The 113654-nt window shown below is 57.6% G+C and carries 115 protein-coding genes, 1 tRNA gene, 1 other RNA gene and 2 pseudogenes (1 of these 119 cut by a window edge); 50 read left to right on the forward strand and 69 right to left on the reverse strand.

Annotation, left to right across the window (positions count from 1 at the left end; all coding sequences use genetic code 11):
• Nucleotides 1-96: 96 nt before the first annotated feature.
• The 5 genes from DA792_RS07340 to DA792_RS07360 all read right to left on the reverse strand — a co-directional run bounded on the left by DA792_RS07340 (nt 97) and on the right by DA792_RS07360 (nt 3746).
• Nucleotides 97-522 (reverse strand): nuclear transport factor 2 family protein, encoded by a 426-nt coding sequence (locus DA792_RS07340; protein WP_107719381.1) that lies wholly within the window; start codon nt 520-522, stop codon nt 97-99.
• Nucleotides 523-647: 125 nt separating this feature from the next.
• Nucleotides 648-1025: a transfer-messenger RNA gene (ssrA, locus tag DA792_RS07345) on the reverse strand.
• A complete protein-coding gene (locus DA792_RS07350) occupies nt 1018-1656 on the reverse strand; it encodes a DUF1287 domain-containing protein (RefSeq protein ID WP_199908134.1) in 639 nt (212 codons plus the stop codon). Before DA792_RS07350 ends, ssrA begins: the two co-directional genes overlap by 8 nt.
• 165 nt (nt 1657-1821) lie before the next feature.
• Nucleotides 1822-2862 (reverse strand): extracellular solute-binding protein, encoded by a 1041-nt coding sequence (locus tag DA792_RS07355; protein WP_107719382.1) that lies wholly within the window; start codon nt 2860-2862, stop codon nt 1822-1824.
• A 122-nt stretch (nt 2863-2984) separates the two neighbouring features.
• Nucleotides 2985-3746: a FadR/GntR family transcriptional regulator gene (locus tag DA792_RS07360; RefSeq protein WP_107719383.1), complete on the reverse strand. Its 762-nt coding sequence runs from the start codon at nt 3744-3746 to the stop codon at nt 2985-2987.
• A 121-nt stretch (nt 3747-3867) separates the two neighbouring features.
• On the opposite strand from DA792_RS07360, the gene DA792_RS07365 reads away from it, so the two are divergent.
• A complete protein-coding gene (locus tag DA792_RS07365) occupies nt 3868-4860 on the forward strand; it encodes an MDR family oxidoreductase (protein WP_107719384.1) in 993 nt (330 codons plus the stop codon).
• Between the two features lie 31 nt (nt 4861-4891).
• On the opposite strand, the gene DA792_RS07370 is transcribed toward DA792_RS07365, so the two are convergent.
• Nucleotides 4892-6088, reverse strand: a complete 1197-nt coding sequence (locus DA792_RS07370; RefSeq protein ID WP_107719385.1) for a multidrug effflux MFS transporter — start codon at nt 6086-6088, stop codon at nt 4892-4894.
• A gap of 187 nt (nt 6089-6275) precedes the next feature.
• On the opposite strand from DA792_RS07370, the gene DA792_RS07375 reads away from it, so the two are divergent.
• On the forward strand, nt 6276-7100 hold the full coding sequence (locus tag DA792_RS07375) for a sulfite exporter TauE/SafE family protein (RefSeq protein WP_107719386.1): 825 nt from the start codon (nt 6276-6278) through the stop codon (nt 7098-7100).
• A 67-nt stretch (nt 7101-7167) separates the two neighbouring features.
• Here the strand turns inward: DA792_RS07375 and DA792_RS07380 are convergent, their stop codons facing one another.
• From DA792_RS07380 to DA792_RS22180, 4 genes are all read right to left on the reverse strand, one after another.
• On the reverse strand, nt 7168-7407 hold the full coding sequence (locus tag DA792_RS07380) for a DUF1289 domain-containing protein (RefSeq protein WP_107719387.1): 240 nt from the start codon (nt 7405-7407) through the stop codon (nt 7168-7170).
• 7 nt (nt 7408-7414) lie between these two features.
• Complete coding sequence (ruvX, locus tag DA792_RS07385) at nt 7415-7888, reverse strand: Holliday junction resolvase RuvX (protein ID WP_439099384.1); 474 nt, start codon at nt 7886-7888, stop codon at nt 7415-7417.
• Nucleotides 7885-9114: a c-type cytochrome biogenesis protein CcmI gene (gene ccmI / locus DA792_RS07390; RefSeq protein ID WP_107722604.1), complete on the reverse strand. Its 1230-nt coding sequence runs from the start codon at nt 9112-9114 to the stop codon at nt 7885-7887. Before ccmI ends, ruvX begins: the two co-directional genes overlap by 4 nt.
• A 92-nt stretch (nt 9115-9206) precedes the next feature.
• On the reverse strand, nt 9207-9527 hold the full coding sequence (locus tag DA792_RS22180; protein ID WP_159075193.1) for a hypothetical protein: 321 nt from the start codon (nt 9525-9527) through the stop codon (nt 9207-9209).
• A gap of 280 nt (nt 9528-9807) precedes the next feature.
• On the opposite strand from DA792_RS22180, the gene DA792_RS07400 reads away from it, so the two are divergent.
• The 4 genes from DA792_RS07400 (at nt 9808) to rarD (ending at nt 13865) form a co-directional block, all read left to right on the forward strand.
• Complete coding sequence (locus tag DA792_RS07400; RefSeq protein WP_107719389.1) at nt 9808-10407, forward strand: superoxide dismutase; 600 nt, start codon at nt 9808-9810, stop codon at nt 10405-10407.
• Nucleotides 10408-10579: 172 nt separating this feature from the next.
• Nucleotides 10580-11761 carry an amidohydrolase gene (locus DA792_RS07405; RefSeq protein WP_107719390.1) on the forward strand — a complete coding sequence of 394 codons (1182 nt, stop codon included), beginning with the start codon at nt 10580-10582 and terminating at the stop codon, nt 11759-11761.
• A gap of 116 nt (nt 11762-11877) precedes the next feature.
• Nucleotides 11878-12843 carry a hypothetical protein gene (locus tag DA792_RS07410; RefSeq protein WP_107719391.1) on the forward strand — a complete coding sequence of 322 codons (966 nt, stop codon included), beginning with the start codon at nt 11878-11880 and terminating at the stop codon, nt 12841-12843.
• Nucleotides 12844-12947: 104 nt separating this feature from the next.
• Nucleotides 12948-13865: an EamA family transporter RarD gene (gene rarD / locus DA792_RS07415; protein WP_107719392.1), complete on the forward strand. Its 918-nt coding sequence runs from the start codon at nt 12948-12950 to the stop codon at nt 13863-13865.
• Between the two features lie 225 nt (nt 13866-14090).
• Here rarD and DA792_RS07420 read toward each other — a convergent pair whose 3' ends face one another.
• Both DA792_RS07420 and DA792_RS07425 read right to left on the reverse strand, forming a co-directional pair.
• Nucleotides 14091-14897, reverse strand: a complete 807-nt coding sequence (locus DA792_RS07420; protein ID WP_107719393.1) for a DUF6635 family protein — start codon at nt 14895-14897, stop codon at nt 14091-14093.
• Nucleotides 14898-15184: 287 nt separating this feature from the next.
• Nucleotides 15185-15766: a TIGR00730 family Rossman fold protein gene (locus DA792_RS07425; protein ID WP_107719394.1), complete on the reverse strand. Its 582-nt coding sequence runs from the start codon at nt 15764-15766 to the stop codon at nt 15185-15187.
• Nucleotides 15767-15965: 199 nt separating this feature from the next.
• On the opposite strand from DA792_RS07425, the gene DA792_RS07430 reads away from it, so the two are divergent.
• From DA792_RS07430 to DA792_RS07455, 6 genes are all read left to right on the forward strand, one after another.
• Complete coding sequence (locus DA792_RS07430; protein WP_159075194.1) at nt 15966-17384, forward strand: LysM peptidoglycan-binding domain-containing protein; 1419 nt, start codon at nt 15966-15968, stop codon at nt 17382-17384.
• Between the two features lie 118 nt (nt 17385-17502).
• Entirely contained in the window at nt 17503-19341 is a 1839-nt protein-coding gene (locus tag DA792_RS07435) for an ABCB family ABC transporter ATP-binding protein/permease (protein WP_107719396.1), read from the forward strand.
• A gap of 119 nt (nt 19342-19460) precedes the next feature.
• Nucleotides 19461-20858, forward strand: coding sequence for a cryptochrome/photolyase family protein (locus DA792_RS07440; RefSeq protein ID WP_107719397.1), 1398 nt, complete (start codon nt 19461-19463; stop codon nt 20856-20858).
• A gap of 113 nt (nt 20859-20971) precedes the next feature.
• Nucleotides 20972-22216, forward strand: a complete 1245-nt coding sequence (locus DA792_RS07445; protein WP_107719398.1) for an SAM-dependent methyltransferase — start codon at nt 20972-20974, stop codon at nt 22214-22216.
• A gap of 34 nt (nt 22217-22250) precedes the next feature.
• Nucleotides 22251-22691, forward strand: coding sequence for a TrgA family protein (locus tag DA792_RS07450; protein ID WP_107719399.1), 441 nt, complete (start codon nt 22251-22253; stop codon nt 22689-22691).
• Nucleotides 22682-23575 (forward strand): NUDIX domain-containing protein, encoded by an 894-nt coding sequence (locus tag DA792_RS07455; protein WP_107719400.1) that lies wholly within the window; start codon nt 22682-22684, stop codon nt 23573-23575. The genes DA792_RS07450 and DA792_RS07455 overlap by 10 nt, the downstream gene beginning before the upstream one ends.
• A gap of 10 nt (nt 23576-23585) precedes the next feature.
• On the opposite strand, the gene DA792_RS07460 is transcribed toward DA792_RS07455, so the two are convergent.
• The 3 genes from DA792_RS07460 to cobA all read right to left on the reverse strand — a co-directional run bounded on the left by DA792_RS07460 (nt 23586) and on the right by cobA (nt 27074).
• Nucleotides 23586-24818 (reverse strand): MFS transporter, encoded by a 1233-nt coding sequence (locus DA792_RS07460; protein WP_199908135.1) that lies wholly within the window; start codon nt 24816-24818, stop codon nt 23586-23588.
• A 121-nt stretch (nt 24819-24939) separates the two neighbouring features.
• Nucleotides 24940-26217, reverse strand: coding sequence for a cobyrinate a,c-diamide synthase (locus tag DA792_RS07465; protein WP_107719401.1), 1278 nt, complete (start codon nt 26215-26217; stop codon nt 24940-24942).
• Entirely contained in the window at nt 26217-27074 is an 858-nt protein-coding gene (cobA, locus tag DA792_RS07470) for a uroporphyrinogen-III C-methyltransferase (protein WP_107722606.1), read from the reverse strand. Before cobA ends, DA792_RS07465 begins: the two co-directional genes overlap by 1 nt.
• A 122-nt stretch (nt 27075-27196) precedes the next feature.
• On the opposite strand from cobA, the gene DA792_RS07475 reads away from it, so the two are divergent.
• The 7 genes from DA792_RS07475 (at nt 27197) to DA792_RS07500 (ending at nt 32931) form a co-directional block, all read left to right on the forward strand.
• Nucleotides 27197-28240, forward strand: a complete 1044-nt coding sequence (locus DA792_RS07475) for a cobalt-precorrin-5B (C(1))-methyltransferase (RefSeq protein WP_107719402.1) — start codon at nt 27197-27199, stop codon at nt 28238-28240.
• Nucleotides 28237-28974 carry a cobalt-precorrin-6A reductase gene (locus tag DA792_RS07480; RefSeq protein WP_107719403.1) on the forward strand — a complete coding sequence of 246 codons (738 nt, stop codon included), beginning with the start codon at nt 28237-28239 and terminating at the stop codon, nt 28972-28974. Before DA792_RS07475 ends, DA792_RS07480 begins: the two co-directional genes overlap by 4 nt.
• On the forward strand, nt 28961-29593 hold the full coding sequence (locus DA792_RS07485; RefSeq protein ID WP_107719404.1) for a DNA-3-methyladenine glycosylase family protein: 633 nt from the start codon (nt 28961-28963) through the stop codon (nt 29591-29593). The genes DA792_RS07480 and DA792_RS07485 overlap by 14 nt, the downstream gene beginning before the upstream one ends.
• Before the next feature lie 48 nt (nt 29594-29641).
• Nucleotides 29642-30298, forward strand: coding sequence for an alpha/beta hydrolase (locus DA792_RS07490; RefSeq protein WP_107722607.1), 657 nt, complete (start codon nt 29642-29644; stop codon nt 30296-30298).
• Between the two features lie 154 nt (nt 30299-30452).
• Nucleotides 30453-30581 (forward strand): hypothetical protein, encoded by a 129-nt coding sequence (locus DA792_RS23040; protein WP_281241843.1) that lies wholly within the window; start codon nt 30453-30455, stop codon nt 30579-30581.
• A gap of 73 nt (nt 30582-30654) precedes the next feature.
• Entirely contained in the window at nt 30655-32157 is a 1503-nt protein-coding gene (locus DA792_RS07495) for an ATP-binding cassette domain-containing protein (protein ID WP_159075195.1), read from the forward strand.
• A gap of 189 nt (nt 32158-32346) precedes the next feature.
• On the forward strand, nt 32347-32931 hold the full coding sequence (locus DA792_RS07500; RefSeq protein WP_009571153.1) for an HNH endonuclease: 585 nt from the start codon (nt 32347-32349) through the stop codon (nt 32929-32931).
• A gap of 16 nt (nt 32932-32947) precedes the next feature.
• Here DA792_RS07500 and DA792_RS07505 read toward each other — a convergent pair whose 3' ends face one another.
• On the reverse strand, nt 32948-33928 hold the full coding sequence (locus DA792_RS07505) for a radical SAM protein (protein ID WP_439099386.1): 981 nt from the start codon (nt 33926-33928) through the stop codon (nt 32948-32950).
• A 238-nt stretch (nt 33929-34166) separates the two neighbouring features.
• Here DA792_RS07505 and zwf point away from each other — a divergent pair, with 238 nt between their 5' ends.
• The 3 genes from zwf to pgi all read left to right on the forward strand — a co-directional run bounded on the left by zwf (nt 34167) and on the right by pgi (nt 38062).
• Nucleotides 34167-35621, forward strand: coding sequence for a glucose-6-phosphate dehydrogenase (gene zwf, locus DA792_RS07510; RefSeq protein ID WP_107719406.1), 1455 nt, complete (start codon nt 34167-34169; stop codon nt 35619-35621).
• The gene (pgl, locus tag DA792_RS07515; RefSeq protein ID WP_107719407.1) at nt 35618-36289 is read left to right on the forward strand and encodes a 6-phosphogluconolactonase; all 672 of its coding nucleotides are present in this window, start codon (nt 35618-35620) and stop codon (nt 36287-36289) included. Before zwf ends, pgl begins: the two co-directional genes overlap by 4 nt.
• Before the next feature lie 147 nt (nt 36290-36436).
• The gene (pgi, locus tag DA792_RS07520) at nt 36437-38062 is read left to right on the forward strand and encodes a glucose-6-phosphate isomerase (protein ID WP_107719408.1); all 1626 of its coding nucleotides are present in this window, start codon (nt 36437-36439) and stop codon (nt 38060-38062) included.
• Nucleotides 38063-38146: 84 nt separating this feature from the next.
• On the opposite strand, the gene DA792_RS07525 is transcribed toward pgi, so the two are convergent.
• The 6 genes from DA792_RS07525 to DA792_RS07550 form a co-directional block, all read right to left on the reverse strand.
• The gene (locus DA792_RS07525) at nt 38147-38440 is read right to left on the reverse strand and encodes an SCP2 sterol-binding domain-containing protein (RefSeq protein ID WP_009571148.1); all 294 of its coding nucleotides are present in this window, start codon (nt 38438-38440) and stop codon (nt 38147-38149) included.
• Between the two features lie 99 nt (nt 38441-38539).
• A tRNA-Gly gene (locus DA792_RS07530) sits at nt 38540-38613 on the reverse strand.
• Nucleotides 38614-38693: 80 nt separating this feature from the next.
• Entirely contained in the window at nt 38694-40736 is a 2043-nt protein-coding gene (locus tag DA792_RS07535; protein ID WP_107719409.1) for an ASKHA domain-containing protein, read from the reverse strand.
• Nucleotides 40733-41302 carry a pseudouridine synthase gene (locus tag DA792_RS07540; RefSeq protein WP_107719410.1) on the reverse strand — a complete coding sequence of 190 codons (570 nt, stop codon included), beginning with the start codon at nt 41300-41302 and terminating at the stop codon, nt 40733-40735. The genes DA792_RS07535 and DA792_RS07540 overlap by 4 nt, the downstream gene beginning before the upstream one ends.
• 52 nt (nt 41303-41354) lie before the next feature.
• Complete coding sequence (locus DA792_RS07545) at nt 41355-42341, reverse strand: methyltetrahydrofolate cobalamin methyltransferase (protein ID WP_107719411.1); 987 nt, start codon at nt 42339-42341, stop codon at nt 41355-41357.
• Between the two features lie 3 nt (nt 42342-42344).
• Nucleotides 42345-42653 (reverse strand): virulence factor, encoded by a 309-nt coding sequence (locus DA792_RS07550; protein ID WP_107719412.1) that lies wholly within the window; start codon nt 42651-42653, stop codon nt 42345-42347.
• A gap of 263 nt (nt 42654-42916) precedes the next feature.
• Between DA792_RS07550 and DA792_RS07555 the strand changes: the two genes are divergently transcribed.
• Nucleotides 42917-44029, forward strand: a complete 1113-nt coding sequence (locus DA792_RS07555) for a Ppx/GppA phosphatase family protein (protein ID WP_107719413.1) — start codon at nt 42917-42919, stop codon at nt 44027-44029.
• 96 nt (nt 44030-44125) lie between these two features.
• Here the strand turns inward: DA792_RS07555 and DA792_RS07560 are convergent, their stop codons facing one another.
• Both DA792_RS07560 and hemB read right to left on the reverse strand, forming a co-directional pair.
• A complete protein-coding gene (locus tag DA792_RS07560) occupies nt 44126-44683 on the reverse strand; it encodes a YSC84-related protein (protein ID WP_107719414.1) in 558 nt (185 codons plus the stop codon).
• A 157-nt stretch (nt 44684-44840) separates the two neighbouring features.
• A complete protein-coding gene (gene hemB / locus DA792_RS07565) occupies nt 44841-45839 on the reverse strand; it encodes a porphobilinogen synthase (protein ID WP_107719415.1) in 999 nt (332 codons plus the stop codon).
• A gap of 205 nt (nt 45840-46044) precedes the next feature.
• On the opposite strand from hemB, the gene DA792_RS07570 reads away from it, so the two are divergent.
• Both DA792_RS07570 and mfd read left to right on the forward strand, forming a co-directional pair.
• Nucleotides 46045-46572, forward strand: coding sequence for a component of SufBCD complex (locus DA792_RS07570; protein WP_107719416.1), 528 nt, complete (start codon nt 46045-46047; stop codon nt 46570-46572).
• A 6-nt stretch (nt 46573-46578) separates the two neighbouring features.
• Nucleotides 46579-50070: a transcription-repair coupling factor gene (mfd, locus tag DA792_RS07575; protein ID WP_107719417.1), complete on the forward strand. Its 3492-nt coding sequence runs from the start codon at nt 46579-46581 to the stop codon at nt 50068-50070.
• A 4-nt stretch (nt 50071-50074) separates the two neighbouring features.
• On the opposite strand, the gene DA792_RS07580 is transcribed toward mfd, so the two are convergent.
• The 3 genes from DA792_RS07580 to DA792_RS07590 are packed head-to-tail and all read right to left on the reverse strand — an operon-like array spanning nt 50075 to nt 52553.
• Nucleotides 50075-51274, reverse strand: coding sequence for a multidrug effflux MFS transporter (locus tag DA792_RS07580; protein WP_107719418.1), 1200 nt, complete (start codon nt 51272-51274; stop codon nt 50075-50077).
• Nucleotides 51275-51333: 59 nt separating this feature from the next.
• Nucleotides 51334-51870 carry a methyltransferase family protein gene (locus tag DA792_RS07585; protein WP_107719419.1) on the reverse strand — a complete coding sequence of 179 codons (537 nt, stop codon included), beginning with the start codon at nt 51868-51870 and terminating at the stop codon, nt 51334-51336.
• Nucleotides 51867-52553, reverse strand: a complete 687-nt coding sequence (locus tag DA792_RS07590; protein WP_199908136.1) for a DsbA family oxidoreductase — start codon at nt 52551-52553, stop codon at nt 51867-51869. Before DA792_RS07590 ends, DA792_RS07585 begins: the two co-directional genes overlap by 4 nt.
• 330 nt (nt 52554-52883) lie before the next feature.
• On the opposite strand from DA792_RS07590, the gene DA792_RS07595 reads away from it, so the two are divergent.
• Both DA792_RS07595 and DA792_RS07600 read left to right on the forward strand, forming a co-directional pair.
• Nucleotides 52884-53120 (forward strand): hypothetical protein, encoded by a 237-nt coding sequence (locus tag DA792_RS07595; protein WP_107719420.1) that lies wholly within the window; start codon nt 52884-52886, stop codon nt 53118-53120.
• 140 nt (nt 53121-53260) lie between these two features.
• Entirely contained in the window at nt 53261-53917 is a 657-nt protein-coding gene (locus tag DA792_RS07600) for a helix-turn-helix domain-containing protein (protein ID WP_107719421.1), read from the forward strand.
• A gap of 46 nt (nt 53918-53963) precedes the next feature.
• Here DA792_RS07600 and DA792_RS07605 read toward each other — a convergent pair whose 3' ends face one another.
• The 3 genes from DA792_RS07605 to DA792_RS07615 all read right to left on the reverse strand — a co-directional run bounded on the left by DA792_RS07605 (nt 53964) and on the right by DA792_RS07615 (nt 56660).
• Entirely contained in the window at nt 53964-54452 is a 489-nt protein-coding gene (locus DA792_RS07605) for a GFA family protein (RefSeq protein WP_107719422.1), read from the reverse strand.
• Between the two features lie 218 nt (nt 54453-54670).
• Nucleotides 54671-54784: an entericidin EcnA/B family protein gene (locus tag DA792_RS07610; RefSeq protein WP_107719423.1), complete on the reverse strand. Its 114-nt coding sequence runs from the start codon at nt 54782-54784 to the stop codon at nt 54671-54673.
• A 61-nt stretch (nt 54785-54845) separates the two neighbouring features.
• Nucleotides 54846-56660, reverse strand: a complete 1815-nt coding sequence (locus DA792_RS07615) for an extracellular solute-binding protein (protein ID WP_107719424.1) — start codon at nt 56658-56660, stop codon at nt 54846-54848.
• 387 nt (nt 56661-57047) lie between these two features.
• Between DA792_RS07615 and DA792_RS07620 the strand changes: the two genes are divergently transcribed.
• Together DA792_RS07620 and DA792_RS07625 are read left to right on the forward strand one after the other, a co-directional pair.
• A complete protein-coding gene (locus DA792_RS07620; RefSeq protein ID WP_107719425.1) occupies nt 57048-57833 on the forward strand; it encodes a 3-hydroxybutyrate dehydrogenase in 786 nt (261 codons plus the stop codon).
• A gap of 134 nt (nt 57834-57967) precedes the next feature.
• Nucleotides 57968-59023, forward strand: coding sequence for a patatin-like phospholipase family protein (locus DA792_RS07625; protein ID WP_107719426.1), 1056 nt, complete (start codon nt 57968-57970; stop codon nt 59021-59023).
• 33 nt (nt 59024-59056) lie between these two features.
• On the opposite strand, the gene DA792_RS07630 is transcribed toward DA792_RS07625, so the two are convergent.
• The 3 genes from DA792_RS07630 to DA792_RS07640 form a co-directional block, all read right to left on the reverse strand.
• Nucleotides 59057-59785 carry a DUF502 domain-containing protein gene (locus DA792_RS07630; protein WP_107719427.1) on the reverse strand — a complete coding sequence of 243 codons (729 nt, stop codon included), beginning with the start codon at nt 59783-59785 and terminating at the stop codon, nt 59057-59059.
• Nucleotides 59786-59942: 157 nt separating this feature from the next.
• Complete coding sequence (locus tag DA792_RS07635; protein WP_107719428.1) at nt 59943-60869, reverse strand: pseudouridine-5'-phosphate glycosidase; 927 nt, start codon at nt 60867-60869, stop codon at nt 59943-59945.
• Nucleotides 60866-61759, reverse strand: a complete 894-nt coding sequence (locus DA792_RS07640) for a PfkB family carbohydrate kinase (protein ID WP_107719429.1) — start codon at nt 61757-61759, stop codon at nt 60866-60868. Before DA792_RS07640 ends, DA792_RS07635 begins: the two co-directional genes overlap by 4 nt.
• Nucleotides 61760-62037: 278 nt before the next feature.
• Between DA792_RS07640 and rpsB the strand changes: the two genes are divergently transcribed.
• Nucleotides 62038-62811: a 30S ribosomal protein S2 gene (gene rpsB / locus DA792_RS07645; protein WP_107719430.1), complete on the forward strand. Its 774-nt coding sequence runs from the start codon at nt 62038-62040 to the stop codon at nt 62809-62811.
• 105 nt (nt 62812-62916) lie between these two features.
• Entirely contained in the window at nt 62917-63792 is an 876-nt protein-coding gene (gene tsf / locus DA792_RS07650) for a translation elongation factor Ts (RefSeq protein ID WP_107719431.1), read from the forward strand.
• A gap of 357 nt (nt 63793-64149) precedes the next feature.
• Here tsf and DA792_RS07655 read toward each other — a convergent pair whose 3' ends face one another.
• Both DA792_RS07655 and DA792_RS07660 read right to left on the reverse strand, forming a co-directional pair.
• Entirely contained in the window at nt 64150-64899 is a 750-nt protein-coding gene (locus DA792_RS07655; RefSeq protein WP_107719432.1) for a helix-turn-helix transcriptional regulator, read from the reverse strand.
• 101 nt (nt 64900-65000) lie between these two features.
• Nucleotides 65001-65429 (reverse strand): Lrp/AsnC family transcriptional regulator, encoded by a 429-nt coding sequence (locus DA792_RS07660; RefSeq protein ID WP_009571123.1) that lies wholly within the window; start codon nt 65427-65429, stop codon nt 65001-65003.
• Between the two features lie 116 nt (nt 65430-65545).
• Here DA792_RS07660 and rocF point away from each other — a divergent pair, with 116 nt between their 5' ends.
• Both rocF and DA792_RS07670 read left to right on the forward strand, forming a co-directional pair.
• Nucleotides 65546-66475, forward strand: a complete 930-nt coding sequence (gene rocF / locus DA792_RS07665; protein ID WP_107719433.1) for an arginase — start codon at nt 65546-65548, stop codon at nt 66473-66475.
• Nucleotides 66475-67524, forward strand: coding sequence for an ornithine cyclodeaminase (locus DA792_RS07670; RefSeq protein ID WP_107722610.1), 1050 nt, complete (start codon nt 66475-66477; stop codon nt 67522-67524). Before rocF ends, DA792_RS07670 begins: the two co-directional genes overlap by 1 nt.
• A 76-nt stretch (nt 67525-67600) precedes the next feature.
• Here DA792_RS07670 and DA792_RS07675 read toward each other — a convergent pair whose 3' ends face one another.
• Nucleotides 67601-69055 (reverse strand): NAD-dependent succinate-semialdehyde dehydrogenase, encoded by a 1455-nt coding sequence (locus DA792_RS07675; protein WP_107719434.1) that lies wholly within the window; start codon nt 69053-69055, stop codon nt 67601-67603.
• Between the two features lies 1 nt (nt 69056).
• Entirely contained in the window at nt 69057-70331 is a 1275-nt protein-coding gene (locus DA792_RS07680) for a 4-aminobutyrate--2-oxoglutarate transaminase (RefSeq protein WP_107719435.1), read from the reverse strand.
• 125 nt (nt 70332-70456) lie between these two features.
• On the opposite strand from DA792_RS07680, the gene DA792_RS07685 reads away from it, so the two are divergent.
• The gene (locus tag DA792_RS07685; protein WP_199908137.1) at nt 70457-71065 is read left to right on the forward strand and encodes a cupin domain-containing protein; all 609 of its coding nucleotides are present in this window, start codon (nt 70457-70459) and stop codon (nt 71063-71065) included.
• Between the two features lie 306 nt (nt 71066-71371).
• Here the strand turns inward: DA792_RS07685 and DA792_RS07690 are convergent, their stop codons facing one another.
• The 18 genes from DA792_RS07690 to DA792_RS07755 form a co-directional block, all read right to left on the reverse strand.
• Nucleotides 71372-71557 (reverse strand): Pam3-gp28 family putative phage holin, encoded by a 186-nt coding sequence (locus tag DA792_RS07690; protein ID WP_107719436.1) that lies wholly within the window; start codon nt 71555-71557, stop codon nt 71372-71374.
• 15 nt (nt 71558-71572) lie between these two features.
• Nucleotides 71573-71704, reverse strand: coding sequence for a hypothetical protein (locus DA792_RS23045; RefSeq protein ID WP_302666837.1), 132 nt, complete (start codon nt 71702-71704; stop codon nt 71573-71575).
• A gap of 2 nt (nt 71705-71706) precedes the next feature.
• Complete coding sequence (locus DA792_RS22185; RefSeq protein ID WP_159075196.1) at nt 71707-71883, reverse strand: hypothetical protein; 177 nt, start codon at nt 71881-71883, stop codon at nt 71707-71709.
• A complete protein-coding gene (locus DA792_RS07695; protein WP_107719437.1) occupies nt 71883-72761 on the reverse strand; it encodes a hypothetical protein in 879 nt (292 codons plus the stop codon). Before DA792_RS07695 ends, DA792_RS22185 begins: the two co-directional genes overlap by 1 nt.
• Nucleotides 72754-72924, reverse strand: a complete 171-nt coding sequence (locus tag DA792_RS22190; protein WP_159075197.1) for a hypothetical protein — start codon at nt 72922-72924, stop codon at nt 72754-72756. The genes DA792_RS07695 and DA792_RS22190 overlap by 8 nt, the downstream gene beginning before the upstream one ends.
• A 10-nt stretch (nt 72925-72934) precedes the next feature.
• Nucleotides 72935-73459, reverse strand: a complete 525-nt coding sequence (locus tag DA792_RS23050; protein WP_159075198.1) for a hypothetical protein — start codon at nt 73457-73459, stop codon at nt 72935-72937.
• Nucleotides 73456-74031 (reverse strand): hypothetical protein, encoded by a 576-nt coding sequence (locus tag DA792_RS07705; protein WP_107719439.1) that lies wholly within the window; start codon nt 74029-74031, stop codon nt 73456-73458. The genes DA792_RS23050 and DA792_RS07705 overlap by 4 nt, the downstream gene beginning before the upstream one ends.
• Before the next feature lies 1 nt (nt 74032).
• Nucleotides 74033-74389 carry a hypothetical protein gene (locus tag DA792_RS07710; protein WP_159075199.1) on the reverse strand — a complete coding sequence of 119 codons (357 nt, stop codon included), beginning with the start codon at nt 74387-74389 and terminating at the stop codon, nt 74033-74035.
• Nucleotides 74386-74799: a hypothetical protein gene (locus DA792_RS07715; RefSeq protein WP_159075200.1), complete on the reverse strand. Its 414-nt coding sequence runs from the start codon at nt 74797-74799 to the stop codon at nt 74386-74388. Before DA792_RS07715 ends, DA792_RS07710 begins: the two co-directional genes overlap by 4 nt.
• A gap of 185 nt (nt 74800-74984) precedes the next feature.
• Nucleotides 74985-75302 carry a hypothetical protein gene (locus DA792_RS07720; protein WP_159075201.1) on the reverse strand — a complete coding sequence of 106 codons (318 nt, stop codon included), beginning with the start codon at nt 75300-75302 and terminating at the stop codon, nt 74985-74987.
• Between the two features lie 143 nt (nt 75303-75445).
• A complete protein-coding gene (locus DA792_RS07725) occupies nt 75446-76252 on the reverse strand; it encodes a major capsid protein P2 (protein WP_107719443.1) in 807 nt (268 codons plus the stop codon).
• A 13-nt stretch (nt 76253-76265) separates the two neighbouring features.
• Nucleotides 76266-76388, reverse strand: a complete 123-nt coding sequence (locus DA792_RS23055) for a hypothetical protein (protein WP_302666842.1) — start codon at nt 76386-76388, stop codon at nt 76266-76268.
• 223 nt (nt 76389-76611) lie between these two features.
• A complete protein-coding gene (locus tag DA792_RS07730) occupies nt 76612-77286 on the reverse strand; it encodes a zonular occludens toxin domain-containing protein (protein WP_107719444.1) in 675 nt (224 codons plus the stop codon).
• Entirely contained in the window at nt 77283-77864 is a 582-nt protein-coding gene (locus tag DA792_RS07735) for a hypothetical protein (RefSeq protein ID WP_107719445.1), read from the reverse strand. The genes DA792_RS07730 and DA792_RS07735 overlap by 4 nt, the downstream gene beginning before the upstream one ends.
• Nucleotides 77848-78213: a hypothetical protein gene (locus DA792_RS07740; protein ID WP_107719446.1), complete on the reverse strand. Its 366-nt coding sequence runs from the start codon at nt 78211-78213 to the stop codon at nt 77848-77850. Before DA792_RS07740 ends, DA792_RS07735 begins: the two co-directional genes overlap by 17 nt.
• Nucleotides 78197-78355, reverse strand: coding sequence for a hypothetical protein (locus DA792_RS07745; protein ID WP_159075202.1), 159 nt, complete (start codon nt 78353-78355; stop codon nt 78197-78199). Before DA792_RS07745 ends, DA792_RS07740 begins: the two co-directional genes overlap by 17 nt.
• A gap of 372 nt (nt 78356-78727) precedes the next feature.
• Nucleotides 78728-79324, reverse strand: a complete 597-nt coding sequence (locus DA792_RS07750; RefSeq protein ID WP_107719448.1) for a helix-turn-helix domain-containing protein — start codon at nt 79322-79324, stop codon at nt 78728-78730.
• Nucleotides 79314-79532 (reverse strand): helix-turn-helix domain-containing protein, encoded by a 219-nt coding sequence (locus DA792_RS07755; RefSeq protein ID WP_107719449.1) that lies wholly within the window; start codon nt 79530-79532, stop codon nt 79314-79316. The genes DA792_RS07750 and DA792_RS07755 overlap by 11 nt, the downstream gene beginning before the upstream one ends.
• Nucleotides 79533-79922: 390 nt before the next feature.
• Between DA792_RS07755 and DA792_RS07765 the strand changes: the two are divergent.
• From DA792_RS07765 to DA792_RS07780, 4 genes and pseudogenes are all read left to right on the forward strand, one after another.
• Nucleotides 79923-81038: pseudogene (locus DA792_RS07765) on the forward strand (winged helix-turn-helix domain-containing protein); the annotation flags it as partial.
• Nucleotides 81039-81363: 325 nt separating this feature from the next.
• Complete coding sequence (locus DA792_RS07770; RefSeq protein WP_107719452.1) at nt 81364-82755, forward strand: aspartate aminotransferase family protein; 1392 nt, start codon at nt 81364-81366, stop codon at nt 82753-82755.
• Nucleotides 82756-82759: 4 nt separating this feature from the next.
• Entirely contained in the window at nt 82760-84061 is a 1302-nt protein-coding gene (locus DA792_RS07775; RefSeq protein ID WP_107719453.1) for an NAD(P)/FAD-dependent oxidoreductase, read from the forward strand.
• 23 nt (nt 84062-84084) lie between these two features.
• Nucleotides 84085-85512 carry an aldehyde dehydrogenase family protein gene (locus tag DA792_RS07780; RefSeq protein WP_107719454.1) on the forward strand — a complete coding sequence of 476 codons (1428 nt, stop codon included), beginning with the start codon at nt 84085-84087 and terminating at the stop codon, nt 85510-85512.
• A 24-nt stretch (nt 85513-85536) separates the two neighbouring features.
• On the opposite strand, the gene DA792_RS07785 is transcribed toward DA792_RS07780, so the two are convergent.
• The 8 genes from DA792_RS07785 to DA792_RS07820 form a co-directional block, all read right to left on the reverse strand.
• A complete protein-coding gene (locus DA792_RS07785) occupies nt 85537-86202 on the reverse strand; it encodes a GntR family transcriptional regulator (protein WP_107719455.1) in 666 nt (221 codons plus the stop codon).
• Nucleotides 86203-86457: 255 nt separating this feature from the next.
• Nucleotides 86458-87147 (reverse strand): phosphate regulon transcriptional regulator PhoB, encoded by a 690-nt coding sequence (gene phoB / locus DA792_RS07790; protein WP_009571933.1) that lies wholly within the window; start codon nt 87145-87147, stop codon nt 86458-86460.
• Nucleotides 87147-87872, reverse strand: a complete 726-nt coding sequence (gene phoU, locus DA792_RS07795; RefSeq protein WP_107719456.1) for a phosphate signaling complex protein PhoU — start codon at nt 87870-87872, stop codon at nt 87147-87149. Before phoU ends, phoB begins: the two co-directional genes overlap by 1 nt.
• A gap of 11 nt (nt 87873-87883) precedes the next feature.
• Complete coding sequence (gene pstB / locus DA792_RS07800; RefSeq protein WP_040402121.1) at nt 87884-88681, reverse strand: phosphate ABC transporter ATP-binding protein PstB; 798 nt, start codon at nt 88679-88681, stop codon at nt 87884-87886.
• 13 nt (nt 88682-88694) lie between these two features.
• Nucleotides 88695-90050, reverse strand: a complete 1356-nt coding sequence (pstA, locus tag DA792_RS07805; RefSeq protein ID WP_107719457.1) for a phosphate ABC transporter permease PstA — start codon at nt 90048-90050, stop codon at nt 88695-88697.
• Nucleotides 90050-91522: a phosphate ABC transporter permease subunit PstC gene (gene pstC, locus DA792_RS07810; RefSeq protein ID WP_107719458.1), complete on the reverse strand. Its 1473-nt coding sequence runs from the start codon at nt 91520-91522 to the stop codon at nt 90050-90052. The genes pstA and pstC overlap by 1 nt, the downstream gene beginning before the upstream one ends.
• 132 nt (nt 91523-91654) lie before the next feature.
• Nucleotides 91655-92677 (reverse strand): substrate-binding domain-containing protein, encoded by a 1023-nt coding sequence (locus DA792_RS07815; protein ID WP_107722612.1) that lies wholly within the window; start codon nt 92675-92677, stop codon nt 91655-91657.
• Between the two features lie 269 nt (nt 92678-92946).
• A complete protein-coding gene (locus DA792_RS07820; protein ID WP_107719459.1) occupies nt 92947-94014 on the reverse strand; it encodes an ATP-binding protein in 1068 nt (355 codons plus the stop codon).
• 319 nt (nt 94015-94333) lie between these two features.
• On the opposite strand from DA792_RS07820, the gene DA792_RS07825 reads away from it, so the two are divergent.
• Nucleotides 94334-94651 carry a hypothetical protein gene (locus DA792_RS07825; RefSeq protein WP_159075203.1) on the forward strand — a complete coding sequence of 106 codons (318 nt, stop codon included), beginning with the start codon at nt 94334-94336 and terminating at the stop codon, nt 94649-94651.
• A gap of 97 nt (nt 94652-94748) precedes the next feature.
• On the opposite strand, the gene DA792_RS07830 is transcribed toward DA792_RS07825, so the two are convergent.
• A complete protein-coding gene (locus tag DA792_RS07830; protein WP_107719461.1) occupies nt 94749-95279 on the reverse strand; it encodes a gamma carbonic anhydrase family protein in 531 nt (176 codons plus the stop codon).
• Nucleotides 95276-95923 (reverse strand): guanylate kinase, encoded by a 648-nt coding sequence (gene gmk / locus DA792_RS07835; RefSeq protein WP_107719462.1) that lies wholly within the window; start codon nt 95921-95923, stop codon nt 95276-95278. Before gmk ends, DA792_RS07830 begins: the two co-directional genes overlap by 4 nt.
• A gap of 611 nt (nt 95924-96534) precedes the next feature.
• Between gmk and DA792_RS07840 the strand changes: the two genes are divergently transcribed.
• Together DA792_RS07840 and DA792_RS07845 are read left to right on the forward strand one after the other, a co-directional pair.
• Nucleotides 96535-97275 carry a PAS domain-containing protein gene (locus DA792_RS07840; RefSeq protein ID WP_107719463.1) on the forward strand — a complete coding sequence of 247 codons (741 nt, stop codon included), beginning with the start codon at nt 96535-96537 and terminating at the stop codon, nt 97273-97275.
• A gap of 102 nt (nt 97276-97377) precedes the next feature.
• Nucleotides 97378-97785 (forward strand): GNAT family N-acetyltransferase, encoded by a 408-nt coding sequence (locus tag DA792_RS07845; protein WP_107719464.1) that lies wholly within the window; start codon nt 97378-97380, stop codon nt 97783-97785.
• Nucleotides 97786-97857: 72 nt separating this feature from the next.
• On the opposite strand, the gene DA792_RS07850 is transcribed toward DA792_RS07845, so the two are convergent.
• Nucleotides 97858-99228, reverse strand: coding sequence for a class II 3-deoxy-7-phosphoheptulonate synthase (locus DA792_RS07850; RefSeq protein ID WP_107719465.1), 1371 nt, complete (start codon nt 99226-99228; stop codon nt 97858-97860).
• Between the two features lie 419 nt (nt 99229-99647).
• Here DA792_RS07850 and DA792_RS07855 point away from each other — a divergent pair, with 419 nt between their 5' ends.
• The 8 genes from DA792_RS07855 to DA792_RS07890 all read left to right on the forward strand — a co-directional run bounded on the left by DA792_RS07855 (nt 99648) and on the right by DA792_RS07890 (nt 107296).
• Nucleotides 99648-100835 carry an ABC transporter substrate-binding protein gene (locus tag DA792_RS07855; RefSeq protein WP_107719466.1) on the forward strand — a complete coding sequence of 396 codons (1188 nt, stop codon included), beginning with the start codon at nt 99648-99650 and terminating at the stop codon, nt 100833-100835.
• Between the two features lie 107 nt (nt 100836-100942).
• Nucleotides 100943-101740 carry an ABC transporter ATP-binding protein gene (locus DA792_RS07860; protein ID WP_107719467.1) on the forward strand — a complete coding sequence of 266 codons (798 nt, stop codon included), beginning with the start codon at nt 100943-100945 and terminating at the stop codon, nt 101738-101740.
• Between the two features lie 43 nt (nt 101741-101783).
• Nucleotides 101784-102368: a hypothetical protein gene (locus DA792_RS07865; RefSeq protein WP_107719468.1), complete on the forward strand. Its 585-nt coding sequence runs from the start codon at nt 101784-101786 to the stop codon at nt 102366-102368.
• The gene (locus tag DA792_RS07870; protein ID WP_107719469.1) at nt 102365-103120 is read left to right on the forward strand and encodes an ABC transporter ATP-binding protein; all 756 of its coding nucleotides are present in this window, start codon (nt 102365-102367) and stop codon (nt 103118-103120) included. Before DA792_RS07865 ends, DA792_RS07870 begins: the two co-directional genes overlap by 4 nt.
• Nucleotides 103075-104085 (forward strand): branched-chain amino acid ABC transporter permease, encoded by a 1011-nt coding sequence (locus DA792_RS07875; RefSeq protein WP_107719470.1) that lies wholly within the window; start codon nt 103075-103077, stop codon nt 104083-104085. The genes DA792_RS07870 and DA792_RS07875 overlap by 46 nt, the downstream gene beginning before the upstream one ends.
• On the forward strand, nt 104082-105398 hold the full coding sequence (locus DA792_RS07880) for a branched-chain amino acid ABC transporter permease (RefSeq protein ID WP_107719471.1): 1317 nt from the start codon (nt 104082-104084) through the stop codon (nt 105396-105398). Before DA792_RS07875 ends, DA792_RS07880 begins: the two co-directional genes overlap by 4 nt.
• Before the next feature lie 23 nt (nt 105399-105421).
• Nucleotides 105422-106009, forward strand: a complete 588-nt coding sequence (locus DA792_RS07885) for a nucleotidyltransferase family protein (protein ID WP_107719472.1) — start codon at nt 105422-105424, stop codon at nt 106007-106009.
• Between the two features lie 3 nt (nt 106010-106012).
• A complete protein-coding gene (locus DA792_RS07890; RefSeq protein ID WP_302666859.1) occupies nt 106013-107296 on the forward strand; it encodes an MFS transporter in 1284 nt (427 codons plus the stop codon).
• Between the two features lie 188 nt (nt 107297-107484).
• Here DA792_RS07890 and DA792_RS07895 read toward each other — a convergent pair whose 3' ends face one another.
• The 3 genes from DA792_RS07895 to DA792_RS07905 form a co-directional block, all read right to left on the reverse strand.
• Nucleotides 107485-108018 (reverse strand): Hint domain-containing protein, encoded by a 534-nt coding sequence (locus tag DA792_RS07895; protein WP_159075204.1) that lies wholly within the window; start codon nt 108016-108018, stop codon nt 107485-107487.
• Nucleotides 107901-110243 carry a calcium-binding protein gene (locus tag DA792_RS07900; protein ID WP_107719475.1) on the reverse strand — a complete coding sequence of 781 codons (2343 nt, stop codon included), beginning with the start codon at nt 110241-110243 and terminating at the stop codon, nt 107901-107903. The genes DA792_RS07895 and DA792_RS07900 overlap by 118 nt, the downstream gene beginning before the upstream one ends.
• 742 nt (nt 110244-110985) lie before the next feature.
• Complete coding sequence (locus DA792_RS07905) at nt 110986-111444, reverse strand: Lrp/AsnC family transcriptional regulator (RefSeq protein WP_107719476.1); 459 nt, start codon at nt 111442-111444, stop codon at nt 110986-110988.
• A gap of 116 nt (nt 111445-111560) precedes the next feature.
• On the opposite strand from DA792_RS07905, the pseudogene putA reads away from it, so the two are divergent.
• Nucleotides 111561-113654, forward strand: a pseudogene (putA, locus tag DA792_RS07910) (bifunctional proline dehydrogenase/L-glutamate gamma-semialdehyde dehydrogenase PutA) (it continues 1322 nt past the right edge of the window).

Genomic DNA, 113654 nt, shown 5'->3' on the forward strand with positions numbered 1-113654 from the left:
GAGTTGAGGCAGGGCAAAGGGCCCGGCGAGATCACTTTTGATCAAATTTTGCGTAAGGCAAGAAAAATCGTATTTTGCGCGTGGTGCATCGAAGGCTTAGCTCAAAGATTCACCCGCAAGGCAGAGCGCCACCGTGTCGGGTGGCAGGTTACCCATTTGTTCAAAATAGCTGACAAAATCAAAGTTGTTATAGGCTTCGCAGATTTTGCCATCCTTGGTGCGGATCATCACCTGACCTGAAATAGAGACGGGTTTCATGTCCATCGCGCGTTTTGCGTTCAGCCGCATTCGGACCCAGGCCCGATCGTCCTGTTCCATCGAATCAAGAATGTCACAGGACACATCGCGCAACGCATAAAGCACAGCGGGGACGAGGACGCGAAAATCCTCAAGCTCGGCGGCCAGATCGCTCATCAACCCGGAGGCGGCACCAGAGATGTCGAAATAGTCGTCAATGGCGGATAAATCGCCCTGAACCCAGACCCGTTCATACCATGCTTTGAGCAGTTCAACGCCGTTCATTTTTTCGTCCGCCTCTGTCCATGACCTTAAAAAACTATGGGCAAAAACTCTAAAGGATTGGTTTAAATCCCGACGGGTTTATGGCTTGACCTAACGTCAAGTGACTTGTCCAAAACAAAGGGGAAAGTGCAGGTTTCTGTTGCCAGGTACCTGCGAACCCCGCCTTAAGTCGCTAAACCTAAGGGCTTAATTTTCGATATTTCGCACAGCTTACGCTGCGAGAGCCATCGGAGCTTTGTTGTCATTTGCAACTAGCTTTAGTGTACCGATAACGGTGGTAACTCACCGAAACAAAGCAAACCCCTTTAGACGTCCGTCGATCCTATTTCGTCCCCATGATCCAAATCGCCAAGGCCTCAAATGAAGGTCCAAACCGATGGGTGTATGGTGGAGACGCCGGGTACCGCCCCCGGGTCCGATCCGCGTATTACGAGCGCGTTTATGTCCATAGTTCCCGAAGGAACAGGCTACAGATAGGCGATGCGGCCCGCCGTTTCAAGTGCTCGATTGATCGGAGCTCAGGCGGTAATGGCCGGTAATCGGATAGACAAAGAGAAATCTCTGTTCACGTGTGCCTGCGCCGACGTTGTGCAGGATCAAGGGCTCTCCCGTTTGCGCATCCATCCGATCCGAGACAATGCCGATATGCGGTTTGCCGGGAGCCAAGAGCCAAGTGACCAGATCACCGGGCTGGTAGTCCGCCGCTCGGTCGCTGATCGGCAGCGACTGGTCATGGCGTTCGAAATACCGGCGTAGATTTGGCACCCGGCGGTGGTCGATATTGGCATCGGGGCGGCTCAATCCCCACAGCGCCGGATAGGCGGAAAAGGCGTGGGACATGTCTTCGTGGACGCTTTGTTGGAGGTCGAGACCATGGGCCACACGTAGAGCACGGATGATAACATCGGTACACACCCCTGTTTCGGGCGCCACATCACCATTGGGATAGGACAGCCGCACATAGGCGCCGTTATAGCGCGTGGTGACACCGATCTGGGCACGGGCTGCTGTGATCAGTGCGGAGGACCAAGGATCAGAAGGGCGGGTTTGCGATTCAGAATCAAGGGGGGCTGGGCTGAGGTCGGAAAGCGTCGCAAGGACAATGGATGTCGCAGCAGGAGAAAGCTGTTTCACACCGAGACCGGCCAGGGTGAGACTAAGAAAAACGATAAAAACCAAACGATTGCGCATAGGCGCTACGATCGGGCATTTGGTTCAAACTGTCGATTGTGTTCTTCTCAGATCGGCAAAACGCCGCCCATAGGGGGCGGCGTTTCGTGGCGTCAATGAAAGACTGGCTTAGAACCCGGCTTTGATTTTCTCAAAGGCCTCGGATTGCTTTTCGCGCAGTTCAATGGGCATCGGCAATTGGGCCAAGATCGGGGCCTCGATCGGTTCAAGACCGGCATCGACCAAGGTGTCATCGCCCAAAGTGGCAAGGCCTTTCAGGTTTGGCGTGCCGTAACCCGCCTCCATCAAAGGGGCTGCGTTGGAGACATCCAAGAAGCTGTTGATATAATCATAGGCTTTGTCTTCCGAACCGGGAGCGTCTTTGAGGTTCACATAGCCGCACAGCCACAACGAGGAGCCTTCGGTGGCTTGGCGTTGAAAGCCGATCGGGAACTCCTCTTCGACCATGGTCGGGTAGGTTTCGTTCCAGGCCCAAGCCACCAAAACTTCGCCAGTTGCCAAAAGCTGGGCCAATTCGCCGGGATCGGTCCAATAGGTGCGCAGGTTCGGGTGCACTTCGCGCAGCCAGTCAGAGGCGGCTTCGAATTGCTCATCCGTGGCGTTTTGCCAATTGGTCGTGCCGGTTGCCAGATAGGCCAGCGCATATGCGTCATCGACATTGTCCGGCAGGGTCATGCGGCCTTCGTATTTCGGGTTTTTGAAAACCTGAAGCGAGGCAACATCTTCGGCGGGCACGTCTTCGGTATTATAGGCGATAGCGGTCGAGCCGAAATCGGTCGGGATGAAATAAGACGTGGCCGCGGCCGTATCTGCGCCCAACAGGTTGCTGTCGAGATCCGCGTAATCCGGGATCTTCGTGGTGTCCCAGGCTTCAAGAATGCCGCTTTCGACCCATTTCATCACCGAACCGGCACAGACGTGGCTGACGTCGGCTTTAAAGCCGGACACGAGTTTTTGCAGCGCTTCGTCTTCTTCGCCAAAGAAGGCAAACGACGGCAAATCGCCATTTTTCTCAATATATTTGGTATGGAATTCGGGGTTTTCAAAACCGGAGTAATCAAACACAAGCAGATCCGCGTCCTCAGCAAACGCTGCGCCTGCGAGCGTGGCAAGGGCCGTTGAGGCGCACAGAAGTTTAAAGGTGTTCATTGGGTCGTCTCCCTAAATGGACCAATTTCAAAGATCGACGCTATCACGGAGTTTGACATGCGCAAGAGGGACCGTAGGCCGGTTCACGCTTTTTCTATCGCTTTGCTGATAATTTGATCAAATTAAGGGGCGAGGCTGGGATTTCTGTGCGCGTGCAGAGCCTCGATGGCCGCCGCTTGACCGAGCGTGAGGGTGCAAAGCGCGTCCAAAAGCTGGTCAAGTTGCTGCGCGTCGCGGGCCTCAAGCGCATCTGTGATCTGGGTGTGCAGCGCCACAATGTCTGCCCGGTCGCGGCTGCGAAAGGTGATCATATTCATCAAAGGCTGCATCCCCTCTACAGCTCCCGCCAAATGCCAGGACAGGACCGGGTTGTTGGCACCATCGACCAAAGCCCGGTGAAACGCCACATCTGAGGCGCAAAAGGCTTCGTCTGAGAGGCCGGGTTGGGATTGACGGGTGATTTCGGCCCGCATCGCCGCCAAATGATCGACGCTGCGGTTGTGCGCCGAAAGCGGGGCACAGCCGCGCTCAAGCGCAAACCGGGCGCGGCAGGCGGTGGCAAAATCCACCTCATTGAGGCTGAGCAACAGGGTCGCTGTGGTGGCCAATTGGCTATAAGCCTCGGGATAGGACAGCCGGTGCACGAATGCCCCGCCGGACGCGCCGCGTTTGGTGCGGATCAGGCTTTGCGCTGCCAACCGTTTGAGCGCTTCACGCACGGTTGGGCGCGACACGCCATAAGTGTCCGACAGCTCTGCCTCAGAGGGCAACCGATCATCCGCCACCAAATCCCCCGACAGGATCGCATCGCGAATGGCCTGCGCGATTTGGGCGGACAGGTCTTTTTCAGCCGTTTTTTGCTGAGGTCTTGAATTGTCAGACATTTGACTTGCGCTCACGATTTAATTGTCAGACATTTATGGCGAGACTCAGCGGCGCTTGCAAGGACATCTGGCAAGTCCTGCCGCGCAACTTCGAACCATTTCGACAGGACGGGAGAGACATATGTTTAAAGCTCTGGTGATGGAACAAGGCGAGGACGGCCTGGCCACGGCGCAAATCAAACAGATCGACACGGACGCGCTGCCTGCGGGCGATGTGGTGGTCAATGTCGATTATTCCACCCTCAATTACAAAGACGGTCTGTGCCTGTCGCCCAAAGGCGGCGGTTTGGTCCGCACCTATCCCCATGTGCCGGGCATTGATTTCGCCGGCACAGTTGCACGCTCGGACAGCCCCGATTTCAAACCCGGCGATCCGGTTGTTTTGACCGGTTGGCGCGTCGGCGAGGTGCATTGGGGCGGCTATGCGCAACAGGCGCGGGTCAAATCCGATTGGCTGGTGCCGCTGCCGAAAGATCTGAGCACACGCCAAGCCATGGCGGTCGGCACGGCGGGTTTTACCGCGATGTTGGCGGTGATGGCATTGGAGGACCACGGGTTGAAACCGGGGCAGGGTCCGGTTTTGGTCACAGGGGCGTCGGGCGGCGTCGGATCGGTTGCCACCGCGATCCTCGCCCATCTCGGCTATGAGGTCGCCGCCGTGACAGGACGGCCTGAAAGCGCGGACTACCTGCACGATCTGGGCGCGAGTCAAATTGTCGCGCGCGAAGAGATCAACGAAACCGTCAAACGCCCGCTCGAAGCCGAGACATGGGCGGGCTGCGTCGATGCGGTCGGCGGCGACATGTTGGCGCGCGTCCTGGGCCAGATGAAATACGGTGCCTCGGTGGCCGCTGTGGGCCTTGCGGGCGGCGCGGCTTTGCCGACCTCCGTGATCCCCTTTCTGTTGCGTGGCGTGAATCTTTTGGGCATCGACAGCGTGATGCAGCCAAAAGAGGCGCGGTTGCGGGCCTGGGCGCGGATCGCCACCGACCTGCCGATGGAGAAGCTCGAAGAGATGGTCCATCCGGCCAGCCTCGAGGATCTGCCCGCATTGGGGACGTCGATCCTGAAAGGTGGGGTCAAAGGCCGGGTTGTGGTCGATCTGAACGCCTGATTTCGGGTGAAATAAACGCGGGTGGGGCCGATTAAAACGGGCTCATCCGCATCCGCGCGCGCGGTGTGACCACCAGCAAAAGCGTGAGCGCAATCAGCGAACAGGCCATCATCGCCCCCACCATCGGCAGGGGCGTTCCGTCAAAGAACGGCCCTGCGGCGGCGGTCATCACCCCGCCCGCGACCATCTGTAATGTGCCGCCCAATGAGGAGGCCAGCCCGGCAATCTCGCCGTGATCATCCAGCGAGGCGACCATGGCGGTCGGTATCACCAAGCCGACAAAGGCAAAGGTGACGACAAGCCCGGCCACCATGACCCAGAACGTGCCCAAGCCGACAAGAACCAAGGTGAACAGCGCCAACATCGAGGCGGCATAGCCAAACACGCCGAGGCTGATGATTTTCAACGCCCCATGTTTGCGCATCAGCCCCGGTGCAATCTGTGACGCGCCGATAAAGCCCATGGCATTGACGGTGAAGGCCAGCGAAAACTGCGCCGGTGTCAGCCCGAAACTCTCAGTGTAGACAAAAGACGCCGAGGCGATGAACACGAAAAATGCTGACATCGAGAAGGCGCCGATAAAGGTCAGCCCCAAAAACACCGGATCGCGAAACAACGTTTTGGCCCCGCGCGCCATCGCGTTTAGGCTGACTTTGACGCGTTTGTCTTTCGGTAAGGTTTCGGGTTGCAACACCGCCGTGATGACAAAGGCCAAAATCCCCGCCACACCCATCGCCGCAAAAACGCCACGCCAGCCGGTGACGAGGATCAAACCGGAGCCCGCCAGTGGCGCAAACATCGGCGAAACAGAGAACACCAACATCACCAAAGACATCAACCGCGTCGCCTCATAGCCGCGGTATTGGTCGCGAATGATCGCACGGGTCATCACCATCAGCGAGGCCGCGCCTGCGCCTTGGATCATCCGCGCGGTGATCAGTGCTGCAATTGTTGGTGCAACTGTGGCCGCGATTGAACCGATGATGAACAAGGTCAGCCCAATGTAAATCGGCACTTTGCGCCCGAGTTGATCGGCCAAGGGGCCATAGATCAGTTGCGACAGGCCAAAGGCCATGAAGTAAAATGAAATCGTGCCCTGCGTGGTGCTGACATCCGCGCGCAAATCCGCCGCAATCGCCGGAAGCGCGGGCAGAAACATGTCGATTGCAAAGGGGCCAACGGCAGAAAGAAGGCCCAAAACAAGGGCGCTTTTGAACAACGGAGACATGGGGAGACCTTCATTCGGGAGGGTGTGGGCATTCGGGAGGGTGCGGGCCCTTAGTTGAGCGCGGTCGCGGATCAATATGGGAAAAGCTGGCCTAGGCCTTGCGCATGTGTCCTACGCTTTGAGGCTCTGGTCAATCTGCGAAACTGTCGGTAAGCCTGTTGAAAAATGTAGAATAAGGGACCCCGTGATGATGGATTTTGCAACCTTGTTGCCCTTCGCAGTGCTGATCGCCGCGATTGGCGCATTTGCTGGCGTTTTGGCCGGGCTATTGGGCGTGGGCGGCGGCATCGTCTTGGTCCCGGCGTTTTATTACGCCTTCGCGGGCCTCGGCTATGGCTCGCCGCAGTTGATGCAAATCTGTCTGGCGACCTCTTTGGCCACCATCATCGTCACCTCGATCCGCTCGGTGCTGTCGCATCACAAAAAGGGCGCGGTTGAATGGCCGATCCTCAAAAGTTTTGCCCCCGGCATTGTCATCGGCGCAATCATCGGCGTTTTGGTCGCCTCAAGCCTGCGCACCACCACGCTTCAGATGATTTTTGGCGGCGTGGCCGTGTTCATCGGGCTTTATATGGCCTTTGGCAACTCGGCCTGGCGGTTGGGCACCGAGATGCCCAAAGGCATCATGCGGGGGATCATTTCGCCCCTGATCGGGTTTTTATCGGTGTTGATGGGCATTGGCGGCGGCTCTTTTGGCGTGCCGACGATGACGCTCTACGGCGTGCCGATCCACCGCGCCGTCGCCACCGCAGCGGGCTTTGGTGCCATCATCGCCATCCCCTCGGTCATCGGTTTTCTCTTTGTTGATATCCCGGCTGAGGTCACTCCGCCGTTCACCATCGGGGCCGTCAATATTGCGGCCTTTCTGGTGGTGATTTCAATGACGCTCATCACCGCGCCTTTGGGGGCGAAAATTGCCCATGCGATGGACCCAAAACCACTGAAACGGGTGTTTGGCGGTTTTTTGATCCTCGTCGCGCTCAATATGCTGCGCAAGGCGATGATGGGGTGAGTATTTGGACTGAGTATTTGAGCTGCCATGAAACCTGTCTTCATTGCAGTCCAAATACTCTCTAAAACTATGTGATCTGACGTTTCAGCCGTGCGGCGCGGCCGCCACGACGCGTGGTCGGGGCAGGGGTGCGGTTCGGCAAATCCGCCATGATCACCCGCCGCGCCTCGGGCGTCAGCCGTGACCAATCCCCGATTTCCTCAATCGAGCGCGCACATCCGAGGCAGAGCCGCGTCTCTGGATGGATTTGACAGACCTTGGTGCAAGGGCTCTCAATCTCGTCACGGTGCCAAATCTCGTCGGTCATCGCAGCCTCACAAATGCCCAAGCCGGTCCAGCGCGCCCTGAAGGATCACGCCAGCGGCGACTTGGTCGATTTTTTCGGCCCGTTTGGCGCGCGACATATCGGCCTCTAACATAGCGCGATCCGCGGCGACAGACGACAGGCGCTCGTCCCAAAAGGTGATCGGAACATCGGTCAACTGCGCCAAATTGCGGGCAAAGGCGCGGGTTTTTTGACAGCGCGGGCCTTCGGAGCCATCCATATTGCGCGGCAGGCCCAAAACGATACCGCCGACCTCGCGCTCTTTGAACAGGGCCAAAAGGGCTTCGGCATCCAAGGTGAATTTTTTGCGTCGGATCGTGGTGGTTGGTGAGGCGACCGAGCGCAGCCGATCCGAGATCGCCACGCCGATGGTTTTGTCGCCAAAATCCAACCCCGCCAATGGGGCCATGACGGGCAGGGTGGCTTTAAACTCCGCCATATCATCGGTGATCAAAGCGCTCATTCGACAAATCCCGCCCGCTCGGCCCCGGCGCGCACCACGGCCAGTTTTTCGGGGTCGGCACCAAAGATCACCTGTGCCTCGCCCCAGATCGCTTTGGCGCGCTCGGTGTCGCCCAGCATCGCCAGCGAGGAAATCAACCGTGCCCATTCTTCCGGCGTGCCGCCCTCATTGGCCAGACGTGCAGACAGGCCTTCGACCATGCCACGGATCATCTCTTGACGCTCTTCCGGCGTCATGTCAGCGGCGTTTTCCATGTCCTCTGCTGAGGGGCCTTTCAGACCATCGTTTGCGGGTGGCAGGGTGTAGCGGATGCCCGCAGCCTGCGCCACGGCTTCGATTTGCTCGCGAATGAGCGGCACCCATGGATCGGTCGGCTCAGAGCGCGTCAACAGCGGCTGCCAGAGACGAAAGGTCATATCCGGGCGGTCGTTTTGGGCAAACATCAGGCCGGAGAAAAACACCGCGATGCCGTTGTTTGGATCGCGTTTGAGCGCGCTGGACAGGGCCGTTTCGGCCTCAGGCGACACAAATCCACCTGCGGAAAGGATCATCAAATTGGCCATTTGGGCATAGTCTTCGGCGGTGGCCTCCGCGCCTTTTATGCGGATCACCTCGTTTTGCGCCTGATAGGCTTCGCGGAAATTGCCAATATTGGCCTCGTTGCGGGCCAGTAAAATGTGACCCTCAAGCTCGTCCGGGCGTGATTGCAACGCCGCGCGCAATTTGATCACGAGATCAATCAATTGTTGGTCTGCCTGCTGCGCCATCGGGGTGGCCGGAACTTTGGCTTCGGCGTCGTCCTGGCTCATCCGCGTGGCGCGAATTTCGTCGGCCAAGGCAATCCTGTGCGCGAGTGGCAGGTCTTCGTACTTCGGTTGCCCGAGGTCGTCATAGAGCCAAACCCCGCCAGCCAAAAGCGCAAGGGCCAAAGCGATGGCGCCCCAAAGCGTGCCTTTGGGCGCACCGGCTTTGCCGCCTTGGTGCTCCTTGTCGGCCTCAAGCATCCGGCGCGACACTTCGGTGCGGGCACGTTTGGCATCCTCTTGGGAAAGCACACCACGCGCCAGATCGCGTTCCACCTCTTTGAGTTGGTCGCGGTACACTTTCATTTCGATTTCGGCGGTCGAGGTGCTTTGCGCCCCCATCCCGCGGCCACGACGCAGTACAAGAGCGATGGGAGCGATAGACAAAAGGGCTATGGCAGTGGCGATGATCCAAAAGGTCATGTCAGGGTCCATGTAAGGCAGATGTGATGCACAGCTTTACCCGTCTGCTGCCTGTCGTGAAACCCCCAATGACGTAGGTGTGACCGGATGGCTCAGGGGATGTTCTTATCCTGCGGCGGCTGCGCTTTGCGCGCGCCAGTGTTCGGGCGCAGATCAAAGTCGATGGGGACAATATCCACCACGTCATCATCCACAGTGTCCTCAGTGTCCCAAGGGCCTGTTGGGCGCGCTTTGGGGAGCTGCGTGCCGTCCTGCCACCATTCTTTGCGTTTGCTGTGCCGTAAGATGCTGAATGGGGTGAGCCACCACGGGGTCATCGCGCCATACAAGGTGATCTTTGTAAGGGCCTCGCGAAGATCGCGTGTGTGTTGGGAGGGCGGTTTTACATCGGGCTTTCTGGGGCGCTTCGACACTCTGGACCGCCAGAGTGTCACCGCGATGCTCAAGCCGCCAAATAAAATAAGAAAATCAATCCAAGTCATGGCATTAAAAATATCGTGTTTGAGGGGAATGGCCAAGCAGAAAGCCCAAATCCCAGAAATTTGCAATTCTAGGTGCCTTTGATCATTGCTCCACAGCGGGTGTTCGCGGTTTTTGCAAATGAGTCCAAACATTCGCCCTTGACCCCGGACCGCTCCCGGCTCAGGTATATGTCCGACAGAAACGCACAACTTCTGAAATGGAGGCCCTACAATGGCATTCGAACTTCCCGATCTTCCCTACGCCCACGACGCTCTGGCCGATCTCGGCATGTCCAAAGAGACGCTTGAGTATCACCACGACCTGCACCACAACGCCTATGTGACCACCGGCAACACGCTGGTTGCGGGCACCGAATGGGAAGGCAAATCTGTCGAAGAGATCATCAAAGGCACCTATGACGCCTCTGCTGTGGCCCAATCCGGCCTCTTCAACAACGCGTCCCAGCACTGGAACCACAGCCAATTTTGGGACATGATGGGTCCGGGCGAGAAAAAAATGCCGGGCGAGCTTGAGAAAGCGCTTGTTGAGGCTTTTGGTTCGGTCGATGAGTTCAAAAAACAATTCTCCGCGGCGGGCGCAGGTCAGTTCGGCTCAGGTTGGGCTTGGCTGGTTAAAGACACCGACGGCGCGCTCAAAGTCACCAAGACCGAAAACGGCGTGAACCCGCTTTGCTTTGGTCAAACCGCATTGCTTGGCTGCGATGTGTGGGAGCACTCCTACTACATCGACTTCCGCAACAAACGCCCGGTCTACCTGTCGAACTTCCTCGACAAATTGGTCAACTGGGAAAATGTTGCGTCGCGCATGTGATCGCCAGCATGTGATCGCCCGCATCTAATCGACCGGATGTGATTTTTGCGATCATATTGGAATGGAAAGGACGTCCCTCGGGGCGTCCTTTTGCCTTTGGCGAGGTCGCGGCGTGGTGGACAGTTGCGGTGCAGTTTGTCACACAGGCGACAACGACAAAGGAGCGCATGACATGATCCCATTGCCCAACGCATGGACCCTTGATCCCGCCACGCTGGCCGAGGCCGTGGCGCTGCGCCATGAGTTGCATCGCTGTCCTGAGGTCTCGGGGGCCGAATATGAGACCGCCAAACGGATCGCGGCGCGGATGCACGCCCTCGGAGCTGAGGTGGCCACCGGGCTTGGCGGTACGGGCGTGGCGGCGGTGTTTGGGCCGAAAGATTTGCAGGGCGGGACAACGCTGATGATCCGGGCTGAACTCGATGCGTTGCCGATTTTAGAGGCCGATGGCCCGGAGCATCGCTCAGAGGTCGACGGCGTCGGGCATCTGTGCGGTCATGATGGCCATATGGCGATCTTGTTTGCCGTGGCCTCGGCCTTGTCGCGCCATACACCGGAAACCCGTGTGGTTTTGTTGTTTCAACCCGCCGAGGAAACCGGCGCGGGGGCGCGGGCGGTTTTGGACGATCCCAACTTTGCCGCCGTGCGGCCTGATATGGCGATTTCGCTGCACAACCTGCCGAAACTGCCTTTGGGCGCTGTGGCGTTGCAAGAGGGCCCGGTGGCCTGTGCCTCAAAGGGGCTGCATGTCGCGTTGACCGGCCAGACCTCCCATGCTGCGCGGCCCGAAAATGGCCGCTCTCCGGGGCTGGCTTTGGCGCGGTTGATCCCGGCACTTGCGGCGCTGTCGCGTGATGTGCCAACAGAAGATCCGCGCTTTCGCCTTGCCACCGTGACCCATGCCCGCCTTGGCGTGCCGTCCTTTGGCATCAGCCCCGGCGAGGCGGCGTTGCAGGTCACGTTGCGCACTTTGTTGAACTCGGAAATGGAGGCTTTGGAGGCCGAAGCGCGCGCTTTGATCCTGTCCGCAGGCGCAGAGTTCGCCCCGGTGATCACCGTGCATGACCCGTTCAGCCATTCGGTCAACGCGCCCGCTGCCACGGCTCTTTTGGAGGCTGCGACGCAAGGCCTGCCGCGTGTCAAAGGCGCCATCCCGATGCGCCCATCTGAGGATTTTGGCCTGTTCGGGACAGAAATCCCCGCCGCCATGCTGTTTTTAGGCTCAGGCGTCGATCAACCAGAATTGCACAACCCGGATTTCGATTTCCCCGACGCTCTGATCCCGATCGGGGCGGAAATTTTTTTGCGGGCGATCCATGAATTTTCTGCCGCAAAAGAAAGCGAAACCGTCTGAGATCCTAAGAAATTCGGTGTTTTTAGGTCATCCACGGCCTACGTGGCGTCAAAAATCACGGTTTCTTGATATGAGCTTCCCAATTGTAAACGGATAAAATTGAGGGGGATCATATTATGAAACGGCTTGGCCTGCTGCCTGTCGCAGGGATGATGTGTGCGTTTTTGAGCGGATGTGAAACAATAAAGGATGAGTTTGGCGTCTCCGAAGGCTTTGTCTCGCGCCAAGCGGATCGGTTCATTGTCGCCCAGGATCAGCACCAACGTGCGGACCGGTATCTTTTGGCGACACTTTTGATTGCGCCGCTGGCACTGGACACTGTGCAGGATGGGACCGATGCGGACACGGCCCTGTTGCGATTGAATGCGCTCTACGGAACGCTTGCCGATCTCTACACGGCGATTGGTGAATGTCAGACCAGTGCCGCCGCTGCATCGCCAACCTGTGCGAGTACGGCAGACGCTTCATGGGACTTTGACGCCGAAGCAATCCCAAAAGACGGCTATTCTTTTGAAACACTGAGTTACGAGGTCCAAAGCGATCTGTACTTTCTTGGAAAATCGGCACTGATCAATTTGGATCTCGACGATAAGGTCAAGGATCTCGCCGCTCTTAATCCGACGGCGCTTGTGTCCTTATACAAAGAGCTCAACAGCTATGGACCTGCGTTGCGTCGGGGGGCTGCCACCTATCGCGATGGGATTGTGATCTACACCGATGCTGTTTTTTACGAGACGTGTCAAACGTCACCAAATAATACGTCGTCAAATAGCGTGGGCTGCAAAGCCTATAGGGACCGCTATGCCACTCAAAAGCAGCTTGATGCCACTGAGGCGGAGGGCAGCACAAGAGGGCTGACGCGCGCTTTGAGCCAGGCGCAAAATCAGTCCAAAACGGTTGGCTGGAGCCTGAACAAAAGACAGGCCCTCGCCGTGATTGCGCATGTCGACGTGGCCTGTACGCGTGCAGCAAGAATTTCGAGTGATGAGAGTCAGACCGCTCAAACGTGTTTTGAATCAAGCAATGGTCGAAAGCGGTTTCTTGGCGCGCTTGAGCGCCGGTGGACCGCCGCCGCGCCGTAAGCCCGGTTCTGGATATAAACCCAAGGCAGGTTGCCGAGAATCCGCTGCCCCCTGTGCGGATTTAGAGCGTTGCCATCGCGCCCAAACCGCGCTCTTTGAGGGCTATGACCGACACCCAAAAAGGCCTCATTTCGCTGATCCTCGCACAGACCCTTTGGGGTCTGTCGCCGCTCTATTACAAAGCGGTGGCAGATGTGCCGGCATTCGAAGTGCTGGCGCATCGCACAGTTTGGACCTGTCTGTTGTTTGGCGGCTATTTGGCCTATCAGGGCCGTCTGCACGAGTTGTTGACCCTCATGCGCGGGCCAAAGCTGCGCTATGTCATTCCAGCCTCTCTTTTGATCTCGGTGAATTGGGGGCTGTTCATCTATGCGATCCAATCCGGGCAGGCGCTTGAGGCCTCGTTTGGCTATTACGTTTTCCCGCTTGTCGCCACGATGATCGGCATGGTGGCCTTTCGCGAGCGGCTGCGCGGGTTGCAAGTCCCGGCCATTGTTTTGGCGGCGCTTGCGGTGCTCGTTTTGGGGATCGGGCTTGGGGCTTTGCCGTGGTTGGCGCTGTCTTTGGCGATCACCTTTGCCAGCTACGGTGCGATCAAAAAATCCCTCGATGCCGGGCCGATCCTGTCGGTGACGGGCGAGGTGGTGCTTTTGGTGCCCATCGCCTTGGCCTATTTGATCGGCGCGGAACTGTTCGGGTGGGGTGGCAGTGCGACACAACCGGCGGGGGCCTTTGGCCATGCCCTTTCCGACAGTCTGCTTTTGATCGCGGCTGGGTTGACCACCGGCGTGCCTTTGATCTTTTTCGCGACCGCCGCGCGGCGTTTGCCGATGACGGTGGTCGGCATGGGGCAGTATTGGAACTCCACGATCCAATTCGGACTGGCCGTTTTGATTTTTGGCGAACCATTCACCCATTGGCACGCCATCGCCATGCCACTGATCTGGGCCGCTTTGGCGCTCTATTCGGTGCAAGCGATCCGAACCGAAACCGCGGCGCGTCGTGTCCGGCGGGCGGGATAAGCGGGGCGCGCAGGGGCGAGACCCACAATGGCCACACAAAAAGGGGGGCTGACAATCGACCGCGACAGAAGCGTCACAGTCCACCGAAGGGGAAGCCCATGGCGCGGCCCACGCCGCGATCCTGTGAGACGTCTTTTAAACGGCGTCCAGAATGGATGGGCCAAAGCGATGGTTCCATTGATCACTCATTTTCCTTCTCCCCCCACGTCCTTCTCCCCTCATGCGTCACGAGCGAAAAAATCGCAGCAGGCTGATGCCCGCATCGGTGAGATCCGCGAGGCGCGCCAGAATGTGTTCCGGTGCGAGGCCGGAGGGTTGGCCCTCTGCCATAGAAATTCTTTCAACAAGGCGCATCAGGCGGCGTCGGTGAATGCCAAGCCGCGCTTGGATTGGGTCGGCGATGCACCCGGCGAAAGTGGTCACAAGCGAGGCGGTCATGGCCAAGGCCACCCCCGTCAGCACGACGAACCAGATCGGCAAGTTCACGGAGAAGACCCCGTACCAAAGGCTTCCCAATCCTGAACCAAGTGGAAAATGCGCGACGGCTGAGGCATGCGCGACATATTCCGACACTTTCGGGGTCAACGAGGTCACACCCGGCGTGGCCGTCCCAAAGAGCAACAGCCCAGCCAAGAGGACAAACAGTGACGTCGTGATCTCGGCAACGGCAGAGCGGACGCCGGTATAATCGGTGATCAACGCCCGGCTGTGCGGGGTCAGGGCGGCACCTTCAAGCAAGTCGTTGGCGATGTCCGCCTCAATCGCGCGTGCCACAGAGGTTTTGAGAAAAATCTGTCGCGCCCTCAGCCAAGCCTCCAAGCGGCCAAAACGCGCCAAACGTGACACGGCCGCTGCCAATCCGACCAATAGAAACACCGGAGCCAGAACCACGTTGATGGGCGCACGTAACAGGTCCCATCCCAGTGCAGCACGGTGGAGACGGAAGGTCGCAGCCAAGTTGAAATGACTGCGCACAAAGGCATCGACCTTATCCTGTATGGCCTGCGCGGTGTTTTCTATCGGCTGGTGCATTGGGGCCATTCATTGGGGCCATTCGTTTTGGCGTGTCATCACAGTATCTCCCAGATCGCGCGGGACTGAAAGGGGGAGCGACTGCAACGGCCCACACCTTTGCGTGTATGCCGATGACCTGTGTGTGGTGCGCGTCCACCGAGGTGGGGGGCTTTGGACGCCGCGCACCGAAGGTGCTTTTGTCGCGGTGCTCACGTCCTGCAAGCGCTTTGATCTGAGGCTGCCGTCAGAGCCGCGGCCCGGCCTGTGCAATCCGCGTGGTCCGGGTCTTGCTCCGCTTAGACCGCCTATCCCCGAACCGCCTGCAACGCCGCGACCAGCTCTTCGACTGTTTCGACCGTCTCGAAATAGCTTGAGGTCGACATCGGGGCGAATCCTTCGGAAATGATGTGCTCAATCAGGCCTTCGAGCGGTTTCCAATAGCCATCCGTGGACAACAGAAAGATCGGTTTGTCATGCAGGCCGATTTGCTTCCAGGTCAGCACTTCGAAAAACTCATCCAAAGACCCCGCACCGCCGGGCAGGACGACGATGGCATCCGAGTTCATGAACATGACCTTTTTGCGCTCATGCATGTTTTCGGTGATCACGAAGGTGGTCAAATCACGTTTGCCGACCTCTTTGGGCAACAGATGCGTCGGGATCACGCCAAAGGTCACAGCCCCCGCCGCCTGCGCCGCGCGCGCCACTGCGCCCATCAATCCGACATCACCCGCGCCGTAGACCAAACGCCAGCCCTCATTGGCCAACGCACGGCCAAACGCCGTGGCGGCGGTCTCATAACTGGGTGTGCCGCCCGCGCGCGAGCCGCAATAGACACAGACGGAAAAGAGCGGGGCGGGTTGGGGGGAGGAGGGGACGGGTGTCATGACGGGTGCTTTCTAAAAAAGGAAGTCTTTGACCCTTGTTAGCCCCCTTGCTAGGCTGTCTCAACCCTTGTCAAAAGCAATGTGATGATGCGCCGTTTGCCCTTTGGGTTTGTGCAAACTCAAAGGCAACATGCGCGGCAGACATTTTTGCGGAAGATGTTTTGCGGATGACGGGGGACAATAGGGGATGAACGGAACTATGGACAAGACGCAAGGCTGGGTGAGGCCCGTCGCGGGAGTGGTGGCGGTCGGGTTGGTGGCGGGGATCGGCTATACGTTATACGTGGCCTATCCCGGCGGCAGCGCGCCGAACGCGCCTGCGGCATTGACCGCCGAAATCGGGGGCGCTGACGGTTGGACACAGAGCGGGGCGGCGGACACGGTCGCGTCCATAAGCCCCGAGAGCCAAGCGCCCAAAGGTCAGGAGCCTGCACCGGCAGGCGCAGTCCAAACCTATCCGGCCTTCGATCTTGTGCGTGTTCCCCCCGATGGCTTGGCCACCGTGGCCGGACGCGCCGAGGCGGGGGCTGAGGTGGCGATCTTGGTCGATGGTCAAGAACTGGCAAAGACATCCGCCAATGGGCGCGGCGAATTTGTGGCTTTGTTCGATCTGGCCGCCAGCGACAGCCCGCGCGAAATGCGCCTGCGCAGTGTCTCTGGCGCGCAGATGTTGGACAGCGCCGAAAGCGTGATCATCGCGCCTTTTGCTGCGGCTACGGATACCGCGATGCCCGACACGACCATGCGCGCAGACATGCGCGCAGAGATGGCCGCCGTTGCGGTCGATGGTGCGATGCCCGGAGCGACTGAGGCGCTTGCTGATGCCGGTGACGCGGCCTCCGCTGTTGCCACAGGCGGTGCCGTGGCGACGTCAATTTTGCGAACCGCTGAGGCCGGGGGGGATGTTGACACGGGCGCTCAGCCACAGGGCGATCCCGCAACAGAAAGCGCGACCGGAAACACAGCCGAAAACACAGCAGACATGCCAGAGCCAGCCGCGGTTGCACCCACGGTGATGATCGCAACCGATGAGGGCGTCAAAGTGCTGCAACAACCGGGCACTGAGGCCGGTCGCTTGCGCATTGATGCGGTGAGTTATGATCCCGAGGGTCGGGTGTTTGTGTCCGGGCGCGGAGCGCCGGGGCAGGTCGTGCGGCTCTATTTGATGGGGGCGCTCAAGGCCGAGGCGGGCATTGGCCCGGATGGGCAATGGCGGCAGGAACTGAGTGACGTGGCACCGGGGCGCTACACGCTGCGCGCCGATCAGGTCGATGCCAATGGACAGGTCAGCCAACGCGCAGAAATTCCGTTCCACCGTGAAGATGTGGCGGTGTTGGCGGGGCTGTCCACGGGGGGGGCGACGACGCCAAACGTAGAGCCGGACGCCATCGTGCAAGACCCGCCCTCTGTTGCACCGTCCTCTGCGGCGCAACCGCCCGCCGTCCCGGCCAAACGCATCACCTCGGTGACCGTTCAGCCCGGCAATACGCTGTGGGGCATTGCCTCGGCGACTTACGGTGATGGGGTGATGTATGTGCGGGTGTTTGACGCCAACAAAAGCCAAATCCGCGACGCTGATTTGATCTATCCGGGGCAGATTTTCGTTTTGCCTGAGTGATTGGGGTCCGCGCCATACCTGAGGCACAGCAGGCTGTGCGGCATCGGGGCTTGTGCCCGGCTGTCGTCTGCGCGATTGTGTCCCTCGCTTTGAAATACGCCACCGAAAGGCAGCCCACATGCGCGGCAATCGCCCGATGACCACCACCGAAGGCCCGAAAAACGGATGGGCGGTGATCCGTGCCGTGATCCCGTATTTTTGGCCCAACGAGGGTCCAAAAGCCGAAGTCCGTGCCACCAAAATCCGGGTGATCATTGCTTTGGTGTTTTTGATGGGGGCGAAAGTCGTCACCGTTGGCACGCCTGTGCTCTACAAATCTGCCGTTGACGCTTTGGCCGGAGACGCCAAATCGGCCGCTTGGATGTTGGGCGCGGGAGCGGTTGGGTTGACCGTGGCCTACGGTATGGCGCGGTTGATGTCGAACGGGTTCAATCAGCTCCGCGATGTGGTGTTTGCCCCGGTGGCGCAATCGGCGCTGCGCAAATTGGCGCTTGAGACCTTCAATCACATTCATGCTCTTTCGATGCGCTATCACATCGCGCGTAAAACCGGGGGGCTCAGCCGGATCATTGAACGCGGCACCAAAGGCGTGGCGTTTTTGCTGCGGTTTTTGGTGTTCAATATTGGGCCTTTGGCGATTGAACTTGGGATGATCCTCGTGGTCGTCTCTCTCGCCTTTGGTGCCTCTTATATGGCGGTGTTGGCCGGGACGATCCTCGCCTATGTGGTCTTTACCTTTAAGGTCACCGAATGGCGGGTGAAGCTGCGCAAAGAGATGAATGACCAAGACACCGACGCCAATCAAAAGGCGATCGACAGTCTTTTGAACTTTGAAACGGTGAAATATTTCGGCGCGGAACAGCGCGAAGCGGCCCGCTATGACAAAGCGATGGAGGCCTATGAGACAGCGGCGGTCAAAACCGCATACTCGCTGGGATTTCTCAATTTTGGCCAAAGCTTTTTGATCACGGCGGGGCTGGTGATCGTGATGGTCATGGCCGCGCTTGGGGTTGAAAAAGGCACGATGACCGTGGGCGATTTCGTCATGGTCAACGCCTATATGGTGCAAATCACCATGCCGTTGAATTTCCTTGGCACTGTGTACCGCGAAATCCGTCAGGGGTTGGTTGATATGGAGGCGATGTTTGATCTGTTGCATCAACCCGCCGAAATTCTCGATGCGCCCAACGCGCCCGATCTCAAGGTGGCGGGCGGAGCGGTTGCGCTCAACGCGGTTGAATTTCATTACGACCCGGCCCGTCCGATCCTCAAAGGGGTTGATCTTGTCGTGCCCGCTGGGCGGTCCTTGGCGATTGTTGGCCCATCCGGGTCGGGCAAATCCACCATCGGGCGGTTGCTGTTTCGGTTTTACGAGGTCACCGGCGGGTCGCTTCAAATCGACGGTCAGGACATTCGTGATGTGACACAGGTCAGCCTGCACGCCGCCATCGGCGTGGTGCCGCAGGACACGGTGCTGTTCAATGACACGATCCGCTATAACATCGGGTATGGTCGCGACGGGGCGCGCTATGAGGAGATCGTCAAAGCCGCGCAAAAGGCCCGGATTCACGATTTCATCATGAGCCTGCCAGAGGGCTACGAGACTCAGGTGGGGGAACGTGGGTTGAAGCTGTCAGGCGGGGAAAAACAACGGGTGGGGATTGCCCGCACGCTGCTCAAAGATCCACCGATCCTGTTGCTTGATGAGGCGACTTCGGCGCTTGATACCCAGACCGAGCGTGATATTTTGGACGCGCTCAAAGCCGCTGGCGAAGGCCGCACCGTGATCACCATCGCGCACCGGCTCTCAACCGTCGCCGATGCCGATGAGATCGTGGTGCTGGAACAGGGGCAGGTGGTCGAGCGCGGCACCCATGAGAGGCTGTTGAGCGCCCATGGCAAATACGCGGCGATGTGGGCGGCACAGGCCGAAGACCGCGACGAGGCGGCGGCGTGATCTGAGCAATCGGGTCACGGTAAAAGTCCCGGTCAAAATAATTTGCCGTGAAAATAATTTGCCGTGAGAGTGATCCAAGTCTGTGACCTGTGCGTAACCATTTGGAACGCGGAGAGAAAATGACGTCAATTTGGTGGATACGGCGAGACTTTCGCCTTTCAGACAACCCGGCTTTGGTCGCGGCGGCTGCTTTGGGCGCGGTTGTGCCTGTGTTTGTGTGTGATGAGACTGTGGACGATTTGGGCGCGGCGCCGAAATGGCGGATGGGGCTTGGGTTGGCGCATCTGATTGCACGGATTGAGGCCTTGGGCGGGCGCGTTATCTTGCGTTCCGGGGCGGCCTCTGAGGTGCTTTTGGAACTGGCCAAAGAGGTCGGGGCCAAGGGCGTGTATTGGAACCGTTTGTACGACAAAGCGGTGATTGCGCGCGACACGGCTGTCAAATCGACATTGAAAACCGCGGGGATTGAGGCGCAATCCTCAAACGGTCATTTGTGTTTTGAACCTTGGACCGTCGAGACCAAAACCGGCGGCTATTACAAGGTCTACACGCCGTTTTGGAAGACAGTGCGTGAACGCGATGTGGCCGATGTTTTGGCTGTGCCAAAGGTGACTTGGCCACAGGCCTGGCCCGAAAGCGAGGCCCTGAGCGATTGGCAAATGGGGGCAGCAATGCAGCGCGGGGCCAAGGTGGTCTTGGCCCATTGTCACATCGGTGAAGAGGCGGCTTTGGCCCGGCTCGACGCCTTTATCGCGCAGCATGTCGAGGCCTATAAGGCCAAACGCGATTTCCCTGCGGAGCCGGTGTGTTCGGGCCTGTCGGAGAACTTGACCTACGGCGAAATATCACCGCGACGTATATGGCATGCAGGATGGCATGCGATGGAGACGGGCGCAGCAGGTGCCGAGCATTTCCTGAAAGAACTGGTCTGGCGCGAGTTTGCCTATCATCTGTTGTATCACGAACCGGATTTGCCCCATCGCAATCACCGCGAGGGCTGGGATGGGTTTGAATGGCGTGGCGAGAATGACGACGCCGAGGCGTGGCGGCGCGGGCGAACCGGGGTGCAGTTTGTCGATGCCGCGATGCGCGAAATGTATGTCACGGGGGTGATGCACAACCGGGCGCGGATGATTGTGGCGTCGTTTTTGACCAAACATCTGCTGACCGATTGGCGCATTGGCCGGGCGTGGTTTGAGGACTGTTTGATAGATTGGGACCCGGCGGCCAATGCGATGGGATGGCAATGGGTGGCCGGATGCGGCCCCGATGCAGCCCCCTATTTTCGGGTGTTTAACCCCGATGGTCAGGCAGAGAAATTTGATGCCGATGGGGCCTATATGCGGGCGTGGATTGCCGAAGAACAGGCGCGTCCAAGTGAGACGTCGTTGTCCTATTTTGCGGCTGTGCCCAAAAGTTGGGACCTGTCTCATCAGGATATATACCCGGAGCCGATCATTGGGTTGAAAGAGGGGCGCGAGCGGGCGCTTGCGGCCTATGCGCGGCTCAAAACGTGACGAAACGCGAATTTATGCTATATTTGGAGCGTAAAACGGGACGACATATCCCGTCAGATCCGCAATCCAAGATGAACCAGATGACGACATTACAGGGATAAACGGAGGCCAAGATGCTTGATCAAACCACACTGCCGGCACGGGCCAAAGAGGTCTATAGAACCACCGAAGGGCAGGGCAACCTGCCGCGTTATTTTACGCAAGTGTTTGATGTTGCCTCCAATATGGCACGCGGGCGGTTGGATTTTGTGATGCCGGATGGTCGGGTGTTTCGCGCCGAAGGGCACGCGAAGGGACCTGAAGCTGAACTTCATATCCACTCAGACGATGTCTTTGCCCGGCTCATTCGCGAGGGCGATCTTGGGTTTTGCGAAGATTACCTCGATGAGGGGTGGAGCACACCCGATTTGATGGCGTTCATGGACCTGATCCATGCCGACAATGATGATCTTTATGACGGATTTCCGGGCATGGCGTTTGTGCGCGCCTATGAGCGGATGCGGCATTGGTTGAACAACAATTCCAAACGTCAGGCCAAGAAAAACATTTCTCATCACTATGATTTGGGCAATGAATTTTATGGGCTTTGGCTGGATGAAACGATGACCTATTCCTCGGCTTTGTTTGAGCAGGGGCAGCAAAGTTTGCAGGCCGCGCAGATCGCCAAATACGCCTCTATGGTGGATGAGATGGGGGTGAAGCCCGGCGATCATGTGTTGGAAATAGGCTGTGGTTGGGGCGGTTTTGCCGAATATGCGGCGGGTCAACGCGGTCTCAAAGTCACCGGGCTGACGATTTCCGAGGAACAGTATAAATTTGCCGCTGAACGGATCAAAAACGCGGGCTTGTCGGATCGGGTGCAACTCAAACTGCAAGACTACCGTGATGAGCGCGCCCAATATGACGGTATTGCCTCGATCGAGATGTTTGAGGCGGTGGGAGAAAAATACTGGCCGACCTATTTCGGCACCCTGCGCGACTGTTTGAAACCGGGGGCCAATGCCACGCTACAAATCATCACGCTGCAAGATCGTCGGTTTGAAATTTATCGGTCCTCCGTTGATTTCATTCAAAAATACATCTTTCCGGGTGGCATGTTGCCAAGTCCCACAGTGCTGAGTGACCAGATTGCCAAATCCGGGCTTGAGTTTGTGACATCCAAGGAATTCGGCGAAAGCTACAGCATCACCTTGCGGCGCTGGCATGAGGTCTTTAACGCCAAATGGGATCAAATCGAGGCCCTTGGGTTCGATGATCGGTTCCGCCGGATGTGGAATTTTTATCTCGCCTCTTGCGCTGCGACCTTTCACAGTGGAAATTGCGACGTAACACAGATTACGATGACCAAAACGTCGTGACCTCCTTGCGTTCCTAACTCCAAAGCAGGTGCCAATGCCCACAGCCGCAAAACTTGTTTCGTCGATCTGGTTCGCCCTTTTGGCCTGGTTCGCGGCGGAATTGGTCAAAAACCACCTGCCCGAAGGCTCGCAATTCGGGCTTATGTCCTACATCAGTGCCGCGTTTGGATTTTTGACTGGCTGGTTGTTCATGGGCAAACGGGCCGGAGACACGATGCGGGCCGCCTATGGCTATGGCCTGTCCTCGTCGATCATCCTGGCGTTTTGGAGCGTGTTCTATTTCGCGTTTGAAACCATGATACATCGCTCCATGTCACACCGCTATCACGGTCCGGGCGATGCTTTGGTGGGGATGGTTGATTTGATGCGCGAATATGGCCTCTATCTGATCAAACCGGATGTTTTGGTCGTTCTGGTCGTTGGTGGGCTTTTCGGCGGGTGGATGACGGAAAAGGCAGCGCGAAAATGGGCATGACCAACCCTGTGATGGACCAGATGCCGCCCCAATACCGCGCCCTTTCAGATCGCTACAGCCAAGAGCAGATTACCTTTTTGCATGAGGTGATAGAGGGCGATGAACCCTATCTCACCGAGGCCTTTTTGCGCGCGGCGGCTGAGGAGGTGGTGCTGTATATCGGTCAAAAGACCGTCGGTGATTTGCGCGCGCTGCGTGGCATGATCCTGATCCGGGCTTGGGCGCGGCTACAGGCCAGTCAGAGTTGGCGTCCGCGTGCTACGGATCGCCGTGATATGACGCGGCGTGATGTGATCGAAACCGATCGCCAAATCCCCTACAGCTACTTTTTTGCCGTCGATGAAACCCATCTGACCCACACACGGTTTGACGGGGACACCTCCTGTGAGATGCGCCGTGCGGCGTTTTTGATGGCGGATGCGGTGACGGTTTTGCCCTATGATCCGCTGCGCGATCGGGTCTTGGTGATCGAACAATTCCGCTTTGGCCCCTATGCGCGCGGCGATGCCCGACCATGGATGTTGGAACCTATCGCGGGGCGGATTGATGCGGGAGAGACGGCGGAAAACACTGCCCGGCGCGAGGCGGTGGAAGAGGCCGGGATCGCCCTCTCCGCGCTGCATAAAATCGCCGAATATTACCCCTCAAGCGGCGGGATCACCGAATATGTGTTGTCCTATATCGGCATTGCCGATCTGCCCGATGATGTGACGGGGGTCGGTGGGCTTGAGAGTGAACATGAAGACATCGCCTCCTATCTTATCTCTTTTGATCGGCTGATGCAGATGTGTGATGCGGGTCAATTGGACGTTGGGCCACTCTATATGTCGGCGCTGTGGTTGGCTCGGCACCGCGATCGCTTGCGGGCCGAGGCCGGATTGTAACGTCAGGAAATCATTTCGATTTCGGCTGCATCCAGAGCCAAATCAACGCGCCGCCTGCCAAGGTCAACAGCGGGATCATCGCGAGGTTGACGGCGGTCCAACCGTCCTGCGCCGAGCCGCCGGAACAGTTCATCAATCCACCTGAGGCCAGCGAGGCCACGGTCACGCCACCAAAGACCATGAGGTCGTTGAGGCCCTGAATGCGCCCGCGTTCAGAGGGCTCATGCGAGGAAGACAGCATCGCCGTCGCACCAATGAAGCCAAAGTTCCAACCGACCCCCAAAAGCACCAAAGCGACAAAGAAATTTTCGATATTCACGCCCATCATGCCGACGATCCCGGCGGTGCCAAGGATCAAAAGCCCGGTGGCCATGATCCGTTCGACGCCAAATTTCGTGATGAGAAAGCCGGTGAAAAAGGACGGGATGAACATCGCCAAAACATGGGCCGAGACCACATCGGCGGCGGTGTTTTGTTCAAAGCCACAGCCAACCACGGCCAAGGGCGTGGAGGTCATCACCAAGTTCATCAAGGCGTAGGACACCATGGCAACGATGATTGCCACCAAGACCCGAGGTTCGCGCAACAGCTCACGCCGGGTGCGGCCAACGACATGGCCATGCACGGAGACGGGCGGTTTGGGGATGCGCAGGAACAGGAACAGCGCGGAGCCGATGATATTGATCGCGATCACGGCCAAATAGGTGCCAAGGAAGGGCACGACCATCGCTTGAGAGGTGAGTTTGACCAATTGCGGGCCGATGATGGCCGAGGCCAAACCACCCGCGAGCACATAGGAGATGGCTTTCGGTTTGAACGCATCATCGGCGGTGTCGGTGGCGGCAAAGCGAAAGAAGCCTTGGGACGATTGATAGACCCCGGTGAACAATCCGCCAACGACAAAGAGCCAAAAGTTTTGCTGCAACAGCGCCACGGCCCCGATGGAGGCACCAATCGCACCAGAACTGGTGCCGATCCAAAATCCGGCGCGGCGGCCATAGCGCTGCATCGCCGCCGACAAAGGCGTCGCGGCTAACATCGAGCCCAACACGATCGCGGAGATCGGCAAGGTGGCAAAGCACAGGTTTTTGGCCAAAGATTGCCCGGCCAGCCCGCCAATGATGAAGATCATCGACATCTGTGCGCCCAAAAAGGCCTGCGCCATCACAAGGATGTACACGTTGCGACGGGCGCGGGAGGGATCGGCGGTCAGGACGTGTTCTGGCATGGCGTGCTCGGGCATGGGGAACTCTTGCGGATCTGTGAATATGTCCGACCGGGTGTAACGGGCGCGGGCCCGGTTGGAAAGCCGCGTCTTTCAAGGGGTCGCTTTGCGATTTTGACCTAGCTGGCCGTGGATGGCCCTATGCCCGATCAATCAGGTGCAGGAATGACCCGGACACCGACCCGTTGATCAAACCTTGCGGCCCAAGATCGGTGTTTTCGGCATCGCGCACCTCAAAAAGCGGCTGACCCGTGGCTTTGATCGTGCTGGCATAGTGGAATTCATGCGCGCTCCATGGGCCAGGAAATGGCCCGGCCTGTGCCACAGCGTGACGATAGCCCAAATGCAATTTGCGCGCGGCAAAGGAGGTCTCAAGCGCCAAAAGCCCGGCCATTTTGTGCCGCACCCCGTCTGCGTCAATCATGCCATCGCCTAACACCATATAGCCGCCACATTCGCCATAGATTGTGCGCCGTGCCGCCGCTTCGCGCAGGCCTTGCAAAAACACATGCGAGGCGGCGAGGCGTCCGGCGTGCAACTCCGGGTAGCCGCCGGGCAGATAGACCAGATCGCAAGGCGGCGGGGCGGCGTTGGCCAGCGGTGAAAAGAAACGAATTTCTGCGCCTTGCTCACGCCAATCGTTCAACAGATGCGGATAGGCAAAGGCAAAGGCTTGATCGCGGGCCACGGCGATGCTTTGCGCCGGGGGCGGGGTGCGCGGGCTGTGCTCCGTGCCTGTGATCGGGGCGGCCAGTGCCAAGATCGCGTCGACGTCCAAAGCCGCCTCCACCGCATCGGCGGCGGCGTCTAAAAAGGCGTCTAAATCCGGGCGTTCTCCGGCCTGAACCAGACCAAGGTGGCGATCCGGGTGGGTCAATGTCATGGATCGGGGCAGGGCGCCGAACACCGGGATGCCAGAGGGGGCCAAGGCGCGCAGCAGCATGGTCTTGTGGCGCTCGGAGCCGACCTTGTTGAGGATCACGCCCGCAACACGCACGCTTGGATCATGGGCCGAAAATCCCGCCACCAGAGGCGCGACAGACCCGGCCATGCGCGACGCATCGACCACTAAGATCACCGGGAGGTTGAACAGCCGGGCCAGATCGGCGCATGCGCCTTTGCCCGCGGGCGGCGCGCCATCAAACAGGCCCATTGCGCCTTCGATGATCACTGTGTCGTCGGCATTTGCGCCCTGAGCCAAATCATGCAACCGATCCGGTCGCATCGCCCAAGCGTCCAAATTCGGACAGGGCGCACCACAAGCGGCCTCGTGAAAGCGCGGATCAATGTAATCAGGGCCGGATTTTGCGCCACGCACGGGGGGGCCGCGCCGCGAGAGCGCGCGCAAAAGGCCAAGGGTCAGCGTGGTTTTGCCAGACCCGGAACTCGGCGCGGCGATCAACAGCCCGCGCGTCATCACCGCTCCTCGGCGGGTTTGCCACGTCCCAGCGGGTCAAGATTGCGCGGCGCTTCGCCACGGGCCAGGGCTTGCCAATCCAACACCTGACGCATCAACACCGAGCGCCCGATACAGATGATCGCGGGCGGTTCCATGTGGTTGGCAGCAATGTCGTCCACCATCGCGCCCAAAGTGGTTTCCAACACCTGTTGGTTCGGCGTTGTGGCTTGGGACACCACAGCGACAGGTTCGTCCTTTGGGCGACCCGCGTCCAACAGACCCTTTTGGATCGAGGGCGCGTGTTTCATCCCCATATAGATCACCAACACGCCCGACGCCCGGTTCAAAGCGTCCCAATCCAGCGTGTCCGGGGTTTCACCGCGCTGATCATGGCCGGTGACAAAGGTCACCGATTGATTGACGTCGCGATGCGTCACCGGGATGCCGGCATAGGCAAGGCCCCCGATCCCCGCCGAAATCCCCGGCACAATGCGCACATTGACGCCGTGTTGGATGAGGGTCTGCGCCTCTTCGCCGCCCCGACCAAAGACAAAGGGATCGCCACCTTTGAGTCGCAACACCCGTTTGCCCGCGCGGGCCAAATCAACGAGTTGCAACGAAATATCGGTCTGTTTTGCCGAGGGTTTGCCACCGCGTTTCCCGGCGTAAATCTGTTCGGCCTCGGGGCGCGCCCAGTCAAGGATCAAAGGCGACACCAAAGCGTCATAGACGATCACATCCGCTTGACGCAGGGCATGGATCGCATGCAAGGTCATCAGCCCCGGATCACCGGGACCCGCGCCACAAAGCCAAACCCATCCGGGTTCAAGGGTGGGCCATGTGCCACCGGGAAGCGTCAGCGCGGAGTCGGTCATGATGGATTCGGTCATGATGGATTTATGACGGGTGAGAGGGGGTTTGACAAAGCGTTTCAATCCAATGCGTGCGTGAAAATCACCGTGGTCAATCTGACGTGCCTGGCTTTATAGTCGCCGCAATGACGGATGTGATCAAACCTTTGCGCCGGGGCTGGACCACCGGGGCCTGTGCGACGGCGGCGACCCGCGCGGCGTTGATGGCGTTATGGGGCGAAGGATTTCCCGATAAGGTGCGGATCACCTTGCCCAAAGGCGAGCGGCCGGAATTTGCACTCTCATATCGCGCTGAGGGGGCAGGCTGGGCCGAGGTCGGCATCATCAAGGACGCGGGGGATGACCCCGATGTCACCCACGGTGCGGAAATTCGTGCGCGTGTTGCTGTGTCATCTGGCGGCGTGGTGTTCAAAGCGGGCGAGGGCGTCGGCATGGTGACCAAACCCGGCTTGCCGATCCCGCCCGGAGACCCCGCAATCAACCCGGTGCCGCGTCAAATGATGACGGATCAAGTCGCGGAAATGGCATCGCGACTGGCCCAATCCCCCGATATTGAAATCACGATTTCGATCCCCGGTGGGGCCGAGATTGCGCAAAAAACATGGAACCCCCGGCTGGGCATCCAAGGCGGATTGTCGGTTCTGGGCACCACGGGCATTGTGCGACCGTTTTCCTGCGCGGCGTGGATTGCCTCGATCCATCGCGGCATTGATGTGGCGCGCGCCGAGGGGCTGGCCCATGTGGCCGGCTGCACCGGTGCGACGTCTGAACGGGTGGTGCGCGGGCTGTATGATTTGCCCGAAGGCGCGATGTTGGACATGGGCGATTTCGCCGGTGGGATGTTGAAATATCTGGCCAAACACCCGGTGCCACGCGTCACCATCGGCGGCGGCATTGGCAAAATCGCCAAGCTGGCGCAGGGCGAGATGGACCTGCATTCCAAACGCGCGCAGGTCGATTTCGACTTTTGGGCCAGTGAGATGAATGACCCGGATCTTGCACAATCGAACACGGCACTGGAGATGTATGAGCGATGCGGGGCTGACTTTGCCCGTCTGGTCGCGCAAAAGGCCTTGGCGGCGGTCGACGCGCGGTTTGGTGGAGGAGCCACCACGTTTGACATCGTGGTGATTGACCGCAAAGGCGAGATTATAGGACAGGCAGAATGATCCTTTTATTGGCGGGCACAACGGAAGCGCGCAACCTTGCGGGGTATATGGCGGAGGCGGGGGTCAAAACCGTGGCCTCCTTGGCCGGGGTGACGCGCGCGCCATTGCCGATGGCGGTGGAGACACGGGTCGGCGGCTTTGGCGGTGACGCCGGGTTTGAGGCCTATTTGGACAGGGCGGGCATCACCGCGGTGATTGACGCGACCCATCCGTTTGCGGCCAAGATCACCGCCCGCACCGCGCGGATCTGTGCCGCGCGCGGCCTGCCGTATCTGCGCTATGAGCGGCCCGGTTGGCGCTCGCGTCCAGGGGATGCCTGGCATGAAGTGGCGGATTACGCGGGCTTGTCGGCGATCATCCCGGTGGGCGCGCGGGTGTTTTTGGCAACCGGGCGGCAAAGCCTGTCCCAGATGGCGCATTTGGCGGATCGGCATTTGATTTGCCGGGTGATTGACCCACCTGAGGGGGCGTTTCCCTATCCGAATGGAGCCTTTGTCATCGGGCGGCCGCCGTTTTCCGAAGACACGGAAATCGAGGCCCTGCGCGCGCTCAACCCCAATTGGATGGTGGTGAAAAACGCTGGTGGCGCGTCTGGACGCGCGAAATTGGACGCCGCGCGCCGCCTTGGGATTTCGGTGGCGATGATCGCTCGGCCAGCGGTGCCTGCGGGGATTGAGCGGCGCGAACAGGTGCTCGATGCGCTGGAATGGGCCGAGGCACATGGGCGCACATAGGATCATCACCTGCGCTGCCGATGTCTCCGAAGGGGCCGCGTGGCTGGCCGGGTATGACCCGCGTTTTGCTCAGGCCTTGACCCTGACCGGGCCTTTGCCACTCAGACGCAACAAAGACGGGTTCGAACCCCTTTTCGCTGCGATTGTCAGCCAACAAATCTCCGTCGCTGCCGCCAATGGCATCTGGGCGCGGCTCAAAGCCGCCAAACTGACCGGGCCGCGTAAGATTATGTGGGCCCGCGAGGACGAACTGCGCACCTGTGGCCTGTCGCGGCAAAAGGTGCGCTATGCCAAAGCCTTGGCCGAGGCGCGGATTGATTTTCGCGCACTCAGGGACGCACCGACACGCGATGTGATTGCCACGCTGGTTGATGTGCCGGGGATTGGCGTGTGGACCGCTGAAATTTACGCGATGTTCTCATTGGGTCATGCCGATGTCTTTGCGCCCGGTGATTTGGCGCTGCAAGAAGCGGCAAAGATCCTGTTTGATCTGCCGGAGCGGCCAAAGGAGCGGGTCATGCGGCAGATGGCCGAAGACTGGACCCCATGGCGCGCGGTTGCGGCGCGGCTGCTTTGGGCCTACTACCGGGTGCAGAAACAGCGCGAAGGCGTGCGGTGAGACGTGATTTGAGACAGGGGATGTGACGTGACCAATCTGACCAACCATATGAAAGACAGCCTGTCGGGCCGGGTGAATTCCATTGTCGTGTTCGTGCATGGCTATGGCGCGGATGGCAAAGACCTTTTGGGGCTGGCGGACCCTTTGGGCGAACATATGCCCGATACGGTGTTTTTCTCGCCGGATGCGCCGGAGCGCTGCACCGGAAATCCGATGGGATACCAATGGTTTCCGATCCCTTGGATTGATGGCTCCTCCGAGGAGGAGTCACGCGACGGGATGATGCGCGCAGTCGATGAATTGAATGATTATCTCGACAATATCATGGTCGATTACGGCATCGAGGCCGATCAATTGGCGCTCGTTGGCTTTTCCCAAGGCACGATGATGTCGCTGCATGTTGCGCCTCGTCGCGAGGATGCGATGGCCTGTGTTGTCGGCTTCTCGGGCCGCCTTTTGGAACCTGAAATGCTCGGAGACGAGATGCGGGTGAAAATGCCGGTGTTGTTGCTGCATGGCGATGAGGACGACGTCGTGCCGCCGCAAGCGCTGCCCGAAGCCGGTCAGGCGTTGCAGGACGCGGGGTTTGAAACCTACGCCCATATCATGCGCGGCACGGGACACGGGATTTCGCCGGATGGGCTTTCCGTGGCCTTGGCGTTTTTGCGTGAAAAACTGGGCTATGACGTGCCTGCCAAAGGTTAAAGTCGTCATTTTGATGTTTTATCGGCGGAAATTAGCGCTCTTTTCATCTTTTGCGCCAAAGCTGGACCTGCAGAGAGGTCCAGCCCCTTGACCCCGGGCCTTTGGGTGTTACATTTCTATCAATAGCTAGGAGGGCTTAAAAATGGACCTGATCATGACCACCGCAATCGCCTTTGGTGCAACTGCTGTCATGGTGGCCTATGCCCTCATCTCGAAGTCTCAGCATCCGACTGAGCAACGTCTCCCTATCCGCATCCGCGTTGAGGACCGTCGCAAGCGCTAAAGCGTCCGCGACCGCCCGATCGGTCGACCGCCCGACTGTCCGGCGGGCATTTGATCTCACGCTTGGCCCCGGTGTGACCGGGCTTGTTGGGCGCAATGGATCGGGGAAATCCACAGTTTTAAATTTCATCGCGGGCCGGATTGGCGCGCCTTTGGTGACGGGTTTATGCACCTGTTCCCATCCTGTGCGGCTGTTGGATCAACAGGCCGCGCTCTCGGTGCGTGTGATGGATCTCTTCGGGGTTTCGGAGCCGCTCATGGATTTGCGTCGCGCTGTGCGGGGTGAACCGACCAAAGCGGCGTTCGAGGCGATAGATTGGGCCCTCGAAGAGCGGCTTTGGGCGCAGCTTGATCGGTTCGGCCTGTCGGATGTGGAGCTCAGCCGCACGCTCGGTGCGCTGTCCGGCGGTCAACAGCTTCGCGCCCGTTTGGCGGCGTTGTTTTTTGAGGCGCCGGAGATTGTTCTCCTTGATGAGCCGACCAATGCATTGGACCGGGACGGGCAGGCGATGGTGGCGCAGGCTCTGCGCGACCACAGTCGCATTCATGGCGGCATCGCGCTCGTCGCCAGCCATGATCGTCAGCTTTTGGATCACATGGACCGGATTGTGTCGTTAGACCCGGACGGTGGCGTCACGGTGTTTGGCGGTGGCTGGACGGCGTTCGCGGCGGCACGGGACGCGGATTTGGCGCGGCTGCAACAGGCGTCCACGCGCATACAGCGTCAGGAAAAGCAGAGCGAGGCAAAACGGCGCGAGGCCGCCGCGCGTCAAGACCGCCGGGCCCGCCAAGGGCGACAGCTCCGCGACGGGTCGCAGTCGAAAATGCTTTTGGACAAGGCCAAAGAGGGCGCGCAAAACAGTGCGTCGGCGCGGATCTCGGCAGAAAGGCGCAAACTGGCGGCGCAGGAGGGCAAGCAGGCAGAGATCGCCCGTCAGATCGAGGTCAAAACCCCGGTGCATATGGATTTTCCCGAGGTTTCTCTGCCGCCATCAAAGCAGATTTTACAACTTGAAGATGCGGTGTTTGCGGTTGGGGGTCAGCACATTGGGCCGATCAATCTGAGCATGGTCGGCCCGGCGCGGTTGCGCGTCTCTGGGCCAAACGGGGCCGGGAAATCAACGCTTTTGCGGGCGGTTGCCGGGGAAATTGCACCGATTTCGGGGCAAGTGACCCGATCCGTGTCCTGTGCGGTTCTGGATCAAAATGGCGGGTTTTCCGAAGAGTCTGGGTCTTTGATCGCGGCTGCGGAACAGGCCTTTCCAACGCTTGCCAAAGCACAGATGCGCGCATGTCTGGCCCGCGCCGGGTTTCGCGGCGATGCGGTTCATGCGCCGGTACAGGGGCTGTCGGGGGGTGAAAAGATGCGTGCGAGGATTGCGCTTTTGGGCGCGGGGCCTGAGGTGCCACCGCTTTTACTGCTTGATGAACCGACAAATCACCTTGATCTCACGGCCCTTGAGGCGCTTGAGATTGGGGTGTCACACTGGCGTGGTGCGATGATTGTGGTGACGCATGATGACGTGTTTGCCCAAAAAATGGCGTTTACGGGAGAGGTTTCGGGCCCCTTTGCTTAAACTCTGGGCCAGATGTGCGCGCGTCCCGTCACAGAGGCGTCACGAATACGCGATAAAACGTAGGAGAACGGACTACATATATACAGGGGCTTGTCAGGTTTAAGCCGCGATATATAGTGGAGATATATGAGGGACGGGGTGTCCCGTCCTTGAACCCAGATGGTCGCAAGGCAGGATTGGTGCGTGAGGATGGACGGAGATTTCAGAACACATTTTGTGCGTGAACCGAATGCGGTGAAGGCTCATTCCGCCTTGGTGCTCAATGCGGATTATCGGCCTTTGTCCTACTACCCGCTGTCGCTTTGGCCGTGGCAAGAAGCGGTGAAGGCGGTGTTTTTGGACCGGGTGGATATTGTCGCCGAATATGACGATTACGTGCACAGTCCGAGTTGCAGGATCAAAATCCCCTCTGTTGTCGTCCTTAAAGATTATGTCAAACCTCAAAAGCGCGTGGCCTTCACGCGCTTTAATTTGTTTTTAAGGGATGAATTTTGCTGCCAATACTGCGGCTCACGCGGCGATTTGACCTTTGACCATGTGATCCCGCGCGCCCGTGGTGGGATTACGTCTTGGGAAAATGTGGTGGCGGCCTGTTCGCCATGTAACCTGAAGAAAGGGTCAAAATCCCTGCGTCAGGTGGGCATGTCTTTGCGCAAACCGCCACGCCCGCCGGTGTCCGAGGAGTTGCGCAATATGGGGCGGAAATTTCCGCCAAACCATTTGCACGAAAGCTGGATCGACTATCTCTATTGGGACAGCGAATTGGACGCCTGAGCCTTTGGAGGCGACATCAAGCCGAACAGGACGCCCCACCCAAGACACAGAATTTCGCACAATGCGGATGATTGAGCGCCACCTCGCCAGAGGCCTCGCGCAAGGTCGCGCCCAGTTCAAATTCCGGCGCGTAGGGCAAGAGCGTACAGGCCACAACCGACGGCTCAGCCCCTTTGCGTTTGACCACCATCCGGCTTGAGGCGCACATCACATCGCGCGGCGATTTATGCAGGATGCCCCAACAGGCGGTGGTGATTTCAGGCACTTCGACGGACATGTCCATTTCGGGAAAAATCACTGTTTTTGCGGGGTGTTGCGCGTCGATCTTATAGTCACGTTCGGCAAAGAGACGGGCAAATCCGGCCCGCGCCTCGGCCTCGGTTTCATGCCAAAGCGAACGGGCCGCCACCGCGAGCGTCAGTCCCGCATCCCGCGCCCAATCCATACCGGCCAAGGTCTTTTGAAAACTGCCCGCGCCGCGCATTTCGTCATGGTTGGTCTCGGACCAATGATCCAGCGACACCCGCAGCGTCAGCTTGCCGGGAAAGTCACGTTCCAAGGCCACCAGCCCGGTTTTGACATGCGGGCGCTGCATCGGCTGCATCGCATTGGTCAGGATCAAGACCTCATAGCCCCGCACAAGGGCCGCCCGCGCCATAGAGATCATATCCGGGTTCATAAAAGGCTCGCCGCCGGTAAAGGCAATCTCGCGCAGACCCCAATCTAAGCTGTCAAGCTCGGACAAATACGCGTTGATCTCCGCGGTCGTGAGGTAAGCAAGCGCATCATTGGTCGGCGAGCTGTCGATATAACAATTGACGCAGGTGATATTGCACAAGGTGCCCGTATTGAACCACAGGGTTTGCGGATCAGTGAGGGCGACCGTGGCCCGTGCCTCGCCTTTGGCGGTCCATTTGGGGTCTTGGAATTTGCCGAGATTGGCGGCCCGGAGCGGGGCGTCCACGTCTTGCATTATGTCTTTCGTCGCGTCTTTCATAAAAGTCTCTGCGGGCTTTCTGGTCAGGGCTGCGGGTTTCATCAGGCTAAAGCCTCAGCGCCGTTGTGAAAAGAGCGCACAATGGGATGCACGGGGATGTGAATTGTTGCTTTGGCAAAACTCAGGCTTGAGAGGGGGCAAAGCGGTGCTAGACTCTGAGGCGCTGTCGCGGTAAATGAACCACGTTAGCGCTAACGCCTCATAAGCCCCCATGCTGCGGGCCGAAAGGAACAGACATATGGCTTCTCGCGTCATTCCGGTCGAGGATTTCGACCTCGTGATTTTTGGTGGTACGGGCGATTTGGCCCGGCGGAAAATTCTGCCCGGTCTGTATCGCCGGTTTTGCTCTGGCCAAATGCCGGAAACCGCGCGGATCATCGGTGCGGCACGGTCCGAACATGACACCGCAGAGTTCCGTCAGATCGTGCGCGACGCGATCCGCGAATTTTCAAAAAAGAACGAGTGCGATGACGCCTTGATCGGCGCGTTTTTGGAACGGCTGCATTACGTTCAGGTCGATGCCAAGGGCGAGGATGGCTGGGGCGAGCTGCACGATTTGATGCGCAAAGATGTGGTGAAAGCCTATTATTTCTCGGTCGCACCAAGCCTGTTTGGTGATTTGGCCGAGCGGCTGCAAGCCCACGGCATTGCCGACGATGAGGCGCGCATCGTGGTTGAAAAACCCTTTGGTCGGGATCTGGCCAGCGCCAAAAAGCTCAACCAAGACCTCGCCAAACATTTCGACGAAACACAGATTTACCGCATCGACCATTATCTTGGCAAAGAGACGGTGCAAAACCTGATGGCCGTGCGCTTTGGCAACATCCTGTTTGAGCCGCTGTGGAATTCGCAATACGTCGATCACATTCAAATCACCGTGGCCGAGACCGTCGGCGTCGGCGGGCGTGGCGAATATTATGACAAATCGGGTGCGATGCGCGACATGGTGCAAAACCACCTGATGCAGCTGTTGTGCCTGATCGCGATGGAGCCACCCTCGCGGTTTGACCCGGATGCGGTGCGTGACGAAAAGCTCAAAGTCATCCGGGCGCTGGAGCCGATTGACCATCACCACATCGTGCGTGGTCAATATGATGCCACCGACACTGAACCGTCCTACCGCCAAGACGCTGGCGATCCACGTTCGCGCACGGAAAGTTTCATCGCTTTGCGCTGTATGATTTCCAACTGGCGGTGGGCAGGCACGCCGTTCTATTTGCGCACCGGCAAAAAGCTTAAAGCCCGCACCTCTGAGATCGCCGTGGTGTTCAAAGACGCGCCGCATTCGATCTTTGGCGAAGAGGCCGGGCGTCACGCCAATGTGCTCTCCATTCGGTTGCAACCGAATGAGGGCATGACGTTGAAAGTGACGATCAAAGAGCCGGGGCCGGGCGGGATGCGGCTGATTGATGTGCCGCTCGACATGACCTTTGCCGATGCGTTGGGCGAGGAAGCGGATGACATTCCAGACGCCTATGAACGGCTGATCATGGATGTTATTCGCGGCAACCAAACCCTGTTTATGCGCGGCGATGAGGTGCAGGCGGCCTGGGCCTGGACCGATCCTTTGATTGAGGGCTGGGAGGCGCGTTCTGATGTGCCGAAACATTACGACGCCTATTCCTCTGGCCCTGATGATGCGGCGATGATGCTTCACCGCGAAGGGCGGCGCTGGCGGGAGATCAAGGAATGAGCTTTCTTGAATATCCCGACCGCGAGGTGATGCAGCTTGATCTGGCCAATAAGATTGCCGGAGAATTGCGCAGTGCTTTGGATCATCAAGACCGGGTAAGTTTTTGCGTCTCCGGCGGCTCCACACCGGGTCCGGTGTTTGACACGCTCTCGGATGTAAGCCTGGACTGGGACCGGGTGGATGTGTTGCTCAATGACGAACGTTGGGTGCCGGAGACATCGGAGCGCTCCAACACCGCCATGCTCAAACGCCGTCTTTTGGTGAACAAAGCGGCAAGTGCCCGGCTCATTCCGCTTTATGCCGATGTGCCGACACCCGAAGAGGGCTTGGCCGGATTGATGCCCGCGATAGAGGCGATTTTGCCGTTCAATGTGCTGCTCTTGGGCATGGGCGACGATATGCACACCGCAAGCCTGTTTCCCGGTGCCGATCAATTGGACTTGGCGCTCTCGGATGCGTCTCCGACGCTTTTGGCGATGCGCGCCCCCGGTGCGCCGGAACCCCGGATCACCCTGTCGGCGAACGCGCTTAAAACCGCGATTTCGACCCATATTCTGATCACGGGACAAGGCAAACGCAGCGCCTACGAAGCCGCGCGGGATCTGTCGGCGCAGGAGGCTCCCGTGTCGGTGTTTTTGCCCCAAGCGACCGTTCATTGGGCACCCTGATCATTTCGGGGGCCTTGGGCGGAAAAGAAACCCCCACAAGGGTCGGTTTTAAGAAGCCCTTAGCAAGATTGAAACAAATCCAGTATAGCTGAGGTGATGCAAGGGTTTGACGGTCCGGTCAAATCTATGCCACCCAAAGGAGACGACATGTCCGTTGATTTCGCTGCACTCAAAGCGCTCCATGCCGCCGCAGGAGACCGCCCCATCCTTGAGCTTTTTCAACAGGATGAGGACAGGGCTTCGCGTTTTTCGGCGATGGCGGATGGTCTTTTGTTCGATTATTCCAAAACCAACATTGATGACGCCACAATCAAGGCGCTGATGGCGCTTTTGGAGGCGGCAGGCGTCGCCAAGAAACGCGCGGCGATGTTCTCGGGCGAAAAGATCAATGACACCGAGGGGCGTGCCGTCTTGCACACGGCGCTGCGCAATCTGGATGGTGCCGAGGTCTTGGTCGACGGCAAGGATGTGATCGCGGGCGTGCGTCACACGCTGGCGCGGATGGATGATTTTGCCGACCGGGTGCGGCGCGGCTCGATCTCTGGCTATTCCGGCGCACCGTTTGAAAATGTGGTCAATATTGGCATTGGCGGCTCGGATTTGGGGCCGGTGATGGCCTATGAGGCGCTCAAACCCTATGAGGATGGCCCGCGCTGTCATTTCGTCTCTAACGTCGACGGCGCCCATATCAACGATGTGCTTAAGGGGCTGAACCCGCAAACCACGCTGGTGATTGTCGCCTCGAAAACCTTCACCACGATCGAAACCATGACCAATGCCAAAGCAGCGCGCAGCTGGTTGGTCAAAGCGGTCGGCGAGGATGGGATTTCCAAACATTTCGCCGCCCTTTCCACCGCCAAAGACAAAACTGCCGCCTTTGGCATCGACCCCGATCTGGTCTTTGGTTTTGAGGATTGGGTCGGCGGGCGCTATTCTGTCTGGGGGCCAATTGGGCTTTCGCTGATGTTGGCGATCGGGCCGCAAAAATTCGCCGAATTTCTGCGCGGCGCACAAGCGATGGACACGCATTTCCGCACGGCCGAGTGGCAAGACAACCTTCCGGTGCTTTTGGCGCTGGTCGGCATTTGGCACAATCAGGTCTGCGGCTACGCCACCCGTGCGGTGCTCCCCTATGAACAGCGTCTGGTCCGTCTTCCGGCCTATTTGCAACAGCTTGAGATGGAATCAAACGGCAAAAGCGTGGCGATGGATGGCACGGATTTGCCCTTTAACAGCGGCCCCGTTGTGTGGGGCGAACCGGGCACCAATGGCCAGCATGCGTTTTACCAATTGATCCACCAAGGCACGCGGGTTGTGCCCTGTGAATTCTTGGTCGGGCGCTTTGGTCACGAAAAGGGCCTTGAGCATATGCATGAGCTGCTGGTGTCCAACTGTCTGGCACAATCTGAGGCGCTTTTGCGTGGTCGGTCGCTTGAAGAGGCGCGCGCGATCATGGCTGCCAAGGGGCTTGAGGGGGCGGAACTTGACCGCCAAGCCCGCCACCGTGTCTTCCCGGGCAACCGTCCGTCGACCACTTTGGCCTATGAAAAACTCACGCCGTTCGTTTTGGGGCAAATCGTGGCGCTGTATGAGCATCGGGTGTTTGTTGAGGGCGTGATCCTTGGCATCAACTCCTTTGATCAATGGGGCGTTGAGCTTGGCAAAGAGCTGGCCCTGGCGTTGCAGCCGGTTTTGGCGGGCGAGGCGGAGGGGGCGGGCAAAGATGGCTCGACGCTGCAATTGGTTCAATATTTGCGGACCAAAACGGCCTGAACGCTCGTGAAATAACTGTGAAAAAGGCGCCTAATATGGCGCCTTTTCTATGGGGTGGGTATGGCGTTGTTTGTATGTGAAGCCTCAACCAAACATCGCGCCAAATTTCATTGCTGTTTTCGCATCGCCGGCGATCTTCAGCTTGCCAAACAACGCCGCTTTCATCGGGTTCAAAGTCCCGGCGAGAATTTTTTCAAAACTCTCCTGATCCGCCATGATTGCGCAATCGGCACGGGCGTCAGACACCTCGACCCCTTGGCCAAAAATCACCAAATTGCCGACGTCTTTGATCCGCAATGAGACGGATTTTTCAAAATTTTCACTCTCAAGCCGCTGCAACAGCGCGGCCTTGGCGGTCTCTAAAAATGGATGTGTCATGCGGTGTCTCCCCTTTGGGTCAAGCCCTAACGTGGACAGGGATCATCGCCCAGCGAAACGCTGCGTCTCTTGCAAAATCTGGGGCCAAAAGGGGACGTTTGGAGCGGGTAACGAGAATCGAACTCGTAACTAAAGCTTGGGAAGCTGCCGTGATACCTTTTCACCATACCCGCGCGCCGTGTGGGCCTAGGTAGTCAAACCGCGCGCAGGGGTCAAGTGGATTTGCACCAAACCGCGCGCAAGTTTCATCCTTTTATCGCCGCCGACGTCGTCCTGTGCTACCACCGGGTCCGGCGTTAAACGACGGCTCGGGCAGGGTCACCACGGCGCGCAGCCCGGTGAACGGGTCGGTGGCGTGGGGGATGGCATTGGCGGCGACAAAATGTTCCTGAAAGCGCGGTTCAATCGCGGTTTCGATCTTGGTGATGTCATGCACCAAGGCCTCGACGTCGCGCCGGGCCGCCACGTTCAAAAGCGCGATCTGCGCGCCCGTGCCCGCCGCATTGCCGGCACTTGTGACATGCTCCAACGGGCAATCCGGGATCATGCCCAAGATCATCGCATGTTTCGGTGAAATATGCGCGCCAAAGGCCCCGGCCAAGACGACGCGTTCGACTTTGTCCGAGCCAAACTCATCCATCAACAGCCGCGCCCCGGCATAAAGTGCGGATTTGGCCAATTGGATGGCACGGATGTCGCCTTGGGTCACCGAAATCACCGGGCCGCCCTCGCTGGACCCATCATGGATCAAATAGCTGTGGGTGCGGCCCTCGGCGCGCGCGCGCGCGGTGCCTGTGGCCTCGGCCGAGCCAATCAAACCATTGGCATCGACGATCCCGGCCATGCGCATTTCGGCCACCGCTTCGATGATGCCCGATCCGCAAATGCCCGACACGCCCGTGACCGCCGTTTGGGCGGCAAATTCGGGATCATCAGACCACAGGTCACAGCCGATCACCTTAAAACGCGGTTCTTTTGTGGTGGGGTCAATCTCCAACCGCTCAATCGCGCCGGGGGCGGCACGTTGGCCGGATGAAATCTGTGCCCCTTCAAAGGCCGGGCCCGTCGGAGAAGAACAGGCCAAAACGCGGGTTTTATTGCCTAAAATGATTTCCGCATTGGTGCCGACATCGACGATCAACGTCAGAGGATCACGTTTTTGCGGTGCCTCGGAGAGGGCGACAGCCGCGGCATCCGCACCGACATGGCCCGCGATCAACGGCAGGATATAGACCTGAGCTGCGGCGGCAAAAGACAGGTCCAACTCGGACGCTGCAAGGTCCATCGCGGAATTGGTCGCCAGCGCAAAGGGCGATTGCCCCAAAGGTGTCGGGTCCAGCCCCAAAAGCAGGTGATGCATCACCGGGTTCATCACGAACACCGCCTCATAAATATCGCTGAGCTTGACCCCGGCCTCGGTTGCAAGGTCCATCGCCAGCGTGTTCATCGCCTCGCGTACCGCAGTCGTCATGTCGGCCGCGCCCGTGTCATTCATCATCGCATAGGAAACGCGCGACATCAGGTCTTCGCCAAAGCGGATTTGTGGGTTCATCACGCCGCCCGAGGCCTTGACCTCGCCGGTGGTCAGATCGGTCAAATGCGCCGCGATGGTGGTGGAGCCGAGATCCACAGCGAGGCCATAGAGTGACGGCTCCGTGAAGCCGGGCCAGACGCCGACCAATTTGGTCACGCCCGCGCGCGCCGTGTTCAGTGCCACGGTGATTTTGTATTCGCCTTTGATCAGGGCGGCTTGCATCGCGATCAGCATCGCGAGCGGCAAGGTCTGGGGCAGGGTGGCGGGGTCCACCTGCCATTGTTCAAAGAGCGCGGTTTTCAACCGTTCCCAATCGCCGGTGGGCGCGTGCATGTCGGCCTCTTCAACCTCGACATACAGCGCGCGGGTGGCCGGGTCCATTTCGATCACACGGGTGGTCGCGGCTTTGCGCACCACTTGTTTGTGGACTTGACTTTCGGGTGGCACATCTAACACCACATCGCCTTGGATACCGGCCTGACAGCCCAAACGCCGCCCCGGTTTTAGCCCACGCACCCGGTCATAGCGCTCTTCGACCGTGTTAAATTCGCTCAGCGCGTCCGGGTCGGCATGGATGCCGTGTTTCGCGTGTTCGCCAAAAGACGGCTGTACCTGACATTTTGAACAAATCCCGCGTCCACCGCAGACCGAATCCAGATCGACGCCCAACTGCCGCGCCGCTTGCAACACGGTGGTGCCCGGTGCCACATGGCCGCGTTTGCCCGACGGGGTGAAAATCACCAGAGGATCAGAGTTGCTCATTTCGAACCTTTCAAAGGATCATCATCACGCCAAGCGCCGCTCTCTAAGCCCTCCAAGGCCCAAGGGCCGATAGACAGGCGGATGAGCCGCAGGGTGGGAAAGCCGACATGGGCCGTCATCCGCCGGACTTGGCGATTGCGGCCCTCGGATATGGTCAGTTCAAGCCAGGAGTCTGGCACAGATTTGCGGTAGCGCACCGGCGGGGTGCGCGGCCATAACCAATCGGGTGCGTCAACACGGCGGGCACGGGCAGGGCGGGTTATGCCGTCTTTGAGCGCGACACCTTGGCGCAAGTCTTTCAGGGCAGTCTCATCCAGATCACCCTCGACCTGCGCCAGATAGGTCTTTTCCATCTTGTGGCGCGGGTTTGAAATCCGCGCCTGAAGCGGCCCGTCATCGGTCAACAGCAAAAGCCCCTCGCTGTCGCGATCGAGCCGCCCGGCGGGGTAGACTTTGGGCACAGGGACAAAGTCCGAGAGGGTGCGACGGGTCGACCCTTCGGTGCCTTTGTCGGTGAACTGAGAGAGCACATCGAAAGGCTTGTTGAGGCAAATCAGCCGGGCCATATGCGCACTCCTGTTTTCATTGCGGTCCAAATACTCTAGGCGTAACAGCGCCTTACCGACGACGACGCCCACCGCCGCGACGCCCACCACCAGAGCCTGCCGAGGCAGAGGCGGTTGCGGCTTCGGCAAAGGACGCACCTTCGGCCACGGCGTCCATGATCCGACTAAAGCTGATCCATTGGGTGCCGTCCGGGTCGTGGTTCATCAACAGGTTGGCGGCGCGGATCGCTTCCATTTCCTGAACGCGGACCGGATTCATGATCGCGGAGGTCATGCCCGCGCCAATCGCCATAGGTAAAAACGCGGCGTTGATGCCATGACGATGCGGCAGGCCAAAGGAGACGTTCGATGCGCCGCAAGTGGTGTTGACGCCCAGCTCATCACGCAAACGACGCACGAGGGTGAACACTTGCTGGCCCGCCGTGCGCATGGCACCGATGGGCATCACCAGTGGATCGACCACGATGTCATGGGCGGGAATGCCATAATCGGCGGCGCGTTGGACGATGCGTTTGGCGACCTCAAAGCGCACATCCGGGTCTTCGGAAATCCCGGTGTCGTCATTGGCAATTGCCACAACCGGCACGTTGTATTTCTTGACCAGCGGCAGCACGCGTTCCATGCGCTCTTCCTCGCCGGTCACCGAATTCAACAGTGGGCGGCCCTCGGCGGCCTCAAGCCCGGCTTCCAATGCGTCCGGCACCGAGCTGTCGATGCACAAAGGCACATCGACGATGGCCTGAATGCGGGCGACAAGTTCGCGCATCAAAGGCGGCTCGACAAAGTTGTTGTCAGCATAACGCGGGTCTTCGGCCATTTTGTTGGAAAACACCGCGCCTGAATTGATGTCCAAAATGCTGGCACCACAGGCGACCTGTTCCAAGGCATCGCGTTCGACGGTGGAAAAATCGCCCAACTCCAATTCCGCCGCAAGTTTTTTGCGGCCGGTCGGGTTGATGCGTTCGCCAATCACGCAAAACGGTTCGTCAAAGCCGATCACAACGGTTTTGGTTTTGCTCTCAATCACGGTGCGGGTCATGGTCTATCCTTTAGCGGCAGGCTCGCGCCCGTCATTGTCAATGAGGGCTTTGAGCCGCTCTTTATCATAAGCCGCATCCAATGCGGCGGCTTTTTCATCGGCGGCCTGTTGTGGTTCGCCTTCGCAACTCACGCTCTGGTCACGCCATTCGGCCATATAGGCATCGCCATCGGTTGCACCGATGCGCATTGCCACCCGGTCGATCGCCTGTTCAAACCGCTCGGGCAAAACCGCGCGTGCCGCACGACGTCCTCGCCCGACACGAACCTGTGCGGGGATGTCACGCCAATAGATGATGGTCATATCCGACATGAGAGACCCTTTGCGCCTTATAAACTCTGGCAAACGCATAAAAGAAAGGGCCGCGACACGAAAGGGTTGGATGGCGTAGGACGCCTGAAAAATTCTCATCAAGATCATGAGGCGGGCGGGGGCTGCTGTGTCGTGATCACGATTTACATCGGGGGCAGAAGGCCCCTCACCGAAATCGTGAAGGTTTAGGATCAGAAGGTGTCTTGCCGGATGTGCAGAAATCCGCTTATGGTAGGGATAACTTGATATGGAGGGCGTGTGATATGACGCCCAAGCGTCCCACTGGTGCGGGCGCGTTCCCGAAAGCGGTTGAGACCCCCGCGCCTCTACTTGCCGATCCGGCGGAGCTTTATGCTGCGTTAGACCTCGGTACAAATTCGTGTCGTATGTTGATTGCCCAACCCAAGGGCAGTCAGTTTCATGTGATCGACAGTTTCTCGAAATCGGTTCAGCTCGGCTCCGGGTTGGAATCGTCGGGATCGTTATGTCGGTCGTCGATTTCGCGCACGATTCAGGCCCTACGGGTCTGTCGCAAGAAACTTGAAAAACATGATGTCAAACGGATGCGATTGGTCGCAACCGAAGCCTGTCGGCGGGCGAAAAACTCGCGCGATTTTTTGCGCCGGGTGCAACGCGAGACGGGACTGCGGCTTGAGATCATCAAACCCGAAGAAGAAGCGCGGCTGGCGGTGATTTCCTGCGCGCCGTTGGTGTCGACCAAAACTGAACAGCTTTTGGTGGTGGATATCGGCGGTGGATCGACCGAATTGGTCTGGATTGACCTCTCGACCGTGCCGCGCGCCGAACGTCCGCGCGCGATCATGCGGTTGCACACCGGGTTCAAAAACGCCGACAGCCCCTTTCCCCATGCCAAAGTCGTCGATTGGATTTCGGTGCCCTTGGGGGTTGCAACGCTGATGGAGCAATTCTCTGATGTCGAAGATGACGCGGCGCGGTTTGCCCTGATGTCGTGGTATTTCGAAGAGAAACTTGCTGATTTCACCCCCTACGCCAATGATCCGGCCCGCGAAGGATTTCAGATCATCGGCACCTCTGGCACGGTGACCACGGTCGCGGCCTCGCATCTGGGCCTCAAACGCTATGACCGCAATAAAGTCGATGGGTTGCGGATGACCTCGGAACAGATCGACCGGGTGATCCGGGATTATTTGTCGATGGGCCCGGAGGGTCGCAAGCGCGATCCGCGCATTGGCCGAGATCGGCAGGAATTGATCATGTCAGGGGCGGCGATTTTGCAGGCGCTGTTGCGAATTTGGCCGACGGATCGGTTGTCTGTTGCGGATCGGGGGCTGCGCGAGGGGCTTCTGTACGCCCAGATGTCCGCCGATGGTGTGCTGGAAGAGGCGGTGCCTTAGGCGCACACCTGAGACGCACAGCGGCGTAAGGACACCCATAAAAACGCGGACCCCACTAGGCCCGCGTTTTTTGTATTTAAGTTCTATTTGAAAGACTTACGGGATGATCCGCGTGTATTTCGTGCCTTCAACAGTGGCCCCCGCGATCAGGCCCGCTTGGCCAAAGACCACGGCGATGACCGGGGACAGCGAGGTCATGGTTTCCGCCGAAAGGTTTTCACCGCGATTGGAGATGGCATATTCCATATCCGCACCCGCAGACCAGCCCGGAGAATTGCGGAAAGAACTCAACGCCTCATTGGTCATGAAGAACAAGACATGGGCGTATTGCTGTGCGCCGATTTGCAGGCCAAAGGTCGCTTGCGCTGAGGAGTAGTAATCCACCGACACGCCGCCAACCCGCAGCGCGCCACGGCCATAAGAGCCACCAACGCCAAAGCCCGCCTTGGTGATCAAGGGCATGACCAGCATGCCGACGGATTTGTCACGCAGGGCCGAGGTGCCTGGGTAGTTGGAATACAGATGGTTCAGCGTCGCATCGACACGTGCGTCAATGGTGGCGGAGCCGTTGGAGCGCATCGAATTGTCACAGGCGGCCAAAAGACCCGCGCTGCCCAATCCGATCATAAAGCTCCGGCGTTGAAGTCTGTTCATTGTGAATGCCCTTATACTGCTCTGTTCGGTGCTACAGGCCTTTGGCCCATTGATTTTGTGAGAGTATATGACGAAAAGCCTCGCCCTGTCATCCCGCGAAAGCCCGAAGGCCCGCGTTTTGGCGGGTTTCGCCCATGGTTTGCCTTTTGGGCGCCCGTCAGCCCCGCAAAAGTCGCGCCGCCGCCGGGGCGAAATAGGTCAAAACCCCGTTGCATCCGGCGCGTTTGAAACACATCAGGCTTTCCAAAATCACCTTGTCCCGATCAAGCCAGCCATTTTGAATGGCCGCCATCGCCATCGCGTATTCGCCCGACACTTGATAGGCAAAGGTCGGCACGCCAAAGCGGTCTTTCACCCGGCGACAAATGTCGAGATAGGGCATCCCCGGTTTGACCATGACCATATCCGCCCCCTCAGACAGATCGCGTTCGATCAGCCGCAGCGCCTCGTCCGAATTGGCCGGGTCCATTTGATAGGTCTTTTTGTCGCCCTTGAGCGCGCCAGACGCCCCAACGGCATCCCGAAAAGGCCCGTAATAGGCGGAGGCATATTTGGCGGCATAGGACATGATCGTCACATTCGAATGTCCGTCGGTTTCCAGTGCCCGGCGGATCGCGCCAATGCGCCCGTCCATCATGTCGGACGGCCCAATGATATCCGCGCCCGCTTCGGCCTGTGCCACCGACATTTTGACCAACGCCTCGACCGTCATGTCATTGACGATCTCGCCATCCACCACATAGCCGTCATGGCCGTTGATGTTATAGGGATCAAGCGCGACGTCGGTCATGATCGCCAGCTCGGGCACCGCCGCTTTGATCGCCCGAATGGCGCGGTTGACCAAATTGTCCGGGTCCCATGCGCCGGCGCAGTCTTCGGTTTTCAATTCGGGTTCGATATAGGGAAACAAACAAATCGCCGGGATGCCCAAGTCATAGGCCTCACGCGCGGCCATGACCAAACGGTCAATCGTCAGCCGTTCAACGCCTGGCATCGACACAATGGGTGTCGCCTCATCCACCCCTTCGCGCACAAATACCGGCCAAATCAGATCTTCCACCGAGAGGCTGTTTTCACGCACAAGACCGCGCAGGGCCTCCATTTTGCGGGGGCGACGCAGGCGGGTCAGCGGGTAAGGGGCGGTGGTGCGGGTCATGGGAAGAGCCTCCGGTTGCGACGATTGTCTTTGGGTGACATGGTTTTTGGGGCGCTTCAAGGGTAGGAATTGCCGCGTGGGGACACTAAACTTTGCACAGCCTGACGTTGCATCCCGGTACAGACGCGTTAGAAGACTGAAGAGGCCGCCTGTTTAGGGCGGCGTCATGCCCCAAAAGACCCAACCATAAGAAAAGAGCAGAGCCTTGGATATTTACGCAACCCTTTTCGAAGTGCTCGACACGCGGTCATTCTCGAACATGTGGTATTGGATCGGATTGGCGATCCTGTGGTCCACGGCTTCGCATTTTGTGTTGGGCGTGCCGTTTGATTTGGCGCTCAAGGCCAAGCGTCAGGGCGGCGAGCGTATGCAAGACCTTGAAGACATGGTGCGGATCAACACCGGACGGCTTTTGAACATCGCCGAAGTCTCCGGCCTGATGCTCACCGCGCTGGCGGCCACGGTGATCACTCTTTTGGGCGTGACCGGTTTTTTCTACGGCGTTGAATTTTCTCAGGCGGTGTTTTTAATGCTGTTTCCGATGAGTTTTGTTGGTGCGATCAACATTCGCACCGCGCAAAACATCGTGACCCATGCGCCGAAGGGCGAGGCGTTGATCTCTGTGCTGCGACGTCATCGGTTTTTGGTGCAACTCATCGGCATGGTGTCCATCTTTATCACGGCGATGTGGGGCATGTACCAAAACATCGTCACAGGTCCGCTGGGGGGCTGATCGGTGATGAAACCTTCCACCCATCTCACCCTTGGGGGCGCACCCGAGGGGTTCGACGCCTTTCTTTTGGCCCGCGAGGTCAGCCGTTCAAACGGTCCGGTGATCCATGTTGCGCGTGATGACAAACGTCTCGCCGCTCTGCGCGCCGCTCTGCGGTTTTTTGCACCTGATCTGCCGGTGATCGACTTTCCGGCTTGGGATTGTTTGCCCTATGACCGGATGTCTCCAAACTCTGATGTCGCCGCCGCGCGCATGGCCACTTTGGCCGCGCTGGCGCATGGGGCGATGCCGAAACGCTTTGTGCTTTTGACCACGCTCTCTGCTGCGACCCAGCGGGTGCCGACCCGTGACATGCTTGCACAAGCGGCGTTTGTCATGCGCAAAGGCCAGCGCGTCAACGAGGCCGAACTGCGCAGTTTTTTCGTGCGCATGGGCTTTACCCAAGCGCCAACCGTGGTCGAACATGGCGATTACGCAATCCGTGGCGGCATCATTGATGTGTTTCCTCCGGGGCAGGAACTGCCGGTGCGGCTTGATTTCTTTGGCGATGAATTGGACGGGCTGCGCCGTTTTGATCCGGCCAGCCAAAAGACCATCGACAGCCTGGACGAGATCACCTTTACCCCGGTGTCCGAAGTCATCTTGGACGAGGAATCCATCACCCGGTTTCGACAAAATTACCGCGTTGAATTTGGCGCGGCAGGCACCGATGATCCGCTTTATGAAGCGGTCTCAGCGGGCAAGAAACACGCCGGGCTTGAGCATTGGTTGCCCTATTTCCACGCCCGGCTCGACACGTTGTTTGACTACATGCCGGATGCGTCAATTTCCCTTGATGATCAATCGACTGCGGCACGTCTTTCACGTTGGGATTCAATCGCTGATCAATATGATGCCCGGCGTGAGGCGCTCAAGGCCAAGGGCCGGATGGACAGCGTCTATAAACCCTGTCCGCCAGCGCTTTTGTACCTAGATGATGCCGCTTGGGAGGTGGCGATTGCGGGCCGTCGGGTGATCCATTTCCACCCGCTGCCACAGGCGTCAGGTCCCGGTGTTTTGGACGCAGGCGGGCGCGTAGGACGCAATTTTGCGCCAGAGCGTCAAATGGAAAACGTCAATCTTTTTGAAGAGTTGGCGGAGCATGTTGAGAAACGCCGCAAACAAGGGTCGGTGGTGCTTGCCTCATGGTCCGAGGGCGCGCGGGATCGTTTGAAAACGCTGCTCGAAGACCAAGACATGACCGGGCTGGTTGAGATCGACGATTGGCGTGATGTGCCAGACGGACAAAGCCAAAGTCTGGGACGGGTGTTCCTGTCGATCTGGGCGCTCGAAGAGGGGTTTGAGGCCCCGACTGGCGAGGGCCAATCGGTCACGGTGATTTCGGAACAGGACGTGTTGGGCGACCGTTTGGTGCGTCGTCCGGGCCGCAAAAAGCGCGCCGAAAATTTCCTCACCGAGCACTCGTCACTCAGTGCAGGCGATTTGATTGTCCATGTTGATCATGGTGTCGGGATTTTTCGTGGGCTTGAGGTGGTCACCGCTTTGGGGGCGGCGCATGAATGTCTTTTGCTCGAATATGCGGGCGGGGATCGGCTTTACCTTCCTGTTGAAAACATTGAGCTTTTAAGTCGGTATGGCCATGATGAAGGCTTGCTCGACAAGCTTGGTGGTGGCGCATGGCAGGCGAAAAAGGCGCGGATGAAAGACCGCATTCGCGAGATCGCTGAAAAGCTGATCCGCATTGCCGCCGAACGCCACATCCGCAAAGCCCCGATCATGATCCCGCCACAAGACATGTGGGAGGCGTTTTGCGCGCGCTTCCCCTATTCGGAGACCGAGGATCAGCTCAAGGCCATCGAAGATGTGCTTGAAGATTTTGAAGCCGGGCGACCGATGGACCGGTTGGTTTGCGGCGATGTCGGCTTTGGCAAAACCGAAGTGGCGATGCGCGCGGCCTTTATTGCGGCCCTGTCTGGTGCGCAGGTGGCGGTGATCGCCCCGACCACGCTTTTGGCGCGGCAACATTTCCGCTCCTTCGCTGAACGCTTTCGTGGCCTGCCGGTCAATGTGCGGCCGATGTCGCGCTTTGTCAGTCAAAAAGACATGGCGGCAACCCGCGACGGGCTGGCCTCTGGCGAGATCGACATTGTCGTCGGCACCCATGCGCTTTTGGCGAAAAATGTGCGGTTTCAAAACCTTGGCTTGCTGATCGTCGATGAAGAACAACGCTTTGGTGTGACCCATAAAGAGCGGCTGAAGTCGCTCAAATCCGACATTCACGTCCTCACTCTTTCGGCCACACCGATCCCGCGCACATTGCAAATGTCGATGACCGGGGTGCGTGATTTGTCCATTATTGGCACGCCGCCGGTCGACCGCCTCTCAATCCGCACCTATGTCTCGGAATTCGATACGGTGACGGTGCGCGAGGCCTTGCTGCGCGAACATTATCGCGGCGGACAGAGTTTCTTCGTCGTGCCGCGCGTCAAAGACATTCCCGAGATTGAGGCCTTTTTGCAGGACCAAGTGCCCGAAGTCACCCATGTCGTCGCCCATGGTCAGATGGCGGCGGGCGAGTTGGACGACCGGATGAACGCCTTTTACGACGGCAAATATGATGTGCTTTTGGCGACGACCATTGTCGAAAGCGGCATCGACATTCCGACCGCCAACACGATGATCATTCACCGCGCCGATATGTTTGGGCTGGCGCAGCTTTACCAAATTCGGGGCCGGGTGGGGCGTGCCAAAACCCGTGCCTATGCCTATCTGACCACCAAACCGCGCGCGCCTTTGACGCCACAGGCGCAGAAGCGGCTGCGGGTGCTCGGATCGCTTGATATGTTGGGGGCTGGATTCACCTTGGCCTCGCAAGATCTCGACATTCGCGGCGCGGGCAATTTGGTTGGCGAGGAACAGTCCGGCCATGTCAAAGAGGTCGGGTTTGAGCTGTACCAAGCGATGTTGGAAGAGGCGATTGCCAAGATCAAATCCGGTCAAGAGGCGATCACTTTGGACGATGATGGGCAGTGGGCGCCGCAGATCAATCTGGGCGTTCCTGTTTTGATTCCAGAGGCTTATGTGCCCGATCTTGATGTGCGTTTGGGGCTGTATCGCCGCCTGTCTGGCCTGCACACCAAGGTGGAGCTTGAAGGTTTTGCCGCAGAATTGATTGACCGGTTCGGGAAATTGCCGAAAGAGGTCAATACCTTATTGCTCGTTGTTCGGATCAAGGAGAAATGCCGCGCCGCCGGGATTGCCCGTCTGGATGGCGGACCAAAAGGGGCGACGATCCAGTTCCACAATGACAAATTTGCCAACCCGGTCGGGCTTGTTGATTTCATTCAGGCGCAAAAAGGTCAGGCCAAGGTCAAGGACAACAAGATCATCGTGCGCCGCGATTGGCCGCGGGATTCCGACAAGATCAAGGGCGCGTTCTCCATCGCCCAAGACCTTGCCAATCACGCGAAGTCCGCATCTCAAGCGCCTAAAAAGTAACGGATTAGGCCTCTGGTTTCTCCATGCGGAACAACACCAGAGCCAGCCCAGAACAGATCAATCCCGCGACCATCACCGGCACCGGGGTGCCGTTGAACATCAACCCAACCGGGGCGGCAATCACCACGGAGCCCATGGTGAACAGCGCACCGATCACCGAATTGCCCATGCCCGCCAAGCGCCCCAAAGGCACCATGGCCAGAGCGTTCAAATTGCCAAAGGTGAAGGCGTTGATAAAGAACATCGCCACCGTCCACAAAAAGAACACGGCAAAGCCAAAGGGGGTGGCCCCGGCGAGGCCTGTCAGGTTCATGATCAGCGCGATGAGAGAGGCGATGGCGGCAATGCGGTAGCCCAAACGGATCATGACATGCATGCCCAAACGGGTCACCAAATTGCCGTTTATGATGGCCCCTGCGGCGCTGAGGATGGCGGTGGCGCCGAACCAATAGGGAAAGCTTGCGCCAAGATCAAAACCTTGGTCATAAATCGGTTGGACCGAGGAGAGGATGGAAAACATCTGCGCAAATCCAAGGGTCAGGATCAGGATGTAAAGCCGGACATTATAGATGCCAAGCACCTGACGGACGCCCTGCATCAGGTCGCGCGGATTGAGCTTTCGGTGATTTTCCGGGGCCAGAGTTTCGCCTTGGCGCAGGCCAAACCACAGGGCACTGATCGCGGCCAAAAGCACAAAAGACGCGAAAACCCCGTGCCAGCCAAAGTGGCCAATAATCAACGCCCCGACAGAGGGGGCGACGGCGGGGGCCAGCATGAAAATCGTCATCACAAAGGAGATGATTTTGGCCATATCGCGCCCCTCATAGAGGTCGCGCACCATGGCCACGCCGACGGTGCGCGGGAAGGCGGCACCAAAGCCCTGAAGGACACGACCGACAAGCATCATCTCCATGGAATGCGATAGCCCGGCAAAGATCGCCCCCAGAGCATAAAGCAAAAGGCCAAGCAGGATCAAAGGTTTGCGTCCGAAATGATCGGAAATCGGTCCACTGACCAACGTGCCAAACCCCATACCAAAGACAAAAGCCGCAAGCACCAGTTGCGCCCGATTTGGGTCGTTTGGGGAGAGGTCGGCGGCAATATCGGGCAGGCCGGGCAGCATGGCATCAATGGAAAAGGCGACGATGGCAAAAAGCAGGGCTAAAAGTGCCGTGAATTCGAGTTGCGGCAAACGGCGGGGCATGGAGGTATCCTGTCAATAAAGGTCGCGGCACCATATGAGGCGGGCCTTGATTTGACCAGTCAAGCCGCTGTTTGAGGGGCTGTGCGTAGATGCGCAGACTCTCGGTTTGCAGCGAAGAGAAGCGCCAAACACCCCAAACAGGCGACGATCCAGACGCGGTCTCCACCAGAGATCAGCGCCAGACCAAGAAAGGACAGGCCTTGGCCAAGGTATTGCGGATGGCGGATGTGGCGATATGGGCCTGTGTCGCAGGGTGCGGCGTCCGGGCAAAAGCCGCAGGTGGCTTTGAGGCCAAGCGCCGCCGTGCCCCAACTGTGCAACGCTGAGCCGATCAGCGCCAAGGCACCGCCGCCGATCCAGCGTAGCGGGTTTGGCAGGTCCAACACAGTGCCGTCCTCTGCGCCCAATCGGACCAATCCGACATAAATGCAGATGGTCAGCCCCCAAGACCACATCACGGTGACCGCTTCGGCCACGGGTCCGGCGCGGTGCTTTGGTGGCCAAATCCGAGCCGCAGGACACATCAGGGCATGGGTCAGGATCGTGATCCAGCCGAGGGCACCAAACAGTCCGATCCAAAGCCCGGATGGGATCATATCAAGGCCTGTGATGGGTCATCCCCCTGATCGTCTGCGGCGATCTGGGCATTGAGTTCATCAATCACCTGCAGCCAAAGTTCGGGCGGCTGCGCGCCTTCGACGGCATGTTGGTTGGCAACGATATAGAGTGGTACGGCATTCACGCCGCGCTCACGCGCATGGGTGTCGCGGGTTTGGATCTCTTCGACATCGGCGTCCGAGAGCAAAAGGCGACGCACCGCGTCCGCGTCCATTTCAACACGTTCCGCGAGCGCAACCAACGTCTCGACATCACCAATGTCGCGACCGTCCTGAAAATAGGCACGATACAGGGCAGAGACCATCGGTGTTTGACGACCTTCGATCCCGGCCCAATGGATCAGCCGATGCGCGTCCAAGGTGTTGGGGGTGGTCTTGATCGCCAAGAGGTCAACTTTTGGCATTTCCTTCAACATGACCTCGATGAGCGGCAGGTAGGCTTTGCCTGCGCCCTCGGTGCCACCGAATTTTGCGTTCAAATAGGCCTGCCGCTCCATGCCGCCTTTGGGCATCGTCGGGTTCAATTGAAACGGATGCCATTGCAAAGCAAAGGGGTGATCGGGGCGGGCCTCTAAGGCGCGGTCGAGCCGGGCTTTGCCGATGGCGCACCAAGGGCAGATCGGATCGTGGAAAATATCAAGCGGGATCACAGGCGAGATCATGGGCGGGCTCCGAAGGGCTGAGGCGTCAAATGGGTCGAACGTACATACCCCATGACGCTCTCAGGCGGGAGGGGTGAGAAAAGGAAAATATTCCGATAGCTCACGTTTTCCAGTCCGACAGGCGTTCTCATTGACCTACATCTTGTGTTTGGGGTGGGTTTGCAACTTTGCAAACTGTGTGAATTCATGAATTGTTCTCTCTGTGTTCCCGTGTGAATTGCGGCTGAGAGGGGGTGGTGTGTTACAGTTCGAGGTGCGTGACGCGGCGCGCGACTCGTGGTTAACTCACTGCAACGACAGATTTTTTAGTGTTCAACAGGGTTCATCATCATGGCGTATATCTCCGGCAAGCAGTTCAGCACCTTTCAAGGTCGCGGCCCCAATGGGTCTTATGATGCACTTTCTTTCCGTCGCCGGATGCGCATGCCTGTTGCGACACTTGCGATGGGTCTCTTGGCGGCTTTGGCGATTGCCGGTGGTGCGCTGGACACATTGGTGGCGCGGGTCCAATCGGACAATCTCAGCCAAATCGAATTTTTGACCGGCGAATTGCCGAGCGGCAAATAGCGCTAAAGGTCATCAGATTTAGGGTCGGCGGAAACCTCACGAGCAGTTCCCCAAGCTACCGCCCGTCCCAAGAACCCCGAAGATGCGTGAACAGCATCCGGGGGTTTTCTTTTTTGTCTCACAGGCGCTAAAAGATCCGCATGAGCGATACACCAACATCAAACACCGATTTGGACGCCCGCACCCCGAGCCTGATCCGATTGGCCCGCGAAAGTGGCGATGGCGCCCCCGATGAGGCGCGGCCTTTGGATTTGGGCCTGCGCGTGCGCGATCTGCGCAAGGCCCGCGGCTGGACGTTAGAGCAGGCGGCAGGACAGGCCGGTCTGGCGCGGTCCACCCTGTCCAAGATCGAAAACGGTCAGATGTCACCGACCTATGATGCGCTTAAAAAGCTCGCTGTGGGGCTTGAGATTTCGGTGCCACAACTGTTCACACCGCCGCAAAGGGCGCAGATTTCCGGTCGCATGGCGGTGACGAAATCGGGTGAGGGCACGGGCCATCCCACCGCGACCTATGAGCATGAAATGTTGGCGACAGCGCTGACCAAAAAATCCATGCTGCCCTATCGTGCCACGATCCGGGCGCGTGATTTCGAAGAGTTCGATGGTTGGGTGCGCCATGATGGCGAAGAGTTTCTTTACGTGCTCACCGGGGTGATCAAATTGATCACCGAATTCTATGAACCGGTCGAAATGCGCCGGGGCGACAGCGCCTATTATGACGCGTCGATGGGGCATAATGTGATCTCAGTCAGCCCGGAAGATGCGATGATCCTGTGGGTCACCTCGCTGGCGTGATCTCACTGTTTTGACCGTCGAAGTTTTGACCGTCGAATGTGTCGCCTCATTGGCCGGTGACATGTGGCGAGCCATAGACGGTGGGCGCGATGGGGGTGCCGTCGTTTTCTGTAGCATGGCTGTCATAGGTCTTGACCCCAGGGGGCAGGATTGTTCCGGGCCGGGCTTCACGGACAAAGATATGTTTGCTGTTTTCGGGCGTCGCCACGATCGACGTCGGATCGTCAAGCGTGCCGATATAGATGCCCAACCGGTCTGGCCAACGCTCAAAGGTCAGGGCCAGCTTGGTTCCACATGTGGAGCAGAAGTGGACATGGACAGCCTTTCCGCTGCCCTCTGAAGCTAGGGTAAATACGGACGGATGGCCTTTGGTAAAGTCGAAGGTCTCGTGTTCGAAAATAGGTTCGATCATCCGATCTGAACCGGTCGCTCGCTGGCAGAACCGACAGTAACAGATTGTCACCCAGAGTGGCGCGCTGCCCGTATCATAGACAACGTCGCCGCAAAGACAGCGGCCAGTGTGCCCAATCGACATGTCGCCCACCTTTCATGTGACCTATGGCTGATGCGGTTCAGCGTAACATGACACCGGCGATGGAAGCAAAACTCTTGATTGGCCGGATCAGAAAACCACTTTCGCCGTGGTCTTTACTGTCGCTTTCGTGGCTTTCGCCCCCACGCGTGCGACAGCGCAGCCGGAGAGGCCCAAACTCAGACAGAGGATCAACGCGATGCCTTTGAAAAACACCGCGCTTAGAACCATCCCTGAACCGTGCGCGAGGCGCCGGTGATGTCTTCGCCCACGCCGGCGACAGTGCCGCAAGAGGTGAGCGCGAGGGTGAGGAGGATGAGGGCTGCTTTTCTCATGTTTGTCTTCCCAATAGGCACAGGTGTTTCGGATCAGGCTTGGCGGATCACACGCGGCGGATCACTCCTGCCAATACCATGTCATTTCCCGCCACATAATCCAGTCGCCGTAGAGCGGCAAGGTGTCCGGATATTTTAGCTCTTTCACATGTGCGTCAAAACTGTCGTTCCACGCATAGAGCGGAATGGCATAACGACCCGCCATCAGCACGCGGTCGAGTGCGCGGGTGGCGGCAAGACTGTCTTCGCGGTTCTCGGCATCTAACATTTTGCCAATCATCGCATCGACCACCGGATCACTGATCCCGGCAATGTTGCGCGAGCCGGGGGTGTCGGCGGCGGCTTGGCCGAAATAGGCGTATTGTTCGTTGCCGGGGCTGAGCGAGAGACCATAGCGCACCGGAGTCATACCAAAATCAAACGTCTCCATCCGCTGTGTGTATTGCGCGGAATCGACGACGGAGATTTTCGGTGTGATGCCGAGATGCAGCAGCATTTGCGTGTAAGTGTCGATGATCGACTGGTTCTCACCATCACCGACCTTGAGCACGATCTCAAAGGCAAAGGGCTGTCCGGCAGCGTTTTTCATCTGACCGTCTTGGATCGTCCATCCGGCCTGTTCCATCAATCCGATCGCGCGGCGTATCGCACCTCGGTCCAATTCCCGCCCTGAGGTCTCGGGCAAGTCATAGCCCTCAAGCGTACCGGGCAAAAGCTGGTCTGTGTAGGGGGCCAAGATTTCGGCCACGCGACCCTCAGCGGGGCCGGGGCGCATGCCAAGCGGCGAGTTGGAAAAATAGGAGGTGATCCGGGTCTGTTGGCTCTCGGTCTGGGCCTCGTTGATATAGTCGAAATTGAACGCTTCGATCATCGCCTGACGCACGCGCCAATCGGCAAACTGCGGCTGGCGGGTGTTCATCGCAAAGCCAGTCATGCCAGTGGGGCGTTGATGTGGGATCACCGATTTGATCACGTCGCCGCGCGTGACGGCAGGAAAATCATATTGGTCTTGCCAGGTCTGAATGTTGAATTCGCGGTGCGCATTGAGCGTGCCGGCCTTAAACGCCTCGATCACCAAAGAGGCGTCGGCGAAATATTCCAACCGGATGGTGTCCAAATTGGCCTGACCACGCATGAACGGCACGTCTTTGCCCCAATAGTCCGGGTTGCGCGTCAGTTCGACAAACATGCCGGGTTGCACATCCGTGATCACATAGGGGGCGGAGGAGACGGGGATATTGTCAAAGCCGGATTGGGTGAACTCCTTGTCGTCCCAATAGGCTTTTTTCAAAATGGGCCGGATCGCCGTCAACAGCGCCAATTCGCGATTGGGCGTGTTAAAGGTGAATTTGACTGAGCGCTCTCCGGTCTGTTCCATACTCTCAATCTGGCCCCACAGCGCCGCGTAACGGCCATGGCCTTGGGTGCCGAGCGTTTCATAGGACCACATTACGTCCTCGACCGTGACCGGGGTGCCGTCAGAGAATTTGGCCGTGTCACGTAGAGTGAATTCAACCCAGGTGCGATCGGTGTCGGTCTCAACCGTTTCGCAGAGCAGGCAATACAGCGTGAAAGGTTCGGAATACGCCTGTCCCATCAGGCTTTCGGCCATAAGGTAGCGCAATTGCCACGGCGCTTTGCCTTTTTGGATAAAGGGATTGAGGCTATCAAAGCTGCCACCTTCGCCGGTGATGATCGCCCCGCCTTTGGGCGCATCGGCATTGACATAGGGCAGGGCGGTGAAATCGGCGGGCAATTCAGGATCGCCATACATCGCCAACCCGGTTTGCGGTGCGGCCGAAAGCGCGTTGGCCATAACGCAAAGGGCGGCCACCGCAGATGTTGTGCGTAGGGTTTGGAAAAACTGCTGTGCCATATCGCGAACAATGCCTTTGTTTTGCGTTATTATTGGCTGTGAAACTACGACGACTTGGATGTGAATTCAAACTTTTAGCTTGGAGTGCGGCGGAGAAACGCGTATAAAGACCTCACTGCTCGATAGGTTTCTTGCCTGTATGAAACCTGCCTCAATAACTCAGCGCCCGCCTTGTGCGGGCGTTTTTTTTGTCCTGATTTTGAGAAAACCCCAATCAGGCTTGGCGCATTTGCGGATTTTCATAGGCTCTGATGACGTGTGTTCACGCGCGATCACAGTTTGCCTCGCCACAGTGTGACCCCGATTCTTTGCCGTAAATATGATTCTCCCCTTTGTTTTGCACCCGCAGCACGTAAGTTATGAGGGAACAGATCAAGGAGACCTGCTATGAGCACGCAAACACCACTTTCAGGCAAAACCGCCGTCATCACCGGATCGAATTCCGGTATCGGGCTTGGCATCGCCCATGAGTTGGCCAAAGCAGGGGCGAACATCGTCCTCAATTCCTTCACGGACCGTGACGAAGATCATCAATTGGCCAAAGACATGGCCAAAGAGCACGGTGTCGAGGTGCGCTATATCCAGGCCGATATGTCCAAATCCGACGACTGCCGCGCCCTGATCGAAAGCGCGGGGGCTTGCGATATTCTTGTGAACAACGCTGGCATTCAACACGTTGCCCCGATTGATGAGTTTCCGGTTGAAAAATGGAACGCGATCATCGCGATCAACCTCAGCTCCGCCTTTCACACCACCGCCGTCGCTTTGCCAATGATGCGCAAAGCCGGGTGGGGCCGGGTGATCAACATCGCCTCGGCGCATGGCTTGACCGCATCGCCCTATAAATCCGCCTATGTCGCCGCCAAACATGGCATCGTCGGCCTGACCAAAGTCACCGCTCTGGAGACCGCCGAAGAGCCGATCACCTGTAACGCGATCTGCCCCGGTTATGTGTTGACGCCGTTGGTGGAGGCGCAAATCCCCGACACGATGAAGCAGTATAACATGGACCGCGACACCGTGATCCGTGAGGTGTTGTTGGATCGTCAGCCGTCGAAACAATTTGCGACCGTTGAGGAATTGGGCGGCACTTGCGTGTTTTTGGCCTCTGACTATGCCAAGCAAATCACCGGCACGACGATTTCGGTCGATGGTGGTTGGACTGCGCTGTAAGCGCAATCTGTGCCTGCATCATGGATGCGACTTTGATCGCGCTGTGATGCAGCATTGAGAACACATATACTGTTCAGACGCGCGCGGCGATCCACGCGGCGCGTGTTTCATAAGTGTCCCGGAAAGGGCCCCAGATGACGCGTAAACCCAAGATCAAGCCCAAAAAGATCAACCTCGCTTTGCAGGGCGGGGGCGCGCATGGGGCCTTTACCTGGGGGGTTCTGGACCGGCTGTTGGAACATGACGAGATCGAGATTGCCGCCATTTCGGGCACGTCCGCGGGGGCGTTGAATGGCGTGGCGCTTAAGGCCGGGATGGTGCGGGATGGCCGTGCGGGTGCCAAGGCGGCGCTCGATGATCTTTGGGCGGAAATGGGCGCGATCAATGATGTGCGTTTGTCGGCGTGGTTGCGGCAATTCGGGCCGACCACGGAGCTTGTGACCAAGATGATGGAAGCGGCAATGCCGTTTAACTTTTTCGAATCTGTGGCAACAATGGTCAGCCCCTATGCGTACGGGATGTTTTATCAAAACCCACTCAAACCCATCGTCGATGCGATGGAATGCGACATTCTGCATACCGGGGCGGGGCCTGCGTTGTTCATCTCCACCACCAATGTGCGCACCGGGAAAATCCGGGTGTTTTCGCATGATGAGGTGACAACGGATGTGGTTTTGGCCTCGGCCTGTTTGCCTGAGTTGTTTCAGGCCGTCGATTTGACCGATCCGGTGACGGGCATCACCGATCCCTATTGGGACGGTGGTTACACCGGCAATCCGGCGCTGTTTCCATTGTTTGAACCGGAGTTTCCGCAAGACGTGGTGATCGTCAATATCAACCCGCTGGAGCGTCCGGGCACGCCGACGACGCCGGAAGAGATCCAAAACCGCATCAACGAGATTTCATTCAACACCTCACTGTTGCGTGAGTTGCGCGCGGTGCAATTTGTCCGAGAATTGATTGCCGAAAATCGTTTGCCTGCGGGCAGTATGAAAGATGTGTTGATCCATATGATCGCCGATGACGATCTGATGCAGGAGCTGTCTGTCCGCACAAAAATGGCACCGTCTCCGATGCTTTTGATGCGGATGAAAGAGGCCGGACGGGCATCCTGTGACCGGTTTTTGGACGCGCATTTTGACGATCTGGGTCAGCGCGCAAGTGTCAATCTCAGAGAGATGTTTGGCTGATCTAAGCTGCGCGCACCCCAGCCGCGCCGGGATTTATTTCGATGCGGGCTGAGACGGGTCTTTGGCGTTGGGATAGACAAGCCCGGCTGAAATCACCAGCTTGGCCGCGTCTTCGACCGACATGTCCAAAATCACCACGTCATGTTCGGGAAAGAACAACAAAAATCCAGAGGTCGGGTTGGGGGTTGTGGGCACGAACACCGACAACATCGTTTCATCGCTTGGCGTGCGCGCGGCGATCTCGCCTTTGGCGTTGGTCGAGACAAAGCCAATCGCCCAGATGCCCCGGCGCGGATATTCGACCAGACAGGCTTTGTCAAAAGACGTGTCGGATTGCGAAAACACCGTTTCGGCGATCTGTTTGAGACCATTATAGATGGAGCGCACGATCGGGGTGCGATCAACAAGCCGTTCGGCCCAACGGATCAAAGAGCGCCCAACAAGGCCCTTGGCAATCCAACCAACGACAACGGTGAACAGCAGGAAAATAATCACACCCGCGCCGCGCAGGTTGATGTGAATTTGTTCCAAAGGATCGGTGTAGCCCAAGAAGCGGTTGATCAGCGCGTCGGGATGATAGGCTTGCGGCACAAAGGTCAAAACCCAGCCATCAACCCAACCGATCACCGTCCAGATCACATAGGCGGTCAGGCCGATGGGGGCGACGACGACGAGGCCGGTCAGAAACGCCGCGCGCAACCGCGCCCCAAGACTTGGTTTGCGCGGATGCGGGTGAGTGCTGTCTTCGAAAGGGTTGGTCATCGCGAGTTTGACAGTGCTTTATGGGCTAAGGGGCCAGTTTCCCAGAACTTAGGCGGGCATAGGTTAAGACACAATAAGCTGCGGCGCGGAAAACGCCCGAGCATGATAATATTCGCACAAATTTCACAGTCCGGCGTCAATCTGATCGCCGAAGGCCTCACTTGGCGCACAGGGCCGCGGCGATTTGCGCGGCAAGTTTTGCATTGTTGCGCACCAAGGCGATGTTGGAGGTGAGTGAACGGCCCTCGGTCAGCTCAAAAATCCGCTGCAACAAAAATGGTGTGACCTCTTTGGCCGAAATGCCCTGGGCCTCGGCCTCTTTCAATGCGGTGTCCACAAAGGGCATGATCACCTCTTGCGGGATTTCATCCGCCTCCGGGATCGGATTGGCGATCAACTGCCCGCCCTTCAGGCCCATCGCAGCGCGCACTTGCATGGCGCGGGCAATGTCTTCGGCGCGATCAAGGCGCAACGGCGCTTTGAGACCCGAGGCCCGCGACCAAAAGGCGGGGATGTCGTCTTGGCCATAGGCAATCACCGGCACGCCGTGGGTTTCCAACACTTCGAGGGTTTTCGGGATGTCGAGAATGGCTTTGGGGCCAGCGGCCACAACGGTAACAGCCGTTTCACCCAGTTCCAACAGATCGGCGGAAATATCAAAGGTCTCTTCGGCCCCGCGATGCACACCGCCAATGCCCCCCGTTGCAAAGACTTTGATCCCGGCAATCTCGGCGGCGATCATCGTGGCGGCCACGGTGGTGGCACCCGTCGCACCAAGGGCGATACAGACGGGCATATCGGCACGGGAGACTTTCATCACATTGGTGGCCTGTGCCAGCGCTTCAAGCTGGGTGTCGGTCAAGCCAATGTGCAACACACCGTCAAGCACGGCGATGGTGGCGGGCACGGCCCCGGCGGCACGCACATCCGCCTCGACCATCCGCGCGGTCTCGACGTTTTGCGGGTAGGGCATGCCATGGGTGATGATCGTCGATTCAAGTGCCACAATCGGCGCGCCCGTGTCCAAGGCGGTTACAACTTCGGGGGCGTACATCATCGGCAGGCCAGAGTTCAGATCGGTCATAGGGGGGTGTCTCCAGAAACATATTGGGCGGCGGCGTTCAAGGCCTCGGTGAGCGCATCTGCCTCATCCGCGCCGCGCCATTCAGCCGCAACATGTGCGGCCATAAATGTATCGCCTGCGCCGGTGACCCGCGCGACAAGCACAGGTGGCGGGGTTTGGGTGAGGACCATGTCGTGACGGGCCATGGAGGCATCTTCGCCGCCATTGGTGACCAACACGCGATGTGCGCCCTTGGCGACCAGCGCCTGCGCGGCCTGCGCCGAACTGTCAAAGGGGGTGTGGGCCAAAAGCCCGGCCTCCTCCAAATTGACATATAAAGTGGCGCGTGGATGATCGAGCAGCGGCAAAAGCCGTTCGGCCTTGCCGGGACTGGCGGGCGCGATGCGCAGATCGGCGTCAGCAAAGAGCGGTGAGATGGCGATGTCGCGCAAGAGCTGTGTGGTGAGATTGCCGTCGAGCGCGATCGGCCCCTTATAAGGGATCTCAGGGCTGCCCAAGCGCCCATCCGCAAGCGGGCGCAGGATTTTCTCGCCCGCAGCCTCCAAGGAATGCGCATCGGCAATGGCGGCGATCAAACCGTTCGCACCCTCGACCGCCATATAGGTGTCGGTCGGCAGGTCTTCGGAGCGATACACATGGTCGGTGCCAATGCCGCGCACGGTCGCCGCCAAAATCAATTCATCACCCGCCGGGTCGCGACCGATGGCGGTCAACAGATCGGGCGACAGGCCAAACCGCGCCAAGGCCATGGCGATGTTCATCGCCACGCCGCCGGGAATGCGAATGATCCGTCCGGGCACATCGGAGCCCAACCGCATGGCGCGATCCGAGCGTCCGATGACATCCCACAACACGGAGCCAATACAAAGGATATTATGTGGTGTACTCATGACCTTATCCTTGACCGTAATTTTGACCGAATGGCAAGGATTGCCCGCGCAGATGGGCGCAAATTTGCGGTCCGAATGGTGTCTCACGCGCGCTTGGGGTCAAAACACAGGCGTTTGGGCGGGCAGGGGCTTGCACTTTGGAAAATACACCTCTATATGCGCGATCACTTCACAGGCGGAGGCGGGCCTTCGGGGGAGACATCCTCGATAGGTCCACCGGTTGAGACATCAGTCTCGGAACCTCTGCTCAGGCGTTAAACCGGAAAAGGATTATGGACATGACGCTTCCTGATTTCTCGATGCGTCAGCTTTTGGAAGCTGGCGTACACTTTGGTCACCAAACCCAACGTTGGAATCCGCGTATGCAGGAATTCATCTATGGGGACCGCAATGGCATCCACATTTTCGACCTGACACAGACTCTCCCGATGTTGGAGCAGGCGCTGCAGGTTGTGCGTGATACCGCTGCAAAAGGCGGACGCATTCTCTTCGTCGGCACCAAACGTCAGGCCGCTGGCCCCGTTGCCGAAGCCGCTGAAAAATGCGCACAGTATTACATGAACCACCGCTGGCTCGGTGGCACGTTGACCAACTGGAAAACCGTGTCCCAGTCCATTCAGCGTTTGAACATGATTGATGAGTCGTTGGCAAACGGCGCAGAAGGCCTCACCAAGAAAGAGCGCCTGAACATGGAACGCGACCAAGCCAAACTTCAGGCTTCCCTCGGCGGGATCCGTGAAATGGGCGGCGTACCGGATCTTCTCTTCGTCATCGACGTGAAAAAAGAAGACTTGGCCATTCTCGAAGCCAAAAAACTCGGCATCCCGGTTGTGGCTGTTGTTGACTCCAACTGTTCCCCGAACGGTGTGGATTACATCATCCCGGGCAACGACGATGCGTCGCGCGCTATTTCGCTTTATTGCGATCTTGTCGCTCGTGCTGCTTTGGCTGGTATGACCGCTCAGATGGGCGCCGCTGGCGTTGACATCGGTGCATTCGAAGAAGCGATGGCTGAAGAAGCTGTGGCCGAAGCCGAAGCCTCCGAGGCCTAATTTGACGACCCGCTGCGCGATTTGCGCGCGGGCGTTACAAAATTGATACGGGGGCAGGGTAAGCCCGCCCCCGAGACTGATCAAAGACATTCGAGGAGAGCCGATATGGCAATCACTGCTGCAATGGTGAAAGAACTGCGCGAAGCAACGGCTGCGGGCATGATGGACGCAAAAAAAGCGCTCACCGAAACCGATGGCGATTTCGAAGCCGCTGTGGATTGGCTGCGCACCAAAGGTTTGGCGAAAGCTGCCAAAAAGGCTGGCCGTACTGCGGCTGAAGGTCTCGTGGGTGTGGCTGTTGACGGTGGCGTTGGTGTCGCTGTCGAAGTGAACTCTGAAACCGACTTCGTTGGTAAAAACGCAGAATTCCAAGCTATGGTCAAAGACATCGCGTCTGCGGCTCTGGCGGCTGACGATCTTGAGGCGCTCAACGCGGCCCAAGTGAACGGCAAAGCTGTGTCCGAGATCATCACCGACAAGATCGCGACCATCGGCGAAAACATGGGCCTGCGTCGTATGGCCAAAATCGAGGCTGCATCGGTTGTGACCTATGTCCACAACTCCGTGGCTGACGGCATGGGCAAAATCGGCGTTCTCGTCGGTCTCAATGGCGCAAACGATGCGTTTGGCAAACAGGTTGCCATGCACATTGCGGCGGCCAACCCGGCGGCTCTGGGCGAAGCGGATCTCGATCCGGCCATCGTCGAGAAAGAAAAGCAAGTTCAGATCGACATCGCACGTGAATCTGGCAAGCCGGAAAACATCATCGAAAACATGATCAAAGGCCGGATGGCGAAATTCATCGCTGAATCCACGCTTTTGGGTCAGGCTTTCGTGGTGAACCCCGATTTGACTGTTGAAGCGGCTGCAAAAGAAGCTGGCGTGGAAATCACCGGTTTCGTGCGTCTCGAAGTCGGCGAAGGCATTGAAAAAGTGGCAGAAGATTTTGCCGCTGAAGTTGCGAAAGCGGCTCAAGGCTAAAGCGTTCCGTCATTCGATTGCGAAAAGAATGGGGTCGACCTTTGGGTCGGCCCTTTTTTATGGCGTGGGGCGATGAGAAAAATTAATGCCACGGAAAATGCCATGGGACAGGGGCGATTTCGATGTAAAAAGGGGGCACCAAACCGATCAATAGGTCCGCACCCCCTGTAGGACGTTGGTAAGCGAAATAACGTGTGCGATCCCAACCTCCCGCGTTCCAAAGGCCAAGCCCCGAAAGCAGGAACATTCCGACTCTCGCATAAGTTTAAGTGCTGCGAAACTACGCTATTCCGTACCTTTTGGACAAAAAATAGGCTTTCGTCTGAAATGTCGTCATTCCATGCACGAGGTGTCCCTTTAAAACGTGAAAATTTGGTTTTGAAATGAAGCCTTTAGCACGGCTTGCGCTGTCGTGCTGACCCCAAGGGATTCGCGAGCCAGACGGAGGTGTTTTTCGACAGTGGCTTTGTTCAGTCCCAAAATCTGCGCCGTATCCGCGACAGTTTTCCCATCGCAAATCCATTCAAGCACTTCGCGTTGGCGTGATGTCAAAAGCCGTTGGGGCATGGGCATTGTGATGATTTTGAGATGCGCCACGCCACAGATCAGTTCGATTTCGCGCCCCTCTTTGGCCCAGATCGCATCGGCCTGCTCCTGTGTGCCTACAAACGGTTCGACCGACATGCCCACCGCGCCTTTGGCCCGCTTAAGCGCATTTTGAAACGCAATTGTATATCCTGCGGTGACGCCACGAGAGGCATTGTACATGGACACTTCGCGTTCTTGCTCTGACATCTGATCAAAATTTTCGCCAACCCAGGCCCAGGAACAGGTACCAACATTGTTGAGAGCCCAATGCACCATCGGCCCATTCCGGTAGCGGCCTTCAAGAAAATAACCCTGCATGTAATCCGGGCCGTGGTTGGTCAAAAACAGGTGATCATTGTCATTGCCAAAACCTGAATCTGTATGGAACTTGGTGGACCCATATAAAACATGTGTAAAACCAGACTCTTGCACATAGCCAAGCATGCGCTCCCACACGTCCTGAACGGTGGTCGCGTTGAGAATGCTGTGCACTTTGTCTTCGGTCTGTTTCCCACCCATGCACACATTTTAATGATCAAATCATGACACAGACAAGGGGTGCCGTGAGTCAACTTTGACAACTGTGCAAAACGCGGCATGTTTGCCGCAGATGTGGGCGGTTAGGAGGTCACATGGGCCAGCAAGAGGCAGCTTTCCGAGTTGAGCACGCCAGGCACTTCGCGGATTTCACGCAAAACCCGGTCAAAATTCACCAAACTGTCGGTTTTGATCTCGACCACCAAATCCCATGATCCATTCGTGGCATAGACGGTTGAGACCTCTGGGATGCGGGTCAGGGTGCGGATCACGGTGCGGGACATTTTGCCCTGAAGTTCGACAAGAGTGATGGCTTTCACCTCGCCTTCGACATCGACATCGGTTTCGATGGTAAAGCGCCGAATGCGACCCTCCGCCACCAACGCGTCCAAGCGCGTGCGCGTGGTGGTGCGGGACAATCCGGCCACCTGCGCCAGTTCAGTGATCGACATGCGCGCATTCATCCGCAAAGCTGCGATCAGGGCTTGGTCAGAGGCGGAAAGGGGCGTCATGTTCATTCTGTCCATACGTATGATCAATTTGACCAATAATATAGTCCATATGATCAATAAGTCAGTACATTTTGTCATCTCTCTCGTGCATCCTTATCAAAACCAAAGGAAAAGCCATGACACGCACCTGTTCGATTCTCGGCGCTCCGGTTGAAACCGGCGCCTCGCAGCCCGGTTGTTTGATGGGACCGGCGAGCCTACGCACCGCCGGATTGGCCCGCACGATCCGCTCTTTGGGCTGGACGGTGGAGGATTTGGGCGATGTGCAGGTCGCGCCACAACCGCCTGTGCCCCATGCCAACCCTGCCGTGCATAACCTGTCCGATACGATCGCGTGGATCGAGGCATTGGAACCCGCCGCATATGCCGCCGCCAAAGACTATGACCTACCAATTTTCATGGGTGGCGATCATTCGATGGCTGCGGGCACTGTGCCGGGTCTTGCGCGGTATGCGGCGGAGCAGGGCCGTCCTTTGTTTGTGCTCTGGCTCGATGCCCACCCGGATTTACACACGCTGGACAGCACTGAGAGCGGCAATTTGCATGGCACGCCGATGGCCTATTACACTGGACAAGCGGGGTTTGACGCCTACCCAAAGCTCGCGGTGTCCGTTCCGGTTGAAAACCTCTGTCTGATGGGCATTCGTTCGGTCGATGAGGCAGAACGAAATAGAATCAGCGCCTTAGGCATCGAAGTTCATGACATGCGTGCGATTGATGAGACCGGAGTCTTAGCGCCTTTGCGCGGATTTTTGGACCGGGTGGCCGCAAGCAAGGGCATGTTGCACGTCAGCTTTGATGTCGATTTTCTCGACCCTGCCATTGCCCCCGCCGTCGGCACCACCGTGCCGGGCGGAGCGACCTTTCGCGAGGCGCATTTGATCATGGAAACGCTCTGTGACTCTGGCCTTGTGACCTCGCTTGACCTTGTGGAATTGAACCCGTTTTTGGATGAACGCGGGCGCACGGCAAAGCTGTTGTGTGATTTGACGGCCAGCCTGTTTGGACGCCGCGTTTTGGACCGTATGACCCGGAGTTTTGGATGATGAATATGCCGCAACCCTCTGAATTGGCTTATGTTCCTTTTGTCTCTGTCGCCAATATGATGCGCCTTGTGCACAGTCTTGGCGTCGATCGGTTCTTGTCGGACTTGGCCGCCTATATCGAGGAGGATTTCAAGCGCTGGCCGGAGTTCGACAAAACCCCGCGTGTCGCCTCGCATTCGCGAGAGGGCGTGATCGAATTGATGCCGACGGCGGATGCGGAGCTTTATGGTTTCAAATACGTCAATGGCCACCCGAAGAATATGAAAGAGGGCTTTCAGACCGTCACGGCCTTTGGGGTTTTGTCTTCGGTTTCAAATGGATACCCGGTGTTGCTCACAGAAATGACGCTGCTCACCGCGCTGCGCACGGCGGCGACATCGGCACTTGTTGGGCGCTATTTGGCTCCGAAAGGGGCGTCGGTGATGGCGATGATCGGCAATGGCGCACAGTGCGAATTTCAGGCGCTGGCCTTTCGCGCGCTTTGTGGCATCACCACCTTGCGGCTTTATGACATCGACCCGGCGGCCACGGCCAAGGCCAAGCGCAACTTAACGGGGCAGGGGTTTGAAATCATGGCCTGTTCTTCCGCCCAAGAGGCTGTTGAGGGCGCGGATGTGATCACCACCTGCACCGCCGACAAACAATGCGCGACGATCCTAACGGACAATATGGTTGGGCGTGGTCAGCACATCAACGCCATTGGCGGCGATTGTCCGGGCAAAACGGAGCTGCACCAAGACATCCTGACGCGGGCGCAGATTTTTGTCGAATACCCGGAGCAAACCCGGATTGAGGGTGAGATTCAGCAACTTTCGGCGGATCATCCGGTCACGGAACTGTGGCAGGTGATGCGCGGCGAGGTGCCGGGACGCACAGATGCCAATCAATTGACGCTGTTTGACAGTGTCGGCTTTGCAATTGAGGATTTTTCCGCTCTGCGGTTCGTGCGCGATAAAGTGGCCGGGACAGAATTTTCCGAACCGCTTGATCTTTTGGCCGACCCGGATGATCCGCGTGATCTGTTCGGGATGCTCACCCGCGCCGGATAAGCCGGATAAGAGGCTGATAAAAAACCTCCCGCAGAGACTTGCGGGAGGTTTTGTGTTTCAAGAGCTTCGGGGCTGTTTAGGACAAGCCACCAAAGCACATGTTCTTGATTTCAAGATAGTCGTCACAGCCGTATTTCGACCCTTCACGGCCCATGCCGGATTGTTTGACGCCGCCAAACGGTGCCATCTCGGTGGAAATCACGCCGGTGTTGATGCCGACCATGCCGGTTTCAAGCGCTTCACCGACACGCCAAGCGCGGTTCAGGTCGCGGGTGTAAAAATACCCGGCCAGACCGAATTCGGAGGCATTGGCAAAGCTGACCGCTTCGTCTTCCGTGTCGAATTTCACCAAGGGCGCGAGTGGGCCGAAAGTCTCTTCGGTCGCGACTTTCATCTGTTGGGTGACGCCCTTGATCAAAGTCGGTTCAAAGAAGGTCCGGCCCAAGTTGGAGCGCGAGCCGCCCATGACGACTTCCGCGCCTTTGGCGACCGCATCGGCAATGTGATCTTCGACTTTCGCGACGGCGGCGGCGTTGATCAGCGGCCCGGTGTTCACGCCTTCGGCAAAGCCGTCGCCCAGCGACAGGGTGCCCAACGCCGCACTGAGTTTCTCGGCAAAGGCGTCATAAACACCGGCCTGAACGTAGATGCGGTTGGCGCATACACAGGTCTGGCCATTGTTGCGGAATTTCGCCAACATCGCGCCTTCGACGGCGGCATCCAGATCGGCATCATCAAAGACGATGAACGGCGCGTTGCCGCCGAGTTCCATCGACAGTTTCTTGATCGTCTCGGCCCCTTGACGCATCAGGATTTTGCCGACGCGGGTCGATCCGGTGAAGGTGATCTTGGCGACTTTTGGGTTGGCACACAGCTCGCCCCCCATGCCCGAAGCATCGAGCCCCGGCAACACGTTAAACACACCTGCAGGCACGCCCGCGCGTTCGGCCAAAACGGCCAAAGCGATGGCGGACAGCGGTGTGAATTCGGACGGGCGCGCCACCATGGTACAGCCAACAGCGAGAGCCGGGGCCATTTTGCGCGCCAGCATCGCATTGGGGAAGTTCCACGGCGTGATGGCACCAACAACGCCCACGGGTTGCTTGATGATCACCATGCGTTTGTCGGCTTGCGCGCCGGGGATGAGATCGCCGTAGACGCGTTTGGCCTCTTCCGCGAACCATTCGATATAGGAGGCCCCATAAAGGATTTCGCCCCGCGCCTCGGCCCAAGGTTTGCCCATTTCCATGGTCAGGATCGTGGCCAGATCGTCGGCATTTTCCACCATGAGATCAAAGAGTTTGCGCAGGATCGCAGATCGGTCTTTACCGGTTTTGGCCGCCCAGGCACGTTTGGCCGCATAAGCCGCGTCGATCGCCATGCTGACGTCTTCGGCGGACATGTCGGTGACATGAGCGATGATCTCGCCGGTGGAGGGGTTCTCCACCGGGAATTTTGCTTTGCCTTCAATCCAGACGCCATTCACATAGGCGCGGGTTTCAAACAAGCTTGGATCTTTCAGATCGCGCATCTTAGGCCTTTCTGGCGGCAGCGACCGCCTCAGTCAAAAGGGTCATGGCTTCATCAAACACACTCTCTTCGATGGTGAGCGGTGCGAGGAAGCGGATGACGTTTCCATAGACGCCACAGGTGAGCAATAGCAACCCGCGGGTCAAGGCTTCCAGACGGATTTTGCCGGTCAGTTCCGGGTTTGGTTTGCCATCGGCGGTGAGGAATTCGGCAGCGACCATAAAGCCCGGACCGCGAATGTCCGCCAGTTCCGGGGTGGTTTTTTGGATCTCGGCCAAGGTGGATTTGAGTTTGGCCCCGAGCATTTCGGCACGATCACACAGGCCCTCGCTCTCGATCACATCCAAAACCGCGTTGCCCGCAGCAATGCCCAACGGGTTGCCGCCGTAAGTGCCGCCCAAACCGCCGGGGGCAGCCGCGTCCATCATTTCGGCGCGGCCGGTGACCGCAGAGATCGGGAAACCGCCGCCCAGACCTTTGGCCATGGTCGTGATGTCGGCGGCCACGTCATATTGCTCCATCGCGAACAGGTTGCCGGTGCGGGCAAAGCCGGTTTGGACCTCATCGGCGATCATCACGATGCCATGGGCATCACAAAGCGCGCGCAGGCGGGTGACGAATTCGGCAGGTGCCGGATAAAAGCCGCCTTCGCCCTGGACCGGCTCGAAAATCGCGGCCGCGACGCGGGCCGGGTCGAGATCGGCTTTGAACAGGGCTTCGATCGCGGCAAACGTGTCGTCGACAGAGACGCCATGCAGGGCGCAGGGGTAGGGGACGTGGAACACGTCGGGCATCATCGCACCAAAACCAACCTTATAGGGCACGACTTTACCGGTCAGGGACATGCCCATAAAGGTGCGGCCATGGAAGCCGCCGCCAAAGGCGATGACGGCATCGCGTTTGGTGTAGGCGCGTGCCACTTTGATTGCGTTTTCAACGGCTTCCGCGCCAGTGGTGATGAAAATGGATTTCTTAGCGAAATCCCCCGGCACTTTTTCATTCAGCCGTTCGGCCAAGCGTACATAGGGCGCGTAGGGCAAAACTTGGTGACAGGTGTGGGTGAAGGCACCGAGCTGTGCGGTGACGGCTTCGATCACTTTCGGGTGGCGGTGACCAGTGTTGACCACGGCGATGCCAGCGGCGAAGTCGATCAAACGATTGCCATCTTCGTCCCAGACTTCAGCATTGAGCGCGCGGGCAGCGAAATGATCGGTCATAACGCCGACGCCACGGGCAAGGGCGTTGACGCGGCGGGTGGCAAGCTCGGAATTGGTCATGGAAACAGCCTTTCACATCTGTGTTTAAAGATACGCTATGCGGGATTTGAATATCGCAATAGTCTGTTTCTTTCTGTTTTTAAGTCCTTATAATCACAGGGTCTTGAATCAAAAGTTTGGATATAATGAACACCTCCAACACCCAAGTCTCCGCGACTCACCATCAACCTCATTCCGGCGTTCAGGAGGATTTGGCGCTTGGGCATCGGTTGCGTGTGTTGCGCGATCGTGCCGGGCTGTCGCAGCGGGCATTGGCCAAAAAGGTCGGCGTGCCCAATTCTACGATCTCCTTGATTGAGTCCGGTAAAATGAATCCTTCGGTCGGTGCGTTGCGCAAAATTTTGGATGGCATCCCGGTGCGGATGTCGGAATTTTTTACCTTTGAACCTGATCCCGAACGGCAGATTTTCTATGCGGCTGAGGATCTTGTGGAGATCGGCAAAGGCAAGCTGTCGCTCAAACAGGTGGGATCGACGTTGTTTGGGCGCGCGATGATGTTGCTAAAGGAAACCTATCAACCGGGCGCGGATACAGGGCGCGTGATGTATGGCCATGAGGCGGAAGAAGGTGGGATTGTGATCTCTGGTCGCATCGAGATCACGGTTGGCGAAGAACGTAAAATTCTTGGGCCTGGCGATGCCTATTATTTCGACAGCCGCACACCGCATCGGTTTCGTCAGGTTGGGCCGGAGCCTTGCGTGATGTTCAGCGCGTGTACACCGCCGACATTCTGAGTTGCATGACAGTGGATGCCATTCATAAAAATGTGTATTTTATGCGTCACCGCAATGGTTTATCCCTCAATGTTCATGGGTGATCTTAGGCATTAATTATACATAATACCAATTATAAGACTTTCCGATTTAGACCTTATCGCACCTTTCGTTTGCTGCATCTTCTGGCTTCGCTTATTGCTTATTTTCTTATGAACTTTCAACAACTTTCTTCAGCTCGTCCTGGCTAACATCGAGCAGTTCATAAGAAAAACGCCGCCCGATTTCTCGCGCGGCGCTTCATGTATCTGAACTAAACAACTGACTTTAAACGCGAATTGCCTTGTCGGCCCAAGACATGATCAAACCACCAGCGGCCACCAGACCGCCGACGATTTCCCCGGCTGTGCTTTCATCGGCCCAGCCTTGGGCGATCAGATAGCCCCCCACAACGGTTGCACCGTGGCGGATAATCGGTCCTGCAAATTGAGAAATAATGAGACTTTTCAGCATGTTGGTTCCCCCTTTTTATGCTTTGGTTTCGAGTTTGCCAAGGCGCGCGGTAAAGTCGTCGTGCGCCTTGGTGAGACCGCCCAAGCGGTAGAAAATGCCGCCCAAAACGGCGAATTGCCCCAGATCGAGCGCGTTAGACCAATCCAAAATCACTTGATCACCCCCGCCGATTTAGCCGCGCTGTAGGCAACATAGACGCCCCCGGCGATCGCAGCCCATTTGAGAGCGTTGGCGGTGCTGTCCATCGCCTCGCCGCCCTCTTTTGCGGCCCATCCGATCCCATAGACCCCTGCCAAGGCGACACCGCCCCAGATAATCAACGGCATTATGCATAACCCCCAGAACCAGAGGCCCCCAGAGCCGCCAAAACCTGTGCCTGAGACACGGTTGCGGCGTTCAGACCATCGCCCGCATAGTAGCTTTGCCCCGTCGCTGTGCGGCCCCGTTTGTCGCGTGTGAACGCGGGCAATCCGGCCCATTCCTGAGAAAGGTTTTGAGCAAACTGAGCGTCAGAAAGAGACCCCGCCGCCCAGCGGTCAAACCCGCGCCGACGCAAAAGCGCCATTGCGGCCCGATCCTGAGCCGCGGCTCCGAAAATCTCGCCGGATTGAACCGCAGACCCGACCAGCCCGGAAAGCGTCTTTTTGATAAACTGATAACCGCCGACCGCCGACGATGCAGATCCCGCCGCTACGCTGCGCGTCTGATAGTCAATCACCTCTGCCACGGTCATTGTGGTGATCGGGCGCGGCGGTTGGATTTTCGAACCATAGTAAACAGAATTGTATCCCTGCGGCGCTTCTGCGCGGCGGATCAGAGCCAAGATTGCGCTTGCATTCGGTGCTACGGACACACCGCCAGAATAGGACGCTGCCCCGCCAGAGGTGCCCAATAGGCTCCCCAATAGATCGCCCAAAAACCCGCTGCCAGATGATGCACCTGCGCTGCCCTGAGACGCCGTAGAACCGCCAGCCGTAGCGCCAGAGCCGCCAGCCGATGCGCCGGACGTGCTGGACCCGGTGAGTGCGCCGAAAAGCGTCTCCAAGCCCCAGCCCAAAATCGCGTCTTTGGTGTCGTTTTTGGCCGGATATGAGGCCGGGACAATCTCATAAACCTCTTGCTGCTTGGCCTTGTTTTGGCTCCACAGATATGCGCCGCCAGCCATAGCGCCGCCCACGATCAAAGCGCCGAAAAGATCAGACATTTTCCGCCCCCGCATCAACAATAGGAACAGGGGTGACAAACTCACCGCCCTGATAGAGATCACCGATTTTCGCGCTCTCAGCCGGTACATAAACCGGGATTTCGTCGCTGTTGATTTCGATGATGTTTGCGACCACGCCGCCCACGATTTTTGCAAACTGCATTTGTGCCTCCTTAGAGATATTTGATTTTCACTTGTCCGGCTGCCCCGGCGCCCTCAAACAATCCGCCACCTGCCGGAAATGCGCCTGCGCCGCCTGCGAATTGCGATGTTCCGCCATTGCCACCACCGCCAGCCTTAAACGCCGGTTTTCCGGGCATTGAGCCGACTTCTGTCGCGGATAAGCTATATGCGGGATCAGGTCCGACGCGATCACGCCCAGGAAGACCTCCGGGCGCGTAAAACAGGGCCCCAAATGACGTATTTCCACCCGGACCACCTGTTCCATATCCATCGCCATTGCCACCCGAACCAACTTCAATTTCAACAGTGGCCGGGATTTCTGCGGCGGTGAAAATTTCGACGGAATAGCTACCGCCCTGACCGTGACTTTCATCACCGCCACCACCGCCACCGCCCCACAATTCGACTTGCAAAAGGTCCGTATCCCGCAAGCGCTGCGGCTTGGTCCATGTCATAGATGATGTGATGGTTTCGGGCGCTAGGCGCGTGAAAGGTGCCTTTGAAAGCTGCATCATGCCCACCCTGTTGTGATGATTTCGACAGATGACGGACCAGCGTATGATTTCATTTCAAACCCCGCGCTGGTTTTGAATGACAGAATATCTCCGTTTTCAATGCTGAACGATCGACCACCAGTGCCCCCGTCCTTTTGAATCACCAGATTTGCGGCTCCTGTATCAACACGCCGAATGAGGATTTCATAGCGATTTGCATCGTATGGAATGTTCACAATAGACCCACCCACAATAGTGGTTTTTTGAAAATCAATATTGTTAGGAACACTTTCACGCGTGTTGATTGTCGCCGCGCCAAGAGTGAGGCGGCTGTCTTTGATGTCGCCCCGGCCAAAACCGAGTTTTACGGTCAGCGCGGTTACATCTTCGTTGATGATTTCAACAAGCTGAAAGCCGTTCTCAGTGTTGTATGTTAGGCCCGCTTCAAAGTCTGTGCGCGGTTGGTTGTCAAAAGACACCTTGAACGGTGCCGACGCTTCAAGTGCTGTCAGAAAATCAGACATGCGCGCAATTTGGAGCGAACCACCTGCCGGGACAGTGTAAGTGCGTGTTGCATATGTTGGAGCTGCCATCTTATTTCCCCCAGATTTGCGACACGGCATAGGCGATTGCCGCCGCTGGAATGCCAATTTTGATGATTTGCGAGGACAGTTGTCCCTCTTCGGTTTTGAGCGCCTCAAGCTGGGCAGTCATGGCCCCGGCCAGAGTGTCACCAACCATTTGTGCGGCGCTATCGCTCGAATAGATCGCATTTGCGGCCAGATCGCGCATTTCCTGAAGCGCTTCGATCCCCATTTCAAAAGCCTCGTCGGCAACCATATGAACTGACACATCCCCGCCACCTGACACACCGATTGCGCCGTTGTCTCCGGCAACTCGGTTGTCAGACGTGCTTTGACTTGTCGCTGTGCTGCTTTTGGAACTGCTCACAGTGTCACCTCCATCACATATTTGCGCCGTGCGCCGTGCTGCCGCTCAAGTTTGCGCATCAGCCCTTCCCGCTCGGTCCAAGCCAGCACAGAGCGCGCCCCAGAGGCGCGGGCGAAGTCAACAAAGGCGGTTGTGATAGCCGCCGTTACATCGGACTTCGTCGGCCCCTTCACAGCCGCCGCGTTGATCACAAAAGTGACGCCATCCGGCTCCTTAAGAACCGACCAAATGAGTGTCCCAACGCGCCGACCCTCCTCATGGATTTCCCACAGTTGAAAGCGCCCGATCGACACCGCGTCACGGTAGATTTTCAAATCGCGTTCGGTCACGTCTGCGATGCGGCGGAGATCGTCCGCCGCATCCTCTGACCACCGCCCGAGAGTGAATGTCACTTTTTCCAAATCAGCCACGCTGTGACCCCCAAAAGAGCGAAAGGGAAAACCTGTTGCCAAAGCGTCTTGTCTGCCGATTTGAACATAAAGGCCCCTGTTGAAGTTGTGCCCCGGATGACCCGGAAGCCTGAGACGGTCCCGCCGAAAGCTGTAGGCCGGGGATGCCCCCCGCTGCCGCTGCTTCACCTGCCATTTCGCCCCCCTTACTTTTTGGCCAAGTAGTAGATCGCAGCGCCGATCACGCCAAAAATAGCGATGGTGCGCACGTCAAACCCCGCGACCTGCTTGCCCGCCGAAACCTGCGTGTATTGAGGCGTGTCATCCTGTGCGCCCATGGACCCCAGAACCGCGCTTGCAAGGCCAGAAAGCGCCGATGCAAAGCCCGTGGTGCCATCCATTTGTGTGGTATTCACACCCGCCGCCGCCAGCGCGTCCACATACTCGCCAGAGGTTCCGACAATCGGAACGCCAGACGAATAGCCGGGACCGCTTGACGACGAACCGAAAAGCCAATCAGTCACCGAAAAGCCGCTGTTTGCGGTCCCGTATGAAAGATTTCGTGATGGGCCTGCGCTTGAAACAGACGGTACAGAGTCACCAAATGTAAGAGCCATATTTGCCCCCTTTCAAAATTGAGGCCGCGCCAGATCGGCGCGGCGATTGATCAGGCCCCGCGAATGCTCTCGGCGTAGATCGAGAAATTCCCGGTCGTGGCAAAATCGAGTTTGAGGCGGAAGTCAGAAACGGCCATCGGCAAAGTTTCGGAAATGCGGTTTTCCTCGGTGAAATCGATATGCGTCAGACCAGCTTGCGGGACACGCTTGGAATAGCGCGCATTGGCTTCGCGGGTGGCCTTGTCACCGTCCATCACCTTGCGGTTATCCACGTTCACCTCGGCAACGCCGATTTGATCCGTGGTGACATGCAGCGCGCCAAGTGCATATGCACCGCGCGGAATATCCGCGATTTCGGCCTCACCGATCACACCTTGGTTGTGGACAAACTTTTGAATGCGCAAATGCGGCCCAAAAGGCGTTCCCGCCGACTGCTTGGCATAGACGTTAAGGCTGTTGACGGTCACGCCTTCGGCAATGTCCATTTCAAGCGCGAAAGAGGCCATGCCGCCCGCCGTGCCGTAAGAGGTTTGATCCTCGCCGCCCGGCGTACGCATCCAAGGCCGCGAGAGGAACAAAGGCAACACGCCAGCGGTCAATTCGATGCCGTAGAACTTGTTCAGCTTGACCAGATCGCCCGCGTCAATCTGAATGCGGGTGTCACCGTTCACGATCAGACGGATTTCTTCGAGATAGTCGCCCCATTTGGAAATCGGTACATCAGCGGGAGAACCTGCCATTTGAACATTCATACGAATGTTGAACATGTGATAGGTGAGGCCAAGCGGAAGCTGGACAGATGCGGTTTGACCCGCGCCGATGCCAAGCGGTGTCGGCATTTTTTTGTTGGTGCGCATGTCAGCGGCCCCCTTAGTTGAAGCCGTTGCGAGCGGTTTTGACAATTTCGATGTCAGAAAGCTGCGCCATGACAAAGCCCGCCAGCATGACGGACGTGGTGACGATTGCCACCAATTTAAGATCGGTCTTTTTCATCAGGCCATAACCCCGTTTTTAGTTTGCGGGGCGCTCATAAATTGGCGTGTCAAATAGAAGACGATTAGGCCAGAAATGACCGAAGCGGCGACCGTATGAGTGAGAGAATTTGCCAAGAGAAAGGCCCCTGTTTCAGTTGAGAACAGGAGCCTTATTAGGGACGAATATTTTGGGTGTTAAACCTAGCCCTATTACCTAGGGATAAGGCCGTGCTTTTTTTGGCTTAGGCCCTCTTTTTCTTGGCGCTCGGCGCGCGGTTCGAGTTGGCCGCAAACGTCACCTTACCCTTACTTACTAGGCCGTTTTTTTCATGCAGATAGTGCAGATTTTCCCTAGGTAGGTCATTAGGATTACATCCAATCTCTGCCGCCGCCGCTGTCTTGTCTCGCGGCCCCTTTTGGCGGAAAACAACTGTCTCAGTGCAATTTCCACGAAACCGGGTTTCAACCTCGGCCAAACGCTGAGACACGCCTATGACTTCGATCCCATAATGGCGACCGCGAGAACAAATCTCAGCAAAGTTTCGGCAATTGCGCGCGCCGCCTGATACCGGAAAAGCCGTATTCATTTCTTCAACCACAAGCGTTAAATTGCGCCCCGGTTTTCCGTCCTTAAACGGCTTCTGAACCCGCAGCAGGAAGGCGCTCAATCTGTCAAGCGCTTCCATTTCGGCCCCCATGCTGGGGCGATATGACACCCGGAAGCCAAGCCAGTTTCGGGCGATTTCGCGTTGAACGTCAATAAAGCGAGAAACGGCTTTCGCGTTCTCATACTCGGCCAAAGGATCGAACATAACCACGCGCTTTAGCTGGGCGATACGTTGCTTTGTGTAGGCGGATTTCCCAGAGCCAGACGCACCCCAGACCCCTACCCGGCCCGCGTTGCTTTTGGAACTCATGCGGCCTCCTCCGCATCCATCCAATCAACAGGCCCCGGCGCGGCGTTTTTGTTTGCCGCCTCTGGCTCGGCCTCTCGGCGTGTTTTGAACTGCGGTTCGGTTTGTTTATTGACTGGCCGCATAGCCTCAATTTTGGCGCGGCGGCGCTCGATCAGGATTGCGCGCACAGCCCCGGCTTGCAGGATCATAAATGGCAACATGCGGGCAATGGCTCCGAATGTGTCATTTGTCGAAAGCAACAGGCTTGGAAAGTGCATTTCGATCAGATCATAAGCCGCATCTGCGGCTTCATCTGAGGCGGGCTTTTTTTCCGATGTGATTGCCAGCGGTTTCAGGTCTGGCAACATCATTGCAGGGAGGTTGAAAGAGGTTTCCCAAAGCGCATAAAACGCCTCTCGGCTCATACGATCCGGCGCGCCTTCGATCTGAGAGGCCATGTCCTCGGCTTCTTCGGCGGTGTAAACGCCATTTGCCCCGTGATCGTCTTCGATTTCATCGACAATCAAATTTGCCATGTGTGCGGCTTCTGGGTGGATTTCGATTTCTCCGCTTTCGCCGTTCTCAAAGCCCGTATTCATTCAACATTCCCCCGCTCTTTTTCGGCTCGTTCGGCGCGCCATTTTCGTTGGCGCTCGGCGCGCGGTTTTCATTGGCCGGGACCATGGCGGGCTTAGATACCTTGGTAGGTTGAATTTCGCCCGCTTTAACTAGGTAACTGCGCCGCATGTCGCGACTGGCAACGCCACCCCACCGAAAATGTGCATTGCACGGCGTGGCCGTGTCGCCCTGCGGATAATAGCAGTTGTAAATTGCCATACCCGTCTTGCTCGCGGTGATCTGGACCTTTTGGCCGCATGAAAAACACTTGCATGTGCCCAAAACCGTTCCCGGTTCTAATTCGAATTGTCGTTTAAGAGGCGTTGCCATGATCGCCCCCTTTCGCGAGTTCATCGACACGCGCCGAGAGGTCCACAAGGAACCCCGTCACATCGTCCACCAAATCGCCCGCCATTTTGGCGCGCTCAAATAGTGGCGCGGCCTTCGCATCAGCGGCGCGCGCCCTAAGCATCTTTGCCCGGTCCTTGAAGTTCATTTTCAGATTTTCCTATTTAGAATTTTCACCCCCAAAATCGCTAATCTCGCAACCTTAGGTAGCTAATTTATAATCATTCTAAATTGTGTGTGAATCCCATAAATCAAAAAACGCCTCAGAAGGCCGCTACAGGCGCTCTAAGGCGTTTTGGCTACATACACTCACAAATCAATCCAATCGCTCCACAGCCCCCGATTTTTGGGGTTTCCTGTGCTCTCTACCCTGCCCCTCCGGTGCCGATCGCATATTGATCCCCCTACCCCGCGCTCATGTTCTCAGGCGTTCACCCCCCGTTTTAGTTCTGTTCACCTGCGCACCGATCCACGGCCACAGGCTCACCCCAAGGCGCTACCACATCCGCACCATGCTCCATTTCAGAGCAAATGCGCCGCGCCTCCCCCTCACTTCGCCGTAGGTGGCGTTCCTCGGCTTCGTGGCTCGATCATAGAGCCAGCTTGTCAATTGCGCCTCAGACATATCAGCCCGCACTTTATCCCCATCGGGGCGACTAGCCCCGGCCTTATTCCCTGTTCTTATTGTTCTTTCTGTTGCGGCCCCATTTTTTGGGGTGGTAGTTTCCGTCTTTTGGGGTGGTTGTTGTTCTTTTTTGGGGTGGTTGTTTTGTTCATATCCAGACCATGCCGGAAGCCCGAAGCCGTAAACAGTTGCGCTTCCATGTCCTCCGTTTTCGTAAGCGATTGCCACAATCAACCCGGCATCCCGCAGTGCCTTTAGGTGCTTGTCCATTGTGTTTTTGCTTGCTCCGGTCAATTCCCGGAGAATTTTCTTGCCGGGTCGAGCTTGACCTGTGTCGTAGTTTCTAAACGATAAAAGGGCCGTTAGAACTGAGATTGAATAACCTTTAAACCCATGTCTGCGCGCCTCCTGAATTACAGCCCGTTCGTACTTCCTGCCATATGGCTTTTTTGCTCCATCACTGCGCATTGCGGATAGCCTCCGCTATTTCATCGCACATAAAGCACATTGGTAGCGCGCCAATCGTTCCGTCCCCTTCCATTGCCTTGATATGGTTGTAGACAACGACTTTGCCGCGTTTCAGAAAGCGCGCGATCTGCGGGGCCTTGATGCCTTTTGCATAGCCGATGCGGATCACATCGCGCTCAAATTCTGTAATGAACTTGCCTTTAGCCATTTTTCTTTGCGTTAGGGTCTAATCGGGTTTATAACCAGAATCACTGTGTTGCAGGCTTGACCGCTTGCTAATCCCTCGGGAGCGCCAATCTCCTGCCCTTGGTTGATCATAGGGCTTCGGCTAGTAGGCGTCAGCTTTTTACCTTAACCCCCTGCCCCGCAGGGGGTTTTAGTCGTTGGAAGTAATACCAATTATAGGATTAATTGACATCCTCAAAAATGAACGCCATTTGGGTGATTTCTCTTTATCCGTTGCCTTCCCCTCGGCCGCCCTGTTGCGTCGCCATTGTGCATTCTCGCGCCATGCGCTCAGGTCTTGCAAAACGTCGTTGAGACCGTCATCCCTGATGCAAGCCAACGAGATATCTGAAAACGCCATGCCAAGCCGCCTATGCCTCAGCTGAAGATTTCAAATCGTGATGCCAGACGTCTTTGGCTTGCGGCGCACGGCTTATCTGCACCGCCACGCTGTGATCTTGAGACGCTGGCTTTGATCCGATCCTTGGGGTTTGTTCAACTCGATACCATTCAAGTGGTCTCCCGCGCCCATCACCATATCCTTTGGAGCCGCGATCAAACCTATCGCGAACCCGTTTTGGACGGCTTGCTTGCGACAGATCGTCAGGTGTTTGAACACTTCACTCATGATGCCTCTATCCTGCCGATGGCCTTTTTGCCAATGTGGCAGCGTCAATTTCGCAGAATGAAAGAAAAAGTCGGACGATCTTCGTGGTACGGAGATGCGCTCAACGCGGATTTTCTGGACACGCTGATGCGCCGCATCGCAGACGAAGGCCCGCTGTCCACCCGTGACTTTGACACCCGCGTCGATGGGCCAAAAGAAATGTGGAAACGTCCGCCGCATAAAAAGGCGCTGGATTATCTTTGGTATTCGGGTGAGCTTGCCACCAGTCATCGCGACGGGTTCACAAAGTTTTATGACCTCGCTGAACGGGTGTTTCCGCCGGATCTTCGGGCTGTTCAGCTTGCGGATCAGGAGCAAATCGACTGGCTGTGTCACGCGGCGCTGGAGCGGATCGGGTTTGGTACGCTGACGGACATCCGAAAATTCTGGGACGCCACAGAGGCCTCTGAGGTGTCAAAATGGGCCGAGCAGCACACCAATGCCTTGGTTCCGGCTGAGGTGCAGGCCGCCGATGGCACGTGGTCCAAAGTCTGGGCCTGCGCCGATATTGAAGCCCGTCTGAGCGCCCTAAAGCCCGCCACGCGTTTGCGCATTCTCAACCCGTTTGATCCGGCGATCCGCGACCGTGTCCGCCTAAAGCGCTTGTTCGGCTTTGATTACACTGTGGAAATGTTTGTCCCTGCCGCAAAACGTCAATGGGGATATTATGTCTTTCCCGTCTTGGATGGGCATAGATTTGTTGCGCGTATTGAGATCAAAGCGGACAGATCCTCCAAAACCTTGAACGTGCTCAACCATTGGCAGGAACCGGGCATTGCCCCGTCCAAGACGCGCACAGACAGGTTGAACACGGAACTCGCAAAGTTTGCGCGTTTGGCGGATCTGGACACGGTGCGTTGGCGTTGCCAGAGCGCATGAAATTTCGAAATCATCCCCCGGATGGCGGACAAGGCTTGACCTCTCGAATAATTTGATCATATTTTTCCGCAAGTTTTCTTGCGTCGAAAGTCACAGGCTTTTGGAGCACATGTTTTCGGTGTTTTCGCAGCACGTTCGATGTTCGGCTGTGACGGCATGTTGGCTTGGGCCGACACCGTTGCCGCGTCGATCAATAGTGCGTTGCGTCGCCGCCGTATCCCGACCTCGCCACACTGATCCGGCGACATTCATAAAGGACTCTGAGCGCATGACCGACAATCACCTCCCCACCGCGGACCTCCAAGCTCTTGACGCGGCGCATCATATGCATCCGTTTACGCAAGGTGCGGAGTTGGCCCAAAAAGGCGCGCGGATCATCACCTCCGCCCAGGGCGTGTGGTTGACCGACAGCGAAGGCGAAGTGATCCTTGATGCCATGGCTGGTCTGTGGTGCGTTAATATCGGGTACGGCCGTCAGGAATTGGTCGACGCTGCGGCGCGCCAGATGCAACAACTGCCCTTCTATAACACCTTTTTTCAAACCTCGACTGTGCCCGCAATCATGTTGGCCAAACGTCTGGCCGAGCTTGCGCCGGGCGATTTGAATCATGTGTTTTTCAACGGCTCCGGTTCGGATTCCAACGACACAAACCTGCGCATGGTGCGCCATTATTGGGCCGCCAAAGGCCAACCTGAACGGTCTATCGTGATTTCGCGTTGGAATGGCTACCACGGCTCGACCATGGGCGCGGCCTCACTGGGCGGGATGAAGGGCATGCACGCTCAGGGCGGCCTGCCGATCCCCGGCATCGTGCATATTGATCAACCCGACTGGTGGTCCGAAGGCGGCGACATGAGCCCCGAAGACTTCGGCCTTGAACGCGCTCGTCAATTGGAGGCGAAAATCCTTGAGCTTGGGGCCGATAAGGTCGCGGCGTTTATCGCTGAACCGATCCAGGGCGCTGGCGGCGTGATCGTGCCTCCCGCCACCTACTGGCCTGAAATTCAACGCATTTGTAAACAATACGGCATCTTGTTGGTCGCCGACGAAGTGATCACTGGCTTTGGCCGCACTGGCAACTGGTTTGGTTGTCAAACCATGGGCATCACCCCCGACATCATGACCTGCGCCAAGGGCATCACCTCGGGCTATATCCCTTTGGGCGCGTCCATCGTTTCCACTGAGATTTTCAACACGCTCAATGAGGCTGACGAATTTGCCCATGGCTATACCTATGCCGGACATCCGGTGGCCTGTGCCGTGGCGCTTGAAAACCTGCGCCTGTTGGATGAGGACGGCATTGTTGAGCGTGCGGGGTCTGACATCGCGCCCTATCTGAAAGAAAAATGGGAAGCGCTTGCCGATCACCCGCTTGTGGGCGAGGCCAAAATTGTCGGTCTCATGGGGTCCATCGCCCTGACCCCGAACAAAGCCACCCGTGCCAAATTTGCCAGCCCCGCCGGCACTGTTGGCTATTATTGCCGCGAACGCTGCTTTGCCAACAATCTGATCATGCGCCATGTTGGCGACCGGATGGTGATCTCGCCGCCTTTGGTCATCACCAAGGCGGAAATCGACACGCTGGTTGAGCGCGCGCGTCGTTCCTTGGATGAAACTTTGGCCCATCTTAACGCGGAGGGGCTGAACGTTTCAGCCTAGTCTCATGGACATTCTCACCATCAACGACACCCCCGGCCAACACGCCCGGTCCTTTTACGCCGCCACCGCCAAAGCGCCCGGTCCCTACCCTGTGGCCGAAGGCGCGATCAAGGCCGATGTCTGTGTCGTTGGCGGTGGCTATGGTGGGCTGTCTGCGGCGCTGCATCTGGCCCGTCAGGGATTGGATGTGGTGCTGTTGGAGGCCTCGCGTGTCGGCTCTGGTGCCTCTGGCCGCAATGGCGGTCAGGTCTCCACCGGGCAGCGGTTGGAACAGGGCGACCTGGAAAAACGGGTCGGGTTAGACACGGCCCGTGTGCTTTGGGATATGGGGTCTGAGGCGGTCGATCTGGTCAAGGCGTTGATCCATGAAGATGGCGATGAGTGTGGGTGGACCGATGGTGTGATCCACGCCAATCACCGGGCGCGGTATGGCGCGCATTCCCAGGCCCATGTCGCGCATCTCAACCACACTTATGGCTATGACAAAATCCGCTACCTCACGCGCGATGACATCCGCCACGAAGTCGGCAGCCCCGGCTATCATTCCGGCTCTCTGGACATGGGATCGGGGCACCTTCACCCGCTGCGCTATGCTTTTGCCTTGGCCCGTTTGGCGACGGCGGCAGGCGTGCGGATCTATGAAACCTCGCGCGTCACCAAACTCGACACAGCGGCAAAACCGCGGGTTCACACCGAGGCGGCAGTGATTGACGCTGATCATTTGATCATGGCGCTCAACGGCTATCACAACAATCTGTTGCCCGCCGTCAGCCAACGCGTGATGCCGATCAACAACTTCATCGCGGTGACAGAGCCCCTGCCCCACGATCTGGCCAATCGCTTGATCCCAAATCGCTATGCCGTGGCGGACAGCCGCTTTGTGATCAATTACTTCCGCCTGTCTGAGGACAATCGGATGATCTTTGGCGGTGGTGAAAGCTATGGATACAAATTCCCATCTGACCTGCGCGCCAAGGTGCGCGGGCCGATGGTGGAGGTGTTTCCCCAGCTCAAATCAGCCAAATTTGAGTACGCTTGGGGCGGCACATTGGGCATTACCATGTCGCGCCTGCCGCATTTTGATCGCCTTGGCCCCTCTGCCCTCTCTATCGCCGGGTTTTCTGGTCAAGGCGTGGCACTGGCAACCCTCGCTGGTAAAATCGCGGCTGAGGCCATCGGCGGTCAGGCCGCTCGGTTTGATGTGATGGACCACTTGCCCACTCCGGGGTTTCCGGGCGGGGCAAAACTGCGCACACCGCTCTTGGTGGCGGCAATGACATGGTACGCACTGCGTGACAAAATATAAATTCCAACAGGTATGAGGCTCACATGACGCACTTGAAAACAGATCGCTTCTTTATCGGCGGCCAATGGGGGGAACCCAAAGGTCGTGAAACTCTTGATGTGATCAACCCCGCCACCGAGGAGGTGTTTGCCTCTGTCGCTATGGGCAACGCGGCCGATGTGGACGCTGCGGTGGCAGCGGCCAAGGCCGCCTTCCCCTCTTTTTCACGCACCACAAAAGCGGAGCGTTTGGAGCTTTTGGCCGCGATCCGTGGCGCCTACCAAGCCCGCTATGACGAGATGGCCCAAGCAATTTCCGAGGAAATGGGGGCGCCGATTTCGCTCTCGGAACGTGCGCAAGCTGCGGTCGGTATTGGTCATTTGGATGGGGTGGTTAAGGCGCTTGAAGCCTTTGAATTTGAGCATAAAAATAGCGTTGGTGATTTGATCCTCCATGAACCGATTGGCGTGTGTGGGTTCATCACGCCGTGGAACTGGCCGATCAACCAAATCGCGCTCAAGGTCATTCCGGCGATTGCCGCAGGTTGCACGATGGTGCTCAAACCCTCCGAACTGACACCGATGAACGCGCTGCTTTACGCGGAGATTTTGGAACAAGCCGGTGTGCCCGCGGGCGTGTTCAATCTCGTGAACGGTGATGGACCAAATGTCGGTGCCGCGATTTCCAGCCACCCGGATGTGGCGATGGTGTCCTTTACCGGTTCGACCCGTGCGGGTGTGGAAATCTCCAAAGCCGCTGCTCCGACGATCAAACGGGTGACTCTTGAGCTTGGTGGTAAATCCCCCAACATTCTGTTGGACGATTGCGATTTGGACGCGGCAGTCAAACGCGGTGTGCGCCATTGTTTCCAAAACACTGGCCAAAGCTGCAACGCCCCGACGCGGATGTTGGTGCCCGCAAGCCAATATGAAGCGGCAATGGAGATCGCCAAAGAGGCGGCTGAGGCCACCACGGTGGGATTGCCGTCCCAGCCCGGCTCCCACATCGGCCCGCTGGTGTCGCAAATGCAATATGACCGGGTACAAAGCCTGATTCAGGTCGGGATTGAGGATGGCGCGCGCGTGGTTGCGGGCGGTCTTGGTCGTCCCGAAGGCTTTAACCGGGGCTATTTCTGTCGTCCGACGGTGTTTGGCGAGGTGACCAATGATATGCGCATCGCCCAAGAAGAGGTGTTTGGCCCGGTCTTGGTGATGATTTCTTATGAAGATGACGCAGACGCCGTGCGCATCGCCAATGACACACCCTATGGTTTGGCCGCTTATATCCAAGCCGGTGATGAGGCCCGCGGGATGGCCATGGCGCGCGAGATTCGTGCGGGCATGGTACATCTTAATGGCTCAGACATCTCCTATGGCTCACCGTTTGGCGGCTATAAATTGTCGGGCAATGGTCGTGAAGGCGGCGCCTATGGGATCGAAGATTTCTGTGAAATCAAGGCCGTATCCGTCTAAATTCAGGTTTCACCTAAGCCGCATCTACACCAATGACGCGCCGTCCGACAGGATGGCGCGTACATTTTCCATGCCTTGCAACACATCCGAACGGATCGCTTCGGCCACCGCATCCGCGTCACGCATCCGCAGCGCGGCAATGGCGGCCATATGCATATCCGGCAGGTTTTGCGTGCCAAACCGCGTGCACATCACCCGCAACGCGGGGGCCGAACGCAACCACAGCGCATCGACGATGGGACCGATCACCTCGGCCTGCGCCGGCGCGTAAAGCGCCATATGAAAGCGGTGATTGTGGATCATGTATCCACGGGTGTCGCCCTGGCGCATTGAGGCATCAATCGCATCATCTATCTCTTCCAACGCTTTGATTTCATCCATAGAAATACTCATGGCTGCGCGGCGCGCCAATTCTGGTTCTAAGCTACAGCGGGCCAAGATCAGCTCATCCACCTGGGCCAATGTCAGCACCGGCACCGTCACCCGGCGGTTGCCGTGAAAAATCAAAGCGCCCTCCGAGGTCAGCCGACGAATGGCCTCACGCACGGGTGTCATGCCGGACCCAAGCTGGTCAATCAGCCCCTGAATGGTGACAGGCTGGCCGGGCACCAAATCGCCTGAGAGGATCAGATCACGAATCCCGCGATAGGTCCGCAGGTGGGCAGGTTCCTTGATTTGGATGGCCGTCATCGTTTTGATCCTTCGCGGTGCATCTGTCTCTTCCTTGATCCCATAAAGTGTTTCGCGAAAAACGTGAATCAAAACTTTGCCGTCACCTGCGAAGACCGGCAGGGTGTTGCATGCATTTTGGTCGCTGGGTGTCGGATGCCGATATTCGCATCAGTTTAAAGCGTCACGCCGCCAGAGTTCCAGACCGCGCAAATCAAAAACACCGCCCCTTTTGCAAAGGGCGGTGCATTTTTCATCTTTGAAACCACAGGGATATTAGCCGAGCGCGTAGCCTGCCCCGCGCACAGTGCGCACCGGGTCAATCCCGCCATATTGGCACAGAGCTTTGCGCAACCGGCCGATATGGACATCGACGGTGCGGGTGTCGACATAGATGTCGCGGCCCCAAACCCGATCCAATAGCTGTTCGCGTGACCAAACCCGGCCCGGCTTTTCCATAAAGGTGGACAACAGCCGGAATTCGGTTGGCCCAAGTTTCAACGAGCTTTCGCCACGTGTCACCCGGTGGGTTTCACTGTCGAGGCGGATGTCTTCGAATTCCAACACCTGTCCCGCCGCCGCCGGACGCACGCGCCGCAATTGCGTGCGCACCCGCGCCATCAGTTCGATCACCGAATAGGGTTTGACGACATAGTCATCCGCGCCGGTCTCTAACCCACGCACCCGGTCCACCTCTTCGGAGCGGGCGGAGAGCATGATGACCGGAATATCGCGTGTGTCCGCGCGGGTTTTCAAACGACGGCAAATCTCGATGCCGGACACGCCCGGAAGCATCCAATCAAGCACGATGATATCTGGCTGATCTTCGTCGACAAACAACAGAGCATCATCGCCATTCTCGGCTTTCGAGACGACAAAACCTTCGGCTTCGAGGTTATAGGCCAAGACTTCGCGTTGTGCGGGTTCGTCTTCGACCACCAGAACGCGGGGTTGATCTGCGGCCATTATTCGTCCTCCACATCCATCATTTTATGCGAGGTGATGTCGCCTTTCGGACGCGCATCCTCAGGCAATTCGCCGGTGGTGAGATAGATCACCTGTTCGGCGATCGAGGTGGCGTGATCGCCCATGCGTTCGATGTTTTTGGCGATGAAATGCAGGTGCATGCAAGCGGTGATGTTGCGCGGATCTTCCATCATGTAGGTGAGGAATTCGCGGAACAGCGCGTTGTACATCTGATCGACATCGAGGTCGCGGTGACGGACTTCGTTGGCCATGCCGACATCACGCTGAATATAGGCATCGAGCGCCAGTTTGAGCATTTCCTCAACCTCGCGCGCCATGCGGCGGATCGAGGTTGCGGCCCCTGTGATCGGGCTCATATTGACCAAAACCCCGGTGCGTTTGGCGAGGTTTTTGGCGTAATCGCCGCAGCGTTCCAAGTTGGTGGAGATTTTCATCACCGTCAACACCGTGCGCAAATCACCGGCCGTCGGAGAGCGCAAAGCGATGAGGCGCGCGGCCTCCTCGTTCACTTCCTCTTCCAGCTTGTCGATGGCTTTGTCGGATTTGCGGACCTTTTCAGCCAGCTCAACATCACGCTCTTCGAGCGCTTGAGCCGCGTCTTTGATATTGGCTTCAACCAACCCGCCCATTTTCATGATCAGGGCCTGAATGGCCTCCAGATCACGGTCAAACGCAGAGGCAATATGTTTGTTATCGTTATGCATTTCTATCTCCCTTAGCCGATCCGGCCGGTGATGTAGCTTTCAGTGCGCTCATCTTTGGGGTTGGTGAAAATTTGTTGGGTGTCGCCGTATTCAACAAGGTTGCCAAGGTGGAAAAACGCGGTCTTTTGGCTGACGCGCGCGGCCTGTTGCATCGAGTGGGTCACGATCACCACAGAGAAGTTTTCGCGCAGCTCGTCAATCAATTCTTCGACTTGCAGCGTGGCAATCGGGTCCAGCGCAGAACAGGGCTCGTCCATCAACAACACTTCGGGTTCGGTCGCCACAGCCCGGGCGATGCACAGACGCTGTTGCTGACCACCGGACAGACCTGTTCCGGGGGCCTGAAGGCGATCTTTGACCTCGTCCCAAATCGCCGCACGGCGCAGGGATTTTTCAACGATCACGTCCAAATCTGCTTTTGATCCGGCCAGCCCGTGAATGCGCGGGCCATAGGCGACGTTGTCATAGATGGATTTCGGGAACGGGTTCGGTTTTTGGAACACCATGCCCACTTTCGCGCGCAGCTGCACCGGATCGACGCGTTTGTCGTAAATGTCCTCTTGGTCGAGCAAAATCTTGCCCTCCACGCGACAGACATCAATCGTGTCGTTCATCCGGTTCAAACAGCGCAAGAAGGTGGACTTGCCACAGCCCGACGGACCGATAAAGGCGGTGACGGTTTTGTCTTTGATCTCGACGTCCACGTCTTTGATCGCGTGGGTGTCGCCGTAAAAAACCTGTACGCCTTTGGCTGAGATTTTGGTGTCGTTCATGTCCACGTCTCTTTTCACAATTCGCATATCGTTCATGGCTCAGACCTCATTACCAGCGACGCTCAAAGCGGCGGCGCAAAATGACGGCGATGATGTTCATCGTCATCAGGAACAAAAGAAGGATGATGATGCCGCCCCATGCCCGTTCATAATAGGCAGGATCGGCACGTTTGGCCCATTCGTAAATCTGGGCCGGCATGGCGGAGTTCGGATCAAGAAAGCCGGAGGCGATCCCGTCGGGCATGTTGGAGGCGATAAAGCCCACCATCCCGATCAGCAACAAAGGTGCGGTTTCACCCAAAGCCTGTGCCAGACCGATGATGGTCCCGGTCAAAATCCCCGGCATCGCCAAGGGCAACACATGGTGGAACACCGATTGCATTTTCGACGCCCCGACCCCCAAAGCGGCGTCCCGGATCGACGGCGGCACGGCTTTCAATGAGGCGCGGGTCGAAATTATGATCGTCGGCAAGGTCATCAGCGTCAACACCAACCCCCCCACAAGCGGCGCGGATTGCGGCAATTGCGCGAACTGAATGAACACGGCCAGACCAAGGATACCGAACACGATCGAAGGCACCGCGGCGAGGTTCGAAATGTTGACCTCGATGAGATCGGTAAAGCGGTTTTGCGGCGCGAACTCTTCGAGGTAGATCGAGGTGGCCACACCGATGGGCAGCGACAGCAAAAGCACCACGATCATCATGAACAAAGAGCCCATCATCGAGACACCGATCCCGGCCTGTTCCGGGCGGCTTTCAGAGGCATCGGAGCCAAAGATGAAATCCGCGTTGAACGTGGTCGCCATCAACCCGGCTTTGACCATCGCATCAGAGATGTCGAGATGTTCGGCATCGAGGTTTTTATCGCGCACCAATGCATCACGGGTCACACGGCCTTTGAAATAGCCATCAACCCGCGAGGAGGCCAAAAGGCGGAACTCGACCGAGGTGCCAACAAGCGAGGGATCGGCCAAAACCGTATCGCGCACTTGGGCGGCCACCGAAGAGGACAGGAGTTTTTCAACGTCCTTTTCCTTTTTGAACGGGATGGCGATCCCTGCGTCTTTCAGCGCGGCGATCAACGCATTGGTCACCACCGGCTTGTAGCCAAAGGTCGAGACTTTTGACATCTCAGCAACATCGCGGTTGCCGGTCTTGTCCAAAGCGGACTCAGTCAACTCCACCGGAATGGTGATGAACGTCTGTTTGAACGCCGGAATGCCGTTGGAAAAAATCGCCACAAGCAGCGCCACGAGGAAGAACAAGCCAACCGAAATGGCGGCCACGCCATAGGCTTTGAACCGGGCTTCGGATTGGTTGCGCCGTTTGGTGCGTTTGGTTTCGTCATAGAGCGAGGAGGTGCTCTTTGGGGTCGGTTGCGTATTCGCGGTCATATCGGACATTAGTCATACTGCTCCCGGTATTTGCGCACGATGTAGAGCGCGAAGATGTTAAGCCCGAGGGTGATCACAAAGAGCGTCATCCCCAGGGCAAAGGCGACAAGCGCTTCGGGCGAGGCAAAATCGGCGTCGCCTGTAAGCTGTGACACGATTTTGGCGGTCACTGTGGTCATCGCTTCGAACGGGTTGCCAGACAGGCGCGCGGCAGCCCCTGCCCCAAGCACCACGATCATGGTTTCCCCAATGGCGCGCGAGGCGGCCAAAAGGATCGCGCCGACGATGCCCGGCAATGCGGCAGGCAAAATCACCTGTTTCACCGTTTCGGATTTGGTCGCACCAAGGCCCAAAGAGCCATCGCGCATCGCCTGAGGCACGGAGTTGATGATGTCGTCCGAAAGCGAGGAGACGAAGGGGATCAACATCACCCCCATCACCAGACCCGCGGTCATCACGGCGGTGCCGCCTTTCATCCACTCAACGCCAAGTGCGCCGCCATCACCAAACAGATCGACCAAAAGCGGCCCAACGGTCAGCAACGCGAAGAGACCGTAAACGATGGTCGGGATGCCCGCGAGCACTTCCAGCAACGGTTTGGCAATCGCGCGCACTTTCGGACCCGCGTATTCAGACAGGTACACAGCCGCAAACAACCCGATCGGAACGGCCACTGCCAATGCGATGAAGGAGATGTAGAACGTGCCCCAAAACAGCGGCAGGATGCCAAGTTCGGAGCCGCCGCCAAAGGAGGGCGACCATGTGAGCCCGAAAAAGAAATCCTTGGCCGGGTAGAGTTTGAAAAACTCGATGGTGTTGGAGAGCAGCGACAGCACGATGCCGAGCGTGGTGAGAATGGCGATAGAGGCCGCACCGATCAACAGCGCAAGAACCACCTTTTCGACCGAATTGCGCGAGCGCTGGTCTTTGTTGGTGCGCAGATAGGACAGCACAAAGCCCATCACAGCCGCGCCCAAGGCCAGCGCGGTCATCAACCAGCGGCCGCCATTCGAGAGGCTGCGATATTTCTGTGCGGCTTGCAAAACATAGGGTTCCACATTCGACCCAAGCGCCACACCGACCGCGCCAAGACGGGCGCGCACATCGGTGAACTCGGTGCGAATGTCGCGGGCTTGCTCACGGGTCATCGCCCCTTCGGCGACCGCCACATCAAGCCCCTCAGCCACGCGGCGCACATCCGACATCACAAGGTTCAAAGACCCTGCGTCCGTGTAAGCGCGCTCAGGGATCAGCGAGGACACTTGGCTTTGAACCACCATCGGCTGCGCGATCAACCAGATCACCATAACGGCGAACCCCGGGATCAATGTCGCGAACAAAACGTTGGCACCATAATAATTGGGCAAAGAATGCAACTGACGAATATCGCCATGTGCATCTTTGAGCGCACGCATGCGCCCAAGTACAAATCCGATAAGGCCAAGGGCCAGAACCAGAACGAAAAGCCACAGAATGGGCATAAGGCGCTTCCTTGCAGATTTTGCAGAACAGGTCAGAGCGGGCAAACGGGGGGATGAAACCGCCCGTTCGGATGAAAAGCGGCGCGAGGGAACCCGCGCCGCTCTGGTATCACCTTCACAAAGCCATCAGGCTTAGTTCATGGTTGCTTCGTCGGACACGCCAGCTTGGGTCGCAGCCAATTCCGGATCAGACACAAGGCCGTACTCGGCGAGCGGGCCGGACGGGCCAGCCATGTCGTCGGACACGAAGAACTCAGCATATTCTTTGAGGCCTGGGATCACGCCGATGTGGGCTTTCTTCACGTAGAAGTACAGCGGGCGGGACACAGGGTATTCACCGGTCGCGATGGATTCGGTGGACGGAACCACACCGGACATGGTCGCAACTTTGAGCGTGTCGGTGTTGTTTTCATAGAATGCGAGACCAAAGACGCCAACGCCGTTGGTGTTTGCGTCGATGCGAGCGAGGGTTTCGGTGTAGTCGCCGTCGATGTCGGTGGACACACCGTCGGTGCGCACTTTGAGGCACTCATCGCCTGCGTCCATGCCAGCCGCTTCGATCAAAGCAGCCGCACCCGTGGCTTCACAGCCCGCTTCGAGCACTTTGACTTCGAACACTTCGCGTGTGCCGTGCTTGGTGCCCGGGATGAAAGCGGCGATTTCAGCGTCCGGAAGATCGGCGTTGAAGTCGGACCATTTGGTGTAGGGGTTGTCAACGAGCGCACCGTCTACGACCACTTTCGGGGCCAAAGCGTTGAACCAATCGGACGGGGTGAAGGCGGTGAAGGCCGGGCCGCTCAACTGGGAGGCGAACACGATGCCATCATAGCCGATGCGGACTTCCATGATGTCGGTCACGCCAGCTTCTGCACAGGCAGCAATTTCTTTGTCTTTGATTTTGCGCGATGCGTTGGCAACGTCGATGGTGTTTTCGCCGACGCCTTCACAGAAGCGTTTGAGGCCAGCGGAAGAGCCACCGGATTCAACAACCGGGGTCGGGAAATCAAAGTTTTCGCCAAAGGCTTCGGCTACGATCGAAGCGTAGGGAAGAACGGTGGAGGAACCGGCGACTTGCACCTGGTCACGAGCGGCGGCAGCAGTGGCCGAAACGGCAGCGATCGCGATCGCAGAGGCGGTCAGTTTCACAAAGGACATCATTTGCTCCTGAATTTGCTTTATGTCCGAGAGCAACATTGCTCCCTCGAGGGGCGGTTTAGGGGTGTCTCGCAATGGTTTTGTGAAACTAATGTAACAGTTTGATGACAGATGCCGGGAAATTCCTAGACATCTTGGCAATTAGCCTAGGAAAAAACGCGAAACGCGCCGCCAATGTGACAACGCGTTTAGCCGCCAATGTGACAACGCGTTTAGGAGTGTGACAGTGTGTTAACCTCTGATTTTTAGGAAAAACCCAACGCCTCAGCTTACTGATAGGGCAAAATAACCGAAAAACAGCTGCCCTGCCCGGTGTGGCTTTCGATCCTGAGCCGCCCGCGGTGACGGTTCAAAATATGTTTTACAATCGCCAGTCCAAGCCCGGTTCCGCCCATTTCACGCGAGCGGTGCGAATCTACCCGGTAAAACCGTTCGGTCAGGCGCGGGATATGTTGCGATGCGATTCCATCGCCTTGATCCGACACATCCACCCGCACCGCTTGTGAGCGCATCGTCGGTTCGACCGCATGGGAGGTCAAACAGATCTGCACCTCTTTGCCCGCGCCGCCATATTTGATCGCATTCTCGATCAGGTTGGTAAACACTTGGGTCAATTGGTCGAAATCGCCGGGCACCTCTTCGACCCCCTCCGCGCCTTCCAGAGTCAGGGTCACATCCCGTGCCCGGGCCACAGGTTGCAACGACATCGAAACGGAGCGCAACAACGCCGAAATATCCACCCGATCCGTCGGACGCACGCGGCGTTCGGCCTCAACCCGGCTCAGCGACAACAGATCGCCCACGATCCGGTTCATTCGCTTGGCCTCGCGGTCCATGATCTCCAAAAACCGGGTGCGCGCGGCCGTGTCATCGGCGGCCGGGCCCAGCAGAGTTTCAATAAACCCCAGAACTGCCGTCAAAGGGGTGCGCAGCTCATGACTGACATTCGCGACAAAATCGCGACGCATGTGGCCGGCCTCTTGGACCTCGGTCTTGTCCTCAAAGGCAACTGTCACACAGGCGAAATCACCGACCATCACCGGGCGCACAAACACATCATAGACCAAATCGCGCTGACTTTCGGTCACGCGGTACACCGCTTCGGCGGGTTCCGAGAGGCGCAACACATTTTCGATCGCGTCCAACAGCATCGGTTGGCGCAGCACCGTGATGTAATGCCGCCCGACCATCGCATCGGAAAACAGGGTTGCAGCCAGGGTGTTGGCCGCCAAAACCCGTTCATCGCGCCCAATCACCACCACAGGTAGCGGCATTGCGCGTGCCATTTCGGTCACCACGTCGCCCCCAAAGGCCACTTCTTTTGTCACACTGCGCATGGGCTCACTTTCTCTTTCTGCGTGGGCCTACCCACATCATGTAACCTGTCTATGACAATGGGAGCTGTCAAACGAATGCCTGCTAAAATTCCGTCTCTCATCTTTGCATTTTGCAAATTATTTCAGTTTCGATAAAAAGATTGTTGCAATTTCGATACTTTACCCGTTTGCTCGACATGAACATGAGAGCGTAAACATACAGGACCCCTACCATATGGGTACCGTTCGACAGAACACATTCGGCGACATCATCGCTCTAAACCGGGACAAACACCTGACAACCTCAGGGATGATCTTGATGGTGGGCGAACCACAGTTGATGCAAACCCTCAAAAAGCATTTTCCAGAGCGTTCAGGCGTTTTCTTTATTGAATTTAGTGACCTGTCGCAGGATATTTTGTCCGCCATTTGCCCAGATAGCGTTGTGGCACCGGCGATTTCAGCGCATTTTGACTGTTTGGAGCTGGCCGCGTTTCTCAATGCAGCCGATTTCAAGGGGCTGTTTCGGGCCATCGCCAAGGATCTGCCGCGTCCAGAGATCATCCGAAACGAGGTCCGACATCATTTTCCGCGCTTGAACTTTGATGTTATCTCCCCTGCCCGTGCCGCACCTCGTGATACCAAAGTGATGCACTGAGCGCACTGGCCTTGCTCAGCTTAGCAAGGCCCAACACGTCCTTCCCCCGTCTCATTGAGGGTTTCGTTGCAAAACGGGGATTTGGGAAAAGATCACCTTATCCAATCGCGACCAATCCGTCCCGAAACCGGCGGGCATTTTGTTGATAGTGCAGCGCCGACGCGCGTAGGCCCGCGATTTGTGCCTCTGTCAGCATCCGCACAACTTTGCCCGGCGCGCCCATCACCAGCGATCCATCGGGGATCTCTTTGCCTTCGGTGATCAAAGCCCCTGCCCCGATCAAACAGTTTTTGCCGATCTTGGCCCCGTTCAACACCGTCGCCCCCATGCCGATCAGAGAGTTCTCACCGATCACACAGCCATGCAACATCGCTTTGTGACCGATGGTACAGCCTGCGCCGATCACAAGCGGATAGCCCATGTCGGTGTGCAACACGCAGTTCTCCTGAATGTTGCTGCCCGCGCCGACCTCAATCGCCTCATTGTCGCCGCGCAGGGTGGCCCCAAACCAAATATTGGCACCCTCGGCCAAAATCACCTTACCAATGACATTGGCATCAGCGGCGACCCAATAGTCGCCATTTTCCGGCAAAACCGGCGCGTGATCCTCGAGTGTATAGAGTGTCATCCTTCGACCTCCTGAAATTCGGATTGAAGATGGCGGACGAAATTCATCAGCCCCGGTTGTTGTGCCCGCCGCAGCCGTTCGGCGGTGATGATGGTTTTGAGCCGCTCAAACGAGGTCGCCAGATCGTCATTCACCAACACATAATCATAGCCATCCCAATGGCTGATCTCATCCCAGCTTTTTTCCATCCGTTTGGCAATCACCTCGTCACTGTCTTGGCCACGGGTTTCAAGCCGGCGACGCAATTCGCGAATGGAGGGCGGCAACACAAAGATCGACAGCACATGATCACGCAAGACAGAATGTGAAATCTGTTGCGCGCCTTGCCAGTCGACATCGAACAACACATCGCGGCCGGTTTCGATCGCGGCGCGCACCGGGGCGGCCGGAGAGCCATAGAAATTGCCGAACACATGGGCGTGCTCCAACATCTCGCCTTCGTTGACCATGTCTTTGAACTTGGCCTCATCGACGAAATGGTAATGCACCCCATCCTCCTCGCCCGGACGCGGCGCACGCGTTGTGGCGGAGACGGAAAAGCGCAGTGAGCTGTCCCACTCCATCAAGGCCCGTGCGAGCGTGGATTTTCCCGCCCCAGAGGGAGAGGATAAAATGATGAGAAGACCGCGCCGCTCCGCTTGCATGAAATGCTCCTTTTGTCGTCGCTCTTCCTATATCGGGCGAAGGACGGCTTGGCTACTGCTTGGCGATTGTGACGCAATCTTGTCGGATCACACCAAACTGAGTCTCAAATGCTGCACCTGCACGTCATAATCCTGCCCAAATTCCCGATCTTGCACGCCGTGATTTGTCCCTTTCGGCGCTGAACTATGACAGGGGTGCTGTTCTAAATCGTTGATATATACAATTTTACAGAAGTGACCGGCGCAGCGGGCGGCTTTGAGATATAGTTGAGGTGAGTATTGCAATTGTTTGTTTTTTATTGGTTTTTTATGGTTTGATCGAAGTGTGACTTAGGCTGCCGTTAAAGTTTTGGTCACCATCGCGCCAGGCAGTTCCGTGGATGTTAACCATTGGTTAGCTTTTTACACCAAATCGGGCAAAGTCGTGGCATATTCAGGTCAAGCCAGCGGTGAGACACGGCAGGCAATCAAATCAGGCGGGACGGTGCCAGCAGAGGTCAAACGGGACAGAGTCAAATCTGACCCAAACATGACCCACTCCGCAAGGCACCGCCCGCAGTTGAACGTACAATCGTGGCGCGATCTGAGCGCTCCTGAGAATAGGTGATGAGATGAAAATCGAATATGTCAGTGGCTCCAATATCGTGTCCCTCATGCCGCGCCGGAACGACATGCATTTCCCGGCCCTCAAAACGGTCGAAGCCTATTGGGAAGGTCTGCGCAATGGCCGCCCCGTCCCCGCCCGCTCAGAAATTGATCCGCGCGGCATGCAATCGGCGCTCGAATATGCCTTTATCCTAGAACGAATTGCTCTGGGCGTGGCGCGGTTTCGTTTGGCCGGGATGCATCTGACCGACTTGATGGGCATGGAAGTGCGCGGGATGCCGTTGACGGCAATGTTTGTGCCCGAAAGCCGCGCCAAGATTTCCGAGGCTTTGGAAGCCGTGTTTGAAACGCCGCAAATCACCGTCATCACGCTCAAAGCCGAACGTGGCATTGGCCGTGGCGCGATGGATGCCCAGCTTTTGCTCTGCCCGCTCAAATCCGATCTGGGTGATGTGAACCGCGTTTTGGGCTGTATCCAGTCCAAAGGCGAGATTGGCCGTCAACCGCGCCGTTTTGAAGTGGTCGATGTGCAAAGCCGCCCGTTGCTCTCGGACAACCCGACCGAGCAAAGCTTTGCCACCACCCCGGCAGGCACCCCCGTGCCCGCGGGGTTTGCAGAGGCGAAAAAGGCCTATGAGGATCATACCGCGAAAGGCGCAGACAAAGCCGAGGCCGCACCTCACGCCGCCGCCCCGCAGCGCCCGAAAGGCAAACCGGTTTTGCGCCTGATCAAGGCCGAAGAGTAAAGCGATCCAAGCATTTTGGGGACGTGGCGCGGCACATCGGTGTCGCGCCTTTTTATTTGCGTGGCGCTGTGATTGGGTGAGGCATCTGTTTTGGAGTGTCCTATGACCAAAATCACCTATGCCATTGAACCCGACCTGTCCTCAAAGGAATTTCTTGCCGTGTTGCACGGCTCGACTTTGGCCGAGCGGCGTCCGGTCGATGATCCAGCGCGGATTGCCGGGATGTTGGCCGGGGCGGATTTGATCGTCACCGCGCGTGATGAGGCCGGGCGTTTGGTCGGTGTGGCGCGTTCGGTCACCGATTGGCACTATTGCCTCTATTGTTCCGATCTGGCCGTGCTCATTGACATGCAGGGCCATGGCATCGGCAAGGCGCTTTTGGCGGAAACGGTGAACGCCGCGCCAAAGGTCAAAACCCACCTGTTGCTCTCGGCACCGAAAGCGATGAGCTTTTATCAGGCGGCAGGCTATGAGGCGATTGAAAACGGCTTTGTGTTTCATCGCGGCTGAGGCATTTCAGGTCGTTCAAAAGCAAAAAGCCGGACATGAAGCCCGGCTTTTAAAGTGTTGATCTCAAAAGAGTTACGCAGAAACAGCGATCTCTTCTGGCGCTTGGCCTTTTTGCAGCTCTTCGGCCACAAGGAACGCCAATTCCAGTGCTTGCGAGGCGTTCAGACGCGGATCACAGGCGGTATGATAGCGGTCCGCGAGGTTCTCGTCTGTCACAGCGCGCAGGCCGCCGGTGCATTCGGTCACGTCCTTGCCGGTCATCTCGAAATGCACGCCACCCGGGATGGTGCCATGGTCACGGTGCGTGGCAAAGAACTCCTGCACTTCGGCCAGAACCATTTCAAACGGGCGGGTTTTATAGCCGCTGTCCGATTTGATCGTGTTGCCATGCATCGGGTCACAGGACCAAACGACCTTGGCACCTTCGGCTTTGACCGTCTCAATCAGACGTGGCAAATGATCGGCGACTTTGCCCGCCCCGAACCGCGCGATCAGGGTCAAACGGCCCGCCTCGTTTTCCGGGTTCAGTTTAGACATCAAGACCTTAAGGTCTTCGGCGGTGGTCGTGGGGCCGCATTTCAACCCGATCGGGTTTTGCACGCCACGACAGAATTCCACATGCGCACCGTCCGGCTGACGGGTTCGGTCACCGATCCAGATCATGTGACCTGAGCCCGCGATCGTCGCGCCCGTGGTGCTGTCCACACGGGTCAACGCCTCTTCATATTCCAACAAAAGCGCCTCATGCGAGGTGTAGAAATCCACCGTATGCAGGTCGTGATTGTTCTCGGATGTGATCCCCGCCGCTTTCATGAAATCCAGGGAATCTTGGATGCGATTGGCCATATCGCGGTATTTCTCGGCTTCGTCGGCCTCGGTGAAGCCCAGAGTCCAAGCATGCACCCGGTGAATATCTGCGAAACCACCTTTGGAAAAGGCGCGCAGCAGGTTCAGCGAGGCGGCGGCTTGGGTGTAGGCCTGAAGCATCCGGTTTGGATCCGGGATGCGCGCTTCGGGCGTAAAGTCAAAGCCGTTGATGATGTCGCCGCGGTAGCTCGGCAATTCGACGCCATTGGACGTTTCGGTTGCCGTCGAGCGCGGTTTGGCAAATTGCCCGGCCATGCGACCAACCTTAATCACCGGCACTTTCGCGCCAAAGGTCAGCACCATCGCCATTTGCAGCATCACTTTGAACGTGTCGCGGATCTGATCGCCGCCGAACTCGGAAAAGCTTTCGGCGCAATCGCCGCCCTGCAACAAAAACGCCTCGCCGCGCGACGCTTTCGCCAGATCGCGTTTGAGTGTGCGCGCTTCCCCCGCAAAAACGAGCGGCGGATATTTGGCAAGCTGAGCCTCAACAGCGTTCAGCGCAGCCTCGTCCGTATAGTCGGGCATTTGCACACGCGGTTTGTTGCGCCATGCGGTTTTCACCCAATCCGTCATCGTTTTTACTCCAGTGTGCCTGCGCAAAGGGCGCAGGGGTCATTTCATCCTCCAACGCCTGCGAGCCCTGTTAGCGCCCACAGCGTTTGAGCTTTATAAACTTTCTGGCCTGTGGATGGAAACCAAAAACGACAGGATTTTATGCGTCATTCTGCGGCTGTTGGTCAAAAAACAGTCATCACCATGCCCTTGGGAGATGGCATTTGGGATGAAAACAGGCCGATGAGTCGTATGAGTTCGCGCTTATTGCGGTAAATTTCCATAAATCCCTGTCAAAAGCGGGTGATTTCTTCGCGACACCGCGTGTTTTTGGGCATTTGCGTGATTTCTGATCCTCAAACCCAACGGCATATCTTTCCAATTGGTAAAAGCCGTTCTAGGCTCCGCCCCAGACTACGAAAAAACAGGGAGTATTCCATATGAAGAAGCTGCTTTTGGCATCCACCGCCGCAACCCTTTTCTCCGGCCTTTTGTCCGGCGCGGCTTTTGCCGAAGACGTCAAAGTCGGTGTGATCCTTGGTTACACAGGCCCAATTGAATCGCTGACCCCGGACATGGCCGCAAGCGCGGAATTGGCGTTTAAAGAAATCAGCGACAGCGGGATGTTTCTGGACGGTTCGACCATCACCCCCGTGCGTGCCGACAGCACCTGTGTCGATGCCGCCGCCGCGTCTGCGGCCGCCGAGCGCTTGATCACCTCTGACGGCATTGTTGCCATCATGGGGGCGGATTGTTCTGGCGTCACCGGTGCGATCCTGTCCAACGTGGCCGTGCCCAATGGTGTGGTGATGATCTCTCCGTCTGCCACCTCGCCGGGGCTGAGCACCGTCGAAGACAATGACCTGTTCTTCCGCACCTCCCCGTCTGACGCGCGTCAAGGCGCTGTTTTGGCTGATGTTTTGAAAGAAAACGGCATTACATCGGTGGCTGTGACCTATACCAACTCCGATTACGGCAAAGGCCTGTCGGATGCTTTCGCCGCGTCTTATGACGGCGAAATCACCATCAACACCTCGCATGAAGACGGCAAAGCCGATTATTCTGCCGAAATCGCCGCGCTGGCCTCCGCTGGTGGCGACATGCTCGTGGTGTTGGGCTACGTCGACCAAGGCGGCAAAGGCATCATCCAAGCCGCAGCCGACACCGGCGCATTTGACAGCTTCCTCTTGGGCGACGGCATGTATGGCGACAGCTTGATCGCGGATCTGGGGGATGTGGTCGAAGGCTCCATCGGGATCGTGCCATGGGCCGAAGGTGCGGGCACCGACGCGTTCAACGCTTTGGGTGAAGCAGCTGGCATCAACGTGTCCTCCGCTTATACCCGCGAATCCTATGATGCGGGCGCTTTGATCGCTTTGGCCATGGCCAAGGGCGGTGCGGCAACCAAAGACGCCGTGGCGGCCAACGTCTTGGATGTGGCCAACGCACCGGGCGAGCCGATCTTGCCGGGCGAATTGGACAAGGCGCTCAAAATCCTCTCCGAAGGTGGCGACATCAACTATGTCGGCGCAACCAATGTGGAATTGATCGGACCGGGTGAGGCCGCTGGCTCCTACCGCTACTACACGATCAAAGACGGCGCGTTTGAAACCGTTTCGATCCGCTAAACGCAACATTTGATATGGCCCGGACAGTCGTCACTTGACGCTCCGGGCCATATTTCTTATCCGGTCCCATTCGCAAAAGAGCCGGATCAAAAACGGGGATACACCATATGATCGAAGTGCGTGATCTGCACATGCATTTCGGCGGTTTTCGGGCCGTGGACGGGGCTTCGCTCACGCTTGAGCAAGGCACGATCACTGGGCTCATCGGGCCCAATGGCGCGGGAAAAACGTCGCTTTTCAACTGCATCGCCGGGGTTTTGACCCCGACCTCAGGGCAGGTTTTGTTTGACGGTGAGGACATCACCGGCCTCAAACCGCACCAACTCTTTGCCAAGGGCATTTTACGCACGTTCCAAATCGCGCATGAGTTCTCAAGCATGACGGTGCGTGAAAATTTGATGATGGTGCCTGCGGGGCAAACAGGAGAGACGCTGGTCAATGCCTGGTTCAAACGCAAACAGATCGCTGCCGAGGAACGCGCCCTGCGTGAAAAGGCCGACGAGGTCCTTGAGTTTCTGACCATTTCTCATATCGCGGATTTGAAAGCGGGCGAGATTTCCGGCGGTCAGAAAAAGCTTTTAGAACTGGGCCGCACGATGATGGTCGATGCAAAAATGGTGTTTCTTGATGAGGTTGGCGCAGGCGTGAACCGCACGCTGCTGTACACGATTGGCGATGCGATCAAGCGCCTGAACACTGAGCGCGGCTATACGTTTTGCATGATCGAACATGACATGGAGTTCATCAAACAGCTGTGCGATCCGGTCATTGTGATGGCCGAGGGCAAAGTGATGGCGACGGGCACGGCCAGCGAGATCATGAGGAATGAGGCGGTGATCGAGGCCTATTTGGGCACAGGCGTGAAAAACAAAACCGCCGCAACTGTGACGGAGGGGACCGAATGATCCGCCTGTCGCCTGTCTTTTCCGCTGCCCTCTGCGGGGGCTGATGATGTTTGCCGCCCCTGCTCTCGCTCAATCCATCGTCGGTACCGCTTTTGTGGATGGCAAACGGGTGGATCTTTTTAACAATGGCACTTGGGATTTTTCCGATACCGGAGATGTCAGCTGCCAAAAAATCGCGACCACTTTGTCCTTTTGTGGCAACCCGTTTAAATGGAAGCCCACAAGTGCGTCCAACGACGACATCACCGCGATGTTTCGCGCCGATGATCTGAATTATGGCATGGTGATTTACGAGGGCCTCGGATTGAACGCTGGGATGAGTCGCACCCAAGTGCAAAGCATCGCACTGGAATACGCGGCGGCGGCCTCTCAGATGAGCGTGTCTCAGGTGCCTGTTTTTGGCATCGTCCCGGTGACTGTGGCCGACCATGACACCGAAACCCTCTATTACGCCGCGAGTATTGACGGTTTGCATATTGTCTACGCGAACACGGTTTTGGTCGGCGCATCCGATACGGCGCAGATCGTCACCTATGAGATTGCGGATGACATCAACGACGCGTTCAAAATACGGCACAAAGACTTTCTCGACTCCTTCAAGATCGAGTTTTGGGAGGACGCAGAATGAATTTCCTCCACGCAAGTGAGATGCGCGGCGGCTATGGCTCTGGTGCGGATATTCTGCATGGCTGTACCCTGACCGTGCAAAAAGGTGAGATCGCCGTCATCGTTGGTCCCAATGGCGCCGGCAAATCCACCGCGATGAAGGCGGTGTTTGGCATGTTGAACCTACGCGAGGGCCATGTGCATCTCGATGGGCAAGACATCACCAAATTGTCGCCGCAAGAACGCGTCTATAAAGGCATGGGCTTTGTGCCGCAGACCCACAATATTTTCCCGACTATGACGGTGCGCGAGAATTTGGAGATGGGCGCGTTCATTCGCAATGACGACATCGAAGAGACGATCGAACAGGTCTATGAGCTGTTTCCGGCGGTGAAAGACAAGCGCAACCAAAACGCGGGCGAGCTCTCTGGGGGGCAACGCCAACAGGTCGCTGTCGGTCGCGCGTTGATGACCCAACCGAAATTGCTGATGCTCGATGAACCGACGGCAGGCGTCTCACCCATCGTGATGGACGAGCTGTTTGACCGGATCATCGAGGTCGCCCGCACTGGAATTTCCATCCTCATGGTCGAACAAAATGCCCGACAAGCGCTTGAAATCGCGGACAAAGGCTATGTCCTTGTCCAAGGCGCCAATGCTTACACCGACACGGGGGCAGCCCTTTTGGCCAACCCCGAAGTCCGTCGTACATTCTTGGGGGCTAACAGATGGATATCCTCAACGCCCTCGTGGCCTTCGCCAATTTCGTTCTGATCCCCGCCACGGCCTACGGCGCACAGCTTGCGCTTGGGGCTTTGGGCGTGACGCTGATTTACGGCGTGCTTAGGTTTTCAAACTTTGCCCATGGTGAAACCATGTCCTTTGGCGCGATGATCGTTGTCTTGGTCACGGCGCTGTTCCAAAGCTGGGGCATCTCGCTTGGGCCGCTGCCAACCGCCCTTCTCGCCCTGCCCTTTGGCATCTTGGTCACGGCGCTGTTGTTGCTGACCACCGACCGCGTGGTTTACAAATTCTACCGCAAAGTCAAAGCCGCCCCCGTCATGTTGGTCATCGTCTCCACCGGGGTGATGTTCGTCATGAACGGCCTCGTGCGCATGGTCGTGGGCACAGAAGACCGCCGCTTCGCCGATGGGGCACGCTTCCTCGTCAATGCCCGCGATTTCAAGGCCTGGTCGGGCTTGGATGAGGGGCTTGCGATCAAAACCACCCAAGTCATCACCGTCGTTGTCGCCTTGATCACCGTGGCTGCGCTGTTTTGGTTTTTGAACAAAACCCGCACCGGGAAATCCATGCGCGCCTTCTCGGATAACGAAGATTTGGCGCTCTTGTCCGGTATCAACCCGGAGCGTGTGGTCACGATCACATGGCTTTTGGTTGCCGCTTTGGCCACCATCGCGGGCGCGCTTTACGGTTTGGACAAATCGTTCAAACCCTTTATTTATCAACAGCTTCTCTTGCCGGTCTTTGCCGCCGCCATCGTCGGGGGCATCGGCAATCCGCTGGGCGCGATTGCCGGCGGGTTTGTCATTGCCTTTTCCGAGGTGACGCTGACCTACGCGTTCAAAAAGGTGCTCACCTATCTCAGCCCAGACAGTTGGAGCCCGGACGGTTTGGTGCAGCTTTTGTCGACGGATTACAAATTCGCCGTCTCTTTCGCCATCCTGATCATCGTGTTGTTGTTCAAACCCACGGGTCTCTTTAAGGGGCAATCGATATGACAAAATCGAATGGAACAAAATCTCGCGCGCCTCTGTACTTTCTCGTGATGGCCCTGCTGATCGCGGCGGTTGGCCTGTTACAATCATGGAACTCCGCCCTGTCCATCCTCAACATGGGGCTGATCTCTGCGATCATGGCCTTGGGGGTGAACCTGCAATGGGGCTATGCGGGGCTGTTTAACGTCGGCGTCATGGGCTTTGTCGCCTTGGGCGGCTTGGCCGTTGTGCTGACCTCGATGCCACCCGTCCCCGCCGCATGGTCTGCGGGCGGTGGGCGCATCATCGCCGCGCTTGTGGTCGGTGTCGCGATCATCGCTGGTGCTGCCATGCTGTGGAAAAAGATGCCAAAGGGCCGGGCGCGCGGTTTGGTTTTGACCGCGATTTTGATCCTTGGGTTCTTCCTGTTCCGCTTCCTTTTGGACCCGGCGGTTGCGGCGATTGAAGCCGTCGATCCGGCGGTTTCTGGCTATCTCGGCGGGCTTGGTTTGCCGGTGATTTTGGCATGGCCCGTCGGCGGGATTTTGGCGGCGGGCGCAGCTTGGCTTGTGGCCAAAACCGCGCTGGGGCTGCGCTCCGATTATCTGGCCATCGCCACGCTGGGCATCGCCGAGATCATCCTTGCGGTGATGAAAAACGAAGACTGGCTGTCGCGCGGCGTCAAAAACGTCAACGGGTTGCCGCGTCCCGTCCCGAATGAAATCGACCTGCAAACCGCGCAATGGTTTTTGGACATGATGACCCGGTTTGGCATGGACCCAACCACAGGGTCGTCGATTTTTGTCAAACTTCTCTACGCCTTGCTGTTTCTGGCGGTGATTATTCTCATCGTCACTGCAATGGAATTGGCGCTCAAAAGCCCGTGGGGACGGATGATGCGCGCGATCCGTGACAACGAGACGGCCGCCGAAGCCATGGGCAAAAACGTCACCGGGCGACACTTGCAAATCTTCGTGTTGGGGGCGGCGATCATCGGCGTTGCGGGCGCGATGATGACCACGCTTGACGGCCAGCTCACCCCCACCACCTACCAACCGCTGCGCTACACTTTCCTTGTTTGGGTCATGGTGATTGTCGGCGGATCGGGCAACAACTGGGGCGCGGTGTTGGGCGGCATGTTGATTTGGTTCCTGTGGATCGAGGTCGAACCGATTGGCGCGTGGGTCGTCAATGTGATCACCTCGGGTATGGACGACGGCTCGACGTTTAAGGCCGGATTGATCGAACGCGTGGCCTATATGCGCTATCTGACCATGGGTGTGATCCTTTTGGTCGTGTTGCGGTTTTCACCGCGCGGGCTGTTGCCAGAAAAATAGGTCGGCCAAAATAAGGGCTCAAAATGCGGTTGCTTGCGGGAATTTGTGCGGCTGGGAATTCCTCTCGGATGGGGTTTGACAAACTGTCGACCCCGCCGTCCCTGCATGCGCCCGACACGCTGTTGCGCCGGGCCATTACGGCGGCAAAGGGCCATGATATTTTGGTCGCTTTGCCGCCGGATACCCATCCGTATTTCGCCAGCCGTCGGGCGATCTTGCGTCCGAGCGATGCCTTTATCTGTGTAGAACAGGCCGATGAGGGCCTGTCTGCCACGCTCAAATCCCTCGCCCAAGCGGCGATTTCAGGCGGCTATGACGGGTTCATCACGATGCTCGCCGACTTGCCTTTTGTCACAGCCGCACATCTGGAAACCTTGGTTGTGCTGTTTGAAACCTTTGAGGGGACGCAGATTGTGCGGGCAATGAGTCAAAGCGGGCGCGATGGTCACCCGGTGATCTTTCCCGCATCCGTCCTGCCCGAATTTGAGACCCTGACAGGCGATCACGGCGCACAGGACTTGATTGCCAAATACGGTGCCAAACGGGTGGAGATGCCCTCCGAGGCGGCGACTTGGGACATGGATACAGTGGAAGATTGGCGTCAAATGTGACGTTTGGCGAAGTTTTTTCAATCACTTTGGAGCCCAATGACCTTTCGCCCGCTTCATCGCGTTATCCTCGCCAGTGGCCTGACCAATTTGGCCGATGGCATTGCGACCGTGGCATGGGCATGGCTCGCGTCACTGTTGACCCGCGACCCGGTGTGGATCGCTTTGGTGCCCGTGGCCTTGCGGTTGCCTTGGGCGCTCTGTGCCATTCCGGCGGGGATCATCACTGATCGCGCTGATCGGCGCGTGTTGATTTTGCAGATGGATGCCCTGCGCGCGCTGGCGTTTTTAGCGGTGGGCGTGGCGATCATCTCCGCCCTACCCCTTGCGCCCGCGCCCGCCAGAGGCATCTCCAACATGGGCCTGTTTTGGGCGATCCTCTGTGGGGCCAGCGTGGTCGGCGTCGCCGAAGTGTTTCGCGACAATGCGGCCCAAACCATGTTGCCGACGCTCGTCCCACATGCCGAACTTGAAACGGCAAATGGGCGACTTTGGAGTGTTGAACTGATTGGCAATGCGTTGATTGGACCCGCTTTCGGCGCGATGTTGATCGGCTTTGCCCTGCCCGCACCATTTCTTTTCAATGCGCTGAGCTATTTTGCGGCGATCTTTCTTGTGCTGCGGATCAAAGGCGTGTTTCGCGCGGCGGGACCGCGCGTCCGAGATTGGCGTGCGGAACTGAAAGAAGGCGTGGCCTTTTTACGCGCCGCGCCCTTGCTGCGCAGCCTCGCGTGGATCACCGGGGTTTGGAATCTGTTGTTCCATATGATGATGATCGCACTTGTTTTGCATGTTCAGGAAAACTTGGGCTTAAATGCACAGATTTACGGGCTGATTTTGGCCTCTGGGGCCGTGGGTGGTATTTTGGGCGGATGGCTTGCAGGTCCGATCATTCGCCTGTTTGGGCCAACCCGGTCGGCGCAATTGGCGTTGTTGGCCTCTGCGCCGATCTTTCTTGTCATCGCCATTGCCCCCGGCCCGGTCAGTTTGGGTCTGACACTGGCCGTGTTTGAATTTTTCGGGCTGATTTGGAACACTGTCTCCGTGTCCTATCGACAGCGCGCGATCCCAGATGTGCTTTTGGGACGGGTCAACAGCCTCTATCGGTTGTTCGCATGGGGCATGATGCCGATTGGGCTTGTGTTGTCGGGGTTGATTGCACGCGGTGCGCAGAGCGTTGTCGATCGTGAAACGGCGGTGCTGATGCCAATGTTGGTTGCGGCTCTGGGCGCGTTCAGCCTTGCTTTTGTTGGATGGAAAGCACTGGGGCGCGGTTTTGGCGCGACGTAACATCGCGGCACTGGCTAAGATGTGATGGCCCTCACAAAGCCATCGGCCAAGGCCGGTACGCGCTTTGGAGAATGTCACATGACAGATCAACAGATTGGCCTCTGGTGGCCCAGCCCCCTGTGGCCACCGAGGTTACCCGGCGCAGGTGAACGTGTCACCAACGCCGGGAGAGCGTTCTTAAATTTGGATCAGGAGACCAAAAGTTCGGCTTCGTGTTTGCGAAGGATGCGACGGGCGGCGGTGAAACCACCGCGGGCCGACACGTCTTGCAATTCCGGGAACAGTGCAAAGATTTCCTGACGGGCGTCTTCGCCAATTCCGGCGAGCGTGTAATCGCCCGGCTGGAAGCTTTCCGACCATGTCCCATCCGAGAGGACTACTTCGTGGCGCTCGAACATGACGTGGATATAGGTCACCTCAGCCGAGTCCATCACCTCAACACCGTCCAGGCGGGTGAGGTGTTTGGCGGCCACGAGAACTTCGTGTTCGTCGAACAAAAGCGCGGCTTTTTCGTTAGAAACCAACATGCGGTGGTTTGGAGACACCATCATGTCACGTTCCGGCAGACCAGCACCAAGTGCGCCCTGACGGATCATCACCGGCATCAATTCACGACGGGCCGCCAAATCGGCAGAGGACAGTGCTTTCTTGCCAATCCACTGGATCGCCTGAAGACCATTGTCACGCGTGATGACTTTATCGCCGACGTTGAGGGTTTCCACCGCAACTTCGCCTTTGGGGTCGCAATCAGCGTCCCCGGGGTGAAGCAAGGGATGATTTCCTCAATGTTGGTGTAGTTGATGTTGGCGTATTGGTCCAAAGCGGCGTTGTAGAGCTGGATCTGACCGTCATAGCCATTGCCATCGGAGTCGGCGTTTTGGACTTCGTGGGTGATCACCCAGCCATTGGACAACAGGCCGGACAGATCAAGCGTATCCCAATCCACGCCGCCGGCGCCGCCGTGCACCGTGGTGTTGTTCACACCAGAGGTCACATCGTCCAAGGAGACATAGATCGTATCTTGGTCATCGCCACCGGAGAGGACGTCGTTGTCGCCACCGCCGTAGATCGTATCTTGATCTGCGCCACCATCGACAATGTCATGACCTGCGCCAGCATAGATCGTGTCGTCGTCGATGCCGCCATAGATGGTGTCGTCCCCTGCATCGCCATAGATCAGGTCATCGTCGTCTTGACCATAGATCGTATCGTTGCCTGCACCGCCGTGGATCACGTCCTTGCCGTTGTCCGTGACAAGATCGCCCTCGTCATCGGGAACATTCAGACTGTCGGGGAAGCCCGGAGCAAGACCACCATAGATGGTGTCATTGCCGTCGCCGCCGTCGATGGTGTCGGAACCTTCGCCACCGACGATAAAGTCATCGCCAGAGCCACCCAAAATGGTGTCATCGTCAAAGCCGCCGTCGATGGTGTCGTTGTCGGCACCGCCGTCGATGTAATCGTTGTCATCGCCACCGTAAATCGTGTCATTGCCCGCGCCGCCCAGCAGCGTGTCCATGTCATTGGTGGTGTCCGTGTCGCCGGGGAAGAGGCCCGGATAGCCGCGATCCGGGCTGCCGATGTCGCCGCCGATGATGGTGTCATCGCCTGCGCCGCCTTCGATATGATCAACGCCGTCGCCACCATCGAGATAGTCGTCGCCACCGCCACCGGAAATGGTGTCGTCGCCACCCATGCCCCAGAATTCATTGGTATATGTATCGGACGGATCGGTGCCCTGATAATCAAAGCCGGTCAGGGTGTCGTCATATTCAGAGCCGATCACACCGTCGATGCCGCTGGAGATGGTGTCGTTTGCCGCGTCGCCACCGGAGAGCGTCGAGGTCGAAAGGTCAACATTGACCGCAGCGCCTGAGCCAGAATAATCAATGTTATCTTGACCCGCGCCACCCGTGAACGTGTCCGCACCGGCCCCCCCAATAAAGGTGTCGTCGCCTGCGCCGCCGTCCAGCGTGTTGGTGCCTTCATCGCCTTGCAACGTGTCATTGCCACCTTGGCCAAAGATCACGTCATCGCCTGCGCCACCAATCAAGGTGTCGTCGCCTTCGCCTTCGGTCAGTTCGGTGCCGGAGACCGCGTCAAAGGTCACGTCAGAAATATGAACGCCCGACACGCCGGTGCCCGGGTTGGTGTGAATGATCTGCAGCGAGGCCACCGGGCCCTCGATGGTCACGGTGACGGTGTTGCTATCTGCGGTGGGGGACACGTTGTCGGTGTCCGCGGCGGTAACCGTATTGCCGGAGAGGGTCAGGTCAGAGCCGATGTCAAATGTCACCGGAATTTCATTGCCGTCCGCGTCATAGGCGATCACGGTCACCTGACCGAGATTGGCGTCAATGTCGGAAATGTTGAATGTGACGTTTTGCACATCGTCCGAGAAGGACATGTCATAGGTGCCGACTTCGCCCGCCGCCGCGTTGGATACGAGGGAGGAGTTGGAATCTGCGCCATCAACGCCATCAGTGTTAATGCTGTTGGTGGAGAAATTTGAATCCACACCGATATTGCTGGCGTGCCATGTGTCATAAGTGTCCGGGGTGGTGACCGTCACTGTGATATTGCCGGTGTCTTGGGTCAGCGTCAGACCTTCAAGGTCCTCGCCATTGTCCACGGTGCCAATGCCGCAATAATCCTGATCTTTGATGTCAGCCCAAGAGAATGTCTCGGTGGATGTGGTGGTGGTTACGCCTGTGTCGCCATAGATGGTGTCATCGCCTTCGCCACCCAGCACGGTGTCATCACCGCCGCCTGCATAGACAATATCATTCAGTCCGTCCGCCCCATCAATGACATCACCTTCAGGATCGCCAGTGTAAGCGACGTCGATATAATCGTCACCTGCGGTCCCATCAACAGTCCCTGTAATCGGGGCCGGTGTTGTCGGAGTTGGATCTTTTGGATCGCAATCATCATGTCTATATGTCATCTTCTCATTCCTTCACCACCGCTCGACAAGAACGGAAAAATAACGCGACCGGTTCCCCGGATGAATCCCCAGAAACACAAGACCAAAGCGTCTGCAGTTATGCTATAAAGGTCGAGAAGACACAGCCATCAGGTCGATGGCAAAACTCGCAATCGTCACACGCAGCAGCAGATCGAATGAACGATCAGTTTACCACATCGGACACGCAAGCCGACGTCCTTCTCGGACTTCGAAACTTAACGCAGCCGCCCCCGTGGCCTTATGTTGCCCCCCAGTTGGGCTTCTTCTGGATAGGGCAAAATGGTGTCCGTGCAAACGGGGAAAATGGGCGAAAAATTGTCCTGTCTTGGAAAATTGCCGCAAATCAAGAGGTGAAATTGGCCTGTTCTCACCGGAATTGCGCATGGGTTGAGCGGAGTTTTTAGTGAGAAAAATGTTTTTTTATTATTTACATTCAAAGGACTAAACTCATTCCCATCTTTCAGAACAGGGATCATGTGACGCTGATTAACCTAAAGTCAACTTCCCCAACGGAAGCCGCCTTTATCCTGCCTCAATTTTAACCCATTCGCGGATCGCCATTCTCGGAATGGAACCAATGAACGCGATTGTTTTAAAATAGGGCAAAAGTGAAAACAATAACACCAACCTTCTTCGAATCACTGTGACGGAAACTTGGCGACAAACGCGGCGTAACATCTTGGTAAATGCCACAAATCTCCGCCTCGCAGGGATCAAAAGGTTAGATCACGATTTCTGACGGCTCAATAATGGCCTCCATCGCCACATGGGTTGAGGTCGAGTTGACAAAGGGCAGCGCCGAAATTTTGTCTCCCATCACTTGGCGATAATGGGCAATATCATGGGCGCGCACTTTGACGAGATAATCAAACCCACCGGCGATCATATAGCATTCCTCGATCTCGGGCACGAGCTTGACCGCTTCGTTGAATTTCTTGAGCGCGGATTCGCGAGTGTCGGACATCCGCACCTCAACAAATGTGACATGACTCAATCCGAGCTTGAGCGGTGAGACCACGGCGCGGTAGGCTGAAATCAGCCCGGCCTCTTCCATATTCTTGATCCGCGCGGCCACGGGCGTTTTCGAGAGGCCGACCCGTTTGGCCAATTCCGTCACCGGTATCCGAGCATTATGTTGCAATTCGCGTAGGATTTTACGGTCAGCCTCGTCAATAATCATCATTCGTCCTTTTTAACGTCTGTTTTTGTCCGATTTACCTTCTCCAATACCCTCTTTTGGACGCAACGACCAGTGGAACGCAGATATTCAGGGTAAAACAAATTCCGGAGTGGACCATGTTCGATCATAAATTCGATACGTTTGCAGGGCGCGCCAAAATTGCACCTGAACAGGATGTTTTGAAAGACCTCATGCATCAGGCCGCTCTGACCGAGCCGGATCGTGTGGCGATTTCAAACCGGGCGGCGGGGTATATCCGCCGTATTCGGGCTGAGGCCAACCCCGGATTGATGGAGAAATTCCTCGCCGAATATGGTCTTTCGACCCAAGAGGGCGTGGCCCTGATGTGTCTGGCCGAAGCGATGTTGCGCGTGCCGGACGCCACGACCATCGACGCACTGATCGAAGATAAAATCGCCCCCTCCGATTGGTCGAAACACATTGGCGAGGCCTCTTCGCCACTGGTCAATGCCTCAACTTGGGCGCTGATGCTCACAGGCCGGGTGTTGGACGAGCGCGATCCGGGCGTGGCGCGTGTGCTGCGCTCTGCGATCAAACGTGTGGGCGAGCCAGTGATCCGGGTCGCGGTGGGCCAGGCGATGAAACAGATGGGCCGTCAGTTCGTTTTGGGCCAGACCATCGACAAGGCGCTGGATCGGGCGCGCGAGCGCGAAAAACAGGGCTATACCTATAGCTATGACATGTTGGGTGAGGCCGCGATGACGAAAGCCGACGCCACGCGCTATGCCAAATCCTACAGCGATGCGATCACAAGCATTGCCAAAGCCGCCACCCACGGCTCGGTCGAAACCAATCCGGGCATCTCAATCAAACTCTCGGCTTTGCATCCGCGCTATCAGGTCGCCCAAGAGGCGCGCGTGATGGCCGAGCTGGTGCCAATCGTGCATGATCTTTCGGTGATGGCGAAACAGGCCGGGATCGGTCTGAACATCGACGCCGAAGAACAGGACCGTCTGGTTCTCTCGCTCAAAGTGATCGAAGCGGTGCTGTCCAGCGACGATCTTACGGGTTGGAATGGCTTTGGCGTCGTGGTTCAGGCCTATGGCAAACGTGCCGGTCAGACGATTGACTGGCTGAATGCACTGGCCACGCGTTTGGATCGTAAAATCATGGTCCGTCTGGTCAAAGGCGCCTATTGGGACACCGAAATGAAACGGGCGCAGGTCGAGGGGCTCGACGATTTCCCGCTGTTCACCAGCAAGACCGCGACCGATGTCAGCTACATCGCCAATGCACGCAAATTGTTTGACTATTCTGATCGGATTTATCCGCAATTCGCCACCCATAACGCCCATTCCGTCGCTGCGATTTTGGAAATGGCCGATGGCCGTCCGTTTGAATTTCAGCGTCTGCATGGCATGGGCGCGCAGCTGCATGATGTTGTGATCAAAGACGAAAAAACCCGCTGCCGGATCTACGCTCCGGTTGGTGCGCATCGTGATTTGTTGGCCTATCTGGTCCGCCGACTGCTTGAAAATGGCGCGAACTCGTCCTTTGTGAACCAATTGGTGGACGAAGATGTCAGCCCGGAAGAGATCGCCGCCGATCCGTTCACCGCGCTGGCCGCTGCCACCGCCCCTTCCGGTCTGCGCGCTCCAAAAGACCTGTTTGCCACCGAAGGTCGAACCAATTCCAAAGGGTTTGATCTCTCGGATGAGGCCACTTTGGCAGAGATTGACGCCGCCCGGAACGTGCCCCTGCCCCACGCCGGACCGATCACGCTGCGCCCGGCCACGGGCAAGACCTGCGATGTTGTAAACCCGGCCACGGGTGAGGTCGTGAGCGCGGTTTTGGAAGCGGACGAGGCCACGGCCCTGCGCGCCATCGAAGATGCAACGGCGTGGGATGCGCCTGTGTCTGAGCGCGCGGAGATGCTGCGTCGCGCCGCCGATCTCTACGAGGCCAACGCCGGCCTGATCTTTGCCACTTTGGCGCGCGAGGCGGGAAAAACCTTGGCCGATTGCGTTGGCGAACTGCGCGAAGCGGTTGATTTCCTGCGCTATTACGCCGGTCAGGCCGAAATGCGTGGCGACACCATTGAAGCGCGCGGTGTTTTCACTGCAATCAGCCCATGGAATTTCCCTCTGGCGATTTTCTCCGGCCAAATCGGCGCGGCTTTGGCCGCAGGCAATGGCGTGATCGCCAAACCCGCCGAAACCACCCCCGTGATCGCCAGCATCGCCGTGTCA

The sequence above is a fragment of the Celeribacter baekdonensis genome, assembly GCF_003047105.1.
Taxonomy (GTDB): Bacteria; Pseudomonadota; Alphaproteobacteria; order Rhodobacterales; family Rhodobacteraceae; genus Celeribacter; species Celeribacter baekdonensis_B.

Coding starts and splice junctions, on each gene's coding strand:
- DA792_RS07885 (WP_107719472.1), top strand. CDS start 105,422: ATGCGGTTGCTTGCGGGAATTTGTGCGGCTGGGAATTCCTCTCGGATG.
- rocF (WP_107719433.1), top strand. CDS start 65,546: ATGACACGCACCTGTTCGATTCTCGGCGCTCCGGTTGAAACCGGCGCC.
- DA792_RS07840 (WP_107719463.1), top strand. CDS start 96,535: ATGAAAATCGAATATGTCAGTGGCTCCAATATCGTGTCCCTCATGCCG.
- DA792_RS07430 (WP_159075194.1), top strand. CDS start 15,966: ATGGACAAGACGCAAGGCTGGGTGAGGCCCGTCGCGGGAGTGGTGGCG.
- DA792_RS07640 (WP_107719429.1), bottom strand. CDS start 61,759: ATGAGTACACCACATAATATCCTTTGTATTGGCTCCGTGTTGTGGGAT.
- DA792_RS07445 (WP_107719398.1), top strand. CDS start 20,972: ATGCTTGATCAAACCACACTGCCGGCACGGGCCAAAGAGGTCTATAGA.
- DA792_RS07605 (WP_107719422.1), bottom strand. CDS start 54,452: ATGTCGATTGGGCACACTGGCCGCTGTCTTTGCGGCGACGTTGTCTAT.
- DA792_RS07900 (WP_107719475.1), bottom strand. CDS start 110,243: ATGACATATAGACATGATGATTGCGATCCAAAAGATCCAACTCCGACA.
- DA792_RS07615 (WP_107719424.1), bottom strand. CDS start 56,660: ATGGCACAGCAGTTTTTCCAAACCCTACGCACAACATCTGCGGTGGCC.
- DA792_RS07620 (WP_107719425.1), top strand. CDS start 57,048: ATGAGCACGCAAACACCACTTTCAGGCAAAACCGCCGTCATCACCGGA.
- DA792_RS07630 (WP_107719427.1), bottom strand. CDS start 59,785: ATGACCAACCCTTTCGAAGACAGCACTCACCCGCATCCGCGCAAACCA.
- DA792_RS07775 (WP_107719453.1), top strand. CDS start 82,760: ATGGACATTCTCACCATCAACGACACCCCCGGCCAACACGCCCGGTCC.
- DA792_RS07525 (WP_009571148.1), bottom strand. CDS start 38,440: ATGACACATCCATTTTTAGAGACCGCCAAGGCCGCGCTGTTGCAGCGG.
- DA792_RS07440 (WP_107719397.1), top strand. CDS start 19,461: ATGACGTCAATTTGGTGGATACGGCGAGACTTTCGCCTTTCAGACAAC.
- DA792_RS22190 (WP_159075197.1), bottom strand. CDS start 72,924: ATGCAGTTTGCAAAAATCGTGGGCGGCGTGGTCGCAAACATCATCGAA.
- DA792_RS07680 (WP_107719435.1), bottom strand. CDS start 70,331: ATGACCAATTCCGAGCTTGCCACCCGCCGCGTCAACGCCCTTGCCCGT.
- phoU (WP_107719456.1), bottom strand. CDS start 87,872: ATGCATAACGATAACAAACATATTGCCTCTGCGTTTGACCGTGATCTG.
- DA792_RS07595 (WP_107719420.1), top strand. CDS start 52,884: ATGGCGTATATCTCCGGCAAGCAGTTCAGCACCTTTCAAGGTCGCGGC.
- zwf (WP_107719406.1), top strand. CDS start 34,167: ATGGCTTCTCGCGTCATTCCGGTCGAGGATTTCGACCTCGTGATTTTT.
- DA792_RS07740 (WP_107719446.1), bottom strand. CDS start 78,213: ATGGCAACGCCTCTTAAACGACAATTCGAATTAGAACCGGGAACGGTT.
- DA792_RS07360 (WP_107719383.1), bottom strand. CDS start 3,746: ATGTCTGACAATTCAAGACCTCAGCAAAAAACGGCTGAAAAAGACCTG.
- DA792_RS07845 (WP_107719464.1), top strand. CDS start 97,378: ATGACCAAAATCACCTATGCCATTGAACCCGACCTGTCCTCAAAGGAA.
- DA792_RS07725 (WP_107719443.1), bottom strand. CDS start 76,252: ATGCGCACCAACAAAAAAATGCCGACACCGCTTGGCATCGGCGCGGGT.
- DA792_RS07435 (WP_107719396.1), top strand. CDS start 17,503: ATGCGCGGCAATCGCCCGATGACCACCACCGAAGGCCCGAAAAACGGA.
- DA792_RS07475 (WP_107719402.1), top strand. CDS start 27,197: ATGACGGATGTGATCAAACCTTTGCGCCGGGGCTGGACCACCGGGGCC.
- DA792_RS07465 (WP_107719401.1), bottom strand. CDS start 26,217: ATGACGCGCGGGCTGTTGATCGCCGCGCCGAGTTCCGGGTCTGGCAAA.
- DA792_RS07340 (WP_107719381.1), bottom strand. CDS start 522: ATGAACGGCGTTGAACTGCTCAAAGCATGGTATGAACGGGTCTGGGTT.
- DA792_RS07375 (WP_107719386.1), top strand. CDS start 6,276: ATGATGGATTTTGCAACCTTGTTGCCCTTCGCAGTGCTGATCGCCGCG.
- pgl (WP_107719407.1), top strand. CDS start 35,618: ATGAGCTTTCTTGAATATCCCGACCGCGAGGTGATGCAGCTTGATCTG.
- DA792_RS07855 (WP_107719466.1), top strand. CDS start 99,648: ATGAAGAAGCTGCTTTTGGCATCCACCGCCGCAACCCTTTTCTCCGGC.
- DA792_RS07850 (WP_107719465.1), bottom strand. CDS start 99,228: ATGACGGATTGGGTGAAAACCGCATGGCGCAACAAACCGCGTGTGCAA.
- DA792_RS22185 (WP_159075196.1), bottom strand. CDS start 71,883: ATGCCGTTGATTATCTGGGGCGGTGTCGCCTTGGCAGGGGTCTATGGG.
- DA792_RS07405 (WP_107719390.1), top strand. CDS start 10,580: ATGATCCCATTGCCCAACGCATGGACCCTTGATCCCGCCACGCTGGCC.
- pstB (WP_040402121.1), bottom strand. CDS start 88,681: ATGAACGATATGCGAATTGTGAAAAGAGACGTGGACATGAACGACACC.
- DA792_RS07590 (WP_199908136.1), bottom strand. CDS start 52,553: ATGATCTCGCCTGTGATCCCGCTTGATATTTTCCACGATCCGATCTGC.
- gmk (WP_107719462.1), bottom strand. CDS start 95,923: ATGCAAGCGGAGCGGCGCGGTCTTCTCATCATTTTATCCTCTCCCTCT.
- hemB (WP_107719415.1), bottom strand. CDS start 45,839: ATGACCCGCACCACCGCCCCTTACCCGCTGACCCGCCTGCGTCGCCCC.
- phoB (WP_009571933.1), bottom strand. CDS start 87,147: ATGGCCGCAGATCAACCCCGCGTTCTGGTGGTCGAAGACGAACCCGCA.
- DA792_RS07625 (WP_107719426.1), top strand. CDS start 57,968: ATGACGCGTAAACCCAAGATCAAGCCCAAAAAGATCAACCTCGCTTTG.
- DA792_RS07555 (WP_107719413.1), top strand. CDS start 42,917: ATGACGCCCAAGCGTCCCACTGGTGCGGGCGCGTTCCCGAAAGCGGTT.
- DA792_RS07455 (WP_107719400.1), top strand. CDS start 22,682: ATGGGCATGACCAACCCTGTGATGGACCAGATGCCGCCCCAATACCGC.
- DA792_RS07505 (WP_439099386.1), bottom strand. CDS start 33,928: ATGAAAGACGCGACGAAAGACATAATGCAAGACGTGGACGCCCCGCTC.
- DA792_RS07400 (WP_107719389.1), top strand. CDS start 9,808: ATGGCATTCGAACTTCCCGATCTTCCCTACGCCCACGACGCTCTGGCC.
- DA792_RS07610 (WP_107719423.1), bottom strand. CDS start 54,784: ATGAGAAAAGCAGCCCTCATCCTCCTCACCCTCGCGCTCACCTCTTGC.
- DA792_RS07830 (WP_107719461.1), bottom strand. CDS start 95,279: ATGACACTCTATACACTCGAGGATCACGCGCCGGTTTTGCCGGAAAAT.
- DA792_RS07860 (WP_107719467.1), top strand. CDS start 100,943: ATGATCGAAGTGCGTGATCTGCACATGCATTTCGGCGGTTTTCGGGCC.
- ruvX (WP_439099384.1), bottom strand. CDS start 7,888: ATGAGCGCTTTGATCACCGATGATATGGCGGAGTTTAAAGCCACCCTG.
- DA792_RS07770 (WP_107719452.1), top strand. CDS start 81,364: ATGACCGACAATCACCTCCCCACCGCGGACCTCCAAGCTCTTGACGCG.
- DA792_RS07365 (WP_107719384.1), top strand. CDS start 3,868: ATGTTTAAAGCTCTGGTGATGGAACAAGGCGAGGACGGCCTGGCCACG.
- DA792_RS07780 (WP_107719454.1), top strand. CDS start 84,085: ATGACGCACTTGAAAACAGATCGCTTCTTTATCGGCGGCCAATGGGGG.
- DA792_RS07635 (WP_107719428.1), bottom strand. CDS start 60,869: ATGACCGATCTGAACTCTGGCCTGCCGATGATGTACGCCCCCGAAGTT.
- pgi (WP_107719408.1), top strand. CDS start 36,437: ATGTCCGTTGATTTCGCTGCACTCAAAGCGCTCCATGCCGCCGCAGGA.
- cobA (WP_107722606.1), bottom strand. CDS start 27,074: ATGACCGACTCCGCGCTGACGCTTCCCGGTGGCACATGGCCCACCCTT.
- DA792_RS07785 (WP_107719455.1), bottom strand. CDS start 86,202: ATGACGGCCATCCAAATCAAGGAACCTGCCCACCTGCGGACCTATCGC.
- tsf (WP_107719431.1), top strand. CDS start 62,917: ATGGCAATCACTGCTGCAATGGTGAAAGAACTGCGCGAAGCAACGGCT.
- DA792_RS07675 (WP_107719434.1), bottom strand. CDS start 69,055: ATGCGCGATCTGAAAGATCCAAGCTTGTTTGAAACCCGCGCCTATGTG.
- DA792_RS07745 (WP_159075202.1), bottom strand. CDS start 78,355: ATGCTTAGGGCGCGCGCCGCTGATGCGAAGGCCGCGCCACTATTTGAG.
- DA792_RS07825 (WP_159075203.1), top strand. CDS start 94,334: ATGCAAACCCTCAAAAAGCATTTTCCAGAGCGTTCAGGCGTTTTCTTT.
- DA792_RS07820 (WP_107719459.1), bottom strand. CDS start 94,014: ATGCGCAGTGTGACAAAAGAAGTGGCCTTTGGGGGCGACGTGGTGACC.
- DA792_RS07600 (WP_107719421.1), top strand. CDS start 53,261: ATGAGCGATACACCAACATCAAACACCGATTTGGACGCCCGCACCCCG.
- DA792_RS23040 (WP_281241843.1), top strand. CDS start 30,453: ATGACCACCGCAATCGCCTTTGGTGCAACTGCTGTCATGGTGGCCTAT.
- DA792_RS07535 (WP_107719409.1), bottom strand. CDS start 40,736: ATGAGCAACTCTGATCCTCTGGTGATTTTCACCCCGTCGGGCAAACGC.
- DA792_RS07750 (WP_107719448.1), bottom strand. CDS start 79,324: ATGCGCAGTGATGGAGCAAAAAAGCCATATGGCAGGAAGTACGAACGG.
- DA792_RS23055 (WP_302666842.1), bottom strand. CDS start 76,388: ATGAAAAAGACCGATCTTAAATTGGTGGCAATCGTCACCACGTCCGTC.
- DA792_RS07550 (WP_107719412.1), bottom strand. CDS start 42,653: ATGTCGGATATGACCATCATCTATTGGCGTGACATCCCCGCACAGGTT.
- mfd (WP_107719417.1), top strand. CDS start 46,579: ATGAAACCTTCCACCCATCTCACCCTTGGGGGCGCACCCGAGGGGTTC.
- DA792_RS07480 (WP_107719403.1), top strand. CDS start 28,237: ATGATCCTTTTATTGGCGGGCACAACGGAAGCGCGCAACCTTGCGGGG.
- DA792_RS07730 (WP_107719444.1), bottom strand. CDS start 77,286: ATGAGTTCCAAAAGCAACGCGGGCCGGGTAGGGGTCTGGGGTGCGTCT.
- ccmI (WP_107722604.1), bottom strand. CDS start 9,114: ATGACCTTTTGGATCATCGCCACTGCCATAGCCCTTTTGTCTATCGCT.
- DA792_RS07660 (WP_009571123.1), bottom strand. CDS start 65,429: ATGACGCCCCTTTCCGCCTCTGACCAAGCCCTGATCGCAGCTTTGCGG.
- rpsB (WP_107719430.1), top strand. CDS start 62,038: ATGACGCTTCCTGATTTCTCGATGCGTCAGCTTTTGGAAGCTGGCGTA.
- DA792_RS07500 (WP_009571153.1), top strand. CDS start 32,347: ATGGACGGAGATTTCAGAACACATTTTGTGCGTGAACCGAATGCGGTG.
- DA792_RS07420 (WP_107719393.1), bottom strand. CDS start 14,897: ATGCACCAGCCGATAGAAAACACCGCGCAGGCCATACAGGATAAGGTC.
- DA792_RS07655 (WP_107719432.1), bottom strand. CDS start 64,899: ATGGGTGGGAAACAGACCGAAGACAAAGTGCACAGCATTCTCAACGCG.
- DA792_RS07905 (WP_107719476.1), bottom strand. CDS start 111,444: ATGATTATTGACGAGGCTGACCGTAAAATCCTACGCGAATTGCAACAT.
- DA792_RS07755 (WP_107719449.1), bottom strand. CDS start 79,532: ATGGCTAAAGGCAAGTTCATTACAGAATTTGAGCGCGATGTGATCCGC.
- DA792_RS07870 (WP_107719469.1), top strand. CDS start 102,365: ATGAATTTCCTCCACGCAAGTGAGATGCGCGGCGGCTATGGCTCTGGT.
- DA792_RS07410 (WP_107719391.1), top strand. CDS start 11,878: ATGAAACGGCTTGGCCTGCTGCCTGTCGCAGGGATGATGTGTGCGTTT.
- DA792_RS07450 (WP_107719399.1), top strand. CDS start 22,251: ATGCCCACAGCCGCAAAACTTGTTTCGTCGATCTGGTTCGCCCTTTTG.
- DA792_RS07545 (WP_107719411.1), bottom strand. CDS start 42,341: ATGACCCGCACCGTGATTGAGAGCAAAACCAAAACCGTTGTGATCGGC.
- DA792_RS07735 (WP_107719445.1), bottom strand. CDS start 77,864: ATGAATACGGGCTTTGAGAACGGCGAAAGCGGAGAAATCGAAATCCAC.
- DA792_RS07490 (WP_107722607.1), top strand. CDS start 29,642: ATGAAAGACAGCCTGTCGGGCCGGGTGAATTCCATTGTCGTGTTCGTG.
- DA792_RS07485 (WP_107719404.1), top strand. CDS start 28,961: ATGGGCGCACATAGGATCATCACCTGCGCTGCCGATGTCTCCGAAGGG.
- DA792_RS07585 (WP_107719419.1), bottom strand. CDS start 51,870: ATGATCCCATCCGGGCTTTGGATCGGACTGTTTGGTGCCCTCGGCTGG.
- DA792_RS07370 (WP_107719385.1), bottom strand. CDS start 6,088: ATGTCTCCGTTGTTCAAAAGCGCCCTTGTTTTGGGCCTTCTTTCTGCC.
- DA792_RS07460 (WP_199908135.1), bottom strand. CDS start 24,818: ATGCCCGAGCACGCCATGCCAGAACACGTCCTGACCGCCGATCCCTCC.
- DA792_RS07380 (WP_107719387.1), bottom strand. CDS start 7,407: ATGACCGACGAGATTTGGCACCGTGACGAGATTGAGAGCCCTTGCACC.
- DA792_RS07540 (WP_107719410.1), bottom strand. CDS start 41,302: ATGGCCCGGCTGATTTGCCTCAACAAGCCTTTCGATGTGCTCTCTCAG.
- DA792_RS23050 (WP_159075198.1), bottom strand. CDS start 73,459: ATGATGCAGCTTTCAAAGGCACCTTTCACGCGCCTAGCGCCCGAAACC.
- DA792_RS07560 (WP_107719414.1), bottom strand. CDS start 44,683: ATGAACAGACTTCAACGCCGGAGCTTTATGATCGGATTGGGCAGCGCG.
- DA792_RS07705 (WP_107719439.1), bottom strand. CDS start 74,031: ATGGCAGCTCCAACATATGCAACACGCACTTACACTGTCCCGGCAGGT.
- DA792_RS07425 (WP_107719394.1), bottom strand. CDS start 15,766: ATGACACCCGTCCCCTCCTCCCCCCAACCCGCCCCGCTCTTTTCCGTC.
- DA792_RS07880 (WP_107719471.1), top strand. CDS start 104,082: ATGACAAAATCGAATGGAACAAAATCTCGCGCGCCTCTGTACTTTCTC.
- DA792_RS07875 (WP_107719470.1), top strand. CDS start 103,075: ATGGATATCCTCAACGCCCTCGTGGCCTTCGCCAATTTCGTTCTGATC.
- pstC (WP_107719458.1), bottom strand. CDS start 91,522: ATGCCCATTCTGTGGCTTTTCGTTCTGGTTCTGGCCCTTGGCCTTATC.
- DA792_RS07815 (WP_107722612.1), bottom strand. CDS start 92,677: ATGTCCTTTGTGAAACTGACCGCCTCTGCGATCGCGATCGCTGCCGTT.
- DA792_RS07580 (WP_107719418.1), bottom strand. CDS start 51,274: ATGCCCCGCCGTTTGCCGCAACTCGAATTCACGGCACTTTTAGCCCTG.
- DA792_RS07685 (WP_199908137.1), top strand. CDS start 70,457: ATGAACACCTCCAACACCCAAGTCTCCGCGACTCACCATCAACCTCAT.
- DA792_RS07670 (WP_107722610.1), top strand. CDS start 66,475: ATGAATATGCCGCAACCCTCTGAATTGGCTTATGTTCCTTTTGTCTCT.
- rarD (WP_107719392.1), top strand. CDS start 12,948: ATGACCGACACCCAAAAAGGCCTCATTTCGCTGATCCTCGCACAGACC.
- pstA (WP_107719457.1), bottom strand. CDS start 90,050: ATGTCCGATATGACCGCGAATACGCAACCGACCCCAAAGAGCACCTCC.
- DA792_RS07865 (WP_107719468.1), top strand. CDS start 101,784: ATGATGTTTGCCGCCCCTGCTCTCGCTCAATCCATCGTCGGTACCGCT.
- DA792_RS07355 (WP_107719382.1), bottom strand. CDS start 2,862: ATGAACACCTTTAAACTTCTGTGCGCCTCAACGGCCCTTGCCACGCTC.
- DA792_RS07695 (WP_107719437.1), bottom strand. CDS start 72,761: ATGTCTGATCTTTTCGGCGCTTTGATCGTGGGCGGCGCTATGGCTGGC.
- DA792_RS07690 (WP_107719436.1), bottom strand. CDS start 71,557: ATGCTGAAAAGTCTCATTATTTCTCAATTTGCAGGACCGATTATCCGC.